The sequence below is a fragment of the Novosphingobium sp. genome, assembly GCF_027486195.1.
Lineage (GTDB): Bacteria > Pseudomonadota > Alphaproteobacteria > Sphingomonadales > Sphingomonadaceae > Novosphingobium.
Genome location: NZ_JAIXPP010000033.1, coordinates 57672 through 169050 on the forward strand (window position 1 = coordinate 57672; position 111379 = coordinate 169050).

Genomic DNA, 111379 nt, shown 5'->3' on the forward strand with positions numbered 1-111379 from the left:
GGCAGACATATGGGTATCCTTGAGATGACGCTCGATACGCTCCAGCAGCTTCATGGCTTACCTCGAATCAGATTTGGCTTGTGTTCATGTTATGTTCTTATTAGGAAGGCTCCATCGAGTCTAGGATGAATTCCTACATGCCACCTGGACCGCTCCTCGAAAGGCGCTGCCGATGGAGAACGTCAGAGAAGAGTTGGATCGCCTGATCCGGCAGAGAAACGTGGGTTATTCGGCGGTGTCGCGGCTGCTCAATCGCAACCCCGCTTATATTCAGCAATTCATCAAGCGTGGTTCGCCGCGCAAGCTGGATGACGAGGACCGGCGTATCCTTGCCCAGTTCTTCGGGGTCGATGAGCAGGTGCTCGGTGGACCTGCGCTTCCGGTGCGCGATGGCCTGGTCGAAGTGCCAATTCTGAACGTCGATGCCTCTGCTGGCTTTGGTGCGATCGCGGAAAGCGAGACGGCCCACACCCGGTTCGGTTTCGATGAGCGGTGGCTGGGCAAGCTGACCCGGGCGAAAGGCCCCAGCCTGTCAATCATCCACGTCCATGGGGAGTCGATGGAACCGACGCTGCGGGACGGCGATGAGGTCCTGGTCGACGCATCGGATCAGGGCTCGCGGCTTCGCGACGGAATCTACGTTTTGCGCGTCGACGATGCGCTGGTCGTGAAACGTGTGACGATCCAACCGGGCGGACGGCAGATCACCATCTCGAGCGACAATGCCGCCTACCCGACCTGGACCGACGTTGAGCGCGCGTCGATCCATGTGGTCGGCCGGGTCATCTGGTTCGGTCGTTCGGTCTGATCTGCCGCTATCAGATCCCTGCAAATCGCTCCCGGTGGCGTGCCACGAAGTCTGCCCTTGGATGCAGTGATCGATCGCGCGGCAGCCGGATTTGCTGACCCGCTGGCGGAAAGAGCTGCAGAAGCTCGGACGGCACCTTGTTGTGTGACACGAGCAGGCAGAGGTTGTCGTCGAAGGTGATGAGGTGTCGGTCAAACAGCCAATGGGCTGTTGCTGACAAGGCGACCCCGTTTTGGACGATGTCAGGACCACCATCGGCAACCGACCAGATGTGGGCCGCCTGGGCTTCTGCCTTGCCACCACCATTGACGATCCTGAGCCCGGTGACGGCGCAGGTGTTCTCGTAAGCGTCAAGGACGTGGTTGCGGAAGTTCGCGTCACGAATCTTGCGGTTGACGAGCATTTGCTCGACCCGCCGCTCCGCGAAGTGACCCTGCAGAAGCAGATTGGTTTCCGGGTCGATGCGCGGGGCATCGAGCTCGAGGCGGATTCGGTTTTCGGGATCGAGGGTTTCGGCAAGCCCAGCATTGACGATCGCCACGAAATCTTCGTTTTCGAGCATGCGGACCGACTTGCCGCGCAGGCTTCGCCCGGCATCGCCTGGCTTTGCCATTTCGCGCAGGAACCGCTCGGCAAACCGGCCGCTGCTGTCGCGGTAGGGGACAGGCTGGTCGAACTCGAGATAGTCGCACACACGCGCATAGAAGTGGCTGGGATCGCTCGGGTCGGCATCGATGCGTTCGACGAAGGCCGCGGCGATATAGGCCATTCGCCCGCCAGAGACCCGGGTTTCGCGGTAAACGATCCAGTCGTTCGCAAGCTCTCGCGCAACCGACAGGTAATTGCTCGGAAAGTGATACCGCTCGGTGATCGCGTCGTCGTACCGCGAATTGCCGCTGATCTCGAAGACGCCCTTCACAGTCCCGCCCGTAGCCAAAGTCGATGCGCGTCAGGTTGCCTGGAGAACGCTCCGCCGTCCAGGCTCGAAAGCGAAGACGTCAAATGCCGATCTCGAATGGCTTTGTGCGCTCTTTGGTCAGTTCGGGCGGCTTCTTTGAATGATCTTCCTTGGTCGTGGCGCCAGCGGCCAGGCCCTTCGCGGCTGCCTCGCGGAGCCGCTCGGTCACTTCCAGTGCCGAGGTCTTTTCGCCGGTGTTGTGGGCGACGGCCTTTCCAAGCTTGTCGGCGCTGTCGACCACAAGGGTCAGGTGATCCCGCAGGCGGGTGACGGTGACCAGGAAGGTCTGTTGGTTGGCCAGATTGCGTTCACGGCTGTCCATGACTGCAATACCTCGATCAGATGTCAGCCCCTGGGCCATATGGGCATTGAGCGCGTAGGCGAGGTCAAGTCGCCTCAGCATCGGGTCCCCACGCTCGAGTTCATGCCGCAGGCCGGATGACGTCACCAGCGTGACCCGCGCGCCCTCGACGGCTTCGATCCGCGCCTGGTCGGCATTGAACAGTCCCCGTCGATGATCGTTCTCGGTCCAGCGAATCCGATCGCCGTCATGGACCGAAAGGCGCTTCTCCTCGAACAGCGCGAGCCGATCGTCCTTCTCACCGGGGCGGATGCGGCTCGGGTGAAGCGTTCGCATTCTGCCCTTGGCATCGCGGAGCCGGACCTCGCGGGATTTGTCGTCGATGCTCTCGACCTTGTATTCGCCGCGCGGGAGACGCTGCTGCTTGTCAGGGCTGCGAACGTCGAGAACCATGCCTGGGCGGTAGGCCGAAAGGTATCGGAGTTCCTCTCGGGTCGCATTGACCCGCGAGAGCACGGTCAGTTCCACCGGGGTCTTGCCGAGCTCGCCATTGGCCTTGAGCCCGCGTTGCACAGCGTCATTGACCGCGCTGCGCAAGAGCCGGCCAGAGGCATAGATCGCGGTCCTATCGCGGTCCGGTGGCGCTAGCGCTAACCATTGCTCGGCAGCGATCAATGCGCTGTCGCCCCTTGTCTCAATCGTCGAGCCTTTGAGATGACCGAGGGCGGTATGGACATCGCCCGATTGAGCAGCGGCCTGGGCGAGACGCAGCTGCGGGTCCCGGCCGCGCAGGTTGGTGGTCATGTCTGCGCGCGCGATGCCAGCCTTCTGGACGAGATCGAAGGGTTTGCCCGCATCGACCGCGCCGAGCTGGCGCGTGTCGCCAACAAGAACAAGCCGCCGGACGCCGACAAGGTTGCCCAGCGTCACGAGGCGTTCCTTGTCGTGGTTCGAGACCATCGAAGCTTCGTCGAGGACCAGGACCCGGTCGCCCAGCTCGTCCTTCGCCTCAGCCTGCAGGCCGGCGTTTCCGGGATCTTCCAAGAGCGGCGCCCAGCTCTTGAGCAGCCGAGCCAAGGTCATCGACGTGATGCCGGTATCGCGCTCCAGCATCTGTACCAGGGTGTTCTGGACTGCCAGCCCGATGATCTCCTTACCTTCCTCACCGAGGATCTGCGCCACGGGCTTCAGGACACAGCTCTTACCGGCACCTGCTACACCCTGGATGGCGATCGTCCGGTGGGTCGATGACAGGATCAGGCGTGCAGCTGTTTCCTGGCCCGGGTTGAGGTCGATACCGTGATTGATGGCAGCAACGGCCTTGACACGTGCACCTGCTTCATTGCTGTCGAGAAGGGGCGCAACAGCGTCCCTCCCGGCTTCGACGGCAGCGAGAATGCGATGCTCACTAGCAAGCGCATCGCGCGAGGTTAGCCAGCCCTTATGTTCTCCTGACCCTGGAACGAGATCGCCCGAACGCACCAGCGCATTGACCCGCGTTTCGACGGCTGCGATCGTTGTGGGCAGACCGAAATCCAGCGCTGCTTTGTAAAGCGCCTCACGCGGAAAGGCCGCTTCGCGCTGCGAGAGGTGGCGAACGGCAGAGGCCGTTGCCTGGGCGGCGGCAACGGTTTCGCGGTCCTGCTTAAGCACGTGAGCCGGGATTAGCGGATCGGCAGGATTGCCCTTGATCCGCTCGGCAAAGTCCCGAAGCCATGCCTTGCCGCGCTCGATCAGGCTGGTGCCGGATGCGGGCGTGCGAGATGCTGGATTTGCGAGGGTCTGCGCCTGTTCAACCATAGCTGGCAGGTCGAGGCCTGCGGCCTGGGCATGGTCTTGCCAGCCCGACAAAAGTGCGCCCCGATCTGCGACTGCTTGCTTGGCGCTGCGGGTGTCGAGGGCGGCAATCTTGCCAGCTTCAAGCCCGGGGCCACGCCGCGCGTCGAGCACTTCCTGGCGCCGGGTGGAGAAGGACATGACCTGCTCGCGGGTGAAGCCTGCCGCCTCGAAATTGCCGTGTTTGCCAACGGGCCCTACCGCATAGCCGAGCTTTTCAACCGAAAGGCGGAAGCGCGCCATCGTCATGCTGTTGAGGAGCGTGTTGAGCGACCAGAGCCGGTCGTTCTTCAATGTTCGCCATTTGCCGTCGGCGCCTTTGGTGACGTTGGCGACTACGGCGTGGAAGTGGAGATTGGGCTCCTGGTTCCTGTTCGTATCGTGCTGGAACAGCGCCACGGTGAGGTTGCCGGTCTGAACCGTGCGCACTTTCCCGCTTTCAACGAGGCGCGTTTCGGCCGGGTTCTTTTCGGCCCATCGCAGCGTCTCGATGACCGCTTCGCGATAGGCTTCGATGATCCGTTTATCGCCGCCAACGAGCGCGAGAACTGACCAACTCTTCGGCAGTGAGAAAGTGAGATCGGTTCCGGCACGGTGCTGGTTTTCGTGGCCGACCCTGGTTCCGTCGGGTAGTTCACCTTTGAGGAGCTTGTCGAAGACCGCGGCATCAACTTCTCCGGAAAGGCCCAGCGCCGCGGCGCCTGATCCCACCCATTGACCCGATCGGTCGGCGTCCGCGCTTGCGTAGTAGTTGTCGGCAGCAAAATAGCTGGCCGCGCCGGAGGCTGACCGGACATTGGCGACCGAAAGCATGGATCCTGTTCCTTCAAGCAAGGTGCCCCCTTGCTTTGCGGCTCTCAAAGATCGGGTTCGTAGAAGTCCTGTTCGCCGCTCTCGATGCCGCCTTCGAGCAAGTCTCGTTCCGCCCTTACGGGAGGATGGTCTCGCTCTTGCGGCCGCTCGATCGGCTGCGACTTGAGGTCGCTCGAACCGGGCTTGTCTCCTCGCATCAGCGCCTTCTCATCAGGGGACCGCTGCGCTCCGTCGGTTGCTTCACTCCTGCCAGAGAGAAGCGGTCCCGGCGGCAGTGTCGCGGCAGTTCCGCCCGCCGCGGTGGCTTCGGTGGCTATCTCAGCCTTGCCTTCGTGGAGCGCTCCCCGCGCGTCACGGATAGGCAGGGTGCGGGACTGTTCCTCACCCTTCTGGCTTGCCTCGTCGGGCGTGGGCCTCACGGTCTGCAGGTCGAGCTTCAGTTGCCGGGGGACGACCGGCTTGCCGGCGCCATCGTCATTCGCGGCTGGCGCACCTTCGGCGGGTTCGGATCGCGATGCAGGAGAAGAGGTGCCCGCTGCAGCTCCCTCATCCGGGGCAGTCCGTTGGGGGCCAGGTTCGGAGGCGCGCGCAATGAACCCTTCGGCCAACCGGGGCAAACGGCGCGGCACGAGGGTGACCGGAGCGGCCGGGAAGCCGTCCGGGAACTTGAGGTAGCCGGAGAGCCGTGGCAAGTTCATGAACTGGTCGGGAAGGAGCAGTGGTTCGATCTGTCGCCGAGGAGTCAGGCTGACGGCGTCGCGAGCATTGTTGTAGCCGTAGCTGTACCCTTCCTCCATGTCGCGCACCTGCCGATGTCCGATGAAGTCGGAGCACCAGGTCGCCGTCTCCCGGTCGGCCGTGGCAAGGATCAGTTTGCTTCGAGCCAGCGAGGATAGGGTCATCGCCATGTTCTCGCCGTAGACCTCCTTGAGCTTGGCAAAGGCATGGACGCCGGTGACGATCGCGCCGCCAAAATTGCGGGCGGTCTGGAGCCCTTTTTCCAGCGCGGGCAGCCGGTGCAATGCTCCCAGTTCGTCGACCAGGAACCAGATTCTGAGATCCGGGGTGCGCTCCATGGTCATCAGCGTGTTCATCGCGGTGTCGAGCCACAAGGTGAGTAGCTGCGAACAGATCGACATGTCGACATAGCGCGCCGAGAGGAACAGGATCGATCCCGGAGCGGAGATGCCTCGCGTCCAGTCCCGCACCGAGAAGCGCGGGCTATTGTTGGGCAGCAACTTGAGCGCCTTGGCATTGGCGTTGAACACGGCCCGGATCGACTCCGCCATGCGCGCCGCTTCGGGAGCGGTAAGCGGGTCAGCCATGGTGCCGCGCATGAGCTTGTGGACCTGTGCAAGATCGGCGGTCATTAGCCTAGTCGCGAGCGCGTGGTTGGTAGCCTGCCCGGTGCGCTGGAGATGCAGGCACATCTCGACGAAGAGCATGCGGGCGGCGAGCACCCAGAACTGCTCCGAGCCGCCACCGTCGTGCGGAACGAGTGCTTCGGCCGCTGCGTGGAATTCGCCCTCGCTGGTGCAGTCATGAAAAACGCTCCAGGTCGGGCAGCGGGCATCGAGCGGGTTCAGGATGATGTCGCGCTCGGGGTCGTAAAAGGCCTCGATGAACGCCCCGGTGAGATCGAAAACCACCGCGCGTTGCCCACGCGCCCGGGCCTCGGCGAGGAGCTGGCTCAGGGCCACGGTCTTGCCGGTGCCGGTTGTGCCGATCAGCATCGTATGGCTCTGCTCAAGGCGCCATGGCCAGGACACGCCGGCGAGATGAGCCGGGCTGTAAAAGCCTGCCTCTTCGGTCGCTGCAGCACCGGCCAGCCGCCATTTCCAGCCGAGCGCGGCTTGCAGTTCGCGAGCCCGTTCCGTGCTGTTGTGCCGGTCGATTTCTGCCTCGAGCTCGTCAAGGGTAACAAGCATCGCGCCGCGCTCGTGCTTGCGCTCCTTTGATTTGCCGCCGAACCGTTCAGCGAACCACCAAAAGGCGATAAAGGCAGGGACGAGGATGAGCGCAGAAAGGCCCATGCCGCGCCGAATGGCGGTGCCGAGCGCAGCTACGGCTTCACGCATTGGAGGAAAGTCGCGAACGACATTGAATGGCAGGCGGACGGTGCCGCCACCGGCCAGCTTCAGCTCCACCAGCTTGCCGGGATCGAACTCCATGAAGGCGTAGCCCGAAGCATAGAGATGCATCCATGCCAGGTAGATTTGGTGGTCGGTAAGCGTCGTGGTTACTTCCCAATAGGAGAGCCAGGCAGTGACAATGAAAGTCACCAAGAGCGGCCCTTTGAGCCCTGCCGCAAACATGAAACCGAAGTGACCGAGGAGCTGGCTGCCGCGCGTGAAGTTGAGGAGATTACGCTTCATCGCTGCCTCCCTCGGGTGCGGAGGCGCTGAGCCCAAGCCGGGCGAGCCTGCGATTGTAAGCCTCGTGCGTACGCTGCCGCAACGAGCCATCAGTATGGCTGGCCAGGAGCGCTTCGAGGGCTACCGTGATGAACAGGTTTTGCCGCACCGGGTCGAGGGCCCCAGGCCGCTTTCGCGCTTCGTTTTCACGCTGCCAGGCATCGACCAGCTGATCGCGAATGACGATGCTGACGGAGACCTGCTGGTCCCGGGCTTTGCCCTTGATCCAGTCAGCAAGTGGGCGGGGTACGTATGTCTGAAGACTGAGATGCCGATCCATGTTCTGGGGTCCAATTGACCCTTGCGAACCTGGTTCGATCTTGCGGAAGACAGCGATGAGAATAAATCAGGAACATTGGCGCGTCAATTGCGATAAACTGGCACCAATTCAGAGAGTTAGGTAGCCCCAATTTGCCCGTAAATCGCGAATCCAAGGCATGCATCACGCTCAAATTGGTTTAACACCAGCCCGAAACTTCAGCGTATCACACTGATATACCTATACTAAATCCAGCAGTGTCACTGCGTACGGTGTGCTCAGTCTACCAAGCTGCGGGAGGGTGATCCGGTCACTTCGCTGGACATGCTGGAGGGATTGAAGGGCCTCGATAGCGCGGAGCCAAAGCGCGTGCGGGCGCCGATGCCCGCACTCCGCTCGTCGCAACTGATCCCGAGCGCGATCGAATCAACGGCGAGCAAAATAAAAGGGCAGGAACCGCTCCCGGCTCCCACCCTTTTCGGCGTCAGAGTTCATCCAGCATCGACCCGTGAATGGTGTGGACGACACGCGTCGCCAGGTGTGCCGGCAGGGCGCAGTAGTCACCTTCATCGAGCGCGATGTATCCTAACTCGTCGTCTGCCACGATGTGCTGATCGAAGTAGCTGTGCAATGCCCTGCGTTCGGCGAGTTCCAGGGCCTCGAAGTAGCTGCGGGATGAAGCGGTGCAAGGTGCAGAATAAGCCATGATAATCCTCCTGAGGTTGTCTTGAACGACAGGGGGAAGTGCGATGTTCGTGCGCATGACGGGTCAGGGACCGCGCGCTCGCGCGGCCGCGTCAGCGGCGGTGGGGGAAACGATTTTGTCGGGGGAGGGATTCATCCCTTCTCCGGCAAAATGGTGGGGCCCTGCCGTCCTTGAGGCGGCATGTGGACGGACATCATGCTGGGCATTCCGTGAGCCAGCCCCTCTACCCTCGCGGTTGCAGGGGACGGCTATAGTCGGGCGCCGCTTTTCTCATTTTCCTACACCCTGGGCGCTGTGGCAGAAGAACTCTCGAGGGACCACAAACCAAGGGGGCGGAAAGGACTGACATGCCCCGCAAGAACAATCCGGTCGATGCCTTGAAAAAGCTCCGGGAACAGCGCGACGAACTGGCGGCCAAGGAAGCAAAGCTTCGCGACGAGGCTGCGATTGTCCTCGGCCACATTCTGATCGAGTGCGGCGCCGAGACGATCGAACCGGCAAAACTGCGCCAGATCGTGCGTGCATCGATGGCACTCGGGATCGAGGAAACGCTGAAGCGGATCGCTCCTGCTTAAGGCCAACCCAGCGGCGGCAAGGGGTTCGATGCCCCGCGCCGCCGCATCGCCCCAGAGCAAAAGAAAAGGCCCCGATGGCATCTGCCACCGGGGCCTTGTCGTGGGGCAAGGACATTCAGTCCTCGTCGATGTCGGGTGCTCCCTCGTTGCCGCCCGAACGGCCCTTGGTGAGGAAGTCGACCTTGTCGGCGATGATCTTGCAACCGTAGCGCTTGGTGCCGCTCTGATCCTCCCACTGGGTGTAGTGGATGCGACCTTCGACCGTCACGAGCTGGCCCTTGGTGCAGTACTTGGCGACGTTCTGGCCCAGGCCGTTGAAGCAGGTGATCCGGTGGAATTCGCTGTCCTTGGCGGTGTAGCCGTTCTCGTCCTTGTAGGTCTTGCCATCCTTGCGGGCGGGACGGTCGGTCACAACAGAGATCGAAGTGATGCTGGTTCCACCCTGGGTGGTGCGGGTTTCGGGGTCGCGAGCGATGCGGCCAACGAGGATAACGAGATTGGTCATGGGCTTTCTCCTGATCGAGCATTCCGGGTCCATCCCGGCTGCAAACCCGAGCAGAAGCGCCCCGCGGCGAAGCGCACCGAAGGGGAACCCGGAACTGGTTCGGGTGGTGCGGGCAGCCGGGCACAGCCCGGCAACTCGGCCGGACCTGATCCGGGTTGCGCGTCTCGACGGGGGGTGATTCAGGGACAGGTTTGTATCGAAGCCGGGTGGAGCCGGATGCCTTGAACAGGTCAGTCCTGCCTCGTTTCCCTCCGGTCTTGGGCGGATCATTCCCCCGCCAGCCCTCCACCGGAGAACCCCTTCCTAAAGCTCGGTAAGGACCGCTCCTCCAGCAGGTGGCCTGGTCCTGGACGCAACTGCTTCGCCGGGGACAGGCATATCGATCGTCACCCCTTGAGCGCCGTCCAGAGGGTTGCCTCGCAGCATCCAGGCCTGCGGCGTGATCAAGCGCGCCCAGTCAGCAAAGGAGGGGATCGAGCCCAAGTCTTCGCGGACGTGCTGCTCGCCGACCAGTCGCACCGGAACGACCCGACCATCGGCATTGACGAGGGTCTCGCCGAAGATTGCCTCCAGCATGAATATCCCCTCGGCATGGTGCCGCAGCGCGCGGTGCCGAGGGTCTGCGAGAATAGCCTTCGACTGGTCGAACCACTGGTGCAGCGGGAGATAATCATCGACCGTGCCGCCCCATTTCCGGACCGACGAGAGGGCGTGGTAGTAGCAGTGGGCCATGACAGATCTCCTAGAGCTCGGTCGAGTGATCATCGGTCGCGATGAAGCGCAGGCTGCAGTCGAGCACGAAGGTCGCTGCAGCCACATCGATCACGAGTTCGCCGCAGGCACCGTCGTTGATCTCCCAGCCAGGGTGGTGTCGTTCGAGCGCCAGATAGGTCAGCTGCTCGAGAGCTTGCCCAAGCGACGGCAGCTGCTCGGAACCGGCACCATCCGCCGTATGTGCTTCGCCTTCCTGCAGCGTAACATCAGGGCACGCGATCGCCGCACCGGCTGCATCGAGGCAGACACATTCCTCGACCGCACCGCTGTCGCCGCAACCGTCAAAGCGGATCTCGACGCGGGCGATGTCGGCTTCCTGCAAGCGCGGGAGAATGACGGTCTTGAGCTGCTGAATCTCTTCGACCACCTGGGTCTGCCGCTCGGCCTGGCGAACGGCAAAGTCGGCCATCACGGCTTCGATATCGATCATGGAATGCCTCCTGTAGAAAGGAGCCGACGACCATTCGCTGGCTCCAACCGACAGGCGCACGCCTTTCCTCTGACGGACGACGCCAGCGCCGATCCGGCGCTGGCGCGAAGACCGACAGGGTCTCAGTCGGTCTTGGCCGAAGTGTTCTTCGGATTGGTGCCCAGCGGCCCGCGGCGGTCGACCACGGTGATCCGCCGCGCCTTGGCCTCGATCACCAGACGTTCAAGAACACCGTTCCCCGGAAAGGCGATGACGTAGCGCGGATCGAGCGAGAGCATCCGCTCGTTGCGCTTGAAACCGGCACGCGCGCCGAGGCGCATATCGAGCGAGAACGTCACCTGCGGAATGCCGCGACGTTCAGCCCAGCTCGATGCCAGACGGTCGACGCCCTTGGTGTCGCCGCCGTGGATGAGCACCATGTCCGGCACGCGGTCGCGGACCTTGTCGAGGGTGGCCCAGACATTGTTGCCAAAGGTCAGCGCATCGCCTTCGGTTGCATGACGGGTACGTCCCCCGGCGAACACCACAGGCGTGCCTTCGGGCATGGCGGCACGGCGCTTGGCTTCAGCGCGGGCGCGCAGGAAATCGCGGCCTTCGACAAGCGCGGACGTCAGCATGGCGCTGTGATTGAAGCGCGAGCTCGACACTGGCTTCCAGGAGGAGCCGAACTCGTTGAGGTACATGGCTGCTGCAACCTCGCGCATCTCTTCGAGCGCCAGCATCGCGCCCTCGGCGCATTGCGCCCGCTCGACCTGGGTCTCGAGGTCATGGGTATGGACCTCGGATCCATCTGCTGTCGCAACCAGCGCGCGGACCTCGTCGGTCGCCCGGTCGACTGCCATGGATTTGCGTTCCGCCGAGCGGTGGAAGATGTTGACGAAGGCCCAGCCGAGGTCTTCGGCATCGGCCTCGAGCGCGGTGCCGGACACCATAGCGAAAAGATCGGACCAGACCGCTTCGAGGGTGTGGACGACCTGCTCCCGGACCGGGAAATCGCTTGTCGATACGGGGGCAGGACCGATGGAAAAGCCGGCAAGATCGAGCCCGGCGAGTTGGTCGGCGAATGGCGTGTGCATGGGGAAGTCCTCCTGACTGGCGTGAGGCCGGCGCACCCGCTCATGGCTGCGCCAGCGAGAGCCCGTCAGGGCCAGCATTCAGTCAGAGTTGCGCACCCGTCAGGGGAAACCTGGCTTGGCGGGCTGGCGCGGGCAGGCCTTGAGCCCTAAGGGCGAAGGCCAACACGGGCCCGACCAAGCCGGGTTGCGCAAGGCTGGCGGCTGGCCCAGGGCCTCTCTCGCATGGCGCCAGACCATGGGCGTTCGGAACAGCCATTGGCAGGGGCACGCCCTATGCCTCATGCATGCACCGCCCCTGCTCAGGTCAAGCCGCACGCTTGGTGTAAACGCCCTCTCCGTTCGACATGTGCCCGAGACAGTCATAGTCGCCGAACACGGCATCGAAGCGGGATGCGATCTGGGACAGCCAGCGCTGTGCCCGCGGTGAGCGGGCCGTGCGCCAATTGGCGTCCCAATAGGCGCCGTCATCGCGTTCGACGATCCAGACGGCCACCAGCCCGCCGTAGACCGATACGCCGAAATCCGCATAGGCATTGCGCATGAGGATCCTGTCTTCCCGTCCGCGCCAGCCGTCATGCGGGATCAGCGACGGGAAGGCCCGGCCGGCCCGCTCGCGCAGGTCGTCGCGCAGCCACTCGTATTCGAATTCCCAGTCGTCCTCGGCTTCGACCTCGAGAACCGTGAACGCGACGATTGCGCCGCTGGGATAGCTGACTGATCGGCCCATGATATCCTCCCTCAGGCAGCGAGCGCAGCATCGTCTGACGCGTCGTCAAACTGCTCAGGCATGACCCTCCCGCCGAGCTTCAGGAGCAGGCTCGAAGCCTCTTCGGCCTTGGCGGCAGCGGTCAAAATGGCGCGGTCGTCATCCTTCAGAAGCTTGAGCCAATGCTCGATATAGCTCGCATGGCTGTCGAGATGCGTTACCGGCAGCCCCAGCTCGGCGCCCAGCATCGCGCTGGAGAGTTCCGCGACAAGTTCCTCGGCGGCATAGGCCGACGTACCGAAGCGGTTCTTGAGGTCACGTCCCAGGCGGCTGGCATGGCCTGTCCAGTGCGACAGCTCATGGGCGAGCGTCGCATAGTAGTGGTCGAAGCCTGAAAACAGGCTCGTGGGCGGCATCGTGACACGATCAGCAGTCGGTTCGTAACAGGCTTCAGAGCCCTGGTGACGCAGATTGACGGGGATGGCGGCGAAGAAGGCGTCGAGCTCGGCCTCGCGCCCTTCAGGCTCGACCAGATCCAGCGTTGCAGCCGGATGGAAGCGCTCGGGCAGACCTTCGACCTGATCGGCATTGAAGACCGGATAGGCCTTGAGCACCCGGCGGGCCTCGTCGGTCTTTTCGCCGGTATCGGGGGCTTCCACCTCCTTGGTGTAGCTCTTGTAGAAGATCGCTATGGTCGACTTCTCGCCCTTGCGGACCTGGGCACCGAGCGACTTGGCCTGATTGTAGGTCATCCAGAACGGCGAGGCATAGCCGCACATGTCAGCAACCATCCACAGCCAGAACACATTCATGCCCCGGTACGGAATCCCGCAGGCCCGCAGGGGCCGCGAAACGGGCACGCCGCGCCACGGCTTGATCCACGGCTTCGTGCCAGCCTCCAGACGTGCAATGATTTCCTGTGTGATGCGGGTAGCGGGCGACAAGCCGCTGCTCTGTCCCTTGCGATAGGCCATGATGGTTCTCCTGATCTTGGCATCCGGACAGTCGGCGACGGGTTCGCCGGTCAGTGCCGCAGGAACCCGCGCCCCCTCTGCTCTCCTTCCAAAAAGGAAGCGGCCCTCCGGCGTAAGCCGAAGGACCGCTTCTCGAGGTACGAGTGGCCTTACCTGTCAGGAGGAGGTCAGGCGGCCAGCTCGCGGGGGGACTGATGCTCGGTGTCGACGCCTGGCTCAGCGTCAGTGGCGTCAATCTCGGGATCGCCAGCCTCCGGCGCAGCGGAGGCGAAGCGCATGACCTCAGGCACCCAGGCCAGAGCTTTCTCGCGCACCTCGACTTCGGTGATGTAGGTGCCGGCGAAGACGCGCTCGGCACTCATCGCGAGGTCGCCCTTCTTGACCGCAGCAAAGCGCGAGGAAAGCTCGAGACCGCCGACGTCGGTGAGCGCGTCGAGTATCACCTGCTTTGACACTCGGTCGAAGTAGTTGGCCGCAGTCGGCCGCCACCACTGCGCCATGTCGAAGCCGATGAGGCTGCCGAGGTGGTCCTGGAACGGCAGCTGACGCTCGCTCGCCATGTTGAGGCTCGCCTCGAGCGACCGGGCAACGACATAGCCAAGCCAAGCGGCACGGCTGTCATCGGATAGCGCCCGGAAGAGGTCGAAGCGGGAAGTCGCATCGCCGCCAGCGCGCCAGCTTTCGTCGAGACTGGACCTGAGCTCAGCGAGCGCGCTGCTGGCCGGAGCATCCTTGGCTTCGAAGCCGATGATCGGCCCTGCCGGCACTGGCGCGCGCAGCGTGGTGGCAGCCCGCGCCCGCCAGTCGTGCGTATCGGCATCAGCCAGCGTGAAGACCATGACATCGAGCGCAAGCCCCGGATCAGAGGCAACATGCAGGGCCAGGACATCGCGGCGCTGCATGGCCAGCTCATCGGCCAAGCGCTTGGACAAGGTAGTCCGGCGCTTGTCCGAACCCTCCTCACCAGCAACGACTTCGATTCCGCTGTCGCCTTCAGCGGGCTCAGCCTGCCTCTCACCATAGAAAACCGGCTGGAGTACCGGAGTGCCATCCCGTGAAAGCACCAGGATCATGCCCGCCTCGGCCTTCAGCTCGGGCGCAATGACTGGCGGGCGTGCGCGGATTTCCTGACACTCGCGTTCGATGGCCTCGATAGCCGCTTCGGCCGCCGCCACAGCTTCCTCGGCGCTGTCCTCATCTTCCAGGATCGCGGCATGTTCGTCATAGGAGGCATCGAGTTCGTCGAGCTTCGCCAGTTCCGCTTCGGTGAGCGGCGCCGGTTCGGCAGGAAGCCGAACCAGCCCTTCGACCAGATCGTGGCTGGCATAGGGATCAAGCGTTGGCTTGACCCAGGCAAGCCCCTGCTCGGCGGCGAGGGCTTTGGCCTGCTCTTCCATCTTTGCCGCCGCGAGGCTTTCGAGCAGCGCAACATCGACCCAGGATTCGCTGTCGTCGTCATCGAAGAGTTCGCGCTCGATCCGACCCCCGGCGGCGATGTAGGCGTCGCGGCCAACGAGCCGGGCGCGCGGATCGCTGCCCCGGACAGTCCCGGAGAGGACCATTCGCCGAATGCTGTCGGGATTGGGGGCATAGTAGGCCGAGGAAACCTGCTCGAAGACCCGGACCTGGATTTCCTGATCCGAGGTGGCGCCAAAGGCTTTGGCGATGTCGAGAGTGATCTGGCCGGAGGCCAGAGCCTCGAACACGACGGGCGCGAGCGTCGCGAGACGCAGACGGCCCTCGACGAAGCGGACGGTCAGGCCGAAGCGGCGGGAAATATCTTCGACAGTCGCACCACCTGCGACAAGCGCGGCAAAGGCCTGGGCTTCATCGGCTGGGTTCATGGCGAGGCGGTGGAAGTTTTCTGCAAGGCTGGTCTCGACCGCGGCTTCAGCGCTGTCCTCGAGCACGAGGCACGTGACTTCGTGATCGCGGGCGAGGATCTTTTCGTCCGCTAGTGCAAACATCGCAGATCGGCGGCGCTCGCCGGCTTCGACCTCGAACTTGCCCTTCGCAGCAGGCCGGACAATGAGATTCTGCAATAGTCCATGGGCTGCGATGCTGGCTTTGAGCTCGGCATCGGCAGCTCGATCACTGTGACGGCGGACATTGCGGGGAGACTGAACGAGTTTGTTCAGCGGGATCGACTTGATCATGGGACACACTCCTGATTGTGAGCCCGGTGCATCGACCTTCGACGCCCAACTGGCTCAATCAGGGCAAAGCCCACTCCCCTCTAATGCGTTCGCAGCGGATATCCTTTAAGCGCGGGGCAATGGCGAATGACTATACTTGGGGCAATCTGGACTGTCCGCTAAGGGTAGCGATCAGGCGGAAGCGGACGTTCCGAACATTCCCTCGTCAGCGTAAGCGTTCCCAGTGCCGCTCAACGCTGCCGCCGATCGAGGCAAGCACCCACACCGCACCAGGATTGAGGTATTAGTCGCACTCAATATTCCTCATCTTTCGCTCGACAACCCGTTGCTTAGCTTGTGTTCTTGCTTGTTCAATAGCCTGATGTACCTCACTCAAATTCTGAAGACATATCTGGGCACGGGCGGGAGGAAGATCGGTGAGATCGAGGTTCATCCGCCTGATGAAGTAGTAAGCCATGGACAGCCGCACTTCGATTTCACGCCTTCCACCCTCCATTGCGTAGTCGCGCTGGATGGCCAGGCTCTGCTCCTGCGTGAGTCCGGCGTGAGGACGAAGGTCCAAGGTGATCTTCCTGTTCCACTCCAGATCGTCAGCGGGATCGAAATCTGCCTTGGGGCCCGCATCGATTTTGTCGATGCGCGTCAGGACGAAGTCCCGAAAGTCGTCGCGATCGCAAGCCCATGCGCGAACATGCCAACGATATCCGTCGAAGGCGAGGGCATGGGGCGCTATCTGCCTTGTGCGTGAGTTGGTGAGCGACTGGTATCGGACCTCCACGCACTGTTTGGTCCGGATGGCGTTGAGGATCAGGCGCAGGCATTCGGCATCAACATGCCTGGCGATGTCCGGCGCCATATCTATTGACGGCATGTCGCGGAACCAGACTTCGCGCCGCGGTAAGGCCCCGGTCAGTAGCGCACGCAGTTGAATGAGCAAGCGGTCGGCGGACGCCTTCAGGAAGGATGGCTTGATATCGGGGGTGGGCCTAAACGACCGGCTTGTGCCATCATACTCAATGTTGTCACCGGCCAGTTCACGATATCGCCGGAGATCGACTGATGCCTGCGGCGTTGAGATTTCGAACGTTTCCTCCAGGTCGCTCCGGTTCAGCGCTCCTTCCCAGAACAGCTTCCATTCGATGAACTCGAAACGGCGGGTCTGCGTCCAGGGGCGCTTTTCGTCCTCGACCATGTGTATAGTTCCTTGACGGGTATAGTTACGATACCCATATTGTTTCTAGCGGGTCGGCAACCCGAGTCGCGCATCTGACCGCCCGCGTCAAGGACGGAGGGCTTCCGGAGACGATTCGATGAGCCGAGACCATGTTGGGCATCGCGATATTGTGCGCTTTGCCGAAGAGCGAGTGAACCTCCCGCAGGACAAGGCGCAGGAATATCGCGCGCAGGCGAGGCGGCTTCGCGAGAAGCTGGAAGCATATGTTGATGAGCATCCCGATTTCACGCTGCGGAAGATGATGCTTTCGGGCAGTCTGGCGAAGGGCACCGCCCTGCGCTCGCTTAACGACATCGACGTGGCCTGCTACATCAGTGGTGCTGACGCGCCGCATTCCGTCAGCGCGCTCCTGACCTACCTGGCGGAGCGCCTCCGGAAGGCATTCCCGAATTTCTCTCCGGATCAGGTTCAGCCTCAGACCTATTCGGTCACCGTGTCCTTCCGGGGATCCGGACTGGATGTGGACGTCGTGCCGATCCTCTATGACGGGGATGCACAGTGGTATGGCAACCTAGTCAGCCAGGAGGACGGCTCCTTCCTGAGGACCAGCATCCCTCTCCACCTCGAGTTCGCCGGGAAGCGCAAGAAGGCGCAGGAGAAGCATTTCGCCCAAGTCGTCCGGCTGGTGAAGTTCTGGGCGAGGCGCCAGAAGCAGGAGCGCGACGGCTTCCGCTTCAAGTCGTTCATGATCGAGATGATCATGGCCAAGCTTTGCGATGACGGGCTGGACCTCTCGGACTATCCCGAGGCCCTGCAGCACTTCTTCACCTACATCGCGACCAGCGGGTTGAAGGATCGCATTGCCTTCTCCGACTATTACCCTCTTTCCAGCATCGGCACGTTCTACGATCCCATGCGGATCATCGACCCGGTAAACGCCGAAAACAACGTATCGCGGCTCTACACCTCGGCGAACATGGACGAGATCGTGGATGCCGCGCTGGACGCCGGCGACGCCATCGATGCCGCATTGGCGGCTCCCACCAAGCAGTTGACCGTCGGCTATTGGCAGAAGGTCTTTGGCTCCACCTTCCAGGTCTGAGAGGTCACGATGTCCAGCTATAGCTATACGGAAAGCACGACCTTCACCGTGACGCATGCGCGCCACATGGCAGCCAAGATCGCAACCGACCTGAAGCGGATGCAGCGGCTCTATGGGCAACCTTACGACTGGCAGATCACTCAATTCGAGCAGGAGGCGGTCGCGATGATGAAGGCCGGGTATTTGGCTGACGTCACCTACGGCTTCAAGCGCAATGGGCAGTGGATCGAGCCGACCCTCAAGTATGCAGCGCGGGACTTGGCGGGGGCATCTGCGGGCGATGATGATCCTGGGCGGGTATTGCCTGGCAAAGACATATCCGGCGCGACATTTGGCAGCTTCATGAACTACTCAATGGCCTATTTCCTGCTTTCCGACAGCGAAAAGACGAAGTTTGAAGGCGATCTCCCCGTCCAGCGCACGACGGGGTCTGAGCCGACGATTAATGGGTATCTTGCCTCCGATCGCACCTACTCCGCTGGTGGCCGAGCTCTCGATCGTTCCAGCGTGAGGAGCTACTGATGCAAAATATGCCGAGTCTCGACGAACTGTTCGAGCGTCGCCAGACATATCCCGACTTTGATCCCCAGGAACGGCTTGCGCGCCTGGTCGGTCTGGATGATCAGAAGTCACGGCTGGCCAAGATCCTTGGCCTGCTGGTGAATCCGCAAGGATTGGAGCGCTGGGCGGAGAAGTTCGTAAAGGGCGATGCCAAGCCCATGCTCGACGCCGTACTGCGTCGTCCGCCGCTTGTCGTTCTTGCTGGCGACGTCGGTTCCGGCAAGACGGAGCTCGCGGAAACCATCGGTGACAAGGTCGCGAGGCAGGAAGGGATCGAGATCACCCTCTACCCTCTCAGTCTGGCGACCCGCGGGCAGGGCCGCGTGGGCGAGATGACGCAGCTTCTCTCTGCTGCGTTCGAGCACACGGTTCAGGCTGCCACGCGCCTGAAGGCATCGGGCAAGGCCAAGGGTGGCATCATCCTGTTGGTCGACGAGGCTGACGCCTTGGCGCAGTCGCGCGAGGCGGCGCAGATGCACCACGAGGATCGCGCCGGGGTGAACGCCTTCATCCGCGGCATCGACCGGCTCGCCAACCTTCGCCTGCCCGCGGCTGTCATCATGTGCACCAACAGGCTGAACGCACTCGACCCGGCGGTCCGAAGGCGAGCGGCGGATGTCATGGCCTTCGCGCGGCCGAACGACGAGCAGCGCTTCCACATCCTATCCATGCGACTGGGCGGCTTGGGATTCACGCAGCCCCAGATCCACGAGTTGGTCGTCTCGACCGGCGCTGCACAGGGAAAGCCAGGGTTCACCTTCTCCGACATCACCCAACGCCTGCTCCCTGCAATAGCACTGGATGCCTATCCGGACCGGCCCATCGAGGCCACCCGCGCACTACAGATCGCGAAGGGTATGACCGCGACACCTCCGTTCCGTGACGAGGTGCAGACATCAGGAGCTTTGAAATGACCTGGTCCATCCAAACGCTGCTGTCGGAACTCCATGACGACATTCAGGATCGGCTCGCACGGGCGCGAAAGGCTTTTGGCCATCCCGGCACCAAGGGAGATGCCAGCGAGTCGGTGTGGCTGGAGCTGTTGGAGACCTATCTGCCCCAACGCTATCAGGCGACTTCGGCGCATGTTGTCGATAGTGATGGCAAGTTCAGCGAACAGATCGACGTGGTCGTCTTCGATCGGCAGTATTCGCCCTTCATCTTTAATTTTCAGGGCCAGAAGGTGATTCCCGCTGAGAGCGTCTATGGCGTCTTCGAGGCGAAGCAGTCGATCAACGCCGAGCATGTCGCCTATGCTAGAAAGAAGGTGGCCAGCGTCCGGCGTCTGCATCGCACCAGCCTACCGATTCCCCATGCAGGCGGCACCTATCCGGCCAAGCCGCTACAGCATATTATCGGTGGTCTGCTGACTCTGGAAAGTGACTGGAGTCCAGGGCTGGGAGAGCCATTGACCAATGCGTTAGCGACGGTTGGGAGCGACGACCGTCTCGACCTGGGCTGCGTCGCGGCGCATGGCATCTTCTCCTGTGACAACGATGGGTGCGGCACGCTCACGCCCATTGGCAAGCCGGCCACTGCGTTTCTGTTCGAGCTAATCGCGCGGCTGCAGGAAAAGGCTACCGTGCCGATGATCGATGTAAGAGCTTACGCCCGCTGGCTCGATGTTGATCTGCCAGTATGAGTGCATCAATATTAATAGGCAGCCAGCTTGTAGCGGCACCTTGGCTCAGACGTACGCGTAGAAGCGGATGGGTCGGAACGTTTCGCCCTCACGGGTCGAGTTAACAACCGGCAGCTATCAGGAACCTGAAGCGGCGGTCTGAATGCCTGGAAGCAAGGCGATTTTTGCCATTTCAGCGGTGAGGCCGGCAGCTTCGGTGGACGCGCTGGACACCGAGCATTATCGTGGTCCGCCATGCTCCGCCTCCATTGCACCAAGAAACTGCTTGATCGGATCAAACCGGAAATCGTTGCCCCTGGGCAAAGCGACACCGCCCTGGGCAATTGGTATGCCACGGTGCTGTTCTGGAAGCCGCAAGTCGCTTTGCTGGTTTCTGAGCGCACGCTGCTTCCTGTGCTTATGCCTCTGGCCCCAGCGGCCTCGTTTGCTCGAAGATTCCCCGCACAATTGGCGCTGGTTCTGAAGGAGCACGGCGTCTCATCTGAATTCATTGCCCAGGAAGTCTGGCGGATGGACCAGGTCCGGTACGCAAAGACTGCGAACCGGAGCGTCGTGGGCATCCTCAATGAGTTCGTTAAGCAGGCCGAATTCTGGCTGGCCGCCTATGCCTATGAAAAGGGTGATGATGACGACCTCCTAGCGATTTCGGCCAAGCTTGCGGAGACGCCATGTAGCCCGCTGTACAAGGGCCCAGTTTCGCCGGACAAAGCCCTTCATGAAATCGTGAAGGCTGGTACGCAGACTTGAGTCTTTTGGCCGGACACTGTGCTCCCAGATTCTACAACACTCGGCCAGAAGCCCAACTCATGCGGTCAGACAGGATCGGCCGGCAAATCGACGATACGGAAAACAGCCCCTGATCCAGCATCACGCACGAGGTCAACGCGCGCTCCATCCCAGTGGTAGTTGAGGTGCCGCCCCTGGAGGGGATTTGACGCGCAGTCCGGGTAGAAGAGCGCGACGCATTCCCCACCGGGATGCCGGATGCTCGGGTAGGCAATGCCGTTTGATCCCGCGGCCTTGAGGTGCCGCGCGAACGCTTGGGATGCGGCATAGCTGTTGGGATCGAGCGCCGGAACCGGCTCCCCCGCCAGAGTTCGGAGATCATGCAAGTCGGCATCGACTGACATGACGATCTCCCGGAACTGCGAGGTCCAGCCAGATGCTTCCTTCGTCCGGGCCATGAAGCGGGCATGGTGGTGGATCGTCTCGAACAGTGCGGTCTCGAACCGGTCGCCCAAGTAGAGCACGCCGTAGCTGCCATCGGTAAAGCGGCTTGGCCGATCCGTGCTGACGTGGGTGAACGGCGCCATGAGGTAGGACGCGCCATTACCGCCCACGCGGCGTTCGACCGGAATGAGGTCGAGATTGCCAATTGTCGCCATGATGCGCGGATTGGTCTTCTGCTCTGCCGAGATCAGCAGCGGCCAGTCGGCTGGATCAGCGATGTCTTCGAACAGGTCGATCGGCGGAAAGGCGCTGCGGATGATCCTGACAGCGCCCTTCCACTCAACTCGAGAAACGGGGATATCCGCCGTTTCGTTCACCAGCCACCACGCTCGGCGTCGAGGTAGCGACGCACCCGCATGATATCGGTGAGTTCGCCCCCGAGCATCGCGTCGAGCGCACTGGATCCGCCAAACGCATCATTGGCCGACCTGATCCAGGCATAGCTGCGGGTTGCCTCCGAGAAGATGATCCGAAGCGCCTTATGAATGCCCATCAGGTTGGACAGCCGAGCGCGGCCATCGCGCGAGACGCGCCCGGGGCCTTCGGCTTTCCAGCGGCGATAGGATCGCACCGGCATGTCGAGCAGCGTTGCAGCCTGCTCGTCGGTCAGCTCCCATTTGCCGAACAGATTGAGGACTGCCCGAAACATGGCAGCTGCCTCGTCCTGGGTAATCGGATCGGGACGGAAAGCGGTAACGGCAGTATCAACGGGTTGCAGAGCCAGCATGGCAGATCTCCATATGGCATCATATACGCCAATCAATGCCATATGGCAACGATCTATGTGGATGATGCCAATCTGGCAATCACGTTCGCCGCGCCCTCGATCGGCACGAACAGCCGCGTCTGGTAGCGGATGATTTCCGTGAAACACCCTTGAGCCTTGTACCAGTCAAGGCGGGCTATGCTCCATCCGGTCAGTTCTATTCGCTGTGAGCCATTGACCAGACTGCGCTTGACCATGAGCTGCTCACGGCCAGCGAATTCCACGGCTCGGCCTGTCGCCAGGACGGTCTGGACGATCTCATCGGCGGAAAGCGATTGCACGCGTTCCAGACCCAGTGCCCGGCACAGTTCTGGAACACAATGGAGAGGAACCTCCCGGCCAAGGAGCGACCGGCCATCCGCCGCTGAGATGCGGCTGACCCTTACGAAATCGGATGGGAGCTTGTCCCAGACCGGCAGCAGGAGGCCCGTCGCCAGATAGAGGCGCTCGCGCTTGTGGTTCGACCGCGCTTCCTCGACCTCCGCGGCCCAGGCTTCGCGGAACTCGCCCACAGGGATCTGCTCCCAACTGCTCTCAGCCAGCTGACCCTCAGTGATGTGGCTGCGCTTCAGCGGGCGCAGTAACTCGAAGCGGGCCACGCGCGTGCCGTCATCGGCAAGAATGCTGCGGGTGGGCACGAGCAAGGCAACCCGGCCTGAGCGGGCGTTCCGAACAGGCTGCTGCCGTTGCCCGGCGAGGCCGTGGAGCTCCTCGAGCCGCTTCAGCGTGAGCGGCTTAAGGGCTCTGGCGATTTCCAGTTCCAGCAGATGGGTGGTCGCACCCGAGGCCGGATCGGTACGCAGCAACGTGTCGGACAGGATCACGAAGTCTTCGACCGCGATGGTCTCTAGACCGAGGTCGAGTGTGCCGGCCTTTCGGGCAGCATCGATACGCGCCTCGACCAGCCCCATGAACTCATCGAAGATCGCGTTCTGCAAGGCGATGGGAAGTGCGAGGATGCGGTTGAGCCAGCGCTGGATCGGCGGCAGGTCATCGACCATCGATCCGTCAGGGGCTTCGATCCTGAGACCTGTCAGCTCTTGGAAGCGCCCCAGGCTGACCGCTTCGAGCTTGCCGGTGAACATAAGCCCGAACCAGCGATGGAGCGCCTCCTTGGCATAGATGCTCTCGAGGTTGTCAGCCGGATCAAAGAGGTTCTGACCGCCGGTCTGGCGCTGCCCGCGCGTCAAGGCACCGAGGCTGTCGAGGCGGCGTGCGATCGTCGAGATGAACCGGCGTTCGCCGCGCACATCGGTCGTCACTGGCCTAAACATTGGGGCCGACGCCTGGTTGGTGCGATTGGTCCGGCCAAGTCCCTGGATCGCGGCGTCAGCCCGCCAACCCGGCTCGAGCAGAAAATGGACGCGGCGGGCCTGGTTCTTGGCCGCGAGATCCGCATGGTAGCTGCGTCCGGTCCCTCCGGCATCCGAAAAGACCAGAATCCGCTTGGTCCCGTCCATGAAGGCCTGTGTTTCAGCGACATTGGCGCGCGGCGAGCGGGATTGCAGTTTCTGACAGCCATCGCGGCCGACGATGAGCCGACGTGTCCGGCCGCTCACTTCCGCCACCTGATCCACGCCGAAGCGTTCGATGATGGCATCAAGCGCGGTCGCGATGGGCGGCAAGGCGCAGAGCTGCTCTATCATCCGGTCGCGCGCGGCGAGGGCCGACCGGCACAATACCGGCGCGCCCTGCTCGTCGCTCATCGGCTCGGAACGAGGATTGCCGTTTTCGTCGGTGAAGACGGCCATCAGCCGGACAGGAAAGCTCTTGGCGAGATAGTCGATCACATATTCCCGCGGGGACAGATCGATTTCCAGCGCTTCGCGTTCCTCGTCCGAAAGGTCGGCAAGCCGCCGGTTGAGCATGGCTTCTGCGGTCGAGACGAGCTGGACAACAACAGCGTTCCCATCGGCAATGGCGGCGTCGATGGCTGGCAACAGGCTCGGCAGCTTCATCGACAAAAGCAGCTGCGCGAAAAAGCGCTGCTTGGTGCCCTCGAAGATCGACAGCGCTGCGGACTTGGCACCGGAGTTGAGCGTCCCTCCGGTTTCGCTATCGACAATCCGCGTGGCCTCGAGCGCTTCGCGCAGGTTGGCGTGGATGATCGCCCAAGCTTCAGCGTAGGCATCATAGACCGCGATCTGATCCTCGCTCAGGCGATGCTCGAGGATCTCGTATTCGACGCCGGCGAAGGACAATGCGCGCGCGGTGTAGAGGCCGAGCGACTTGAGGTCCCGCGCAACCAGTTCCATTGCTGCGATCCCGCCGTCACGAATGTCGGCCACGAAGGCCTCGCGATTGGCGAAGGCGGTCTCAGGTCCCCACAGGCCAAGGCGCGTCGCATAGGCCAGGTTGTTGACGTCGGACGCGCCGGTTGCCGAGGCATAGAGCACCCGCGCGCGGGGCAGGAGGTTTTGCAGGCGCACGCCGGCGATACCCTGCTCCGAGCCCTTGACCTTGCCCCGTGATCCTTCTCCGCCAGCGGCATTGGCCATGGCGTGCGCCTCGTCGAACACGATTACGCCCTCGAAGTCATCGCCCGCCCAGGCGAGGATCTGGTCGAGGCGGGTCGCATCACTTCGGCCTGACCGCAGGGTCGGGTAGGTCACGAATAAGATGCCGTCGCGCATGGCGATGGGGGTGCCGAGTTTCCAGGATGCAAGCGGCTGGATGTCGATCGGAAGGCCGCCAAGTGCAGCCCAGTCGCGCCGGGCATCTTCCAGCAGCGCCTCATTCTTGGAGATCCAGACATGGCGGCGTTCACCGCGCACCCAGCGATCGAGGATGACGCTCGCAACCTGACGGCCCTTCCCGGCGCCCGTTCCGTCCCCGAGGAAATAGCCCTGCCGGTAGGTCAGACCGTCCGCCGATGCCTTGAGCGAACAGCCCTTGTCCTCTGGCTCGAACCGGCCGGGAAGATCGCGCCCATGGGCGCTTGCAGCGTAGATCAGGGTCTCTGCCTGGGCAGCTGATAGCAGCCCCGTGGCAATCAGCCCGTCGGGCAGCTGCGGCACAGCTTCGGCCATTGGTGCGGCGATCGACCCCATGGCGACGGACTCAACGAGCGGCGTCGGATGCTCGGCGGCTCCATCGATCACGATTCTGCTTGGGCGATAGGGCAGATAGTGGCCGACCTGAGGGGCAAGCGGCGCAGGGGCTTCGAGCGACTGATAGGTGAGCGACCCGATAGCGGATGCTGTAGGAGTGATCCTGCCTGGTGTCGGCAGCGGTCTGCGCGGCGCGGCCATCAGGCGAAACGGCGAACGAACTGGAAGGCTCGATTGCTCGGGAAAAGCCTCCAGGCTGGCGCGAGCCGGCAAAGCATCGACAAGATCGACCAGCTGGCCGATTTCGCTGGTACAGATTGTGACGGGCTCCTTGGAGCCTCCCACCTTGTCGATGACCAGCAGCCGGGTGGTGATCCCGGTGCCATGCCTGATGAACGCACGTTCGACGGCGACATTGAGCCGCAGCGAAGCTGGCCCCTTCAGCCCGGCCAGAAACCTCGCGCAATCGAACCATTCGGGCATGATTGCGACAAGCCGACCGCCGGACGCCAGACGGTTCCAGGCCGACCTCAGGTGGCGCAAGCCGGTGCGACTATCGTGCCCTCGCTCGATGCCGCGCGAATAGGGCGGGTTCATCAACACGACGCCAGGGATGATGGCGGGATCGAGCAGTTCGTCGATCAGCTCGGCGTCATGACCAGCCACTCGCGCAGCCGGGAATACAGCATTCAGGCAGTTGCGGCGAAGCGGCGAGATTTCGTTTAGAGCGAGGCGCGAGGCAGCCTTGGCGGCCCAGACCGCGAGCATGCCCGTTCCGGCCGAGGGTTCCAGCACAAGCTCGTCAGTCGCCAGCGCGCAGGCCCGAGCAGCAAGCCAGCCAAGGCGCGGCGGTGTTGCGAACTGCTGCCATTCGATCTGCTCGTCGCTGCGATTGGTCTGGGTCGGCAGTACGGATTCCAACGCCGTAAACATCCGGTCGGCGTCGGCTGCCGAAGCGGTAAGGTCGATCTGTGCGTTGGCCTGCAGAAATTCGGTCTGAGCCAATTCCAACGCGATATGCGCATCGCGCACCGACCAGCGCCCATCTGCGTCTGTGCCCCCGAAATGATCGGTCAAAAGCGTATGCAACTGCCGACGCGTGATCGGTTCGCCGGATGCTAGGTTTGCGGCGATGGTGCGAGCAGCTAGCAGGACTAGCGGTTCAGATGGTGGGGGAAGCAAGAGAGCGGGAGCAGAGCTTGGCATTTGAAACCTCCTAACGAAGCCCAGTCCACTGGGCGGGCTTCATCAGGCCAAAAGCCATCTCCCCTCTTCACGTCAGGACTTGGACCGCAGCCACGCTTGCAAGGCGTCGTTCCAGTCTTTCCCGTGACCACGCGGGCGACGCGTGACGATCGTTCGGTTTTCACGGGCGTAGGCGCTGCGCGCGCGTTCCTCGGCAATGTCGCCGCCTGCATCATGGTCGACGAACAGATGCAATTCGCGCACGCTTTCCGGGATCGACACGAGGCCAAAACGCTTATTGCCGAGCGAGGCCCAGCAAGGGATCTGGGTCAAGGCCTTGGCAGCGAGCGCGCTCTCGATACCTTCGGCAAGGCCGAGCCGCCCGTCGATAGGTTCGAAGAGGCGAACTGCGCCTGATGCCAAGCTCCCGAGTGCGCGCTTGGGGTTGGCGAAAGGGGGCACCGCGGGCCTCAGCGGGTTGAGAAACGTGCGGTGAATTCCGACCAGCCCATGATCCATCGTCACTGCCGCGATCAGAGCAGGCAAGTATTGCGTGTTCCCCTTCGGTCCGAGCGGGGTATGAGGGTGAAATCTGAGCGCGCGAGAGACGGCGCGGATGCCGCGGGCCTGGAGATAGGTCTTGGCGGGAGTACCATCGATTGGCGTTGCTTCACGCCAAATTCGCTCTGCAAACGCATGGTATGCTGGCTTGCCGACATTGGCACTTGGCTCGACTTCGACCTTCCCAGCAAAGAAGCTCCCCGGCGAAACACCTCGATCGGCGAGTGCAGTCAGCACCTGATGCTGGCTGCAGCCCGCGAAACAATGAAAGAGGATCGCGCGTCGTCCCAAAGTTACGCTGAGCGAGGGCGTTCGATCATCGTGGGAGGGACATCGCGCCATGCCCTTGGAGCCGGACCAATACCCTCCCAGCTCCTCGCAAAGCTGCTTTGCTGCTGAAGCAAGGGACAAGCTGGTAGGACTGGATAACGCGTGGGACATGCGGGGCTCCTCAAGCTTAAAATACCGTCCCCTTGCGAGCGACCTCTCCTCCCAATCGCGCGCGTAATAGCACTTTCCTACACCCCTTTGTTCACTATACGTTCCGTTTCGATTCGAGGCAATGCGACGAGATGGATGATGATTAGATTTGGAAGGATCGGGATGCTCTTAATGAGCGTTTCCGCGGTGCAGGTTTCAGCCCAAGCAGACACGCCATCCTTCGCGATATTCGAACATCGACCGATCCCTATAGAGCCTGAGGCTGTCGAGCCGGCTCTTCCGGCACACGGTGAGATGAAATTGAGTCTGCGCAAGGCGGCGTTCGCGCGCCCGTTCCGCGAAGTGATCTATTTGGCGAATGTGCGGGAGGCTGAGCTTCGATATGGCCTACCCACTGGCTTGCTGCAGGCGTTGATCTGGACTGAATCGCGCTTCAATCCGATGGCGATCAGCCCCGCTGGCGCGGCGGGGCTGGCGCAGCTGATGCCAGGCACGGCTCGCTACCTCGGCATCACGAACCGGCATGATCCTGTTGCGAGCATTGATGGCGGGGCACGCTACTTGCGCGAGATGCTGGACAAGTTTGGGCAGATACATCTCGCCCTCGCTGCTTATAATGCTGGACCTGGAGCGGTTTCGAGAGCTGGCGGCATTCCCAGAAACAGCGAGACGCCCGGCTATGTCCGCAGCGTGCTTGAACGATGGCAAGCAATTGGCTCGCGCATATGAAAGGCGTTCGTCTAAAGATAGATGAGGAAGCGATTACTTGAGTGAGGAAGGCCAAGTTTAATGGCTCGAAAAGAAGATCGAGGCACGAAGGATGACAATGTCGTTCGCTTCGATTTCCGGGACAAACTGAGGAAGCAGCACGACACGCGTCGGCGCAAGGAGTGGATGTTGGGCCTAGCCGCGTTCTCGATCGTATTCGCCGGCGGGATGCTGGCATTGAATTGGCCTATGTCCGGTCTGACCTCAACCGCCTCGTCAGAACTCGCGCCCAAGCTTTTGTTGGTGGGCGGAAGCGCCTCACCGCGCTTCGAGCTCTGCGGAGTTACACGCCGAACCTGCGTCGTTGATGGAGATACCTTTTGGCTCGAAGGCCAGAAGATCAGGATCGCAGACATCGACACCCCCGAGATTAGCGAACCCAAGTGCGATTCTGAGTATCAGCTTGGTATGAAGGCGACTTACCGGCTCCGCGACCTGTTGAACGAAAGCGCGTTCGAGGTCCGGCCGATCGGAAGCCGCGATGAAGACCGATTTGGGCGCAAACTGCGCGTCATCGTTCGGCACGGTCAATCGCTTGGAGATCAGCTCGTTAGCGAAGGCCTCGCTCGGACTTGGACTGGTCGTCGGGAACCCTGGTGTTGACAGCGACCGGGCCATTGACCGGTCAACATTTGTTCCTGGATGATCGGTAGGATCCGACGAACTGAACCCGCTCCCCGAACTTCGGGCGAATAGCTGCTCCTGCCGGAACCCGCCGTTCGCCTTCCAATCAGCGGTTTGACCGGAGCGCGCCCCCAGGGAACGGCCTCGGCGCTCGAGTTATCTTGACCTGACTGCCTTTCGGAATTGGGCACAATGATCGGCATAGACTCTCTGGTGTTCGCCCGGCGGATCAAGAAAATCTAAGGAATCTGTCGACGGCACTTCAAGCTAGGATAGCTGCGTTAGGACCAAAGGGCGTCAAGCCGTACAAAGTGCCTTGAGACCGTTGTAGTGAACCGGCGCCAATGCCTCGATCATCTCCAGCAGGAACCCGATATTGGTTTTTGTCTCTTCGACGAGGGCAGGGTCGAAGCCTTTGCCGGTCGGATGGGATTGATCGTTCACGAACTTGTAGATCGCCGTTTTCTTATGTTCGTCGAATGCCACCTCCTCCAACTTGAGGTAAGGCTTCTTCGCCGACGGCGTGTAGAATTCCAGGAAAGTCTCAAGCACCTTCCGAGCAATGTTTGGAAGGTGGTAGGCGTTGGCGATCGTGCCGTCGCAGGTGTAGCTATACAGTTGCTTGAACAGATAGTGGTACTCTGTAGCGTAATTTCTCAGCATCGGGTCCAGTGGAATGATGCTGGCATTGCGCGTGTCGCCGTTCTCGTCGCAGCGGATCATGTAATATTGGGCAGCTTTCTTGTTATGCTGATGCCAGTTGAGCAGCAGCCTCAAGAAATCAAAATTGTGCGTCAGGATGAAGACCTGCTTGGCGTTCTTGACGCCGGCCTTGAGGAAAGAGAATGCCTGATAGATAGCCGATGCGTCCAGGCTGGAGATTGGGTCATCGATCACAACGATGCCTTCCTTAACGTCAAAATCCTGATCGCCGAGCTGAACCAGGAAATAGACAAAGGCGATTGCGGTTTTCTCTCCCTCGCTCAGCCGCTTGGCGGGTTTGCCGCGACGCTCGACCCGATAGCCCTGCGCGTCGGACTCAAACTTGAGATCGCTGCGGCCGAGGAAGGTGACGACCTGCTTTGTCAGCGTCTCGCTGGCGGTGTGTGCACTCGATACCTTGGCGCGCTTTTCTTCGAACGACGTCTTGAGCGCCTCGAGACTGCGCGCATCGTCTAGGTCGGCCGCGCCGTCGGTGAGCTTGCCTACATCGGCACGCATTGCTGAGACCTTGTCGTTCAGCTCTTTCACAACGCCGGCGATGCTCGACAGGTAATGGACCTCTATCGCCGTTCGCGCCGACGTCAGTGTCTCGCCGAAGGCAGCGGTCTTGGCATTGTTCTTATCGACCAGCGCCGCAACTGCGCCGATCGCGGCGACCAGCGCCGGTGTGTCAATTTCGATCGTCACCTCGTAAGCGGTCGTACGACGTTCCTGTTTCTCCGACAGGATCTCGAGCAGTCGCTCGACGCCCGTGCGGACCGTCGTCATGGCGTCGCTGAACAGCTGCACAGCTTGGTCGATAGGCTCGCGCATTTCGGAATAGAAGGCCGAGCGCGGCGGCGGGGCCATGCCCTTCATTGCGCTCAAAATGTCCATGGCTAATTGTGCCGTAGCCGCGACATCCGCCTTGAGCCGCTGGTCCTCGACGCCGAAATGGGCCGCCAGCTGGTCCATCCGCTCGGCCAACAAGGGTTGCGCGCAGAATTCGCAGGAGGTTGAGGCATGGTGTCGGTGAATGGCGAGACCATCTTCAATCCACTTGGCGATAGCGGGCTGCTCGCTCAGCCGCGCCAGCGCGCTCCCTTGCGCCGAACGCTGCGTGAGCGTCTGCGCGCGTTCGACCGCGATCGCGATCCATTCGGCGAGGCTGCGCTCGACGCCATCGGCTTGCAGGGAGACCTGCGGCTGCACGAACTGTGCGATCGCCTCCTTCTGTTCCTGATGGACGCTGACACGGTGCAGCTCCAGCTCGGCATCGGGCAGGATTTGCGGATCGGTGATCTTGGAAAAAGCCTGTTCGGCATTTTGCTTGCGATATGTTCGCAGGGCTGTGCCGCTGGTGGCCTCACTGATCGTCTTTGCGATCTCCGAGAACCGCTTGCCCCGGTCCGTCTCGACCTTGGCGATTGCATCGTTGAGGTCGCGGATCCGCGCCAGCCGGGCATCATAGATTGTCTGCTCGGCCTTCGCCTCCTCCGCGAGCGCCTTATTCTCCTCGCCGACGATCAGGATGTGCCGAAGCGGGCCTTTGAACTGACCAATATTCGCCTCGATGAAATCTGCGTTGAAGACCCGCACCTTGCGCTCATAGGGCGTGCCGTGGCCGACTTTCCCTAAGGCGGACGTGATCTCGTAGGTCAGGTCGGGATAATCCGGGTGCTGGCCGTCGCCCAGCGCAGCGAGCAACCGGGTCAAGGTTGTTTTACCCGACCCATTATGACCGTAGATGCAGTTGTAGCGCGCGAATTCAGGCAGATCGTTCGCGGCGACGAAACTTTCGAAGACGCCGAGCTTCGCGATCTTCTTGACGGTTTGCAGCATGGCGCGTCACCAGCCCTTCAGTACGAACGGTTGGCCATGATCGACCGGCACCCGCACGCTAGTTTCGCCATATTCGCCTGGCGGCGCGAGCGCGATGATGAAGCGGGAGCGCATCTCACTCGGTTCATCCTCGGGCGGAAGCGTGTGGCGCTCCGGCAGCTTCCGAAACAGGTGTGTATGATAGATCCAGATATCGTTGCCGCGCAGGAGGACCATGAGCTGTCGGATGCGGCGGCGAAGCGCGATCTCCTCGACCGAGGTCGGGCGATCCAGGCTGCTCCGTTCGCTCCACGTCAGGGACGTGAGGATCGCGATCAGCTCCTCGGCATATTCGCCGGTCTCTTCGTTCAGAGGCACCATGATCTCGCAGACAAAGTCGTGAACGTGGCTGGCTTCCTTGAACAGGACGCCTTCATCCATTGTTACGTTGGCGAGATCATAGTCGAAGCGCGGGACGAGCCGATCCTTTCGGAGGTCAGAAAGGATCGCATCAAACACGGTTTCGCCGTCCGCAGCAACAAGCTGTAAGGCAGATTGCCGAACCGTAATCTGTTCACGGTGCACGCCTAAATTCTTTGCCAAGAGTTCCATAGTCGCGACGGAAATGGGAGCACTCTCGTTCTCAATCTGACGCAATTTGCGCTCGCTGACGCGCACGGCGTAAGCGAGTTCTTTTTGGGTCGCGTTGCGCTCCAGCCCAAGTCGCAGCATTTTAATGCGCGGGCCATCGGGTATGATCTGCTTCATGTATGACTCCTCAACCTTTGCTGAGAAGCCCGGTATCGCATCCTCGACGTGCCCGGTCGGCACCCCACCGGCAAAGACCGGCACACGGCCGGCATCGCGCAAATGTCCAAAGCAAGGAACATATTCCCCCAAATTTGCTTTGCCGCATCACGCCCGATGCTTCGTGAGGGCCTCTCTAGTTACCGCGTGGCGCTCGAAGAGAGCAAGGCAACAATCCGCGCATGGCGCCGAAATGGCGCCGACGAGCGAGTGCGGAACGTCGGGTTCTGACACGGGCTACCGCTCTGCATGTAGCTCGCGAACGACAGGAATGTCACAGTTCTAGCTAGACCCTAACGGTGTTCAAAATCCCGGTCAGGCTCTTCCCGCAAACGCGCCCTTGATGACCTTGCCGCCCTCTCGGATAGTATCGAGGTAATCACTCCACCACTGCGCCATGCGGACACGTTCCTCCCAGTGTTTGCCGCGATGATAAACGCCGCGAACGGCATTGCTGTCGCCGTGGGCCAAGCCGCGTTCAATCGCGTCCGGATTCCAGAGGCCGCTTTCATTCAGCATGGTGGAGGCCGTAGCCCGAAGACCATGGGCGGTGACTTCGTCCTTCGTAAAGCCCATCCGTCGGAAAGCCGCATTCAAAGTGTTCTCGCTCATCGGGCGCACGGAGGCGCGAGCTGACGGGAACACATATCCTTCGGCGCCGACCATCTCGGCAAGTTCTTTGAGATACCCGACTACCTGTTTGGACAACGGCACGGCATGAGGACGGCGCGCCTTCATCTTTCCCTCTGGGATGCGCCAGACGCCTTCTTCGAGGTCGATCTCTTTCCAATCGGCATGACGTAGCTCGCCAGGGCGTACAAAGACATGGGGTGCGATGAGCAAGGCGTACCGGGTGATGAAGTTGCCAGTGTAGTCCTGGATCGCACGGAGCAGCCCACCAAGATCCTTCGGCTCAAGGATCGCTGCATAGTGCTTTGCCTTGGGCGTGATCAGCGCCCCGCGAAGCATGGTCGTAGGGTCGCCTTTGCAGCGTGTCGTGGCAACCCCATAGCGGAACACGCGGCTCGCAAAGGACCGGGTCTTTTTGGCGGTTTCGTGCTTGCCCTTCGCTTCGAGGCGCTTGAGGGGAGCTAGCACCTCGAACGGCTCAATCTCATCGATCGGGCGGCTGCCGATGGCATCCGTCAGCTGGTCGAGGAAGAAGTTGGCCTTGATGATGGTCGCATCCGCCCGACCGTTCTGCACCATCATCTCATCAATGTACTCGCGGGCCACCGCCTCGAATGTCTGGGCGGAAAGGAATTCCGAACGGATCTTCTGCTTGCGCTTCTCCATCGCCGGGTCACCGCCCGCCGCGACTTTGACCCGCGCCTCATAAGCCGCTTGGCGTGCGTCCTTGATATTGATTTCGGGATAGGAGCCGATCGAGAGCTTCTTTTCAACGGTGCCGATTCGATAGCGGAATCGCCAGAGTTTTCCGCCCGATGGGGACACCTCGATGTACAATCCGCGGTCGTCGGCGACCTTGTAAGGTTTGTCCTTTGGCTTGAGTGCGCGAAGCCGGGTTTCGGTCAGAGGCATGGGCGGGCCTTTTCCCAATGTGGTTTTCGCAAAGGCCCGCAAAAGGCCCGCAAAAATGTGTGGAACCCCCGAGAAAAGGCGGGACGATCCGGCACGATCCAAGGGCCAATTCCCTTGGATTTCTGCGGATTTAATACACTTGCTGGGTTCTTCTGAGAAGAACAAATGGTGCCCAGAAGAGGACTCGAACCTCCACGCCCTTGCGAGCGCCAGCACCTGAAGCTGGTGCGTCTACCAATTCCGCCATCTGGGCACGGTAGCGAGCGACAAGTGCGCCGTTCGCCGGGTAGGAGGGCGCCGATAAGGCACGGTCTGGCGCGAGTCAACCGGGGGTTTGCATTTGCACGTAAACCATTGAACCGGAGGGCGCGGGTGTGGCAAGAGGCGCGCGGACTGGAAATGGAACCCGACGCATGAGCAAGGACATCGCGCACGATCTCGAAGGGCAGCTGATCGCGCTCGTGGGCGGCAGCGGCTTCATCGGCACGCATGTCGCGCAGGCGCTGCTGGCGCGCGGTGCGCGGCTGCGCGTGTGCAGCCGGCATCCCGAGCGCGGATACCGGCTGAAGACGCTGGGCGGGCTGGGCAAGATCCAGCTCGTGGCGGTCGACGTGACCAAGCCGCATACGCTCGAAGTCGCGCTGACCGGCTGCGACGCGGTGGTGAACCTTGTCGGCGTGTTCAAGGGCAAGCTCGACGCGGTGCAGGGGAGCGGCGCGGGCCGGATCGCGCAAATCGCGCGGGCCAAGGGGGCCAGGGCCTTCGTCCATGTCTCCGCGATCGGGGCCGATGCGGCATCTTCGGTGGGGTATGCAAGCAGCAAGGCGGCGGGTGAAGTGGCGGTGCTCGCGGCGTTTCCCGAAGCGGTCGTGCTGCGCCCCTCGGTCGTGTTCGGCGAGGATGATGCCTTCATCAATCTTTTCGCGGGGCTGATCGCCAGCGCACCGGTCATGCCGGTGTTCGCCGCCGATTCGTGCTTCCAGCCGGTGTTTGTCGACGATGTGGCCGATGCTATTGCCAACGTGGTCGCCGCGCCAGCGCAGTTTGCGGGCAAGACCTTCGAGTTGGGCGGGCCGGACGTGATCACCATCGGCGATCTCAACCGCCGCATCGCCAAGGCGGCTGGCCGTTCGCCGCGGTTCCTCGAACTGCCCGACGGCATCTCGGCGGCGTTTGCCGCGCTGACCGGCTGGCTGCCCGGCGCTCCGATGAGCCGTGACCAGTGGACCCTGCTGCGCCAGGGCAACGTGGCGAGCGGGACGCTGCCGGGCCTTGCCGAACTGGGCGTGCAGGCGCGGCCGCTGGGGCTGTTCCTCGATCGCTGGATGGTTCGCTTCCGCAAGCATGGCCGATTCGGGGTGCGGTCCAAGGCAGCCTGATCGATTGCCGCAGCCGGCGGGCTGGGCCTGTCGGGATTCCTTACGGTTGACACAGTTGACACTGTCCTGAGGAATAACTGCATTCGATCAGTTTCACGCTTTTGATCGGCTGGGCCGATTAAAAGGTAGCGGACGTGTGTCTGCGGTTCCGGGCATTGGGGCTGATCTCGCTGAAGGGGAGCTGACCGCCAAGAGTCGCAGATATGCGCGATGTAGGAAAGCGCCGCGCACCCCCGCATCCCGCGAGGTTGCCATCATGGAGCGGAATGGGCTTATCCTTGGCGGCCAAGTGTGGCAGCCTGCGCCGGGGCGACCTGATGGTTCGGCAATCTTGTCCGGGGGTAGCGGTGCAGCGGATCGGGCGTATGTTTTGGGGCCTTGCAATCGCAGGCCTGTGCGGTCTGGCGCAGCCGGTCTTCGCCAAGTGCACGGTTGGCATGGTGGCGCGGCTTCCGGTGACGATGGAAGGGCCGCGCGCAACGGTTCCGGTCGAGGTCAACGGCAAGACGACGAACTTCTGGCTCGACAGCGGGGCGTTCTACAGCATCATGTCGAAGGCGCGGGCGGCCGAACTGGGGCTCAAGACGACGAGCATGCCGCCCGGTTTCTATATCAGCGGCATCGGCGGCGATGCGACTGCCGGAGTGACCACGGTCAAATCGTTCAAGATCGTGGGGCAGGAGCTCAAGAACCTGGAGTTCCTTGTCGGCGGCAGCGATGCGGGCAACGCCCTGATTGGGCAGAACATTCTTTCAGCGTTCGATACCGAGTACGATCTTGCCAATGGCCACGTGAACCTGATCCAGACCAAGGACTGCCGAGACGTGAACCTGGCCTATTGGGCCGAGGGCAAGCCCGTCGCCATGGCGGACATGTTCAAGTCCGATAACGAGCTCGATCGCCACATCCGCGTGAAGGGCGAGATCAACGGCAAACCGGTCACGCTTCTGCTCGATACGGGTGCCACGGCGAGCTACCTCAACCGCTCCGCTGCCGAGCGGATCGGCATCGATTTCAGCGCGCCCGGCGTGGTGCAATCGGAATCCACATCAGGCTTCGGCAAGAGCTATCGCCGCACCTGGATCGTGACCTTGAAGACCTTCGGGATCGGCGGCGAGGAAATCCGCAACACGCCGATCCGCGTGATCGAGAACAAGGGGGACAGCCCGAACTACGATGTGCTGGTGGGGGTGGACTTTTTCCTCTCGCACCGACTGTTCGTCTCACCGGCGGGGCGGCACGTTTTTCTGACATACAACGGCGGGCCGATCTTCTCGATGACGACCGATGGCGAGATCGGTGCACGTTCGACGCGGGCGGAGGGCGGCTGGGGTATGGACAACACCGAAGCGCCCAAGGACGCGGCAGGCTTTGCCCAGCGCGCCAGCGCACGCGCCTCGCGCGGGGACTGGAAGGCTGCGAGCGCGGATTATGACCAGGCGATCAAGCTCGAGCCCGGCAAGGCGGCGTACTGGCAGAGCCGGGCCAATGCGCGGTGGCGTTCTGGCGATGATGCCGGGGCGCGGGCCGATTTCGACAAGGCGATCGCGCTGGCACCGAATGACGCCGATCTGGTGATCCAGCGCGGCTTCCTGCGTCTGCGGGAGGGCGACGAGAAAGGCGCGCTGGCCGATGCGGAAGCGGCGCTCGCCGGCTATCACGAAGGCTCGCTCGAGCGGCTGGCGGCGGTGGCGCTGTTCGACCGGCTCCACCGGGCGGATCGTGTGCTGGCGCTGATCGACCCGATCATCGCCTTGCACAAGAGCGACAACGAACTGGGCAATCTGCTCAATACGCGCTGCTACAGCAGAGCACTCGCCAACATTGAACTCGCCAAGGCGCTGGCCGACTGCAACAGCGCGATCAAGCGCAATGGCCCGATTGCCGCCTTCATCGATAGCCGGGCCATGGTGAAAGTGCGGCAGGGCGACCTTGCCGGAGCACTGGCCGACTATGACGATGCGCTGGCCAAGGCACCAAAGCAAGCGGCCTCGCTCTATATGCGCGGCTGGACGCGGCGCGCCGCCGCGAACGGGGATGCCGAGAAACTGAAGCAGGCGGAGGCGGACTTTGCGGCGGCGAAGGCAGTCGATGCGGACATAGCGGAGCGGTTCACGCCTTACGGGTTCGCGCCCTGAGAGGCGGAACCGTCATCGCGCCGGGCAGGGGAAGCGCTTGCGGAAAAGATCGCCGACTGCTGCCGAAACCGGAATGCGGGGCCGCGCAGCAACGGGATAGCTTTGCATATGCGCGATGAGCTCGTCGCTGTTGAGAGCGGCGCGTTCTGGCGGGCAGGCGCTGGGCTTGCCGGTGGCGGCCTCTGCCTTGAGCTGGCGGCGGAAAGCCTGGGCGGAGCCGGTGACTTCGCCCTTGAGCAGGCTGACATCCGACGAGAACGCCGCCATCAAACCCTTGGCTTTCAGCGCTTCTACCTTGGCGAGGAAGGTGGCCACGCTCATTGATCCGGGTGGCGTGACCGTCTCTGCGCTGACCGTGGCCGGAAGCGTGGCCAGGGCGGCAAGGACAAGACCGATTGCAGGAAACTTCATGGCAACGCGGTCTTTCGCGAGGGGGCAACAAGGGGCCTTCAAGTCAGTCTGAACACCTGGATCAGCCGGCCATTGGCCTTGGGGCCGAAATCCGGGACCGGGATTTCGGGCGGGACCGGGTAGGTGAGCGTCGCGACGAAGGCGGATTCGCGCAGCCAGGCGTATTTCTTGCCGGGGACGTTGAAGGTGGGCAGCAGCCGGAACTTGTCGTCCGTGTAGCGCGGGCCCTTGTTGTGGATGATGATCTGCGTGCCGTCGTCGGTCCTGAGGCGGTAGAGCGCATCGATGATCTGGACGCCGTCAGGCCGCGTGACGGGAAAATCGCCGCCGCCGGGGACGACGGTGCCCTTGATGCCGCGGCCATAGAACGTGCCGCCGACGATCGGCCAGAGCACATCGCGGTCGCCATCGGCTGAAGTCTGGTCAGCGGGGTCGCCCATCACTTCCGGTTCGGTGCAGAAGGGCAGGATGTTCATCACCCATTCGAGGCCGACCGAATCAAAGATCTTCGGCGCAGGGCCAGCGGGCATGGGCGGAGCGGCGGGTTCGCGGGTGTTGGGCGTGACGGCGCCAAGCCGTGTGGCGGAACCGGCCAGCGGCAGGCTGGCTCCGATCAGGCCGAGAGCGCTGCGGCGGGAAATCGTCATCTGTTGCACTCCTTCCGTTGGCTTCAGGCGTTTACATCCGCGTAGTGAGCGGGCGGCTGGATCACGTCCATGCGTTCGGTGAGGAGGGGGCGGAAGCTGGGGCGGCTCTTGAACACGGAGTACCAGCTGGCGGCCTGTTCGTGCAGCGACCAATCGATCCCGCCGAGGTAATCGGCCACCGAAATCTGCGCCGCGGCGGTGAGATCGGCGAGGCTCATCGTGCTTCCCGCGAGCCAGGGGCGGTTATCGATCAGGTAGTCGATGTAGTAGAGGTGATCGTTGGCGAGGCGCATCGCATCGCGCAGCACGCGCGAATCCGGCGATTGGCGGTAGACGAGGCGCTTCTTCATGCGCTCTTCCAGCAGGGGCTGGGTGACGGCGGCGAAGAAGTTTTCATCGAACATCGCGACGAGGCGGCGGATTTCGGCGCGGCCGGCGGCGGTGCCGTTGATCATCGGGGCCTTGTCGACCGTTTCTTCGAAGTATTCGCAGATCGCGCGGCTGTCGATCAGGGTGATCTGCTTTTCGGGGTTGTGCAGCACGGGCGTGCGGCCCGCCGGGTTTAGCTTGCCGAACTCGTCGCGGTGCTCCCACGGGTTTTCGCGGATGAGTTCATAGGCCACGCCCTTTTCAGCGAGGAGCAGGCGCACCTTGCGGCTGAACGGGCACAGCGGGAATTGATAAATCTGCCACATGGTTCGCTTGCATGTACGCCGGGGCATGGCGAAGTCCAGTGCGGGCGGACGCGTGGGGGTGGAATTTTCGGAGGATAGTCGAGAAGGTAAGCGGGGTTTCGCGCGGGGATGCGATGAGAAGTGAAGGGGTTTCGCGCAGAGGGCGCAGAGGGCCGCAGAGGCGCAGAGATGTCGCGGCCGCGGCGACGCCGCTCTCTAGAGGAAAGCGCTGCGCCAGACGCGACGTTCCGAGGTAAGGGCTGCTGCGCCGCAAGCCCAACCCCTCTGCGCCTCTGCGTCCTCTGCGCGAAACGCCCTTCTTCTTTCCCGCCGCGCTTACCCCTGCTAGGGGGCGCGCCATGCTAACAATTCAGGGCCTCACCGTGCGGCTGGGCGGACGCACCATTCTTGACCGCGCCAGTGCGACGATCCAGCCGGGCTCCAAGGTGGGGCTGATCGGCCGCAACGGCGCGGGCAAATCGACGCTGATGAAGGCAATCATCGGCGAGCTTGAGCCCGACGACGGCGCGATCGAGATGCCCAAGCGCACGCGGCTGGGCTATATCGCGCAGTCTGCCCCGGCGGGGGCGGCAACGCCGTTCGAAACGGTGCTCGCCGCCGATACCGAGCGCGCGGCGCTGATGGCGGAGGCAGAGAGCTGCGAGGACCCGGACCGGCTCGGGGCCGTCTATGACCGGCTGATCGCTATCGATGCTTATACGGCAGATGCGCGGGCGGCGCGCATCCTGATCGGGCTGGGCTTTGACGAGGCGATGCAGGCGATGCCGCTCGACAGCTTTTCGGGCGGGTGGAAGATGCGTGTGGCGCTGGCCTCGCTGCTGTTTTCCGCGCCCGACCTGCTGCTGCTCGACGAACCTTCCAACCACCTCGATCTGGAAGCGACGCTGTGGCTGGAGAGCTTTTTGCAGAGCTATCCCGGCACGATGGTGGTGATCAGCCACGAGCGCGATCTGCTCAACAATGTGGTCGATACGATCCTCCACCTGCAGGGCGGCAAGATCGCGCTCTACGCGGGCGGATATGATGCGTTCGAGCGGCAGCGGGCCGAGCGGGCGGCGCAGATGGCGGCGGCCAAGATGGCGCAGGATGCGCAGCGCAAGAAGCTGGCGGACTACGTGGCGCGCAATTCGGCGCGGGCTTCGACCGCCAAGCAGGCTCAGTCGCGCGCCAAGATGCTGGCGAAGATGCAGCCGGTGACCGCGATGATGGAAGACCCGACGCTGAGCTTCGGATTTCCCGATCCGGATGAACTGCGACCGCCGCTGATCACGCTCGATCTGGCGGCGACGGGATACAGCGCGGAGAAGCCGATCCTGCGGCGGCTCAACTTGCGCATCGATCCCGATGACCGCATCGCGATGCTGGGGCGCAACGGCAACGGCAAGACCACGCTGGCGCGGCTGCTGGCGGGGCAGCTGGCAACGAGCGAAGGCGGGATGACCGCTTCGGGCAAGCTCAAGATCGGCTATTTCACGCAGTATCAGGTGGAGGAACTGCCTTCGGATTCGACACCGCTGGAGCTGATGACGCGGGCGATGCCGGGCAAGACCCCGGCGGCGGTGCGCGCGCAATTGGGGCGCTTCGGCTTTTCCGGTCCTCGCGCCGAATCGAAGACAGCGACGCTATCGGGCGGCGAGCGGGCGCGGCTGGCGCTGGCGCTGGTGACGCGCGATGCGCCGCATCTGCTCATCCTCGACGAGCCGACCAACCACTTGGATGTCGATGCGCGCGAGGCGCTGGTGCAGGCGCTGAATGATTATGCCGGCGCGGTGATCCTGATCAGCCATGATCGGCATATGGTGGAGCTGACGGCGGACCGGCTGGTGCTCGTCGATGGCGGGACGGCCAAGGACTATCCGGGGAGCATCGAGGACTACATCGATTTCGTGCTGGGGCGGAACCAGCCGAAGGGCGATGCGGGCAAGGGTGGCAAGGGTTCCGGCAAGGGCGGTACCAAGAGCCGCGAGGACATGAAGGCGCTGCAAAAGGCGGTGAGCGAGGCCGAAAGCGCGGTCGGCAAGGCGGAAGCGCGGCTGGCGGCGATCGATGCGGCGCTGGCAGGTACCGGCAAGCCGGCGGCGGATCTGGCCGGGCTGGGCATGGCCGAGCTGGGGCGCCAGCGCCGCGAGGTGGCGGATCAGCTTGCGGCGGCGGAAGCGCGCTGGATCGAGGCGGGCGAGAAGCTGGACGCCTTCATGAACTGAGCGCTTGCTGCATCGCAAGCTTGGCTTCGATCCCGTCCCACAGGCGCTGGAGGCGGGCGTTGATATCGCTCGATGCGGCAAAGGTGCCGATGGGTGCGCGGCGGGCGGCGGTCTGCTCGATCTGGCTGGCCATGGGGATCACCGGCCAGCCGGCGGCAAAGCCGGTGTGGACTTCGCGGTGCAGCTTGCGCCGGGCATCGTACATCGAGAGCACCGGCAGGATCGGCGGATGGCGCGGGTGACGGTCGAGAATTTCGGCCTGGATCATCGGCAGCGCGCGCGCCGAGAGTGGTGAGGGCGGCAGCGGCACGATCAGGAGATCGGCGGCGGCGAACACTTGATCGCTGATCTCGTTCAGCACCGGCGGACAATCGACGATGATCCGGGCGTAATCGGCGGAGAGCAGGGCTGCGGTGCGGGCCATGCGCTTGCGCTTGCCGATGCGCGCGAGCGTGGCGGGAAGGCTGCGCATGCTTTCATCGGCCTGCAGCACGGCAAGGCCGGGATAGCGGCTGGGGACGATGAGATCGGCGGGTTTGTTGTCCTTGCGGAACACTGCGGCGGCGTTGCTCTCGGCGCAGTCAGGCAGGCCGAGGAGCCAGCCCGCGCCGCCTTGCGGATCCAGGTCCCAGAGCAGCGTGGCATGATGGGAACAGGCGGCGGCGCGCCAGGCCATGTCGACCGCCAGAGTGGTTTTCCCGACGCCGCCCTTCACGCTGTAGACTGCGATGACCGCCATGTTTGCTGCATTTCCTTCGCGACCGTTCGCATTGTGCGCAGGCGCGCGGGAATGGCAAACCCAATTGTGTTGCGGCGTTCGGTCGTCTCGCCCCGGGACATCGAAAAATGGGGACTGTCCCTATTTTTTGTACTCAGCGCAGCAGGCGCATGCGTTCGCGCAGGATATCGAGGCCGATGCGTTCGACTTCGGATTCGAGGCAATCGGCGTGGAGCAACTTGGCCAGGCTGCGCTGCTTCTGCGCGATGAGATCGATGGCCTGCAGGCTGTCCATGTGCCGCATGGCCACGTCCATATCGCCGCAGAGCGAGGCGCCGAGCGCCTCGACTTCCTGCGACAGTTCCTCGAGCACCAGTGCGATCTGGCGATGCGAGGCCGTATTGGCGGGGGCCGTGGAGGCCATTGCGGCGTTTCCCTTGATGGAGGACAAATGCGGGATCAGGCGGCGGCGGCGAGCTGCGCCCCGTCGCTGAGCGCGAAGAGGTTGAGCACCATCACCATTTTGTCCTCGATCGCGGCAAGCCCTTCGAGGAAGGGGACCACGCTATCGTTGCCGACACCCGGAGGCGGGGCCTGCAGGGTCTGATCGGGCACGGTGACGATGTCGCTGACCGAATCGACGATCCAGCCGCCGACCTGGGCACCAAGCTGCGTGACGATGATCGCGTGGCGCGGCGTCGGCTCGGTCGCGCGCCAGCCGAGGCGGGCGGCGAGATCGACCACCGGGAGCACGGTGCCGCGCAAGTTGACGACCCCCGCGACATAATGCGGCACGCGCGGGAGGCGTGTCGTGGGCGTCCAGGCGCGGATTTCGCGGATCGACATGATGTCGAGCCCGAAAACCTGGCCCTCGACCTCGAAAGTGATGAGTTCGCGGATCATCGTGGGGGTTCCTTGGGAGCGAAGGGGATCAGTGCGCGACGCGCCGCACCGCAGCGACGAGCTTTGCGGCATCGAAAGGCTTGACGATCCAGCCGGTCGCTCCGGCTTCGCGGGCGCGGGCCTTTTTTTCGTCGGAGCTTTCGGTGGTGAGCACGAGGATCGGCCGGTCGCGGTGGCGGGTGCCCTCACGCAAACGCTCGATCAGGCCGAAGCCATCGAGGCGTGGCATGTTGATATCGGTGATGACGACATCGACCTCGTTGAGCGCGAGCCAATCGAGCGCGGCGAGGCCATCTTCGGCCTGCGCCACCTCGAACCCTTGCGTCGAGAGGGCATGGTTCAGCAGCGCCCGCATGCTCGGGCTGTCGTCTACAGTCAGGATTCGGGTGGTTTGGGTCATGCTGGGGCTCGCTTGTTGCAATCAGAAGAGTTCGACATCGCCGGACGCGCGTTCCGGGCGAGTGGTGGGATTGACCGGCGGGGCGAGGCGATCCTCGACCGTACGGCAGCGGATCTGGCCGGAAGCCGGACGGAAATCGACGCGGCGGGCGTTGGTGCCGCCGAGGTCCTCGCGCATCACGATGATGCCTTCGCGCTGGAGGAATGCCTGCGCAAACTCGGCATTGGCGGTGCCGATGCGCATCATGTTGCGGTTGACGTTGGCCCCGCCATAGAGGTGGGCGCGCAGGCGCGATTTGCGCGCGCCGATGCCCAGCATCTGGTTGACCAGCAATTCCATGAGATAGACGCCGTAGTGTTCATCGACAGCGGTGGTGCCGGCAAGCCCGGCGGGCGGCTCGGCCAGCAGGAAGTGGTTCATGCCCCCCACCCGCGCTTCGGGATCATAGAGGCACGAGGCAACGCAGCTGCCGAGCACGGTCGAGAATTCGACCTGCAAATCGCAGCTGACCAGCGCCTGGCCCTGCATCACGGTCACGCGTTCGATCGGGCGATCAAGGGATTCGAGGATGCGGCGTTCGAACATCGGATCAGGCCGCCTTGCTGAATGCGTGGCGGGCGATCGTGCCGATCGGTGCGACAACCCCGGCGGCGCCGAGCGCGATGGCAGCGCGCGGCATGCCAAACACGGTGCTGGTCGCCTCGTCCTGCGCGATGGTGCGCGCGCCGGACCGGGCGAGCGCGAGCAGACCCTCTGCGCCATCGGTGCCCATGCCGGTGAGGAGGATGCCGACCGCACCCGCGCCGACCACTTCGGCGACCGAATGGAACAGCACGTCGACGCTGGGCAGGTGGCCGGACACCGGCTCGCCCCGGCGCAAGCGCTGGTAGAGATGGCCGCTGCGGCCGCCGACGGAGAAGTGGCGGTCATCGCCCGGCGCGATGTAGACGTGTCCATCGAGCAGCGGCAGGTCCGGCTCGGCCATCACGATCTTCGGCGGGCAGGACTGATCGAGCGTGCGCGCGACGGCGGGGGCGAAGCGTGCGGAAATGTGCTGGACGACCACGGAGGGCGGGCAATCGGCGGGAAAGCCGCCAAGCAGGACCTGCAGCGCTTCCACGCCGCCGGTGGAGGAGCCGATGGCGATCAGGCGCGGGCGTTCGATCAGCGCCGGGCTGCGGGGTGCGGTGGAAGTGCGCGGCGGCATGGGAGGAGGTGGTGCGGGCCGGGTGACGAAGCGCACCTTGGCGGCATCGCGGATGAGATCGGCGAGCTTGCCTTCGTCATCGAACGCATAGCCGCTGGAGCCTCCGCCCTTGGCGTAGCAGCCGACCGCGCCGATCGCGAGCGCGCGGGCAGTGGTTTCGGCGCCCTCGTGGGTGGAGCCGGAGACGACGATGACGGGCGTGGGGCGCAGCGCCATGATCTTTTCGAGGAAATCGAGCCCGTTCATGCCGGGCATCTCGACATCGAGCGTGACCACGTCCGGATCGAGCTCGCGGATCATCTGGCGGCCTTCCGCCGCATTGGCCGCCGCGCCGACGACGACGATGTCGTCCTCGCGCTCGAACCGGGCCTGGAGAATGGCGCGCATCGTCGGGGAATCCTCGACGATCACGACGCGGATCGGCTTGCTCACTCGGCTCATGCCTCGCTCCGACGATAGATGGTGGGGCCCGCAGTGGCGAGCATCTGGAGGGCGGGACCGGTCACGCGTTCGCTGTGGCCGACATAGAGCCAGCCGCCGGGAACAAGCGCTTCGGCAAAGCGCGCGACGAGGCGCTCTTTGGTGGGATTGTCGAAGTAGATCATCACGTTGCGGCAGAAGATCACATCGAACTTGCCCTGCATCGGCCACTGACCAAGCAGATTGAGCGTGCGGAAGCGGGCGAGCGAGCGCACGGTGGGGGCGATTTCGGTTTCCTCGCCCCCGGGCACCGTCCAGGCGCGCGTGAGCGCCTCGGGAACGGCCTTGAGCTCTTCGGTGCGGTAGCGTGCGGCCTCCGCCTTGCGCAGCGCGTGCCCGGCGATGTCGCTGGCGAGCAGGCGCACGTCGCCGCGCGCGATGCGATCGCCCGCGGTGCGATCAGGGCCGAGCAGGGTCATCAGCAGCGACCAGGTTTCCTCGCCGCTCGAGCTGCCGGCGGACCACAGCCGTGCTTTGCCGCCGCGTGCGAGGTTTTCGATCAGGCCGGGGCGGACTGCACTCGCGAAATGCTCGAAGTGGTGCGCCTCGCGGTAGAAGAAGGTGTGGTTGGTGGTGAGCGCCATGATCGCGCGGTTGCGCTCGGCGGCGTCCTCGCGGATGCGCAGGATGTAGGAGCCGAAGGTGGCGCAGCCCGAATCGCGCACCAGCGGAGCGAGGCGCGAATAGACCAGCATCGCCTTGCCTTCGGCGAGCACGATCCCTGCCTCGCGGTGCGCGATCTCGCTCACCGCAGCGAAATCGGCCGCGCTGTAGACGCCGGGGCTGATGCCGGGCAGCGTTTCGGGAAGGGCGAGCGTGGCGCTCATGCCGCCTCGGCCAACAGGGGGCTGGGGCTCTGGCCGGAAAGGCTGCGCGCGACCAAGCTGTCGACATCGACGATGAGCGCAACCATGCCATCGCCTAGGATGGTGGCGCCCGAGACGCCTTCGACCGAGCGGTAGTGCGTGTCGAGGCTCTTGATCACGACCTGGCGCTGATCGCAGATCGCATCGACGAGAAGCGCGGCGCGGCCGGCGCCCTCGGTTTCGACCACGATGAGCACGCCTTCATGCGCCTGCTCGATCGCGCCCTGCGCGCCGACGGCGGCGTGGAGCGGCAGGACGGGAATGAACTTGCCGCGCACGTTGATCATCGCGCGGTGGGCGCCGAGGCCCTGCACTTCGGTCTGCGTGGGGCGCAGGCTTTCGACGACGTTGGCGAGCGGCACGACGAGGGTCTGATCGCCGACGTTGACGACCATGCCATCCGAGATGGCGAGGGTGAGCGGCAGGGTGAGGGTGAAGGTGGTGCCGCTGCCGGGCTCGCTGTCGATGGTGATGCGGCCGCCGAGTTCCTTCACGTTCTGGCGCACCACGTCCATGCCGACGCCGCGGCCCGAAACATTGGTGATCGTGGCAGCGGTGGAGAAGCCGGGGGCGAAGATCAGGTGGTCGATCTCTTCCTTCGAGAGCTGGGCATCGGGGGCGATGAGGCCCTTTTCGACGGCCTTGGCAAAGACCCGCTCGCGATTGATGCCCGCGCCATCATCGCCGATGCGAATGAGGATGCGGCCCGAGCGGTGCTCGGCGGAAAGGGTGAGCGTGCCTTCGGCGGGCTTGCCTGAGGCGATGCGCGCTTCGGCGCTTTCGATGCCGTGATCTACCGCATTGCGGATGAGGTGGGTGAGCGGTTCGCCGAGGCGTTCGATCACGGTCTTGTCGAGCTCGGTGCTTTCGCCCGAGACTTCGAGGCGGACATGCTTGCCGGTGGAGGTGGTGAGCTCGCGCAGGATGCGCGGCACGCGGCTGAACACCGAACCGATCGGCTGGGCGCGGATCGACATCGCCGATTCCTGGATATCGCGCGTGAGCCCTTCGAGGATGGTGAGCTCTTCCTTCACCGCGAGGCCATCGCCCGCAAGGCGCTGCGCCATCATGGCCTGCGCGATGACAAGTTCGCCCACTGCGTCGATCAGCTTGTCGAGCTTGCCCAGTTCGATGCGGATCGACTGGCCAAGCGCGGGCGGCGCGGGCGGGGCAGGGGCGGCGGCGGCCGGGGTGGGTGCGGCGCCGGGCTGCGCGGCGGCGGGGGCCGGCGCGGCCGGGGCGGCCACCGGGGTGGGAGGCGGGGCGGGGCGCACGGCGGGCATCGGCGCATCGCTGCCGATGGCAAGGCCGCAATCATCGCCGACGAATTCGAAGATATCGCGTGCGGAGGCTTCGCTCACATCAGCATCGAGCGCGAACGCCCAGCCGAGATAGCCGGTGCCGGGATCGAGCGTATCGAGCGGAGGCACGGCGCCGCAATCGCATTCGATGCAGCGCGCACCGAGTGCGGCGAGTTCGCGCAGGAGCAGCAGCGGTTCGCCGCCATTGCGCATGGCACCGGCGTGGGGCCGGACCTTGAGCAGCCACGCGGGAGCGGGGGCAGCGTCCAGCGCGGGTTTGGGGGCATCCATCGCGCCGGTGATGTCATCGAGCATGGCATCGAGATCGAAGGGATCGCCGCCGGTGTCTTCGTCTGCGGAGGTGGTAGCGGGGGCGGTAGCGACGGGTTCGGGCGCGGCGGGCGCGGCGGGCGCGGGGGATGGTGCTGCGCCTGCATTGGCTGCCTGCGCGGCGGTCAGTTCGGCGAGGAGGCCGACGTCATCGGGCACTTCGGCAAGGCCGCGCGCGGCGCCGACGTGATCGCTCAGCGTATCGAGCGCGCGCAGGAGGAGGTCGACCAGCGGCTCGGTGATGGGGACTGCGCCTTCGCGCACATCGGAAAGCAGCGTTTCGAACGTGTGGGTGAAGGCCTGAAGCGCGACATAGCCAAAGGCACCTGCGCCGCCCTTGATCGAGTGGACCGCGCGGAACACGGCGTTGACGGTATCGCTGTCCTGCGTGCCGGCCTTGCAGGCGGCGAGGCCGGATTCGGCGGCTGCCAGCGATTCCTCGCATTCAGCGAAGAAGATGGCCTGGATTTCCTCGGAGGTCATGCCGCACCTCCGTCAAAGAGTTCGGCTTCGAGACCGAGCTGGCGGGCGGTTTCGCGCAAGTGGGCGGAAGGCTCGATCACCGCGCCATCGCCGGTGCGGCGCGCGCTGACGAGGAGCTGGAGCATGGCCTGCCCGATCTGGGTGCAATCACGCGCATTGATATGGAGCGCGCCCGAGCCGAGCCCGGCCACCATTTCAGGCAGCAGGGCCTCGGCTGCGGCGCGGTCGCACCGGGGGGGCAGGGTGATCGTTGGCATAGAGGCGGCTTCCCTCGCTGGCCCCGCATCCGGGGGCACGCTTTCACCGCTGGCTTAGCGGGGAAGCGGCAAAGGTCGCCTTGCCCGGGACTTAAGGTGAGATACCTAACAGCGCGAGGAGAAATTTCAGGGAGACTGGAAGGTATCAACCCGATCAAGCAGCGCCCACTGGCGGCGCGCCAACAGGAAGGTCAGCCTCCCCATGCACGAAGCCCGGGTCCTCGTGGTCGATGATTCCGCCGCGATGCGCGCGCTCTTTTCCGATATCCTCGACGAGGCGAAGAACGTCCGCGTCGTGGGTGTAGCGGCCAATGCCGGCGCCGCGCGCGATCAGATCGCCGAACTCAAACCCAATGTCATCACGCTCGACGTGGAGATGCCGGGGATGAGCGGGATCGAGTTCCTCGCCGAGATCATGGAAACCAATCCGCTGCCGGTGGTGATGCTTTCCAGCCTCACGCAGGCGGGGACCGAAACCTCGCTCAAGGCCTATGAACTGGGCGCGGTGGAATGCTTCCCCAAGCCGCTGAAGGCGACGCCGGAACAGTTCAGCAAGACGGTGGGCAAGCTCGGCAAGATCGTGCTCGCCGCCGCGAACAGCAACGTCCACGACCGCAAGGCGCGGGCGGAGCAGAAGGCGACGGCTGATGTGCCCTTCGCGTGGAACGGCCATATTGCGGCATTCAGCGCCTCGATGGGCGGGATCGACGCGCTGACGACGATCCTTTCGCAGTTTCCCGCCAATTGCCCGCCGACGGTGGTGTGCCTGCAGGCCGAACCGATGGTGGTCGAGACCTTCATCAAGCGGCTCGATACCGATCTCAAGTGCAACGTGCGCGCGGCCAGGGACGGCGCGAACCTGGCGCAGGGCACGATCCACATTGCCGCCGATCCCGATCGCCATGTGGTGGTGGAACCCGGCCAGCCCGCGCGCATCCGCCTGATGGAGCGCGATCCGGTGGACGGCGTGCGGCCTTCGGCCAACCTCCTGTTCGGCTCGATCGCGCGCGGCGCCGTGCCAGCGGTGGGCGCGGTGCTGACAGGCATGGGCGCCGACGGCGCGCGCGGCCTGAAACTGATGCGCGACGCGGGGCAGCATACTCTGGTGCAGGACCGTGCGACCGCGATGGTGGCCGAAGCGCCCTCCGCCGCGATCGAACTGGGCGCCGCCGCGCGCGAGGTGGGCCTCAGCGATCTTGGCGCCGCCGTGCTGAAAGCCTGCGGCATCGGCTGAGGCGCCTTGCCTGTTTCCCCTGAGGCATTCCCCCTCCCCCCTGGAATGCCTGACTGTGGCCCGGAGCCGCTGCGTGCGGTTCCGGGCTTTTTTCTGTGGCGACCGGGTCTGCAAGCGTGAGCCTGGCGCAGAGATTATGCCGGAATATTTGCCCGGAGCACCGCATGGCGCTGCGCCGGTAACCCGATCTTAACGGCTTTGGCAGCGATCTGGGCACGAGGAGAATGCCCCCCATCATGCCGATCCCAGCCCATTTCGAAGACCTTCCGTTCGATCCGCAGCGCCCGCGCGCGCCGCGGCGGCAATTGCGGCTGGAATCGGAAGGTTCCACCGCCTCCGGCGAGACAGCGCGGGTGCTGATCCACAACATCTCGACAACCGGACTGCTGATCGAAAGCGCCGTTCTGCTGGCCGAGGACGAACGGATCGAGCTGGCCTTGCCCGAGGTTGGCAATGCCGCGGCCCATGTCGTCTGGATAAGCGAGAGCTTCTATGGGTGCCGGTTCGAAACGCCGCTGCCCGCGAGCGCACTGGGCACACTGGAACTCTTCTCAAGGGTAATCAGCAAGGCCGCCCCCAGCGATTCGGCTGATACCTTGCCGGTCCGGATCGCGCGGTTGCGCAAGGAGCAGGGGCTGACGCTCGAAGCGCTGGCTGCGCTCGTGAATGTCAGCAAGCCGACAGTCTGGGCGTGGGAGCAGGGCAAGACGCGGCCGACTCCCGAACGAATCGCCGCGCTCGCCAAGCTGCTCGGGGTGGACGAGGACGAACTCCTGACCGGGCGCGATGGCGATGCGCTGGCGCAGGCGCTGAACCAGGCGCGCCAGGTGGTTGCCGAGGCGTTTGGCGTCGATCCGGCGCGGGTGAAAGTGTCGATCGAACTCTAGGCGCGGCATTGCCCAAAAGAATCGCTTTACCCTGAATTAACCACTTTTCATCGTAGTGATTCGCCGTTATCTAATTGAATTAACGGCCAAAAATTAGTCCTGTTAGCTAACTCGCCTAACTTTGGCCGCCCGCTCACGAGGGGGCGGACCATGGAATGAGGCGATCGTTTCGCTCGGGCGGGTCAGGGGGAGCTTGGCTGCGCGGCCGGGTGTGCGGTCCTGACGGGGCAAGGGTGCATGCGGGCGGAATTCACGACGAGAGAACGTTTGGCGGCCTATGGCCTGCTGGCCGACCGTTCGACGGATATCATCCTCAAGACCGATTGCCGGGGCTTTGTGCTCGCCGCTTCGCCGGCGCTTGAACAGCTTGGTCTGGCGCTGCCGGCGATGCTGATCGGGCCCCATGTGCGGGACCTTGTTCACCCCGACTACCGGGATCTGATCGAAGAGGAACACCGCTTCGCGATAGCCGGGCAGGGCAGCGACGCGTGGCTTGAAATCCGCGCGGCCCGCGAGGAGCGCAAGGGGCAGTGGTTCGAGTTTCAGGTGCGGCCGATGTCCGATCAGAGCGGCCGGATCGATGGCGCGCTGGTGGTGATGCGCTGCATCGCCAAGCGCAAATCGCTGGAAGAGCGGCTGTTCGCTGCCGAGTTCACCGATCCGCTGACTCGCCTTACCAACCGCATCGCCTTCGTCGCGATGCTCGACCATGTGGTTTCCAAGCCGCACCAGGCCACGCTTGCGCTGTTCGACATCGATCACTTCATGCGGCTGAACATGCGCTTCGGACAGCATGCGGGGGATGATCTGCTGGTGGCCTTCGCCGGGCTGCTGCGGGCAATGACGCGCAGCGACGACATCATCTCGCGCGTATCGGGTGAGCGCTTCGGGGTGATCATGCCGGGACTCCTGCCCGAAGCGGCGGCGGCAGCCTGCGCGCCGATCGTGGAAACCTTTGCCGAGGCGGGACGCGCGACACTGGGAGGCACCTACGCGGTTTCGACCAGTGTCGGCATCGCCGGGATCTCGCTATCGGCAGACAACACCGTCCAGCAGGCCGAACTGGCGCTGTTTCTGGCGAAGGCCAAAGGGCGATCGCGGATCGAAACCAGCCTGAGGCCATCGGGTGAGGGCTCGCAACGCGCATTGACCGACGGGCGCCCCGGATTGGCGTGATGGGGTTAGCATGTACAAAAGTTAATCAAAAATCCGTTATATGTCTCGGTTCTGTAACTAACTAAAGTCAAGTCCGCCCCGGTCAGACGGTGCATGGGGCAGCGATCATCGCTGCTCCGCCCGTTTCCAGGGAGGACCTTACGAATGATGATCTGCAAGCCATGGACGCTCATGCTGGCTGCTTCCGGTCTGGCGCTGGCGAGTTCCGCTCATGCGGCCGAAACCGCGCCGGTTGCGGCCCCCGCGCCCGCCGACCAACCCGCTGCTGAAGGCAGCACCAGCTCGGGCCTGACCGAGATCGTCGTCACCGCCACCAAGCGCGAGACGAACCTCCAGAAGACGCCCATCTCGATCTCGGTGATCGGCGCCGACATTGTCGAAAAGCGCCATGTCCAGAGCCTGATGGACCTTGCCGACGGCGGCGTTCCTTCACTGCGCGTCGCCACCTTCGAAGCCCGCCAGTCGGCGCTGACGGTGGGCATTCGCGGTATCGTGCCGTTCGACCAGAACCAGGTGGCGCGCGAGCCGGGCGTCGGCGTCTATATCGACGGCGTATACCTTGGCCGCTCGCAGGGGCTCAATGCCGCGCTGTTCGATGTTGCGCGGATCGAAGTGCTGCGCGGGCCGCAGGGAACGCTGTTTGGCCGCAACACCGAAGGCGGCGCGCTGAGCATCGTGACCAAGGCACCTACGGGCGAATTCGGCGGGCGCGTTGAGGCCGGTGTGGGCAACTATGGTTCGTACAACGGCGCGTTCCACATCAACCTGCCGGCGTTTGCCAACTTCGCGGTGAAGGTGGACGGCCTGATCGATCATCAGGACGCGACCACGAAGAATCCGGCCAGCGGCCAGTACGGCTGGAACTACCACAACCGTGTGGGCGGCCGCATTGCCGGCGAGTGGAAGCCGATCGACGGCCTGACGGTCGACCTCACTTATGATCAGGCGAAGGACGAGAACACGCCGTTCTACAGCCAGCTGATCAACTTCAACCCGAACGGATATGCTGTCGGCAGCTTCGTCGGCAGCAAGCTGGTGTGCCCGGGCAGCGCCCCCTGCATCGCCCCCAAGGCACCGCTGGTGCAGGTGAGCGGGAACCACCGCGTGTCGGTCGCCGACCTCGGCGTGATCCAGCAGCCGAGCATCGACGAGACGCACGGCTTCAGCGCGAACATCAAGTACAAGCTGACCCCGGACATCGAGCTGCGCTCCATCACCGCGTGGCGCGGGGTCGAGACGCACCAGTGGGACGGCTCGGCCGGTGCGCATCGCAGCACGTTCGCGCCGAACGGCCAGTTCGGCCGCTACAGCCTGTCCGAGCTGTTCCAGCACCAGTTCAGCCAGGAGTTGCAGCTCGTCGGCAGCATTCCGCAGATCGATTTCGTGCTTGGCGGGTACTACTTCAACGAGCATGTGAACGAACGCGCGGCGACGCCGAACCCGATGCAGTGGAACGCGGATGGCACCGGCTACACCTTCGTCAATCAGGTGCCCGCCAATCCCACCGCGCCGATCACCTCGGGCAATCAGGGCTGGGACCGGGCCTACTGGTTCATCCAGCGGGACAGCGAGGCCGTGGGCAAGAGCTATGGCGCGTTCGGGCAGGCGACATGGACGCCGGCCGGACTGAATGTGCTGCACCTGACGGCTGGCGGGCGCTATACGCACGAGACCCGCAAGGGCGCGCTGACGGTGATCAACAACGCGCCCTATCTTGGCGGCAACCTTGATTACAAGAACAGCCGGTTCGATCCGATGGTGACGCTGGCATGGGACGCGGCGGAGGGGATCAACCTCTACGCCAAGTACTCGACCGGCTTCCGCGCGGGCGGTGCCAACTCGCGCTCGGGCTCGTTCCGCCAGTTCGCGCCCGAAGCGGTGAAGTCCTACGAAATCGGCGCAAAGACCGATTTCTTCGATCACCACGTGCGCCTGAACCTTGCCGGGTACATCATGGACCGCAAGGGCACGCAGATCGACTTCGACTTCGTGGACACCAACCGGTTCCTCAGCGACGGCGTGACGCCCAATCCGTTTTTCAACAAGCACACCGAGGAAACCGCCAACGCGCCGGGCAATTCGCCGATCCGGGGCTTTGAGGCCGAACTCACCGTAAAGCCGATGGCGGGCCTGACGCTGGGCGCGAGCTATGCCTATACCGACGTGAAGGTGCCGGCGACGCCCAACCCGCTGGCGGGGCCCTTGTTCGGGATCCCCTATCAGGTGTTCACCGTTTACACGCCCAAGAACGCCGCATCGGGTTCGTTCGATTATGAACTGCCGATCGGGTCTGGCGGCATGGCGGTGATGCTGCACATGGATGCCAACTATTCCGATCCGACCTACAGCTTCCAGAACGAGGACGTGCAGACGGAATCGGCGTTCATCGTCAACGCGCGGCTGGCGCTGGCGGATATTCCGCTGACCACGAACGGCACCAAGGCGACGATCAGCGCCTGGGCGCGCAACCTCTTCAACGAGGACCACATCTATCGCCGCTCGAACGCGAACAGCGCCCCGACCGTGAACAACGATGGTTCGCTGAACTATTCGGGCGTGCTGGGGGATTACGCCAACTTCAACCCGCCGCGCACTTTCGGCGTGCAGGCATCGATCAACTTCTGATCTAGCCGGGAAAACCTTTCGATGCGCAGACTCCCCCCCGACTGCGCAAAGGTCGGATGGAGGGGCCTGACGGCTCCTCCATCCTTCGAAAGGCCCGGTATCGGGCGGACTCCGGTGCCTAAGGCGGCCCGCCGCCCCGCCCGACGCGACGAAGCACAGAATCTCTGACACTTAAGGGCGGGGGATAGCCTGAAACAGCCCTCGACAGGGTGGGGCGGATGTGGTGTCTTAGCTCTTAACGACTCGTAAGCGGTTGTGAGCGTTGGGGGAATTTTCGCCATGGGACGGGCGGCTAGGGTTGCAATGCCGGCAATTGATCGGCGGGGAATTGAAAGGCTCGAGGCGCATTTCGTCTCGCCCGAAGTCTATCGCCGCGATGACGTTGCCATCCGGCAGGCGCGGCTGGCCGAGGTTGTGGCGGAGCGGATCATTCCGCAGTTGCTGCGGCTCCACACCGAAGTTCTGCCCGATGCACCGCCAGTTGAGTTGGTGGTCGAGGCGCTGGCGCCCAGCAGTTCGGATATCTCGGGCCTCGCGCATATCGTGCTGGGGAGCGATCTGGAGGCGGCGGTTTCCTACATCCTGGTGCTGCGCGACCGCGGCCTTTTGCTGGATACGCTGTTCCTCGAATTGCTGGAGCCGGCAGCGCGCCATCTGGGCCAGCTGTGGGACCGGGACGAGTGCGATTTCATCGACGTGACGCTGGGCGTGGCGCGGCTGCAGAAGCTGCTCGCGATGTTCAATGGATCGCACCTGCTGCCGGGGCTCGACACGCGCCGCACCGTGCTGATGGCGATGACTCCGGGGGACCAGCACTCGTTCGGTGCGAGCATGGTCCGGCGGTTTCTGGAAGGCGCGGGCTGGGACGTGGAATCCGCGTTCGACCGTAGCGCCGCCGAAATCGCCAAAGCGGCGAGCGCGCAGTGGTATGCCGTGGCGGGCCTGACCGTCGGTTCGGAGCGCTCGCTCCCCGCGCTGGAAGAAACGATCCGGCTGATCCGCCGGGAATCGCGCAACCAGATGATCGGCGTGATGGTCGGCGGCCCGGTGTTCACTGCCAACCCCGCGCTGGCGCTGGAAGTGGGCGCAGACGGCACGGCGATCAATGCGCCGGCGGCGGTGCTGATGGCGCAGAAGCTGTTTGACGAAATGGCGCTGAAGACCGCGAACTAAGGTTCAGTTCGCGGTGCTTTTAACTGCCGGTTCGGCCCGACTTCAGTTTCTTCCGAGTAGCGCTAGAATGTTGAGCAGACTGGATGCTGCGAGAAGCATAGTCAGCGCAATCAGCCACTTCTGATGAATGGCCACGCGCTGTGTCGCAGCAGTGTGCGATGCCGTCAGTTCCTCGATCAACCCAGCGATCTGGGAAATGTTCTCTTCATTCTTCAGAACACCGGTCTCGACCCGGGCGAGTCTTGCCGCGCTATCGCCGTTGCCATCAACGGTGGTGACAAGGGACTTTGCGTTCTGGGGCCCCCTGATGGATCGAACCAGGCTTGATGCACTCCTTGCAAGCCTTGGAGCCTGCTCCAGAACCTTTGCCCAGGGAACGGATGCCAAAGCTGCAGTCCATGCCATTCTAAAATCCTACCAGATTGCGCGCCCAGTTATCGCACCGATCACGAGCAATTCCAGTCCTGACCGCAGATAAACTTGGGTGATTGTCTTTGTCGGGGCAATCGGGAACCCGCTGGTTGTGAATTCGGCGGTGTTCCGTTCAGTTCGCGGTGCCGAGCATCGCCTCGCGGATATCGAGGAGATCGGTGCGGATCGTTTCCAGCTGCCGGGCATCGAAGCGCAGTGCATTGTCGAGTATGGTGCGGCGCGCGGCCTGATAGAGCTGGAGCAGTGGCTGGCTGACGGGGTTCGCGGTATCGACCCCGAGTTCGAGCGCAGTGATCGCGGCGACGGCGCGGGTGAGCGCGGCGCTCTTGGCAGAATTGTCGCCATGCTCCTGCGCGTAAATCGCGCGGCCGAGCGAGCCAGCGGCCTGTTCGAGACACAGCGCGACAAGCTGGAGCGAGCTGGCACCCTTGACGCGGGCATCGAAATCGACGCGGCGGTAGGTTTCGCTGGGGTCTCGGCGCATCAGCATCAGCTGCTCTTCCCATTCCAGGAGTCGATCTGCTGTTGCAGGAACGACAGCGTCGATTTCGAGTTGCTGATTCTCGTATCGAGCTTGGCGTATTGTGTGACGAGGCGCTGGCGCAGATCTTCCTGCTTGGTCTCCATCGCGGCTTTCTGCGTACCCAGCGTGGTCTGCAGCTTGGTCAGCCGCGCGATCGAGCCGCCGAGCGAGAACGTATCACTGCTGGAGCTGACGGTGCGGCCGAGTTTGTCGAACGTGGCGTAGACGCCGTAGAGCCCGTTGGTGAACATGGCGCCGGTGCCGACGGGGTCGCGCTTCATCGTGGCGGCGAGACGATCGGTATCGAGCGAGAAAGTGCCGTCGCGGTTGGTCTTGAGGCCGAGATCGGCGAGTGTGGTAGGCGCGCCGTTGGCATCGGCCGGCATGACCTGCGTGCTCGCCAGCGTGGTGAGCTGCCGGCGCAAGGCGCGCGCGCCGGGATCGTTGCTGAGCGCGCCGGTTTCGGGCGCGGTATTCTTGTTCAGTTCGGCGACCATCTCGTTGAGCGCGGAGGTGAGGTCCTGCATCACGGAGGTGATGGCGCTGCCCGGATCGCTGTAGCTGATCGTGGTGGGCGCGCCGGGGTTGGCGCCGGTGAGCTTCAGCGAGAGGCCGGGGGCAGCATCGGCGATGGTGTTGGTTTTCGACGTGCGCGCGACGCCATCGAGGAGGAACGCAGCGTCAGTCGCGGCGGCCTTGAGGCGGCTGGTATCGCCCGAAGGGGCCCAGGCAAGAGCTGCGAGGCCGGGTTCGGTCGGGCTTTCGGTAGCTTCGAGGACGAAGCCGTTCGCGGCGCCGTCCTCGCCCTTGAGCACGAGCTGCGCGCCGCCGGTGCCGGTGGCGACATAGGCGGTGATGCCCGCACCGCTGCCGTTGATTGCGGCGGCAACGGTATCGAGCGTGGCGCCGGTGGGGATGGTGATATCGACCGCGGCGCTTGCCGTATCTGCGGTGAAGGTGCCGCCGCTGACGGTGCCGAAGCGCAGGGTGAGCGTGCCCGCGCCGACGGGGGTGGTGCTGGACCCGAGCGGAGGCGTGACGAGGGTCTGCGCCTTGGCGAGCGAGGTGACCTCGAGCGTGGAGGTGCCGCGCCCGGTGGCGCCCCCCTTGCTGACTTGTGCGACGGTGCTGTTTGCGATCTGCGGCGTGGCGGCGAGATCGCCGGTGCGCACGCGGTCGCCCAGCGAGGAGGCGAGGCTGGTGATCATGTTCTTGAGCGTGGAGGCCGACGAGATCTGGGTGGAGATCTTGTCCGTCTTCGCGGTGATCTGATCGAGCCGCGCGGCATATTGGGCGGTGGCGAGCTGCTCGGCGAGCTGGGACGCGTTGATGCCGCCGCCCCCGCCGAGCGTGGACACCAGGTTGGCGGTGGCCGAGGACGAGGAAGTGGCGGAGGTGGTAGCCATGCTTTCCAGAACGGCGAAAAGGGCGCGCGGTTAAGCCGCCTCGGGGCGGCCTTCGGCGTCGAAACGAAGTTCGAGCGGGACATCGACCTCGGGCTGCGGCGGGGCGTCGCCGCGCTTCAGCGCCAGCACGAAAGCGAGCACGGCGGCGATGGCGGCATAGAGCTCCTCGCGGATCATCTGGTTCTCGCGCGTGGTGAAGTAGACCGAGCGGGCGAGCGCAGGGGAGGACAGCGTGGGGACGGCCATTTCGGCGGCCATTTCGCGCATCGCGAGCGCCTTTTCACCGCGCCCCTTGGCGAGCACGACGGGGGCAGGGGCCTTTTCCGGATCGTAGGCAAGCGCGACACTGAAATGCGTCGGGTTGGTGATGACGAACTGGGCTTCCTTCATCGCCGAAGCGAGGCCGCCCATCGCGATCTGGCGCTGGCGCTGGCGGATCGCGGCCTTGCGTTCGGGCGAGCCTTCGCTTTCCTTGCTCTCGTCCTTGAGGTCTTGCAGCGACATTCTGAGGCGCATCATGCGGCGCAGCCACTGCACGGGATAATCGACGAGCGCGATGACGACGAGGCCGCCGCCGAGCGCGTAGAGCAGGGCGAGGAGCGTGTCCCAGCTATAGGCGAGCTGGCCGCGCAGCTCGCCGCCGCCGAGGCCGACGATGGCGGGGATGCGGCCCTTGATCCAGACGTAAGCGATCGCGCCGAGGAGCACGAGTTTTGCGAGGCCCTTGGCGAGTTCGATCCAGCCTTGCGGGCCGAACATGCGCTTGAGGCCGCTCATGGGATCGAGGCGGGAGGCCTTGGGCGCGAGGTTGCCGCCGACCCAGCGGCCCTCGCCAAGGCCGAGCTGCGAGATCAATGCGGCGGCCATGAGCAGGCCGCCGAGGGTGAGCACCGGGGGCAGCGCGGTGAGCAGCGCGGCGTGGATCAGCGGGGCAGCGTCGAACCGTTCGAGGCTGGCGCGGTCCCACACGAGGCCGATGCGCGCCATGCGTTGGAGGCTGGTGAGCACCCACGGCCCGGCGAATTGCAGCCAGGCCGCGCCGCCCAGCACGCTGATCGCGATGCCGAGTTCGCGCGGGCGCAGGACGTCGCCATTCTTGGCGGCGTCGGTGCGGCGCTTTTCGGTGGGGGCGAAGGTCTTTTCGCCCGGTGTTTCCTCAGCCATGCTTGGCGCTGACGATCTGCGCGGCCTGGGTGACGGCGGCGAGCGAGAGGTCGCCCAAGCGGTCGGTCAGCAGCGGGGCGGTGAGGATCAGCGCGGCGATGCCGGCGAGGACGCCTGCGGGCAGGCCCAAGGAAAAGAGATTGAGGCTGGGGGCCGAGCGGCTGATCACTCCGGTCATCACCTGCACGAGGAGCAGAAGCAGCGTGACGGGCAGTGCGATGGCGATGGCGGCGGTGAGCATCTGCGCGCCGAAGCTGGTGACGAGCATCATGCGATCAGGCGTGAACCAGACAGAGCCGGGAGGAAACGCGCTGTAGCTTTCGACGATCAGCGCAAACCATGTGAGATGCGCACCGAGGCCGAGAAACAGCACGGTGAGCAGCACCGAGAAATACTGGCCGAGCACCGGAGACTGTGCGCCGCTGACGGGATCGGCGGTTGAGGCGATGCTGAGGCCCATCGAGCCGCCGATCATTTCGGCGGCGATGAGCGGGGCGGCGAAGCTCCACTGCAGGACGAAGCCGAGCGAGAGGCCGATGAGGATTTCCTGCGCGGTGATGAGGAGGCCCGAGAGCGTAAACAGCGCGGGCGGCGCGGCGACCGGGGTCCAGGCGCAGACCAGCACCGCGACGGCGCCGGCAAGGCTGACGCGCAGTTGCATGGGGACGGAGTTCGCGCCGAATAGCGGCGCGGCGAGGAGCGCGGCGCCGATGCGCGTCATCACGAAGATCATGCGCCAGAATTCCGCTTCCAGCGCGCCGAAACCGAAGTGGAGGGCGATCATGTGGCTTCCCCCCCTCCCCAGTGGGGAGGGGCTGGGGGAGGGGGGACAGCGCTGGCGGGGGATACCCCTCCCCAACCCCTCCCCATCGGGGAGGGGCTTTTGCAGATAGGGCTGATGTGAAGTTGGCTCATTTCCCGGCCTTCATTTACCCGTCTGCGCGATCTGGGCGAAGATCTCGACGAGGAAATCGCCGATGAGGCCCATCATCGCGCCGCCCAGCAGCACCAGCACGAGCGCGATGGCGGCGAGCTTGGGGACGAAGGTAAGCGTCTGCTCGTTGATCGAGGTGGCGGCCTGCACCACGCCGACCACGAGGCCAACGGCGAGGCTGGCGAGCAGCACCGGGGCGGCGACGAGCGCGGTGACCCAGAGCATGCGGTCGGCCAGGGCGAGGAGGGCGGCGGTATCGTTCATCAGCCGAAACTCGCCGCGAGGCTGCCCATGAGCAGCGCCCAGCCATCGACGAGGACGAACAGCAGGAGCTTGAACGGCAGGGAAACGATGGTGGGGGACATCATCATCATGCCGAGGCTCATCAGCACCGACGAGACGACGAGATCGATCGCGAGGAACGGCAGAAACAGCATGAAGCCGATCTGGAATGCGGTCTTGAGTTCGCTCGTCACGAAGGCGGGGAGGAGGATCGAGAAGGGAACGTCGGCGGTCTTCGCGAACTTGGGGGCCTTGGCCATGGCGGCGAACATCTGGAGATCGTGCTCGCGCGTCTGGCGGATCATGAAGGCGTGGAATTCGGTCCCGGTGGCGGTGACGGCCTGCTCGGCGTTGATGGTGCCGGCGGAATAGGGCGCAATCGCGTTCGCGTTCACCTTGTCGAGCGTGGGGGCCATGATGAACAGCGAGAGGAACAGCGAAAGGCCGATCAGCACCTGATTGGGTGGCGACTGCTGGAGGCCGAGCGCCTGCCGCAGGATCGCGAGGACGACGAGGATGCGGGTGAAGCTCGTCATCATCAGCAGGAGGCTGGGCAGGATCGTGAGCAGCCCCATGATGAGGAGCAGCTGGAGCGAGAGCGAGAGGCTGCCGTTCGACTGCGCGTCTGCGATCTGGCCAAACGCGCGATCGAGCGCGCCGGGGATGGCGGTTCCAGTGGGGGCGGCAGTGGGCGCGGCTGCCGCAAGATCGGCGGCGTGTGCCGGGAGAGCCATGGCCAGCGCGGCCAGCGCGGCGGGGATCACGAGGTGGATGAGCTTCACCGGATCAATCCTCGCCGGCTGCACGCGCGGGCACTTCGGCCAGCCGGACGAGGCCTTGCTTCGAGGCCGAGACGAGGATTTCGCGCCCCCGGAATTCGAGCACGGCAATGCGCTGGCCGGGGCCGAGCCACTGCGTCTCGATGATCTTTACGCTGCGCTGCCCGCCGGTGGGGCTGAAGCGCTTTTCCATGCGGCGGGCGAACCTGAGGCTGGCCCAGGCGAGCCCGGCGATCAGCGGCAGGACGATGGCGAGCTTGAGGAGGTACCATAGCATCAGACTTGCGCTTCCTGCCCGACGAGTTCGACGATCCGGAGGCCGAAGCGTTCGCCTTGCGCCACCACTTCGCCGCGCGCGATGAGTTTGCCGTTGACCATGACATCGAGCAGCTCGTCGGTGAGGCGGTCGAGCATGACGACGCTTTCCTCGGTGAGCGAGAGCACGTCCTTGAGCTTCATCTCGGTGCGGCCAAGTTCTACGGTGAGGCGCACGTCGACATCCTTGAGGAATTCGAAGCCGCGGGTCTGGAAGGTCATGAGGGCATCCTGGGATGGGTCGCCGGATCAGGCGAGCTGGGTGAGTTGAAGGGCGACGCGGTCGTCCACCTCGCCGACGGTGCCGTGGCCGACGAGCGCCTCGCCGACGCGCAAGGGCACGCTGCGGGCGACGGGGACGGCGAGGACCTGCCCGATTTCGAGCGCGGAGAGCGTTGCGAGCGGGAGCGGCACATCGACGAGCACCGCGCGCACGGTGAGCGGCATGTCCGCGAAGGGGGGATCGCGCGGATCGGCAGGGGCGCCAGCCCGCGCGGGGCCGGGGGCAGGGCGCGCAGCGCCGGTGAGATCAGCGAGCGAGGCCATGGGAAAGCCGAGCCGCAGCGACCACGCCGGGCGCGCGCCTTCGCGGATCGCGAAGGTGAGGACGGCGAGCGGGGTAACCTCGGCCAGCACGGCGAGCTCGGCCATAGTGGCGGCGCGGCGCGATGGCCGGATGCCGCCTTCCAGCCCGAGCGCTGCGGCCAGCGGGGCGGCGATCAGCGTTTCGATGCGCTGGACCATGAGTTCGGCAGACAGCGGGAGTTCGCGCGGGAGCGGTGAGGGTGCCTCGCCGGGTCCGCCGAACGCGCGGTCGAGCAGGCGCAGGACCGTATCGCCCTCGATCGCCGAAAGCAGGGGGTGGCCTGTCGCGCCTGCGGCAAGGAGGCTGATCGCGACCAGTCCGGGCGGTGCGAACGCGCCTGCGGCCATCTCTGCCGGCGGGCTGCACTCAACCATGGCCGCCTCGCCGCCATGAAGCGGCGCGAGCGCGAGGCGCAACTTGCGCGCAAGGCTCTCACCCGCGCGTGCCAGCACGGGCAGCAGCTCGGCCGCGGCGGGGGCCGGGCGAAGCAGCGCCTCGCTGTGCCGGGCAAGCGGCCGCTGGGCGACGAGAGGGCGTTGCGGTTTCATGGCAGCGGGCCGGCGTTACTGGACGATGAAGGTCTTGAAGTAGACGGCATCCACTCCGCCGAAGCCTTCGGTATCGGTGAGCACCTTGTTGATCGTGGCGACGAGGCGCTTCTGCAGGTGCGTCTTGCCCTCGGCGGACTGGACGTCCGCGCCCGGCGTATCGGCGATTGCGGTGAGCAGGGCCGAGCGGATCGCGAGCTCGTGCTTTTGCAGCCAGAGGATCACGCGGTAATCGCGGTGAGTGGAGCAGGCGATGCTGACCTGCACCAGCATGTCCGAATCCTTCATGTTCGACGTGAAATCATCGGTGAAGCTGAAATAGGCGGTGCGGTACTCGCTGCCGCCCTCGCCATCGACTTCGTGGCCGCCGCCGCCTTCGCCGCCGTGCTCGCCTTCCTTGGCGGCCGGGGCATAGGGGTCTTCCTCGCCCTTCTTGATGAGCTTGGGATTCTTGTCCTCATGCTCTGTTTCGTGCCCGCTGCCGCCGATGATCCCGGCGGCGACGAGGCCATAGGCTCCGCCGCCGCCCACCGCGAGCAGCGCGCCGGCAGCGCCGATCTTCAGCATCATGCCGCCGCCCTTCTTCTTGGGCTTGGCGTCCTTGTCCTTCTTCTCGCTCATCGGTGGTCCTTACGGGTCTCTTGAATGGGGTCAGGCGAAGATGCCGCCGCGGCGTTCGTCAGCGGATGCGGGCGAGCGGGCCGGGTTGGCGGCGGGGCGCTGGGAGGCGGAGGTGTAGGCGCTCTGGCGCTGCTGGCCGGTGCCGGGCTGGCCCTGACCCTGCGCTTGCCCCTGCCCCTGCCCCTGAGTCAGGGTCTGGCCAGACGTTTCGGGGGCGGAGGCCACGCGCGCGGGTTCTGCCGTGGCAGCGGCATGCGCGGCGGCGACGGCGGGGGCGAAGGTGGGATCGGGGCTCGCCAGCGCGACCGAGAGGCCGGTGGCATCGCCCTCGATGCGCAGCGAGATACGGCCGAATTCGGCGTGTTGCATGGCGACAGCGACGGGGCCAGCGGGCTCCAGACCATCGCGCGCGCGGGCGATGGAATCGACGAGCTGGTCGAAGCTGATCGGCTGCGCTCCGGCGGCGGCTGGCGCCGCGAGTGTGGCGGCGGGCGCGAGCGTGGGCTGGGCCTGCGCGAGCGCGGCGGCGGTTTCAGGCGCCGGGAGGGCCGCGATCTTTGCGGCAGGGAGCGCGGGCTCGGCCTCGGCGCGGAGCTTGCGCGCGGCGGGGCGATCAGGCGTGGGGGTGCCGGTCAGCGCAGCGAGCGTCGAGGGCTGCGCGCGGGCGGCGTTCTGCGTGCCGGTTTCGGGCGCGGCTTGATCCGGGGTGGCGGGCTGCTGCGGCGCGGGGACGGCTGGTGCTTCGCTTTCGAACACGAGGCTGGCGACAGCGAAGGCCGCTGGGTGGGTGGTTTGCGCGGCGGGAGCCGGAGCCGCTGCGGCATCGGCGGAACGGGGGGTGGCTGGAGTGAGGCCCTGTGCTGGAACGCCGGTTTCAGCGGGCTTGGTCGATGCTGGCGCGGCGGCGTGAGCAGCGGCTGGAGCGGATTGGGGGAGCGCCGCGCCGGTCAGCGCGAGGACGAGTGTGGTGGTTACAGTCTGGGGCTGGTCGCTGGCGGTCTTCTCCGCAGGCTCTGGTGCTTCGCTTGCGGCGGGCTTGGCTGCGCTGAGGACATCCGCGGCGACAAGCGTGAACGCGAGAGGCGATGCTGCAAGCTTTTGCCGGGCGGGCGGCAAGGTCTTGCCGGGTTCTGCCGGGGTATCCGGCGTGATGGCCACCTCGGTTGGCAATGCGGTGGCCTGGACAGGAGCGGTGAGGGTCAGCGAAGCGGTGAGCTGCGGATCGGCGGAAGCAGGCACTTCGCGCGCAAGGAGCGCCGCAAAGCCGGGCGTTTCGGCGCCCTGCGCGCCGGATGCTGCTGCAGCCAGAGCGGCCCCCTGGGTGGGGACTGCTGCTGCGACGCTGGAAGGCAGGGCGGAGGCGGGCGCGGTCATGGCGGGCGGCGGTCCTTGGCGAGAGGCTTGGTTAACGGCTGCTATTCAAGAGGCGTGCCAAGCGGACCGGACGGTGCTGAGGGATGCGCATTTTCCGCAGCCTTGCGGGCCATGCGCTGCTGCGCGGCCTCGATCCGGTCGTCCACCGCAGCGCGGCGGCGTTCGGCTTCGGCGGCTTCGGCGGCGCGGGCATCGGCGGCCTCGCGCGCGCGGACGAGATCGGCTGCAGTGGCATCGGCGATGCGGGTGAGGCCAGCGACGAATTGCCGCGTCTGCCGCAGTTCGCCGCCATCGCGCGCATCGCTGCGCAGGCGATAGGCCTTGATCAGCGCGGCGGTGCGCGCTTCGAGACTGGCGACTTGTGCGAGGGCGCTTTCGGCGCGGGCAGCTTCGCCGAGCGCAGTCTGGCGGGCGATGCCGCGCAGGCGTTCGAGCCGGCGCAGGCGCTTGAGCTTGGCGCGGTCGGCGCTGCTCACGCGGCCATCAGTTCGGCAAGTTCAGCCACGCTGCGGTCCATGGGGACGACCTCGCGCTGGGGCTGGCTGAGGAACTGGGTTAACGCGCCGTGCATGGCGATGGCGCGGTCGAGCTGCGGATCGGCCCCGGCGCGGTAGGCGCCCATGAGCACGAGATCGCGGTTCGCCTCATAGTTGGCAATCAGCGCGCGGAAGGCGCGGGCATCGGCCTGGTGCAAGGGATCGACGATATCGTTCATCACGCGGCTCAGGCTCGCGGCGATGTCGATCGCAGGATACTGGCCGCGCTGCGCCAGATCGCGCGAGAGCACGACGTGACCGTCCAGAATCGCGCGGGCGGTATCGACGACGGGGTCGTCCTGATTGTCGCCATCTGCCAGCACGGTGTAGAGGCCGGTGACCGAGCCGCCGCTGGCCGCCGAATTGCCTGCGCGCTCGACCAGCTTGGTGATCGTGGCGAGCGCGGAGGGCGGGTAGCCGCGCGCGGCGCCGGGTTCGCCGAGCAGCAGCGCGATCTCGCGGCCGGCGTGGGCGACGCGGGTGAGGCTATCCATGATGAGCAGGACCTGATGCCCGGCGGCGCGGAAGTATTCGGCCATCGAGGTGGCGAGCATGGCGCCGCGAATGCGCAAGTTGGGCGCATGATCGGCGGGCACGGCGACAACCACGCTGCGGGCGCGGCGGGGGCCGGACATGTGCTTCTCGACGAAATCACTGACTTCGCGCGCGCGCTCGCCGATCAGGCCGACGATGACGATTTCAGCTTCGGTGCCGTGGGCGATCATGTCGAGCAGGACGGATTTGCCGACGCCCGAGCCCGCCATGACGCCGATGCGCTGGCCGACGCCGAAGGTGGTGAGCGCGTTGAGCGCGCGCACGCCGACATCGAAGGGGTCGCGCACGGGGGCGCGGTCCAATGCGCTGGTGCGCACGCCGCCCGAAGGCCATTCGGCGCGGGCGGCGATGGGCGGGCCGCCGTCGATGGGGAGGCCCTCGCCATCCACCGCGCGGCCGAGGAAGGCTTCGCCGACGGGGAGCATGCCAGGGCGGCCTTCGGGGCGCACACGCGCGCCGGGGCGCAGGAGGACCGTATCGCCGAGCAGCATCATCAGCATGCGTCCGGCGCGAAAACCGATCGTTTCGGCCAGCAGCGAGCCGGCACCATGCGCGATGCGGCATTGCGCGCCGATGGGGAGCGAAAGGCCGCTGACTTCGAGCAGGCCCCCATCGCAAGCAGTGACGAGGCCGTAGCGGCGCGGGGCGAAATCGGGCTGGGCTTCCTCGCAGCGGGCGAGGAGGGGGACTATGGTGCTTAGCATGAGGAAAGCGCATCGCTGAGGGCGCGCTGCCATGTGCCGGGGCCGTCCTCGACGCCGCCCGCGCTGCCCTCGATGCGCAGCGCGCCGCGTTCGAGGGCGGGGTCAGGTTCGAAGTGCCAGTCTTCGGGGAGGCGCGCGGCGAGCAGCGCGAGGTCTTCGGGGTGGAGGCGGATCACGCGCTCGTCTGCCGCGCGGGCGAGCATGCCGGCAGCGACCGTGACGCGGGCGGCGAGGGCATCGGCATCGGCGGCATACTCACCCAGCAACGGGGCGCAGAGCGCGAGGACCGTATCGCGCAGGCGCGATTCGAGCTCGCGCGTGAGGTCTGCATCGAGGCGGCCAAAGGCGATCTCGAGCTTGGCGCGGGCGGCATCCTGCGCGGCGAGCGCTTCGGTGAAGGCGGCTTCGGCATCGGCGGCGCCTTGTGCATACCCCGCGGCAAAAGCGCGCGTTTCGGGATCTTCCTCGGGCTCGGGCGGGGGCGGTTCGGATGGCTCGGCAAAAATGGGGGACTGTCCCCATTTATTGCGGCGCAGGAAGCCGGTGCTCCCGCCTCCGAGTTCGGCGAGCGAGAGCGCGCGGACCATCGTGCCTGGGGCGGCCTCAGACATAGTCGTCGTCGCCCGCGCCGAACACGATCGTGCCTTCGGCGGCAAGGCGGCGGGCGGCGGTGACCACGGCCTTCTGCGCCTCGACCACTTCGGCCATCTTCATGCGGCCGCGCGCATCGATCTCATCACGCACGCCTTCGGCAGCGCGGCTCGACATGGCGCGGAAGAAGCACTCGCGTTGTTCGGCACCGATGCCCTTGAGCGCGGCGATGAGCGTATCGGAATCGACTTCGCGGAGCAGCGAACCCATCGACTTGTCGTCGAGCACGAAGAGGTGCTCGAACTTGAACATCTCGTTCTCGATGGCCTTGGCGAGCTGTTTGTCCGCCCGCGCGATCTCGGGCATGACCCGCTTCTCGACCGTGCGGGCCGAAGCGTTGATGATGTCCGCCGCTTCGCGCGGGCCGCCCATGGTGAGCGCGGCGCTGCCGTGGCATTCGGTGATGCGCTGCGCGAGGAGGTCTTCGAGCATGGCGATGGCCTCGGGCGCGACGGGGCCCAGTGTGGCGATGCGCTGGACTACCTGAGGCTGGAGCGCTTCGGGGAGGGCATGGAGCACGCCGGCGGCGACATCCGGATCGAGCTGGACGAGGAGCACCGCGAGCGCCTGCGGATGTTCGCCCTGCACCAGCGGAACGAGCGCATGCGGAGTGAGCCAGCGCGCGAGTTCGAGGCTGGAGCCGGGGCGCGGCGCATCGGGGGCGATGCGCTGCATGAGGTTGTCGGCTTTGACGTCGCCCACCGCATGCGTCATCAGCTGGCGCACCTGACCAACACGGTCGTTGGCCCCGATGGTGACCTGCGCAGCATTGTCGACAAAGCTCTGCAGGGCCTGCGTGATCGCATCGGCGTCGATCTCGCCGATCTCGCACATCTTCGCGCCGAGCAGGCGCAGCTCGGCGGGTTCGAGCTGGGCAAGCAGTGCGGCGGCATGATCATCGTCGAGCAGCATCATCATGACGGCAGCGCGGGTAGGGCCGCTGATTTCGCCGCCGGTCTGGGCCTGGGCCTCGGTGGTCATTCCATTCCCTCGGGTGCGGGTTCGTTGAGCAACTGGCGCAGCGCGTTGAGCGCGTTTTCGGGTTGCTGGACCACGATGCGCTGGGCGACGCCGACCTGACGGCTGAGCGCATCGGGATCGATTTCGCCGGTCTCGGGATCGACGATCGGCTCGATCCGCTGGATCTTCTTGCGGCGGCGGCGGGCGGGGCTCTCGGCGTTGTCGCCCTCTTCGAGGGCCTCGCTTTCCTCGCCTTCGCTGGTGCCGGCGGAGTCTGCGTTATCCTTGACGATGACGGGCGCGGGATCGCGCTTCAGCGCCTTGATCAGCGGGCGCACGCCGAGCAGCAGGGTGAGCAGCACGGCGATGAGCGCCACGGCATTGCGCACGATCATCGCGAACCACGGGGTTTCCCAGAAGGCGGGCGGGGTGACGGCGACAGGGCTGAAATTGCGCACCACGACCGCGACCTGATCGCCGCGCGCGGTATCGGCACCGACGGCGGCGGCGACGAGTTGCTTGATCTGGTCGATCTCGGCGGGCTTGGCCTTGGCCATGATCGCGCCCGAAAGCGCGACGGCGACGGAAAGCCGCTTGATCTTGCCGGGCGTCTGATTGGTGACGGCGACTTCGCGGCCGAGTTCGTAAGTGCGCGCGGAGGAGCTTTCGCCGGTGGCGGACGGTGAGGGAGCAGGCGTGGGGCTCGCGCCCGGGGTGGGCGTGGCACCGGGCGCGCCGGGCTGGGCGGTGGTGGGGGGCGGCGGGGTGTTGGAAAGGACGCCGGGGACTCCAACTGCAGTGCCCACGCCCGCGCCTTGTGAGGCGGACTGCGTTTCGGAGCGGACCACGCCTTGCTTGTCATAGCTTTCGCGCGCGGATGTGAGCTGGTCCATATCGAGATCGACCTGGATCTCGCTGGAGAAGTTGCCTTCGCCGAGCATCGGCGTGAGCAGCTGCGAAACCTGGCTGCGCAGCTTTTCTTCCATGCGCGATTGCAGATCGAGCCGGTCGGTCTCGCCGGGCTTGGCCGAGGAGAGCAGGCGGCCGTGCTGGTCGATTACCTTGACCGCATCAACGGACAGGGAAGGCACCGAGCCTGCGACGAGATTGACGATGGCGCTGACCTGGCTGTCGGCCAGTTGGCGTCCGCGCGCGAGCTTGACCATGACCGAGGCGGTGGGGGCGGCGTTATCACGGACGAAAACGGACTTTTCCGGTTCGGCGAGGTGGACGCGGACGGCCTCCACGCCGTCGATCTGCATCACCGTGAGTTCAAGCTCGCGTTCGCGTGCGGCGAGGAGGCGTTCGCCCTCCAGCGTGCGGCTCGCGCCCATCGGCAATTTGTCGAGCATCTGCGCGCCGGTCTCGGGCGTGGCGAGCGCGCCATCGGAGGCAGCGACCATGCGTGCCTTGTACAGGTCGTTCTCGCCCACGGTGACCGCGCCGGTGGCGTTGTCGATAGTGTAGGCGATCGAGGCCTTGTCGAGCGCGGCGACGACTTGAGCGCGTTCACTGTCGTTGAGATCGCTATAGAGGATGCGCTGCGGCGCGGGGGCCATGGTCATGTAGAGCAGCGCGGTGAGGCCGGCGGCAGAGACGCCCGCAAACCATGGCAGCGCGCGGCGCATCGGCGGCTGACCAAGGAACGCGCCGGTGCGCGCGAGCATGCCGCCGCCTGCCGGATCGGTCAGCGGGGCGAAGAGCGAGAGACTGGGTGCGGTTGGATCGGCCATCTATCAGACCCCCATCCTCATGATGTCCTGGTAGGCGGTGAGCAGCTTGTTGCGCACCTGCAGCGTGGCCTCGAAGGCGACGCCGGCTTCCTGCCGGGCGAGCATGACCTTGGCGATGTCGGTCACCTCGCCCTTGTCGTAGCCTTCGCTGAGCTTCGAGGCGATTTCCTGTGACGCGTTCACGTTATCGAGCGCGGACTTGAGCGCCGAGGTGAAGCCGTTTGCAGGAGCTTCGGGCGCGGCCTCAGGTGCGCCGGACGCGGGCGTGCGCACCTGCTGGAGAAGCTGCGAGCGATCGATGATCTGCTGGCGCAGCGCCATGATCTGCTGGAGCCCCCCGGCTCCATTGATGCCCCCGATGCCGCTCATCGCCGGCTACCGGCCACGGCGATGCCGTTCTCGCGGAATTCGGCGAGGCGGTAGCGCAAGGTGCGTTCCGAAATGCCGAGCTTGCGCGCGGCGGCGACGCGGCTGCCGCCGCAGCTGTCGAGCGCGGCGAGGATGGCGCGGGTTTCGGAAAGCTGGACGATGTTGGAGAGCTTGCCGCCCGGAATTGTCGTCATGCCGGGTGCAGGGTCGGTGGCGACGGGATCGCTTGCCACGCGCACCGGGCGATCGAAGACGATGTGCTGCATGCCGATCTCGGGGGCGTCGCCCGCCAGAAGCAGCGCGCGGCGCATGACGTTTTCGAGTTCGCGCACGTTGCCGGGCCAGGCGTGAGCCTCGAGCATGGCCAGCGCGGCCTCGCCGATCCACGGAACTGTCCGGCCCGCAGGGACATGGCGCAACACCATCGCAAACGCGAGCGGGGCGATGTCGGCGGGGCGATCGCGCAGGGCGGAGAGTTCCAAGGGAAAGACGTTGAGGCGGTAGTAGAGGTCGGCGCGGAAACGGCCTTCCTCGACTTCGCTCGGCAGATCGCGGTTGGCGCAGGCGATCACGCGAACGTCCACCTTGACCGGTTTCGTCGCGCCGAGCGGCACGACTTCGCCTTCCTGCAGCACGCGCAAGAGCTTGGCCTGGAGCGCGAGGGGCATTTCCGCGATCTCGTCGAGCAGCAGAGTGCCGCCATGCGCGGCGCGGAAGAAGCCTTCCGCCGCAGCGTTCGCGCCGGTGAACGCGCCCTTCTGGTGGCCGAACAGCATGGCCTCGAGCATCGTCTCTGGCATGGCGGCGCAGTTGATCGCGATGAACGGTGCGGCGGCGCGCGGCGAGCGCAAGTGGATGAAACGGCTGAGCACTTCCTTGCCGGTGCCGGTGGGACCGTTGATGAGCACCGGGATCTCTGCCTGGGCGAGGCGTTCGGCCAGCGCGAGGACCGAGAGCGTTTCGGGATCGGCGGCGACGGGGCTGCCGGCGGGCGCGGCACAGGCGATCAGCGCGGCCAGCACGGCAGGATCGGCGCTGTCTGCATAAGCAAGATCGTGGCGGCCGCCGTGGCCGCGCGTGATGGCATTGCCGGCAGCGCGCGAGAGCAGCACGGTGCGATCGAACAGGCCGGGGGCGGGCGGCTCATCCGCGCCGCGCAAGGTGAAGGTTCCGGCAGGGGTGAAGCTGCCCAGAACCGAGCGGGCCCGTGCAAGCAAGGCTGCGTGCGGGGCGGGCGTGATGGCGGCGCTTCCTCCATTGCTGCGCGCTGCCTGCTGAATGTTCATGTTTCCAAACCCTGTTCGTGCTGGCGTCTTAACCATCGTGATGGGCTGTTTTTCGCGCGAAAACGTCAAGCGCTGCGAAACTTTAAGCTCCGCGTACGCCCTAAGGGCTACTACTTGGATCCGGCAGATCGCTGCCGACGCCCCCCTTAAACCCGGCAGGCTTTTGCCGGTCTTTGCCGTGGCTGCCGCGTCGATCCCCGACCGGCGTCAACCGGGGAACGACCCCTCTTAACGGAGACAGACCATGGCGGTTATCAATACCAACATCAGCGCGATCAAGGCGGCGAACGCCTCGAACAGCGCCTCGAAGATGGCTGGTCAGGCGATGGAGCGCCTTTCGACCGGCAAGCGCATCAACGGCGCGAAGGACGACGCTGCAGGCCTCGCCATCGCTACGACGATGACCTCGCAGATCAAGGGCATGAGCCAGGGCGTGCGCAACGCCAACGACGGCATCAGCATGGCGCAGACCGCGGAAGGCGCGCTGAACGAAGTGACCAACATGCTGCAGCGCGTCCGCGAACTGGCGGTGCAGTCGAAGTCGGGCACCTACCAGCAGTCCGACCGTGACGCGATGCAGTCGGAAGTCGGCAACCTCAACGCCCAGATCTCGGACGTGCTCAACAACACCAAGTTCAACGGCAACGCGGTGTTCTCGGTGGTCGGCGCAGCGCCGGCGGCTGACGGTTCAGACGACAAGACGGTCTCGATCCAGACCGGCGCCAATACCTCCGACACCGTTGACATCGTTTCGAAGGCATTCGATGGCACCAAGCTGTTTGGCGGCACGGATACGGCCTACGACTCGGCCTCGACGACCCAGGCGCTCGATGTTTCGTCGGCGACCAATGCTTCGACCACGATCGACAACGTCGATGCCGCGCTCGCCAACGTCAACTCGACCCGTGCGACGTTCGGTGCCGGCCAGAACCGCCTGGAATCGGCCGTCAACAACCTGAACGACAACATCACCAACCTGTCGGACGCGCGTTCGCGCATTCAGGACACCGACTATTCGGCTGAAACGACCGCGATGGCCAAGGCCCAGATCCTGAGCCAGGCTTCGACCGCGATGATCGCGCAGGCCAACCAGAGCCAGCAGAACGTGCTCTCGTTGCTGCGTTAAGCTTGCGCTCTTCCAGCACGCCCGTTCTCCACCGGGTGCGCACCTTGCCCGGCGATCCCTGCGCGGATCGCCGGGTTCTTGGTGTTCAGCGGGGCTTGAGCACCCGTGGCAGCGCAGCGCCGAGCACGTTGAGCATTTCCGAGATGTAGGTGCTCGAATTGGCTTCGAACTCGGCGTGGGTGATGCGGTCTGCGCCTTGCGCGCCAAAGAGGACGACTTCATCGTCCAGCCGCGCGTCGCGGTGCTCGGTGACGTCGACCATGAGCGTGTTCATGGTGACGCGCCCGACGACGGGCGCGCGGCGGCCGCGGATGAGGACTTCGGTGTGGTTCTTGCCTTCCGCCGGGAATTCGGGCCGGTTGGAATGGCTGAAGCTGCGGCGAAGGCCGTCCGAATAGCCGATGGGCACGTTCGCCAGCCAGCTCTCACGCTCCAGCCGGAAGGTGCGGTCGTACGCCACGGTCTGGCCGGCAGGATAATGGTTTACGGCAGCGATGCGCGACTTGATCGTCGAGACGGGGACGAAAGCGCTGGTCTTGACCGAGCCGAGATCGCCATAAAGCGCGCCGCCGACGCGGACCATGTCGAGCCGGGTATCGGGCTGGGTGAGCGTGGCGAAGGTATTGGCGGTGTGGCGCGTGAACCCATCCGTCTTCAGGCCTTCGCCTTGCAGCCACGCGAGGTCTTCCTTGTAGCGGGCGAGTTGGCCAAGGATGTCTGCCGCTTCCTCGCTGGGAAAATGCGTCATCGCGCCCGCGATGCGCAGGCGTTTGAGCGCGAGCATGGCGCGGGCATCGGCCTTGCCGTAATCGGTGGAAAGCTCGACCCCGTTGCGCGACATGCCGCCCGCATTGAGCGCGAGGTGGACGGGGAGCGGGAAGCGCGGGCGGCGCTGGCGCCAGAGCGCTTCGAGCCGGGCGGCGGCCTCGGCATTGCCGATCAGTTCGACAAGGCCGGTGCCCATGGCATCTTCCATTTCCTCCGGCGCGGCGAGGCGGATGCGGTAGAGCCTCCCGCGATAGCCCAGCTGGCGCGCGACGCGGGCTTCATCGTTGGAGGTGATCGCGACATCGGTGATCCCGGCCTTGATGACCGAGGGGATGAGGAGCGCGATGCCATTCCCATAGGCGTCCGCCTTCATCACCGCGCAGATGCGCGAAGGGCCGACGATCTTGCGCAAGGTGGCGATATTGGCCGTGAAAGCCGCTGCATCGACTTCGATCCACCCATTGCGCCGCTGCGCCTGCGCAAGGGTGAGGCCGAAGTTCGTGGCGGAGAGGATCGGCGCGGCAGCGGCGCGGGTGGCGGCAAGCACGGCGCCGGCGGCTCCAGCGGCGAGGAAATTGCGGCGATGCATCAGGGTTGACCCCGCTTGAGGAAGCGGCCGGGCCAGGTGCCGGTGGGCTTGCCATCGGCGTAGACAAGCTTGCCGTTCACGATCACGCGCGAAACGCCGGTGGCGAGCGCGGCGGAATCGCCCACCTTGGCATGATCGGTGATGGTGGCGGGATCGAACAGCACGAGATCGGCCTTGTAGCCAGCCCGGATCACGCCGCGCCCGGCGATGCCCAATTGCTCGGCGGTTTGCCCGGTCATCTTGTGGATGGCTTCGGGCAGCGTCAGGACATGCTGCTCGCGAACATACTGGCGCAGGATCTTGGCCATTGCGCCCGCGCCGCGCGGGTGGCGCGAGCCGATCATGCCATCCGAGCAGACCACGCTGTGCTTCCACGCGAGGAATGCCGCCACGTCCGCCGGGGCCATGGCGGTGCCGATCACCGATTCCCCGCCGCCCGCATCGGGGTGCGCCTTTTCCCAATCGAGCGCGCGGTTGATCAGCCAGAGGTAGGTGACCGCCGGTTCCTCTTTGCGCGCTGCGGCGATCTGGCCGATGGTCTGGCCCTCGAACGCGGGCTCTGCCGCGTAGTAATCGAGCAGCATGCCTTCCGGCGTGGAGAGGTGGGTGAGCGCGAAGCGGGCAGCGGCGAGATCGGTGAAATCGCGCTTGGGGAACATGACGGTCAGCGTCGAATGCCAGTACTCGTAGGGGTAGACGTCCGCCGTCACATCGATGCCGCGGGCGCGGGCGGCGTCGAGCTTGGCCAGCACCGCTTTCGCCTGCCCCCAGCGGTCAGCGATGCCGAGCTTGAGGTGCGAGATCTGCACCGGCAGCTTCGCCTTTTCGCCGATATCGAGCAGTTCATCGAGCGCGGCATCGAAGGCGACGTCCTCGCTGCGCATGTGACTGATATAGCGCCCGCCGCCGGCCGCTGCAGTGCGGGCGAGATCGACGAGTTCGGCGTGATCGGAATAGATGCCGGGATCGTATTCAAGCCCGCTGGAGAGGCCGAGCGAGCCCGCCTTGAGATCGGCGGCGAGGAGCGCCTGCATCTTGGCGAGTTCGGCGGGGGTCGATGTGCGCTTGTAGTCCGCGCCCATGGCAGAATCGCGCAGCCAGCCGTGGCCGGTATAGGCCGCGACATTCATTGCGGCAGGGCGGGCGGCGTATTTGGCGGCGAGTTCGGCAAAGGGGCCGTGGCTGCCGCCGTCCTGCCCGACGACGATGGTGGTGACGCCTTGGGCCAGCAGCGTGGGCATGCTGCGATCCTTGTAGTCACCGCTGTCGTGATGGCTGTGCGCATCGATGAAACCGGGCGCGAGCGCGAGGCCCTTTGCCGCGATGACGGTCTCGCCCTTGCGCGGCTTCAGCGCGCCGATGGCGAGGATGCGGTCGCCCTCGATGCGGACGGAGACCTTGCGGGACGGCGCGCCGGTGCCGTCATAGACGGCCGCGCCGGTGATGAGCGTGGATGCGGCGGCGGGCGATGCCAGTGCCAGTAGGGCGGCGATGGCTGCCCTCGCAAATCCTGTCTGCATTGCCGTGTTCCCCCTGCTGAGCCCCGATACAGGCTAGGCGGGGTGGGGGCCGGGGTGCAAGGGGTTTGGGGGTGGGAGGATAGCCACGTTGAAAGGCCTGCTAGGGCAAAATGTGAATCCGGTTGGGCTATAGATCAAGTCGCAGCGCGAAAGTCCCAGAAATGTTCATTTCGAATAAAAAAATTGCTTTGTTCGGGAGTTCTATATGAAAATCTGAAAAAGAACTGGACTGACCAATAAGTTCTAATCCGTTGAAATGCATATCCGCCAAAATGAACAAATTACCCTCGATATCATTGTCAATCGTAGCTTTGACTCCAAATAAGGTCGGCATCATAGCGCAGTTCGGAACGAAAAAACCCGTTGAGGATTCGAAAATTGTAGGGTTATAAGATTTTTTTGAAATAAAACGGTCAGATGTTTCTAGCCATATCTCGTCAATGCCTATCAGACGCATTGCTTCCCCATTTGGGATTGTTGCAACTCTAAATCGGGCGTACGCTGAGATGCGGCCGTCCTCGTCGCGAGCAACATCCCCTTCTTCGATCCGGAGTTCAAGGACGTTGCCGAGTAAATCGATTTGTTGTTCCATTTCGGTGAACTGGGGTAGGTTCGTCCTAAAATGATCCGTGAAATCGGTTTCATTAACGGAAATCTTATAGTCATAATATTCAAGTGTATAAGAACTTGTTAGAATTTTTGCATGGGACTTAAGCCCATCGCATAGTTTCAATTTTTTATCGTATTCAACTCTACAGTGAAGGGCTAGGTTTATTGGAGAAAGAATGTTTTCAATTTCATGGAATCGATCATCTATTTCTGAAATCGGAACCAAAATTATTGGGTCTACGTCAGGACCTGATAATGTTTCGTACACTCTAATTTCTAGGCCGTTGCATATGACGAAATAGTTTGCGCCGACCTGTGCATGGGCGGCGTATGAATGGGCTTGTTCAATTTCACGTTTTGTAATGTCAGTCCGGCCCGACTTGGCTTCAATTATGAAACTACCACGAGCGCCTTTCAGGCCGGCGCGATAGTCTGGATAGCCAACTGGCACATCTTTTTTCGAACGATGCCCGATATGAATGTAGGGATACGCTAGTTTTTCTTCAAGAATAAGGTAGGTATTATTTTGATTATGATAACCCAATGAGCGAACTATTGGATCTATAATGTGAAACCTTACGCTAGCTTCATTATAGTCTGGAGCCTCTACAGCGACCGAATTACCGATGACGTTCATCCCGTACTCCAATCAAATGCGCGTATCTCATGATCATGCACAATACAGCCTGCCGCACATACGTCATCATGTAACCGTGGAATGTTCGATGTTTAGTCGCCTAACAGCTTTTGATTTCCACGAGGCAAATTGATTTTGCTAAAAGTTGCTATCTCCGCAGCCACACCCACCCCTCCACCACCGCTTCACAGCGGTCCCCCTCCCCGTTGCGGGGAGGTGTCTCAGTTCATCAGCAGGATGCTCATCCGCCGGTTGCGCGGGTCGGTGGGGTTGTCCGCGATCAGCGGCTCCTGATCGGCGACGCCTTCGATGCGGCGGAAGCGGCCTTCGGTGACGCCGCTTTTCATCAGGGCGAGGCGGGTGGCTTCGGCGCGGCCGGCGCTGAGGGACCAGTTGTTGGCGGGGTCTCCGGGGCGCCATTGCAGTGCATCGGTGTGGCCGCGCACGGTGAGGCCGCCCGCGTCGGGGCCAAGCGCCTGGCCGATCGCGCGGACGAGTTCGGCGGCTTCGGGGGTGAGGATCGTGGTGCCGAGGCGGAACATCGAGAAATTGGCATCGTCCATCAGATCGAGGCGGATGCCTTCGGGCGTCTGCGAGACGTGGACCTGCCGGGCGAGCTTGCGCAAGGTCGCGTTCCCCGCCAGCGTCTGCTGGAGCCGCTGCTGAAGGCTGGCGGTCCGTTTGGCCTTGGTGCCGCCATCCTTGGGGCCGCCGGTGGCATCGCGCGGGATCGTCAGCGTCTTGGTGCCGGTCTGGCCGGCGCGGTACTGGTAGCTGTCGGCTTCGGTGAGCGAGGAACCACCGAGCAGGCCATAGGAACCCGCGCTGCCCTTCTTCATCGTCACCAGCGTGGGGGTGAAGTAATCCGCGATGCCCTTGCGCTGCTTCTCGGTCGTCGCGCCGAGCAGCCACATGAGCAGGAAGAACGCCATCATCGCGGTCACGAAGTCCGCATAGGCGACCTTCCACGCGCCGCCGTGGTGGCCGCCCGCGACGACGGTGACTTTCTTGACGATGATCGGGCGAACCGGCTCGTTCTTGCCCTTGGGAGATCGTGCCACGGGCTATCTTCCGCGCAGCGCGTCGAGCAGTTCGGAAAGGCCGGGGCGGAACGAATGGCCGAGGCCCGAGCGCGCGCTTTCGACGACAAGGGGCTGCGGCCAGCCGTGCAAGCTGGCGATGATCACCTGCTTGACCGCCTGGAAGATCATCTCATCCTGATCGAGCACCTGCTTGAGGCGGCCCGCGAGCGGGGCGACGATGCCATAGGCGAGCAGCACGCCCATGAACGTGCCGACCAGCGCCGAGCCGATCATCGCGCCGAGGACCGAAGGCGGCTTGTCGATCGAGCCCATGGTTTTCACCACGCCGAGCACCGCCGCGACGATACCCAATGCGGGGAGCGCGTCCGCCAGGTTTTGCAGGGCGTGCTGCGGCTCGCTCATTTCGTGGAAATGGGTCTTCATCGCGTGGTCCATCACATCCTCGACGGCGTGGACCTCGAGCGTGCCCGAGGACACGACGATGAGCGTGAGCGTATCGCAGATCAGGCCGACGAGCGGCTTGTTGGCAAGGATCCTGGGAAACTCGGCGAAGATCGGCGAGTTGGCGGGATCGGTGACATGGCTTTCAAGCGCAACGGGGCCGTCGCTGCGCAGGATCTTCATGAGCCGCGTGCACAGCACGATGGCATCGACGTGATCCTGCTTGGTGTGCCTGGGTCCCTTGAACACTTTGCCGAGCCCGCCGCCGATGGCTTTCAGTTCATGGAGCGAATTGCCGGCCACCACGGCACCGAGCGCCGCGCCGCCGATGATCAGCATTTCATGCGGGATGGCCTCCATGACCGGGCCGAGCGCGCCGCCGGTGATGGCGAAGCCCCCGAACACCATGACGAGGAGAATGACGATACCGATGGCAGCATACATGGTGAGGTTTATCCCGGTGGGTCAGCGCAGGAAATCGAACAGCGAGAGATTGGCGAGCTTGGAGAAGCTGGCCTGGCTCGCTTCGAGCACGGTGGAGAGCTGCTGCAGGCGGGCAAGCGCAGAGCCCAGTTCGGGCGCGCCGATATCCTCTTGCTGCGAGGCGCGAGCCTCGCTCATCGCCTGCTGGCGTTCGGTGGACATGTCGATCCAGCTGAGCCGCGAGCCGACCACGGTCTGCGCGGTGGTGATGGCATCAAGGCCATTGGCGAGCGAACCCAGCGCGGTCTGCGCAGTGGCGGCGGTGCTGGCCGCGCCCCCCGCAAGCGCATCGGACAGCGACTTGATGACGGTCATGAGGTCGGTCGGGTTGCCTGCCGGGTCCTTGAACGAGAGGAATTCGGGGCCTGTGAGGCTGCGGCTGACGGTCTGGCCATCGCCGAGCGAAAGCTGCCCGGCACTGCCGCTGCCGATATACTGCGCGGCGCCGGTGGAGGCGTTGATCTGGTAGGCATCGCCCGCGCTGTCACCGCCGAACAGGGCACGGCCCGCGCTGTCACGCGAGTTGGCGAGGCCGACGAGGCCCTTGTGGATTTGCCCAAGTTCCGAGGCGATGCTGGCGCGCTGCGCGGCAGGCAGGAGCGTGGAGGCGGCCTGCGTGGCCAGTTCCTGCGCGCGCGAGACGTAGGTTGCGAACTGGTTCAGCGCGGTATCGGCAAGATTGAGATCGGTCGTTGCGCGGTTGGTGGCGGCGGCATCGATCGTGCCGATCGCTTCGGCGCGGGCGAGCGCGCGCAGCTGCGAGGCCGCCAGCGGATCGTCGGACGAGCGGGTGATCTTGCTGTTCGAGCTGATCTGGTTCTGCAGCTCTTCCGCCTGTCCGCGCAGCGCCGAAAGGTTCTGCGTCGAACGTTCATAAAAGGCCGAAGTGCTGGTGGCGAAGATGCTCATGAAGTGCCTACCGGATCTGGAGCAGCGAATCGAAGATCGAAGCGGCTACCTGCATGACCCGGCCCGAGGCCTGAAACGCCTGCTGGTAGCGGACGAGATTGACGCCCTCGGCATCGAGATCGACGCCGGTCTGGGCGGACAGCGCGGTCTTGGCTGCGTCCGAGATCGTGGCGAGCGCATCGCGCGTGACGGTGCGGCCGGAGACGGTGGCCGAGATATCGAAGAGGATCGCATCCATCCGGCCCGCCGGATCGGCAGCTGCCAGCGCGGTGCGCATCGCATCGAGATTGCTGGCATCGCGGCTGTTCTTCGGCGCGCTGGCGGGGGCGGTGGCGATCTTTGCGGGATCGCTGGTGGCAAGCGCGATGGTCGCGGCGCTGCCTCCGGTGAGGAGAGCGGCGCCCGCAGCACCGGTGCGATCGGTGCCGCCGCCATTCGCAGCATTGACCTTGGTCACGATGGTATCGGCAAGATCATCGAGATCGGTGTGAAGCTGCGCCAGCTTGCCGAGCGCAAGCTGCTGGCCGGCGAGCGAGCCCCCCGCGAGCGTCAGCGCAGCGCCATCGAGCGTGTAGGCGACGGTACCGCCCGAAGCCGTGGTCATGGCAAGGGTGCGGGTGGCACCGCCGCTGACGAGCGGATCATTGGTGGCCGTGCTGCCGAGCGTGACCGTGACGCTGCCGTCCGGCGCGAGGGTCGTGTTCACGTCGCCATACTGGCTGAGGTCGGCGAGGAGCTTGTCGCGCTGATCGAGGAGCGCGGTCTGGTCGGAGCTCGCGTCCGCCGCGCGGGCAAGGCGCAAGTTGGTGCGCGCGAGTTCGCCGGCGATGCGGTTCACTTGCGTGACGCCGTCTGCGGCCTGGAACTGGAGGCCCTTGCCGACTGCGTCCAGCTCCTTGGAGGCGATCTGGAAGGTGGCAGCCATCGTGCGCGCGGCCTCGATCACCGAGGCGCGGAGCGAAGTATCGACCGGGTCTTCCTGCAGCTTCTGCAGCGCGGCATCAAAGCCGGTGATCGCGGGGTAGACGCCGGATTGTTCGAGCGCGGATTCGATGTTGCCGAGTCCGTTCACTTCGACATTGGCGCGCGCGGTGTCCGATCCGGTGCGGCGCACTTCGCTCTGGCGGAAGGCATCGGCGTTGCGCAGGATCTTTTCCACCCGCACGCCCGAAAGCGAGACGTCGCGCACGTTCTGGTTGTAGCCGGTGGAGGCGACTTCAGTGAGGCCGATCGTGCGGCGGACATAGCCCTCCGTCGCCGCGTTCGAGATGTTCTGCGCGGTGACATCGAGCGCGGTGCGTGCAGCCTTGGCGCCGGAGAGGCCGATGGAAAGGAGATCGGAAGCCATCTGGCTTAGTCCTTTCCGGCCGGATTCGTAGACGGCAGCAGGCGCGCGAACTGCGCTTCAAGCTGCTTGGCGAGGCCGAAGGCGCCGGTCTGCGCGGCGATGTCCGCGAAGCGTTCGTCGCGCATTGAGGCGAAGGTTTGCTGCGCCTGGCCGCCGAACAGGTCGTCCTTGCCAGCGAGGCTGGTGGAGCGCGCGGCGGCGAGCATCTGGCGCACGAAGATCGCCTCGAAGCCCTGCGCCGCCTTCTTGAGCGCGGCGCGATCAGTGGCTGAGGGGGTCTGCGGCGTGGCGGCCAATGTGGGGTTGAGCGGGCTCATATCACCTCCATCTCGGCGCGCAGTGCGCCGGCCTGCTTGAGCGCCTCGAGAATGGCGACGAGATCGGACGGGGTAACGCCGAGCTTGTTGAGCGCATCGACAAGGCTGGAGAGCGAGGCGCCGGGCTTGAACAGCGCGACATGGGCCTGGCCTTCCTCGACGTTGATCTGGCTTGCTGGGGTGACCACGGTCTGGCCGCGGCTAAGAGGGCCGGGCTGCGAAACCTGCGGCTTCTCGTCGATCTTCACGACGAGCTTGCCGTGGCTGATCGCGGCGGGGGAAAGGCGGACGGCTGAATTGATCACGACCGTGCCGGTGCGGCTGTTGACGATGACCTTGGCGGCAGTCTCGGCCGGTTGCACTTCGATCATCTCGATCGAGGCCATCATCGTCGCGCGCGTGTCGGTCGCGGCGGGGAGGCGGATGGCGAGGGTGATGCCATCCTCCACCGTGGCGGCGCCGGGGAAGCGCGCGTTGACCGCGTCGCGCACGCGGCTGGCGGTGAGGAAATCGGCGTTGAACAGATTCCAGCGCAGCACGTCGCCGCTATCGAAGCCGGTGGCGACCGCGCGTTCGACGCTGGCGCCTTCGGCGATGCGGCCCACGGTGGGGACGTTGACTGTGAGCTGGCTGCCGTCCTTGCCGGTGATGCCGAGGCCGCCCACGGCAAGGTTGCCTTGCGCCATCGCGTAGATCTGCCCGTCCGCGCCGTAGAGCGGGGCGAGGATCAGCGCGCCGCCGCGCAAGGACTTGGCCTTGCCGATGGTCGAGATGGTGACGTCGATGCGCTGGCCGGGCTTGGCAAAGGCGGGGAGATCGGCGGTGATCATCACGGCGGCGGCGTTCTTGAGGCCGGGGGAGATGCCCTGCGGCAGCTGCACGCCGAGCCGGCCCGAAACGCCGCGCATCGCCTGCGTGATGTATTCGAGGTTGTCGTCACCCGTGCCGGGCAGGCCGACGACGACGCCGTAGCCAGTGAGCTGGTTGGTGCGCACGCCCTGGAACGCGCCGAGATCGCGCACGCGGTCTGCATGCGCGGGCGCGGGGGCTAGCACAATTGCCGCGAGGAGGGCTGCGAGGCCGCGAAGGAGCGAGGCGCGCGCCATGATCAGAACGGGTTGATCACGCTGAAGAACTTCGACAGCCAGCCTTCACGGCTGGCGCGGCCGATCGAGCCGTTGCCGGTGTAGGTCACGCGCGCATCGGCGACCTGGGTGGAGCGCACGCGGTTCTCCGCATCGATATCGCCGAGGCGGACGATGCCGGAAACTTGCACCCATTCCTGGCCCTGGCTCAGCAGCAAGCGCTTTTCCCCTACAACGAGCGCCGTGCCATTGGGGCGGACTTCGGCGATGGTGACGGATACCTCGCCGCCGAGCGTGCTCGTCTGCGTGGCATTCCCCTGTCCGTTGAACGACGAACCGCCCGAAGCTTTAAGGGCGTTGGGATCGAGGAAGGACAGCGGCCCGGCGCTGGGCGGGACCACGTTGAAGGCGCCGTTCTTCTGTGTCTTCGAAGCGGCGGTCTTCGACGCATTGAGGTTTTCGGTGAGGATGATCGTCAGCGGATCGCCCACGGCATGCGCGCGGCGGCCCTCGACGAGACCGATATAGCCGGTCGAAACGTTGAAGATCGCACCGTCTGCCGGGCGCGGTGCGGGCGCCTGGGGCAGCGCAGGGGCGAAGCCTTCGGCCGGGCGCGTCGGGCGTCCGTGCGCCTTGCCGGACGGCGCGATCGCGGCGATCACCACGGCCGGCGGCACGAGCAGGCACACCAGCAGGCGCAGGCCGAGCGGCTTGCCATCGACAGACGCGCGGAAGGCAGCTTCGAAGGGAGAGTCCATCATGATGAGGTTGTCCGTCAGAGAGTCTGGTTGGCGTTCTTGAGCATTTCGTCGACCGCCGAGATCATCTTGGAATTGACCTCGTAGGCGCGCTGGGTCTCGATCATGTCGACCAGTTCCTCGACGACATTGACGTTCGAGCTTTCGAGAAAGCCCTGCCGGATGCGCCCGCGCCCGACTTCGCCGGCCACGCCGATCTGCGCGGCGCCGCTGGCGGCGGTTTCGGTGAGGAAGTTGTCGCCGCCCGCCGCAAGGCCCGCCGGATTGGCGAAGCTGGCGATGGTGATCTGGCCGAGCTGCGAGGGTTCCGCCGCGCCGGGCAACGTGGCCGAGACAGTGCCATCGGGCGCAATGGTGATCGAGTTGGCGCCTTCGGGGATCGTGACCGGCGGCTGCACGACATAGCCTTGCGCGGTGACGAGCTGGCCTTCGGCGGAGCGGCTGAAATTGCCCGCGCGGGTATAGGCGAGCTGGCCGCCCGGCAGCGTGACCTGGAAATAGCCTTCGCCATCGAGCGCGAGATCCAGCGCATTGTTGGTCGTTTGCAGCTGGCCCTGCGTGGCGATCCGCGTGGTCGACTGGATGCCGACGCCCGTGCCGAGATTGAGCCCGGTGGCATAGGCGGTCTCGCCCGAGGACTGCTGCCCGGCGGTGCGCGCATCCTGATAGGCCATGGTCGCGAAGTTGGCGCGATCGCGCTTGAAGGCGGTGGTGCCGACGTTCGCGAGATTGTTGGCGATCACGCGCATCCGCGTGTCCTGGGCTTCGAGGCCGGTGCGGGCGACGTGAAGGGCGGAAGAAGGCATTGGGTCAGGTCCTTGGTTTTGCGGGGGCTATCAGGTGAGGCGCATGAGGCCGGCGCCGCCTTCATCGAGCTCGCGCGCGGTGGAGATGAGCTTGGTGCGCATGTCGAACAGGCGCTGCGCCTCGACCATTTCAACGAGCACGCGGGTTGGCTCGACGTTCGATTGTTCGAGGCTGCCCGTCTGGAGCCGGGCTTCCTCATCCGCCGGAAGCGCGCCGCTACCGGGCACACGGAAGAGGCCATCGAGCCCCTTCTCGATGCGCGAGCCAGCGGTGCTGACGAGCTTGAGGCGGCCGACTTCCTGCGGCGGCTGGTCGGGTGCTTCGGGCAAGGCGGCCAGCACGCGGCCATCGGGGGCGATGGTGATCTTCGCGCCGGGCGGCACGGTGACCGGCCCCGCATCGCCGACGACCGGACGGCCATCGCCATTGGTGAGCACGCCGGTGGCATCGACCGCAAGATCGCCGCGCCGGGTATAGGCTTCCTCGCCGTCCGCGCCCTGCACGGCCAGCATGGTGGGGCCGGTGAGCGCGACGTCGAGCGGATTGCCCGTCTCGATCACCGCGCCCTGCTTCATGCTGGCGCCGCGCACTTCGCCGCGCGTCATCGCGCGCGCTTCGATGCTGGGGCCTTTCAGCGTCATCGGATCGGCGTTCAGCATCTCGGCGCGAAAGCCGATGGTCTGCGCGTTGGCCATGTTGCTGGCGATCACCGCTTGCGTGACCATCGAACCGGTGAGGCCGGAGTAGGCGGTGTAGATCAGGCGGTCCATTTCAGATCAGCCTCAGGTGCGCAGGTTGATGATGGTCTGCGAGATCTGCGTGGCGGTATCGATCGCCTTGGCATTGGCCTGGAAATTGCGCTGCGCGGTGATCAGGCCGACCAGTTCCTCCGAGAGATCGACGTTCGAGCGTTCGAGCGCGCCCGAAAGGATGCCGCCGTAGAAGCCCGAATCCGGTTCGCCATAGGTGGCGGTGCCGGAAATGCCGGTGGCACTCCAGCTCGCCGAGCCTTCCTGGCGAAGGCCGCCCGGTGCGAGGAACGTGGCAAGCGCGAGCTTGCCGACTGCAACGTTGCTACCATCGGCGTAAGAGGCCGTGATCACGCCGTTCTTGCCGACAGCGACGCCCGCAAATTGCGCGCCCGCGGTGTTGGCGGCCGGAATCTGCACCGATCCAGGGGTGGTGCTGGTAACGGCCCCGGCGGCGTCGGTGGGGAAGGCCTGCAGGCGGTTGCTATTGCCGCGCACGAGATAGCCATTCTCGTCGATCTCGAAGCTGCCGTTGCGGGTGTAGAGCGTATCGCCCGAGACCGCCGAGGTGGTGGTGAAGAAGCCGTCACCGCTCACGACGAGATCGAGCGCGTTGCCGGTCTGCTCGACCGGGCCCTGCTTGAAGTTCTGGTTGATCGCCTCAACCGTGGCGCCGATGCCGATCAGAAGCTTGGGATTGGTGAAGGCGCTGCCCGCGACGATATCGGAGAAGGCGACGCTGCTCTTCTTGAACCCGTTGGTTTCGGCATTGGCGATGTTGTTGCTGATCACGCCGAGATCCGTCTGGGCGTTCTTGAGGCCGTTGAGCGAGGTGTAGAACGACATTTACAGGGTCCTTTCGGTTGGCAGGGTCAGAGCTTCTGGCCGCTGAGCTTGTCGAGTTTGCCTTCGATCGATTTCAGCGTGTCGCTGGTGCTGTTCGCCGCCGAAAGGCTGGAGAACTGGGCTAGCTGGGCGATCATCTGGCTGTTGTCGACCGGCGCGGTCGGGTCCTGGTTCTGCAGCTGCGCGGTGAGCAGCTTGATGAAATCGTTGGCGCCCAATGAGCCCCACGAGTTCTTGGCAGTGGTCGTGGTGGCTTTGGCGGCGGAGGTGGTCGCACTTGCGGCGGCGTAGGGGTTCACGGCTGTCATCACTTCATCCTCATCGTTTCGAGCATCAGCTGCTTGGCGGTCTGCATGGCCTCGACCACGTTCTGGTACTGGCGGGCACTTTCCATCATCTCGACCAGCTCGGCGTTCTCATCGACCGGGGCTTCCCAGACATCGCCGTTGGCATCAGCGAGCGGGTGATCGGGATCGTGCATGCGCACCGGGGCGGCATCGCTGCGGTAGACGCCCGCAACGCGCACGGTGGCGAGGCCGCTCGAGCGGTCGAGTTCCTCCGCGAACACCGGACGCAAGGGCCGATAGGCCGCGTCCTGGCTGGCGGCGACATTGCCGGCATTGGCAAGGTTGGAGGCCGAGGCGTTCATCCGCACGAGCTGCGCCGACATGGCGCGGGCGGTGACGTCGAACAGCGAGAGGGGCTGACCGCTTCCTGCCATCGTCATTCGCCCTTGATCGCGCGGGTCAGCGTTTCGACCCGGCCGCGGATGAACGAGAGCGTGGCGGAGTAGCCCACCGCGTTTTCGGCAAAGGCGGTCTGCTCGGTGGCCATCTCGACCGTGTTGCCATCGAGGCTGGGCATGACCGGCATGCGGTAGCGCGTCGCGGCGGACAGGGCCTGCGCCTCGCTCGCGCCGCCGGTGCGCGCCTTCAGCGCGGCGGTGAAATCGATGTCCTTGGCCTTGTAGCCGGGGGTGCCCGCGTTCGCGAGGTTGGAGGCGAGGAGCCCCATGCGCTGCGAACGCAAGGTCAGCGCCGCGCCGTGGATGCCGAAGAGAGTGTCGCTCATGGTCTGTGGCCTAGAAGACGGTTTTTCCTGCCATGGGATCAGCAAGGGGCGTGCCAACCGCGCAAATCCTGCCGGTTGGCGGGGGCAGCCGATGCCCCATCGGCAAGCGCTTGCCGGGTGGCGGCAAAATGCTTCCTATTGCTCTGAAGTCCGGACGCGGGCTGCCGTTCTGGGATGACGAAGGAGCGAGGCAGGCAGCGATGGACTTGGCGCATATGCTCGACCCCGTGGCGGCGGGCATTGTCATCGGCGGAACGCTGGGGGCGACCGCCCTGCGCAGCGGCGTGGCAGATTGCCAGGCCGCGGTGGCGGCGCTGGGCGCGCTGCAGCGACCACGCTTTCGCGGCGATCTGGTGCGCGGCGCGCTCGCGCCGATGGTCGCGCAAGCCGAGCGCGAGGGCTTGCTGCGGACAAGCCTGAGGCCAAGCGGCGATGGCGCGATCGATGCGGCGCTGGCCGCGCTCATCCAGACCCGCAGCCTTGCCGCCTTCGTGAGCAGCGATGATGCCGCGCGCGAAACCCGCGTGGCATGCGCGCTGCGCGCCGTGCGCACGCTGGCACTGGGGGCGGAGCTGTCCCCGGTGTTCGGCCTCGCCGGAACGCTCGTTTCGCTCAGCCAGCTGCCGGCCGAGGGCCTCGCGCGCGGGGCCTTCATGGGCGCGATCTCGATGGCGGTGCTCACCACGCTTTATGGCCTCTTGCTCGGCAATCTGGTGCTCGCGCCGCTCTCGCGCGCGGTGGAGCGTCGGGTGGAAGCGGAGGAAGCGGCGCGGCGCGAGATCGCCGACTGGCTGATCGCGAAGTTCGCCCCGGCTTGTCCGCCGGTGCAGGCGGGTGGCGGCGCGGCAAGGCGCGCCTACTTGCGCGAGGTGCCATGACTGCACCACCGCACGGGCTTTATGGCGCGCCAATTGCGATGCCGTGGCAGACGATCCTCGCCGATCTGGCGCTGATCTTGTTCATGATGACGGCGGCCGCGCTGGCCAATGCGCCCGATGGGCCGCTGCTGCCGAACGGTCCGAAGCCGGTGCCCCAGTCGCGCCCGCCTGCGCCGTCGGCGCGCGGTGAGCCGGTCGGTGTGTGGCGCGATGGGCCGGGATCGCCCGGCCTCGCCGAATGGCTGGCGCAGCAGGCGCGCGACCCGCGGCTGAGGGTTTCGATCCTCGTGCGCCATGTGCCGGGTCACGAGCGGGCAGCGCTGGCGCGCGCTGAGGCGCTGATGGCCAAGGCGGGTGTGCGCGGCGCGGGGGCACGGATCGTGATCGAACCGGGCGGCGAGGACGGCGCAAGCGTCGTGCTGGCCTATGATGCGGAGTGAGGTGGCATGATGATTGCAGCGATGGGGGCCTTGCTCCCTCTTGCGAAAGCCCTCTGCGATGGCCGCTCTTCGACCTGCTCTCCTTGCCGCATTGATGCTGGCCCCGCTTCCGGCGCTCGCGGCACCGCTCACCGACCTTGCTGCGATCGACATGGCGGTTGCGGCCTTTACCGGGCAGCAGATCGGCGTGCCGGGCGGCGCGGCGCAGCCGGTGGACCGGCGGCTGCGGCTGGCGGCGTGCAGCGCTCCGCTGGCGCTGTCCTGGTATGGCTCGGCGGAGACGAGCGTGCTGGTGCGTTGCCCCGACGCAGGCGGCTGGCGCGTCTTCGTGCCGGTGAGCGCGGCGCGGGCGGTGCCGACGGCGGCGCCCGCAGCCATGGCCGTGATGCGCGGCGAGGGGGTGACGGTAAGCGTGGCAGGCGATGGCTTCACCGTCTCGCAGCCGGGCGAAGCGCTCGAAGCCGGTGCGGTGGGCGCGTGGATCCGCGTGCGCACGGCGGCCAAGGCCGATCCGCTGCGCGCCCGGGTGGTGCGGCCCGGGCTGGTCGAACTTCCGGTGGATTGAGGGCCGAGGCGGCTGAGCGCTGCCGCTTGCTGCCGCATCCTGCAAAATTTTTCCGCCCCCGCTTAAACTTTCCCTGCAACGGCCGTTCTGGTTTGCAGGAAACGCGAGGAGCGGACCATGTCATCCTTTGAAATCGGTGCAGCGCGCCCGGTCAGCGCGGTGCCAGTTGCAGGGCAGGTCAATACTGTTGGGCAGGCCACCAAGCCCGTCCAGACCGAAGCCACGGCTGAAACCCCCAGGGCACCGGCACCGGCTGCCGCCGCAGCTGCGCCGCAGGTGGAAACCAGCGATGCGGTGAAGGCGGGCGCTGCCCCGGTCGACCGGGAGCGGGTCTCGACGATCCGCCATGCCATCGAGACCGGTACATACCCCGTGCTCCCGACCAAGATCGCCGATGCGATGATCGCGGCCGGGATGCTGCTGAGGAGCCCCAAGTGAGTGCAGTTGTCGATACGGTGCAGCCGATCCGTCGTCCGATCGATCTGCGCGATACCTTGCGGCAGATGCTGGCCGTTCTGGAAGACGAGCGGCAGGCGCTTGCCGGGCTCGACGTCGACGCGATCATGGGCTGCGCGGTGGACAAGAACGCCCTGTGCGGACGCCTCGACACGACCGCGCCCGAGGCGATCGACGAGGAATGCCGGGGCCTGCTGGAAGCTGCGCGCCGCGTGAACGAGGCCAATCGCCGCGTGCGCAACCTGATTGCAGCCAACGTTTCGGCGCGTCTCGATGCGCTGACGGGCCAGCCGGCGCTCTACCGTGCGCAGGCGCCCCATGCCCGGATCATCCGCGCGCGCTGATTTGGCACGCAGCTTGCTGAAGACCTTCCGGCTGCCGTGTGACGGCAGTGCGGAAAGGGACCCAAGTGAGCGAGCCTTCGACGATTGCCACAACGCCAGTGCCGCGTCCCGCGCCCGATGTGAGGGGCGCGATTGCGCGTGCGGCGGCGGCGACCGGCACCGACTTCTCCTATCTCATGGCGCAGGCTCGGCTCGAATCCGGGCTCGATCCGCAGGCGCGCGCCGCGACATCGAGCGCGGCGGGGCTCTATCAGTTCACCGGGCAGACCTGGCTTTCGATGCTCGACAAGCATGGTGCGGAGCTTGGCATTTCCGGCACGGGGGCTGCGTCTTCGCGCGCGCAGCTCCTTGCGCTGCGCTCCGACCCAGAACTTTCCGCGCTGATGGCGGGGCAGCTTGCCAATGACAACCGCGATTTCCTTTCCGGCCTGCTTGGCCGCGATCCCGATGCGAGCGAGCTCTATCTGGCGCACTTTCTCGGCGCGGAAGGAGCCGGGCGGTTCCTCGGCGCACTGGAGAGCAACCCGGCGCAAAGCGCGGCAGCGCTGCTGCCCAAGGCGGCGGCGGCCAACCGGGGCATCTTCTTCGGGCCCGGCGGCGCGCGTTCGGTGGGTGAGGTGATGGACCTGCTGCGCGGGCGGATGACAGCTGCGATGAACGCGCCGGACGGCCCGCTGCCTGCCTATGCCGCCGCATCCGAAGCACCGCGCGGCGGGCCGATCCAGCAGGCGTTCGATGCGGCAAATGGCCCGCAAACGCGCTCGATGGCCGATACCTTGCGCGAGGCTTTCGCGCTTGCGCAGCCGGGCGCGGCTCCCGCGCATGTGCGCGCGGCCTATGGCCAGCTGCGCAGCCTGGGGATCTGACCGGCCATGCTGAAACGCTTCGGCCAGCCCGGCGCGCTGGCGCTTCCCGGCGGCATCCTGATCCTGATCGCGCTGATGATCATGCCGATCCCCTCGTTCCTGCTCGACGGGTTCTTCGTGCTCAATTTCGCGCTTTCGGTCGCGATCCTGATGGCGGCGATGAATGCGCTGAAGCCGCTCGACTTCTCCTCGTTCCCATCGGTGCTGCTGTTCGCCACGCTGCTGCGCCTTGCACTCAATGTCGCCTCCACGCGCATCGTGCTGGTCAAGGGCCACGAGGGCGGCGCGGCGGCAGGCCATGTGATCGAGAGCTTCGGCGAATTCCTCATCGGCGGCAATTTCGCGGTCGGCCTGTTCGTGTTCATGATCCTGATGATCATCAACCTGATGGTCGTCACCAAAGGCGCTGGCCGCGTTTCGGAAGTGTCCGCGCGCTTCACCCTCGATGCCCTGCCCGGCAAGCAGATGGCCATCGACGCGGACCTCGCGGCGGGTCTGCTCACGGCGGACGAAGCCAAGGCGCGGCGGCGGGAAGTGGCGACCGAGGCCGATTTCTATGGCTCGATGGATGGTGCCAGCAAGTTCGTGAAAGGCGATGCCGTCGCCGCGCTGCTGATCCTGGGCGTCAATATCATCGCCGGGTTCTGTCTCGGGATGCTCAGCCACGGGCTGACCGCGCAGGAATCGGCGCAGCGCTATATCACGCTGGCGGTGGGCGATGCGCTGGTGGCGCAAGTGCCCTCGCTGCTGCTCTCCATCGCCGCCGCCGTGATCGTGACCCGCGTTTCGGACACGCGCGACCTGGCGGGCCAGATCGGCGGCCAGTTTGCCAGCCCAAGCACCTGGCTGCCGGTTGCGGTGATCATGGGCGCCATCGGGATGATCCCGGCGATGCCGCAGATGGTGTTCCTGCCCGCCGCCGGGATGGCCGGACATATCTGGTGGAGCCTGAAGAAGCGCGAGGCGCGTCTCGCCGTGCCGCCGCCGGTAGTGGTGGAGCAGGTGGACCCGGCAAGAATCACTCTGGAGGAGGTTTCCGACCACACGCTGGTGACGATCGAGCTGGGCTACGGCCTTGTCCATCTGGTCGACGAGAAGCGCGGGGCGCCGCTCGTCGCGCGCATTACGGGCGTCCGCAAGCAGCTCTCGCAGAGCTTCGGCTTCGTGGTGCCGCAATTCCGCGTGCGCGACAGCCTCGATCTGATGCCCGATGCTTATCGCATCGTGCTGGGCGGCGTGGCGCTGGGCGGCGCGAGCATCAAGGCCGAGAAAGTCCTCGCCATCGACGCGGGCGAGGCCAATCCCGATCACAACTTGCGCGGCGAGCCGACCACTGATCCCAGCTTCGGCTGCCCCGCGCTGTGGATCGAGCCCAGCCAGCGCGACCATGCGATTGCCGAGGGGTTCCTCACGGTGGATGCCTCCACGGTTGTCGCCACGCATCTCAACCAGCTTTTGGGCGAACGCCCGCAGGCGCTGCTCGGGCCGGATGAAGTGCGCGCGATCCTCGAAGGTGTGCGCGAGCGTTCGCCGGGGCTGGTGGAGACGGTGCATCCCGCGCCGATCTCGCTCGGCGCGATGACGCGGCTGCTGCATGCGCTGCTGGAAGACGGGGTGAGCATCGCGCATCCGCTGCCGATCCTTTCCGCGCTGGCCGAAGCGGTGCTGCAGACGACCGATCACGAGCGGCTGGTGGACCTTGTCCGGGCCGATCTGGGCGGGCTGTTGGTGGCGCGCATTTGCGGGCCGGGCGAACGGCTGGCGGTGCTGACGCTCGATGGCGCGCTGGAGCAGATGATCGTCGGCGGGATGCACGATCCCGTGACGGGCCAGCCGGTGATCGAGCCCGATCTGGCGCGCTCCATCGGTGAACGCATTGCCGCGATCATTGCCGAGCGGGGACCTGCCGCGCCGCCCGTCGCGCTCATTGTCCAGCCCCGTGCGCGCCGCGCCCTTGCCGCGCTGCTGCGCGCCCGCGCGCCGCAATGCGCGGTGCTTTCGATTTCCGAACTGCCGCCCAGCCAGCCGATCGAAGTGATCGAAGTGGTCGGCGGTGCTGAGCCCGATCCATCCGCAATGCCTCCACAGGACCTTGCCGCATGAACCATGACCACCGCAGCTTTGCCGCCGCGCGCGCCTATCAGGGCGGGACGGCGGACCGCATCCGCCGCTTCCTGCCGATGGTGCGGCGCCTTGCCTGGCACGTCCATGGCTCGGGCCGGGCGGGAATCGAAGTCGAAGACCTCGTGCAGGCCGGGCTCGTCGCGCTGACCGAATGCGCGCAGAAGCACAACGGGCCGACCGAGGACGGCTTTGCCGCCTATGCCAAGCTGCGCGTGCGCGGCGCGATGGTCGATCTGGTGCGCCGCTCCACGCCCTTGTCGCGCAGCGCCAGCGACCGGCGGCGCCTGCTGGCAGGCTCCGCGCAGGCCCTTACCACCACGCTGGGCCGCCCGCCGAGCGAGGAGGAACTGGCCGAGGCGATGGGCATGACCACCGCCGCGCTCGGCGAACTGCGCGCCGCAAGCGAGCCGATGCGCTTCGAGCCCATCGACGATACCTATTCGGACAGCGACATGGCCTTCGCCGACGACCGGCCGGACAGCTTCGAGATCATTGCGGACGAGCAATCGCGCGCTTCGGTTGTCGCGGCGATTTCAGGACTTCCGGAGCGGCTGCAGCGGGTGATCCAGCTCTATTTCGTGGAGGAACTGAACCTGGCGGAAATCGCCGAGGTGCTCTCGGTCAGCGTGCCGCGCGTGCACCAGTTGAAGGCACAGGCGCTGGACAAGCTGCGGGCGGCGCTGGGGGATGAGTTTGATGTGCTTTAGCCGAACGTAGCTGCCGCCTTCTCATGCAAGTGCTGGTGGGATACATTGCCCAACATGCCAATCGCTCAAGTTTGCCAACAGCTAATCGAGTCGCCGGACATGATTTCCGCAGTTGTTGGCGGTGTGATAGGTGCGCTCGCTGGCGGCATCCCAGCTTGGGCGTTAGCAAAGCGTCAGTCGAATGAAACTCTCCGGCGCGACCGCGAGCAACGCAATCAACAACAACGGGCTCTTGCATTCTCAGTTGTTGTAAAGCTCCTCCATATCACAAACAGCACGATCAGCTTAAGCAATCATGTCAAATCGTGTTTATCTCTTCGCGACGAACCAGCCCATGCCAAAATGGAGCCGTGGCAGGTTTTGATACCAATGATTGGTCATGCCGACGGCGAAGGAGATATTCGGTTTACAGCCGAGGAGATGGCTGTCTTCGCGGCAATGAGCGAGTACGATTTTATGCAGGATATGATGTTGTTGACTCTTCGGCATTCGTCATCTTTATCTGCGTTCAAAGAGTACTGCGCTATGCGGAACGAGTTTCGCTCAATAGGGCCCAAACCGCAAGACTTTGAGGGCCAAATTGGCGGTGTGAAACTCACGCAAGAGGAGTTGAATGCCTACAAACCCTACACTATTCCTATGAATAATGTGGTTATGGGACTTGCCGTTGGTTTAGAGGAAGATGTGAGGTTAGCTCGTTCTGTTTCTGAGAGATTTGGTCCCCTAACTGCGAAATACTTCAAAGTGGAAAAATTCGCAGATATGAAATTTCCGTCTGATGAGCAACTTGCTTCGATGAGGCTTCGCCCCAACACCAATTAAGGTCGAGGCGTCTGTGGTGGCATTAGCCTCGGAACGGCACGCACGCAGCCTCGCCGGGTTTGAGTGTTTCATGCGCAGCGCCATTCCCCTCTCCCCTGAATGGGAAAGGGCCTTTAGCATTTGTGGCACTTGCACCCATCCCTCCTCCGGCTTAATCGCGCGGTTAAAGGAGAGATGCCATGAAGATCGAACAGGGTATGGCTGCCGTCGTGACCGGCGCGGCTTCGGGTCTGGGGCGGGCGACCGCCATCGCGCTGGCGGCGGCGGGCGCGAAGGTTGCCATTTTCGATGTGAACGCTGAGGCGGGCGAGGAAGTCGCCAAAGCGATTGGCGGGCTGTTTTGCCATGTCGATATCACCAGCGAGGAATCGGTGGTCGAAGGCTTTGCCAAGGCGCGCGGGGCGCATGGGCAGGAGCGGATCACCGTCCACTGCGCAGTGGTGCACCGCAAGGGCAAGACCGTGGGCCGCAACAAGGAAACCGGCGAGTTCACTCGGCTTTCGACCGAGGACTATGCCTTTGCCGCGAACGGCGTGCTGATCGCGAGCTACCGCGTGGCGAGCCTTTCGGCGCTGGGCATGGCCCATGCCGAGCCGCTCGAAGGGGACGGCGAGCGCGGCACGATCATCCTGACGGGTTCGGTCGCGGCGCAGGATGCGCAGATCGGGCAGGTGGCTTATGGTTCGCTGAAGGCGGGCGTGGTCGGCCTCGTGCTGCCGATGGCGCGCGATCTGATGGACCTTGGCATCCGCGTCAACGCGATCCTGCCGGGCATCTTCGATACGCCGCTGCTGGGCCGCGTGCCGGAGAAGGTGCGTGCGGGCCTCAATGCCTCGGTGCCGTTCCCCAAGCGTTTGGGTCTGCCGGAAGAGTTTGCCAGCCTGGCGATGGAGCTGGTGCGCAATTCCTACTTCAACGCGCAGGCGATCCGGCTGGATGGCGGGATCAGGATGGCGCCGCGCTGATGCGCTGACTTCCCGTTCACTCACCTCGTCGGCCCGTGCTTGACACGGGCCTTGGCTTCTTTTTGCGGCGTCTCGCTGGGAGAAAAGCCTAACCCCGTGTCAAGCACGGGGTGACGGGTAGGGTTAGGTTAGGGCCTCAGCCGACCTTGATCGCGAGGAACGAGGCCGCGACGCCCAGCATCACCACGGCAAAGCCCCGCCGCACCCACTTGGTGCGTGCGGGGTCTACCAGCCAGGCCTGCGCGTGGCTTCCGGCTAGCACGATGGCGAGGTGGATCGCGGTGGCGATGCCGGTGCTGACAAGCGCGAGGGTCAACGCTTCGGTGAGGCCAAGCGTGCGGCCGCCGAGGAACTCCGGCGCGACGACCACGAAGAACAGGTAGGCCTTCGGGTTCAGCAGATTGAGCAGCGCGCCGGTGGCGAAGGCGCGGCGCGTGGCGGTGGGGGGCGGGGCCTTCTCCGCGCCGCGCCATGCCTCGATCGCGAGCCAGACCATCATCGCTGCGCCTGCGATGCGCAGGCCGTGGAGCAGCGCGGGCATGGCCTTGAGCAGCGTCGCAAGGCCGAGCGCGGCGAGTACGCCGTTGGCAAGGAGGCCCAGCGCGACGCCAGCGACGGCGGAGAGGCCGCTGCGTTTGCCTTCCGTCGCGGCAAGGCCCGCCAGCCAGGCCATGTTGGGGCCCGGCGTCAGCTCGATGAGCAGGACCGCGAGCGCGAAGCCGGTAAGATCGAGTGTTCCTGCCACCTAGACAGCGGTGCCCACCAATCGGCCGATGCCCGCCGTGATCGCCATGGCGAGCGCGCCCCAGACGACGACGCGCAGCACCGGTTTGCCCATTGCCGCGCCGCCCGCGCGCGCGCCGAATGCGCCGAGCAGGGCGAGGAACAGGATCGAACCGCCCGCCGTGCCAGCCACCATCACGCCCATCGGCAGGATCGCGGCGAGCAACAGCGGCAGGAATGCGCCGCCGGTGAACATCAGCGCCGAGGCGAGCGCGGCGGTGACCGGCTGCGCGGCGGTTGTTTCATTGAGGTGAAGTTCGTCGCGCGCATGGGCGGCCAGCGCGTCCTTCGCCATCATCTGGCGGGCGACTTCCTTGGCGGTGGCGGCATCAACCCCGCGTTCTTCGTAGATTGCCGCGAGTTCGGCCTGTTCGTGGACCGGATCGGCGGCAAGTTCGGCGCGTTCGCGCGCCAGGTCGGCGGCCTCGGTATCGGACTGGCTGGAGACCGAGACATATTCGCCTGCCGCCATCGACATTGCGCCCGCAACGAGGCCGGCTGCACCCGCGACGAGCAGGGCCTGCCGCTCTGCGCCCGAGGCGGCAACGCCGAGGATGAGGCTGGCGGTGGAGACGATCCCGTCGTTCGCGCCGAGGACCGCGGCGCGCAGCCAGCCGATCCGGCTGACAAGGTGGCGTTCATCGTGGGGTCGCATGCGCTTTCTCCTTAACCCGTCCATGGCCCTCATGGACCTGCTGGGACAGGAGAAAAACGATTCAGATCAAGAATCGCGGCTCGCGGCTACGGCGGGACCAGTCGGCGCAGCGGCCTGATTCTCGATGATCGGCTGGCCAACGCCGAGGCGCTTGCCATCGGTGATGATCACCTTGTCACCCAGGGTGGCAACGCCAAACAGCCGCTTGGCGAAGCCATCGGGCACGCCGATGCAGCCGTTGGTGGCATAGCCGCGTTCGACCTTGCTGCCGTGGATCGAGACGCCGTCATTGGTGAGGCGCAGCATCCAGGGCATCGGCGCATCGTAGATGCTGGAGACGTGGTCGGCGTCCTTCTCGCTGATCGGGAACACGCCGGTGGGGGTGGGCTTGTTGCCATAGCCCTTAAGGATGGCGGCGGCGCCGATTTCGTGCCCATCGCGGAAGACCGAGATCGTGCGCGCCTCAAGATCGACGGTGACGACGACAGGTCCGGTGGCGGCGGCGCGTTCGTCCCAGAAATACTGGCCGAACTTGATGGGTTCATCGATCTTGAGGATCGACTTGACGACAAAGGCACTATTTGCGGGAGCCGGTGCGGGGGCGAGCGTGGCGGGCTTGGCCAGCGGTGCGGTTGCCGGGGCGGCGGCGACATGGGCTTCGGCCTGCGATCCGCCGAACAGCACTTGCGCCACGTCCTTGCCGACATGGAATGCGAGCAGCGAGGCGAGCGACATCGCGATGAAGCCGAGCGGCGCGCTGACCCAGCGGGAGCGCAGCAGATCGATCAGGCTCTTGGCGGACGACGACGCAGGCATCTGGGACAACGCTCCTTTCGCGTCCCCAAATAGCGTAAACGAAGGGGTTGGCGAGCGCCATTCCAGCTGCGTCCCGCCTAGGGACGGCGCGGGCTGCCGCCCTTAAGGAGTGTGGTTAACCCGCCGTTACTGCGCGCACTTCAATCGCCAGCTGGCGCAGATCGGCCTGGCCGAAGCTGGTGAGGAAACTGGTGTCCGCCGCATCACGGCCCACCGCGATCCGCGCGAATGAGGCGGCGTCGGCCATGCCGGTCGCATCCACCATATGCCAGCCCCCCGCGCCTTCCGCATTCGCCAGCCACACTTCCGCCACCGCGTGGAAATCCTGAGGCTTGACCCAGGCCCCGTATCCGCTGGCAAAGCGCGCCGGGATTGCGGCGGCACGGGCGAAGCAGATCAGCGTATGCGCATAATCCCGGCACACCCCGCGCCGCTCGACAAAGCTGTCGATCGCGGTGGTCGAGGCATTGCTCACACCGGGCACATAGCGAAAGTGCGCCGCGATCCAGTCGCGCATCGCCGCCACTTTCGCGCCGCCTTCGAACGCGGCAAATTCCTCGTCAACGAATGGGGAGAAGCGGTTGGCCGGGCAATAGCGCGAGTCCATCAGATAGGGCACGGTTTCGCCCGGCAGGCGGTGCGGTGGCAGCGCGGCGAGCGTTTCCAGCGGCACCGGGCGGCCCAGCACCTCAACCTGAGCCGCGTAGGTCACCGTGCAATCGCCTTCCTGATGCAGCCAGATCCGTTCGCCAATCCCGTCCTGCGCGGGCACACGCGAAAAATGGCCCGCAGGTGTGCTATCGAGCGTGCTCGCGAGGAGCCGCTGGTCGGCCGTCGCGGCGGCTTCGATCTGGAGAAGGCTGTCAGTCGGCTCTGCGCAGTGCCAGGTCATAAGGGTCGTGATGGAAAGGTGCATGGGGTGCCCGGGGCGAGGCCGTGATGGCCGCAGCGCATTGGTGGTTAGGACGGGTTTCAGCATGATGAAAGGTTCGCGTGGGTAATGGGTTCCGCATGACGCAGATTTATGCCTGGCTGGAGCGGGGTGCCCCTTGGCTGGGGCAGCTTTCGCCGCTGTTTGCCGCGACCTGTGCGGCGCTTGCGCTGGTGGCCGTGGGCGGTGCGCTGGCCTCGCGCGGGGGGAGGATCGGCGGCGCAGTGCGCTTTGCGGGCAACCTGCTGATGCTGGCGGTCTTCGCCCTTGCGGTCATGCGCTTTGTGCGGATGGACCCCAGCTTCGATGCGGCGCTCCACAGCATCGGCGGGCCGGCTCAGACTGTCTCTGGCGGGGAGACGCGCATTCCGCTCGCCGCCGATGGGCACTACTGGATCAAGGCGAAGCTCAACGGGGTGCCGCTGCGGCTGATGGTCGATACCGGCGCTACGGTGACGGCGCTTTCGGGCGATGTGGCGGCGGCAGCGGGGGTCGAGCCCGATATGATGCGCCCGCAAGCGTCGGTGGAAACCGCGAACGGCAGCGTCACCGCGTCCCCCGCACGGATCGATGAACTGCGTTTCGGATCAGTGGTGGCGCGCGATCTCGATGCCATCGTCATGCCGGCGGAGGGCGGGCCAAACGTGCTGGGGATGAACTTCCTCACGCGCCTCAAGGGCTGGCGGGTGGAAGACGGCTTGCTGATCCTTACGCCGCATCGGCCGCAGGTGGAATCGGCGAGCGAGGAACCCCCAGCCAGGTAAGCCTGCGCCACAGCGCCTCGAGTGGGCCTTGCCCGAAGCGGGCGAGCCACCAGCGCGGCCATGCGAGCATCAGCGCCCAGCCTGCCAGCACCACAAGCGGCAGTGCGCCGCGAGGCAACACGCCGCCAAGGCCGAAGCCCCAGCCGGCAAACAGCGCGCTCATCACGAAGGTGGTGCCGAGGTAGTTGGTAAAGGCGCAGCGGCCTGCAGCGGCGAGGCGCGTGCCGGCAGCGCTCTGACTGAGGTGGGGCCATAGCAGCAGCAGCGCAGCGAGATAGCCCAGCGTCATCGCAAGGTGCGGGATCGCGGCGAGCGAACCCATGATGGCGAACATCGCACCGGGCGGGAACCCGTGTAGCGCGGCCCAGCCGATCAGCGCGGCGCTCATCGTGCCGCCGCCGCCGATGCCGATCACCGCCATCCGGCGCAGCGATGCTGGCGCCCATTCGCCAGTGAACAGCCCCATGCGCAGCAGCGCCATGCCGAGCAGCATGAGCGGGAAGGTCTCGAAGAAGGTCGCGCCAAGGTTTGCGAGCGGGAGGAACGGTGCGGTGGTGAGGCGGAGCCGCACCGCTTCGAGGAAGGGGGCGTGGAGCACGCGGGCATCGGCGGCGATCGAGGCGGCGATGCGGCCCATCATCGCGGTCTGTTCGGCGGCTTCGGCAGGGGAGCCGTGGCCGGCAAGCACGCGGCCTTCGGTGGCGATTGCGGCGAGATCGCCGACCATTTCAAGCCCATGGCTCGCAAGGAAGAGCAGGAGCGCACTGGCTGCCAGCGGTTCGGGCGCGAGGCGGCGCAAGGCAAAGGCGAGCATGCCGCAAACCGCATAGGGCAGGAGAATGTCCCCCCACCACAGCAGCGCATAGTGCGCATAGCCGAACAGCATCAGCAGGATCAGGCGGCGCACCTGCATGAGATCGGGATTGGCACCGCGCCGCTCCGCCGCATCGGCGAACAGCATCATGCTTGCCCCGAACAGCAGCGTGAAAAGGCCGCGCATCTTGCCTTCGAACAGGACGTAGGCAGCGATGAACCACAATGCGCCGCCACTTTCGAGGTGGGGCATCGCGGGGCTGAAGGTGGCAAGCAGCGGGCCCCAGAACCCGGTCACGTTGATCGCGAGGATGCCGAGCACGGCAACCCCGCGCACGAAATCAAGCGCGCCGATCCTTTCGGGCATGTGACGTCAGGGCGCCACCGCGAGGCAGGCGAAACCCCCGGCCTTGAGCGCGGCGCAGGCGCGCACCGCGCCGTCCTGTGAATAGCCGGTGGCCAGCAGGCGTGTCGCCGAGCCGGGCAGATCCTGCCGGGCATGGCCGGCGATCTCTGGCCGCCCCCGCACGCGCGCCCACAGCGCATCGGCATTGGCCTTCACGCCGAACGCGCCGAGTTGGATGCGATAAGCCCCGTTGCCGGAGGCAGATGCCGGAGCAGCCGGAGCCGGTTTGGGCGGCGCGGGCTTTGGCGCAGCCGGTTTCACCGGCACCGGCTTTGGCTTTGGCGTGGCGGCGGGCTCCATCGGCGGCGGCAGATAGGCCACCGCGGGTTCGGAGTGGGAAGAGGGCGGAAGATCGACCTTCTCGATGGCGCCCGGCGGGGCCTTTGGCGCAGGGGCCGTCCGCACCGGGGCGCCTTGCCCGCCAAGGTCTGCCGCGGCGAGTTCGCGCCCGCGCGCATCGGCGGCCTTCTGTTCCAGCTCGCTGGCGAGGCTGACGCCCATCTGGCGCTGCGCCAGCGGGATCGTCTGGTTCATCGTGGCAAGGCTGCCGGTCGCCTGCGCGAGACCGGCTGCGGCCGCCCGCGTCATCAGGGCATAGGCGCGCACCCAGTCCTTGGGCGCATAGTCGCCATTGTAGGCGGCGATGCCGAGCACATACATCGCGCGCGGTTCGCCTCGATCTGCGGCGGACTCCAGCCAGGGCATCGCGGCCTCGTGACGGTTCGTCTGGAACAGCAGGATGCCGTAGTTGTCTGCCGCCGCGATGTGGCCGAGGCGGGCGGCCTTGCCAAAATAGGCCTCAGCCCTGACGAGATCCTTGTTTACCCCGCGCCCGAGCTTGTAGGCCTGACCGAGGTTGAACAGTGCATCGGCATCGCCCTTGGCGGCAGGGGCCTGCCAGGCTTTTACCGCCGCTTCGTAATTTCCGGCTGACCACGCATCCACTCCGGCCCGCACCGCGGCCGCGCTGGCCGCATCGGGCGGCGTCGGCGCCGATTGCGGCAGGCCTTGCGCGGCGGGCGCAGCCGAAGCGGGCTGCATCATGCCCGAAAAGCCGAGTGCCGCCGCCACAAGGAGAGCAAATCCGCGCATGTCCGGTCGATTCTCCCTAGGAACTCGTTGCCTGAAAAGCTGGGTTAACGATGCCGTGCTGCATTGCAGTGCGCAAGAACAACTGCGCACGCTCATCACGCCCTACTGCATCTAAGGTAATTAGCGTAGATGGTTAATACAGAAAAGACAGCATCTTGGCGCCGGATCAGGGGGTGCCTTGCGCAAAATCACGTGCATCGGATGCCGCGATGTTAACCAAAATTTGAGGGTCTTCTGCGATCCCCGGGCAAGAGACCGTTCCGTTTGTTCGTCTTGCCCATAGGGGGGTACAGTGCGCGTATTGGCTTTGGCATCGCAGAAGGGAGGGTCCGGCAAGACGACCTTGTCCGGTCACCTTGCCGTGCAGGCGCAGCGCGCGGGCGCCGGCCCCGTCGTCCTGATCGACATCGATCCGCAGGGTTCGCTGTCCGACTGGTGGAATGAGCGCGAGGCCGAATACCCCGCTTTCGCGCAGACCACCGTGGCGCGCCTGGCCAGCGATCTGGCCATTCTGCGCCAGCAGGGCTTCAAGCTGGCAGTAATCGATACCCCGCCCGCGATCACCATGGCGATCCAGTCGGTGATCTCGGTCGCCGAACTCATCGTCGTGCCGACGCGGCCAAGCCCGCATGACCTGCGCGCTGTGGGTGCCACCGTCGATCTGTGCGAGCGTGCGGGCAAGCCGTTGATCTTTGTGGTCAATGCCGCGACGCCAAAGGCGCGCATTACATCCGAAGCCGCTGTCGCGCTTTCGCAGCACGGCACCGTTGCGCCGATCACCCTGCATCACCGCACCGATTTCGCCGCCTCGATGATCGATGGCCGCACCGTGATGGAAGTCGATCCGCGCAGCAAATCGGCCGCCGAAGTCGAGGCGCTGTGGACCTACGTTTCCGAGCGGCTCGAGAAGAATTTCCGCCGCACGGTGTTCGCGGTGCCGCAGCCCGGTCATGCCGCGCACTCCATGTCAGGCGCACCGCGCGGCGCAGGTGGCTTCGGCCGCCGCGTGATCGGCTCCTGAGCGAAGGACGCCGAAGCATGAGCGAACCCAAGCCTTTCGCCTCGCTGAGCCCGAGCCTGCTTGCCCGCAAGGGCGCGGCCCGTCCGGCGATGCGTCCACAACTCCTCCCCCTGACAGCGGAAGACCGCCAGTGGATGGGCTTCGGCCCCGCCAGCGATGCCGATGATCTGGGCTGGAACGATCATGGCGAGGACCTCGCCCCGGCTGCGCCGGCTGGCGAAGTTGTCGCGATTGCCGCTGATGCGGTTCCCGAGCCTTCGCAGCCCGAAGTGCTGCGGCAGATCGAAACGCTGGCCGACATGCTGAAGGTGCCGGCTCCGGCGGCCTCCGCACACCGCAGAGAACGCGGCACTGCGCTCAAGGAAGGGCGCAAGGCGGCCTTTACGCTGCGGCTCGATGCGGCGCGCCACTTGCGCCTGCGCCTTGCCTGCACGCTGGATAACCGCAGCGCCCAGCAAATCGTGGTCGAGGCTCTCGACCGCTTCCTCGAAGCGAAGCCCGGTCTCGACGACCTTGCTCGCCGTGCCCTTCGTTCCTGACGCAAGCATTTCAACCGGGACTTCACGCCATGACCACCGCACACGACAGCAAGACTGACCGGAAATCCGCCTACAGGATGGCCCGGATCTGCGTGACCACCGCGTTGGCGGCCGGTCTTCTCTCCGGTTGCGCCGCAGGCGGACCGAACCACGCCAAGTTCGCCTCCAATGCGCAGACCGCGCTTGGCAAGGGCAGCACGGAAAAGGCGATCGGGCTGGCCGAACAGGCCGTGCTCGCCAGCCCGCGCAATGCGGCCTACCGCACGCTGCTGGGCTCTGCCTATCTGCGCGCGGGCCGCTTCGAGGCAGCGCGTCAGGCGTTCGACGAGGCGATGCAGCTTGGCGAGGATGGCGGCAAGGCTGCGCTGAGCCTCGCGCTGGCCGATATCGCGCTCGGGCGCGGCACCGAGGCGGTCGATACGCTCAACACCTATCGCGACAGCATTCCGGCATCGGACTACGGCCTTGCCATGGCCATGGCCGGGCAGACCCAGACCGGCATCGCCGCGCTGACCGACGCGCTGCGCGGCGGCGAGAACACCCCCAAGGTGCGCCAGAACCTTGCCTATGCCTATGCGCTTGATGGCAGCTGGAGCGAAGCCAAGCTGATGGCGCAGCAGGATGTCCCGGCGGACAAGCTGGCTGAGCGCCTGCAGACCTGGGCCTTCATGGCGCGCCCCGAAGACACCCGCCGCCGCGTGGCGAGCCTGCTCGGCGCGCCGGTCAATGCGGATGGCGGCCAGCCGACTGCACTCGCACTGGCAAACTTCCCCGAGGCGCAGAAGCTGGCCGAGGAAGCGGTGGCCATGTCGGCAACCCAGCAGGCGGCAAGCGGTGATGCGGCGGAACTCGCCAAGGCAGCCGCGACGGAAATGCCTGCGCCCCAGGCCGATGCCGCGGCACCCCAGCCGACGCTGGCCGATGCCTCAAGCGCGCCGACGCAGGCGAAGATCGCTGCCATCGACCTGCCGCCTTCGGCCGCTGCTGCTGCTGCCCCGGCGCCCCAGCAAGTGGTTTCGCATCCGGTGGTCCAGCCGGTGCATGCTGCTCGCAGCGCGCAGGCTTCGGCCAGCGCAAAGGGCAGCCATGTCGTCCAGCTCGGTTCGTTCGCCTCCTCCGATGGCGCCCAGCGCGCCTGGCGTCACTTCACTGCGCGCAACCGCAGCCTGGCCGGCTATCACAGCCAGGTCACGCAGGTTGCCGTCAACGGCCGCCAATTCTGGCGGGTGCAGGCGGTGGGCTTCACCGGCTTCGCTTCGGCGCGGCAGATGTGCCAGTCGGTCAAGGCCAAGGGCGGCGTCTGCCTCGTGATGGCCGACCCGGCAATGGTTTCGCCGCAGGGCCGCCCGACGCCGACGCGCATGGCGCAGCGCTGAACGTCACGCATTTGCGTTGTTGCCGGCCCGCTCCCCATCCGGGGGCGGGCCGGTTTCGTTTCAGGCCCTGTTCCGTTTCAGGCGATGCGGCTGCCACCCTTGAACAGGGCGGTGACACGGCCCTCGACCGGACGGCGATCGAACGGGGTGTTGCCTGCGGTGGCCGCCATCTTGCTGCGATCAACGATCCACGGCCGTTCGGGCTCTACCAGCGCCAGATCAGCCTCAAGGCCGACCTCCAGCCGCCCGGCTGGAACGCCGAGCAGCGCGGCGGGATTGCCCGCGAGGAGCGCGAAGGCGCGTGCCAGATCGATCCTGCCATCGCGCACCAGCGTGAGCGTCAGCGGCAGCAGCGTTTCCGCGCCCGCCATGCCCGGTTCCGCATCGGCGAAAGGCAGGCGCTTGTCTTCCGCCCCGCGCGGATCGTGGCCCGAGGCGATGACGTCGATCGTGCCATCGGCCACCGCAGCGATCACCGCCTGCCGGTCCGCATCGCTGCGCAAGGGCGGTGAAAGGCGGCAGAAGGTGCGGAAATGCGCCAGTTCCAGATCGGAGAGCATGAAGTGCGCGGGGGTGACGCCAGCCGTCACGCGCACCCCGCGCGCTTTGGCAGCGCGGACAAGGTGGAGCGCGGCGGCGGTCGTGACCTGCCTGAGGTGCAGGCGGCAGCCGGTGAGTTCGGCGAGCGCGATATCGCGTGCGACCGCCAGCGACTCGGCTTCGGCAGGGGCGGAGGGCAGGCCGAGCCGGGTCGCCATCTCGCCGGCCGTGGCGACGGCGTGGCCGGTGATCCCGGCATCCTCGGCATGGGTGACGAGCACGAGGCCGAGCATCGCGCAGTAGCTCATGAGGCGGTGCATTACGCCCGAATCGGCGATCCAGCGCCGCCCGGTGGCGACCGCTCTGGCCCCGGCATCGCGCATCAGCGCGATTTCGGCGAGTTCAACGCCTTCAAGCCCGCGCGTCGCGGCGGCGAGGGGGTGGACCCACATATCGGGCTTGCCCGATTGCGCCGCGAAGCGGACGCGCGCCGGGTGATCGAGCGGCGGTCCCTGATCGGGCATCAGCGCGGCGCGGGTGATCCCGCCGAAATGGAAGGCGGGTTTATCGATGGCGAAAACGCCCAGATCGACGAGGCCGGGGGTGATTAGTGCGCCCCGGGCATCGAGCACGTCGTCACCCGGTTCGGGGCTGATGTTGCCGAGTGCGACGATGCGGCCATCCGCGACGCGAAGCGCGCCCGCCTGCGGTTCGCCGGTGGGGACGACCAGCCTGCCGCCGGTGATGGTGAGCGGACCGGGGGTCATGCCGCGGCTCCTTCCGCCGAAGCCCAGCCGGGCACGCCCCGCGCGCGGCGGGTGAGCACATCGAGGCAGGCCATGCGGATCGCAACGCCGCTTTCCACTTGCCGGGTGACAAGGCTGCGCGTCGGATGGTCGGCTACCTGACTGTCGATCTCGATCCCCCGGTTCATCGGACCCGGATGCATGACGAAGACATGAGGCGGCAGTTTCCCGAAGCGTTCGAGCGTGAGGCCGTAGAGGTGGCGGTACTCGCGCGGGGAGGGGATGAACTGGCCGGACATGCGCTCTTGCTGGAGGCGCAGCATCATCACGACGTCCGCCCCTTCCAGCGCCGCGTCGAAATCATGGCTCGGCGTCACCCCCATCGCGGCGATTTCGGCAGGCATCAGCGCGGGCGGGGCGCAAACGGTGACATCGGCACCGAGCGCCGTCAGCGAGAGGATGTTCGAACGCGCGACGCGGCTGTGGAGGATATCGCCGCAGATCGTGACCTTGAGGCCGTTGAGATCGCTGCCGGGCGCGAGGGCCAGCGCATGACGAATGGTCAGTGCATCGAGCAGCGCCTGCGTCGGGTGTTCATGGCTGCCGTCGCCCGCATTGAGCACCGGGCAATCGACCTTGTCGGCAATGAGCTGCACCGCGCCGGAACTGGCGTGGCGGATCACGATGGCGTCGGCGCGCATGGCGTTGAGGGTCATCGCGGTGTCGATCAGCGTCTCGCCCTTTTTCACGCTGCTGGTGGCGGCATGCATGTTGACGACGTCGGCGCCGAGGCGCTTGCCCGCGATCTCGAACGACAACAGCGTGCGGGTGGAGTTCTCGAAGAAGGCGTTGATGATGGTGAGGCCCGAAAGCACTTCGGCGCGCTTGTGGCGCTGGCGGTTGAGCGCGAGCCACTGCTCGGCCTCGTCCAGCAGGTAGAGAATCTCGTGCCGCGCGAGGTGCGCAATGCCGGTGAGATCACGGTGCGGGAAGGCGAGGCCGCCTGCGGGATACCGGCCATACGCGCTTGGGCTGGCCACTTGGTTCGATTCCATCATCGAAACCATGCCACTAGTGCGCCTCTTGGGGTCGCTCAAGTGTTTCGGCTGGCATCCGTCCCTCGTGAGACCTAGATATCCCCCATGAAATTTGCCCGCTCGGTCTGGAAGATCCTCGTCGCCATCAAGGACGGCCTCGTGCTGCTCCTGCTCCTGCTCTTCTTTGGCGCGCTCTATGCGCTGCTCACGCTGCGGCCGACGCCCGGCGCGGTGCAATCCGGCGCGCTCTACCTCGCGCTGGAAGGCCCGGTGGTGGAGGAACGTGCGCGGTTAAAACCGATGCAGCTGCTTTCGGGCGGTGGGCGCTCCAAGGCGGTGCAGGAGCGCGATGTGGTGCGCGCGATCGAGGCGGCAGCGGGTGACGAGCGGATCAAGGCCGTCGTGCTCGATCTCGAAAGCTTTGGCGGCGGCAGCCAAGTCGCGATGACGCACATCGGCGCAGCGATGGACAAGGTGCGCGCGGCGAAGAAGCCGGTGCTGGTCCGCGCCGGGCTCTATACCGACGATAGCGTGCAGATCGCGGCGCATGCGAGCGAGGCCTGGGTCGATCCGCTGGGTGGCGCGCTGGTGGCGGGGCCGGGCGGCACCAATCTCTATTTCAAGGCGCTGCTCGACCGCCTCAAGATCAAGGCGCACGTCTTCAAGGTCGGCACCTACAAGAGCGCGGTGGAGCCCTTCACCCGCGAAAACGCCTCGCCCGAGGCGAAGGAAGCACTCGGCGCGGTCTATTCCGCGCTGTGGGAGGCCTGGCAGGCCGATGTGAAGAAAGCGCGGCCCAAGGCCAATATCCAGCTGGTGACAAGCGATCCGGTGAAGTGGATCTCGGCATCGGGCGGCGATGCGGCCAAGGCGGCGGTGGCCGCCGGTCTGGTTGACCGGATCGGTGACAAGGTCACCTTCGGGAAGCGGGTTGCCGAGATCGTCGGCGCCGATCCAGCTGCCGGTGAAGGCGCGTTCAAGGGCACCGCCCTCGCCACCTATCTCGCCGACCAGACGCCTTCGACCGACGGCAAGGCCATCGCCGTGGTGACGATTGCGGGCGATATCGTTGATGGCGACGCAGGGCCGGGCAGCGCAGGCGGCGACCGGATCGCCGAGCTTGTCGACAAGGCAGCAGCAAGCGGAGACTACGCGGCGCTCGTCGTCCGGGTCGATTCGCCCGGCGGATCGGTGACTGCGGCTGAGCGCATCCGCACCGCGATCGCGCGGATGAAGGCGAAGAAGATCCCTGTCGCGGTTTCGATGGCAGGCCTTGCAGCGAGCGGTGGTTACTGGGTTTCGACACCGGCGGACCGCGTGTTTGCCGAGCCGGCGACGATCACCGGCTCGATCGGCATCTTCGCGATCATCCCGAGCTTCGAGGAAGCGCTGGGCAAGGCGGGAATCGGCACCGATGGCGTGCGGACCACGGCGCTTTCGGGCCAGCCCGATGTGTTCGGCGGCTTTTCACCTACGGCCGAGGCGGTGATCCAGCAGCAGATCGATTCGGGCTATGCGCGCTTCGTCGGGCTCGTTGCCGAGGCGCGGCACAAGACCCCGGCGGAGATCGACAAAATCGCGCAGGGGCGCGTGTGGGACGGCGGCACCGCGCGGCAGCTTGGCCTTGTCGACGAGTTCGGCGGGATCGATGCGGCGCTGGCCTGGGCGGCCAAGGCGGCGGGGGCCACGAGCTGGCATCCCGTCTACCTCGGCACGGCAGCCGATCCGTTCGGTGCGCTGCTCGATCAACTGGCCGATAGCGAGAGCGAGGCGGACAGCGCGCATGTGCTTGGCACACAAGGCGGCGCCAGCGATTTTGCGGCACTCGCAGCCCAGCGGCAGGGCGCGCTCGCGCAGCAGCTACTGGGCGATCTGTCACGGCTGCTGGGCGAGGCCGGGGCGCAGGTATACTGCCTTGAATGTGCCGGGATGGCGCCGCCTGCGGAGCCGGTGGCCACCCCTCCGGCTAACACCTGGCTGGCGCTGCTCGGGCGGATTGCGGGATAGGGACAACCGCTTCCCGGTAACACCTTTTGGCAAGGCTTGCCCTTTGCCCAGCGCTGCGATAGGGGCGGCGCTCGCATTTCGCCGGACGCGGGCGTGGCGGAACTGGTAGACGCGCTGGATTTAGGTTCCAGTATCGCAAGATGTGGGGGTTCGAGTCCCTTCGCCCGCACCAGACCCGCCCGGCCCGACCGGGAGCTTGGCCGTACCATTCCCATGGTGCGGCCAGAATTGTTGATGAAGCCCGCATGGGCACCACGACGTCGTACGAGAAAGTTGGATCACAGATGCAGATCGTCGAAACCAGCAACGAGGGCCTCAAGCGCGCCTATGCCCTGACCATCGCCGCGAATGATATCGCCGCGCTTGTCGAGGGTGAGGTCAAGAAGATCACGCCGCAGGTCCGCATGCCCGGCTTCCGCCCCGGCAAGGTTCCCGCCAACCTCGTGCGCAAGATGCATGGCCCGGCGCTGCACCAGCAGGCGCTGGAAACCTCGATCCGCGAGGCGATGGACAAGCTCGTCGCCGAAAAGGGCCTGCGCCCCGCGACCCAGCCCGACGTCTCGCTGGCCGAGGGCTATGAGGAAGGCAAGGATGCCGAGCTCACCGTCGCGCTCGAAGTGCTGCCCGAGATCACCGCGCCCGCCATCGACGGCATCAAGCTGGAACGCCTGATCGTCGAAGTGAGCGATGCCGAAGTGGATGAGGCCGTTGGCCGCATCGCGCAGGGGCAGAAGCGCTACAACGACGCGCCCGAGGGCACTGTGGCCGCCGATGGCGATCAGCTGATCATCGACTTTGCAGGGTCGGTCGACGGCGTTGCCTTTGATGGCGGCACTGCCACTGATCAGCCGCTCGAGCTTGGCTCGGGCCGCTTCATCCCCGGCTTCGAAGAGCAGTTGGTCGGCGTGAAGGCGGGCGATGAGCGCACCATCACGGTAACTTTCCCGGCTGATTATCCGGCCGAGAACCTTGCCGGCAAGGACGCCCAGTTCGCGTGCACCGTGAAGGCGGTCAAGCAGGCCGCTGAATTCACCGCGGATGACGATTTCGCCAAGTCGCTCGGCCTCGAGAGCATCGAGCAGCTGCGCGGCCTGATCAAGGGCCAGATCGAGCAGGAAAACGGTGGGCTGACGCGCACTGCGATGAAGCGCTCGCTGCTTGATCAGCTGGCCGCCGGCCACGATTTCGCCGTGCCGCCCTCGATGGTCGAGGCGGAATTCGCGCAGATCTGGCAGCAGCTGACCAGCGAAGCCGCCAAGGAAGAAGATCCCGCTGCCGCGCTCGCCGAGATCGAAGGCGAGAAGGACGACTACCGCAAGATCGCCGAGCGCCGCGTGCGTCTGGGCCTGCTGCTTTCGGAAATCGGCCAGGCCAACGGCGTGCAGGTGAACGCGAACGAAATGGAAATGCTGATCCGCCAGGCCGCGCAGCAGTACCGCGAGCAGGACCGCCAGCGCTTCATCGAATACATCCGTTCGGATGCGCTTGCCGCCGCCCAGCTGCGCGCGCCGCTCTATGAGGACAAGGTCGTCGACTTCCTGTTCGACAAGGCCGAAGTGACCGAGCGCAGCGTGACCCGCGAGGAGCTGCAGGCGGTGATCGAAGCTGACGAGACCGGCAAGCCGGCTGAAGCTGCGCCTGCCAAGGCGGCTCCGAAGAAGGCAGCCAAGAAGGCGAAGGAAGAGGCTCCGGCCGAGGAAGCGGCGCCTGCCGAAGCCGAAGCCAAGCCTGCCAAGAAGGCTCCGGCGAAGAAGAAGGCCGCTGAGGAAGCACCTGCTGCTGAAGCCGCTCCGGCCGAGGATGCGCCTGCTCCGAAGAAGAAGGCCGCGCCCAAGAAGAAGGCCGCTGACGCCTGATCTTCGCCGCAAGGCATTGAAAACACAGAAGGGCGCTCCGCTGGCGGGGCGCCCTTCTTGCATGTGGGCGGCATCCGTATTCGCCCGCAATTGACCCCGCGAATCGGGGCGTGAGAGATTCAGGCAGGCTCGGCTCCTGGGAGGGACACCCGATGCATACCGTTCGCAATCGCCTCGCTTCACGGCCTCCGGTCGCCACGCCCAACGCGGCTGGCAACAGGGCGCCGAACCACGCCGCCATGCGGCACGAATTGGCCTATACCCCGCGCGGCTCGATGGCCGTGCCGCTGGTCATCCCGGACGAAAGTGGCCTGATCGAGGAGCGTCCGCAGAAGCGGCGCAATGCCAAGGGCAAGAAGGCGCGCAAGGCTGCCGCCCGGCTCGCGGCGGCGCGGGCTGCGCAGGCGCTGGAACCGGCTCCCTGTGAAGTCAGCGAGTCGCCACCGCGCGCCAAGCTGGCGGCGAAGAAGGGAAAGGCCCGGTCCAGGCCGCACGCCAAGACTGCGGAGCACACGGCTGCGAAGCCCGAGCAGCTCCCGCCGATCCCCGCGGTGAGCCCGGTGGTGGGGACCTATAGTCCGCCGACCAAGCGGATCGCCGCGCCGCCGAGCCCGGCGCTTGCCCTTCCTGTCCGCGATGAGCCGCTGGTCGAGGCGCCTGTGCTGCCGTCCGAGCCCGACGCGGTGCCTGCGCCGGAGCCGGAACCGGCCACCGCGTTTGCCGAGGTTCCGCTGCCACCCGCGCGGGCGTTGGTCCCGGCGCGGCGGCAGGGGCTGGTCGATGTGATCGCTTTCCTGCTGCGCGATTCCGGGCGGCGGCTGGCGCGCTGGTCGGCGCGGCGGCACAAGACCCGCGAGGAGCAAGCCGCCTTGCGCCGGGCCGAAGCACAGCAGATCAATCTGCAGCGCGAGTTGGAAGCGCTCGATGTGCTGCGGCGGAACCGGGGCTGACTTACTCGCCCCAGCGCTTCAGCGAGGGCACCGGCTCTGCCACGGTCCGCGCGCGTTCATAGGCCGCCCCGGCTTCGAGCACGCGCTTGTCGTCCCACTTGGTGCCCATGAACGAGAGGCCCATCGGCAGGCCTTCGACCGCGCCCATCGGCACGGTGAGGTGCGGATAACCGGCAATCGCGGCCATGCTGCCCATGCCGACATCGATGCTGTGATCGCCCGTCACGAGGTCGATCGCCCAGGCCGGCGGCGCGGTGGGCGCGATCAGGAACGAGACCCGGCTCTCCGCCAGCAGCCTGTCGATCCCGTCCACGCCGGCGAGCCGCAGCGAGTTCTCGCGCGCCTTCTTGTAAACTGCGGTGTCGGTCATGGCCTCGGCTTCCTCGAAGCTGTCCTGCCCGAACCACTTCAGTTCCTCGGGGTGGGCCTTGTTGAAAGCGATGGCGTCCGCCAGCGTGCGGGCAGGCGGCGTATTCTTGAACGAGGAAGGGGGGACCGACTGGAGATAGGCGGCAAGATCGGTGCGCAGTTCGTAGAGCAGCACGGTATATTCATCGCGGCCCATTTCCTGCGGCGGGCTGTAGTCGATATCGACCAGCACCGCGCCTGCGGCCTTCAAGTCGGCAAGCGCCTTTTCGAACAGCGCGATCACCTTGGGGTTGCTGCCCACCGCCTTTCGCAGCACGCCTAGGCGCACGCCCTTGAGGCTCGCTGCGGCAAGCCCGGCGGCAAAATCGGTCTTGTGCGCGTCCGCCTCGGCGGTCGCGGCATCGGCAGGGTCGCTGCCCGCCATCGCGGTGAGCATCAGCGCGGCATCGCGCACGCTCGTCGTCATCGGGCCGACAGTGTCCTGGCTGTGGCTGATCGGCACGACATGGGTGCGGCTGATCATGCCGACGGTGGGCTTGAAGCCGACAATGCCGTTGAGGGAGGCGGGGCAGGTGATCGAGCCATCGGTCTCGCTGCCGATGGCGCCCCAGGCGAGGCCCGCCGCTATCGCGGCGCCGCTGCCCGAGGAGGAGCCGCAGGGCGAACGGTCCAGCGCATGGGGATTGCGGGTCTGCCCGCCGACCGCGCTCCATCCGCTGGAGGACTGGCCGGTGCGCATGTTGGCCCATTCGGAGAGGTTGGTCTTGCCGAGCACGACGACGCCGGCCGCGCGCAGGCCCAGCATGAAGGGCGCATCGCGCCCTGCAAAGTTGTCCTTGAGGAGCAGGCTGCCGGCCGTCGTCGGC

General features: G+C 65.3%; 112 protein-coding genes and 2 tRNA genes (2 of these 114 only partly in view). 36 read left to right on the forward strand and 78 right to left on the reverse strand.

Annotation, left to right across the window (positions count from 1 at the left end):
* Positions 1-54, reverse strand: partial view of a hypothetical protein gene (locus Q0071_RS06930; RefSeq protein ID WP_298166676.1) — the beginning only. 123 nt of this gene lie to the left of the window's left edge; 54 of the gene's 177 nt are visible here — the first part of the coding sequence; the start codon lies at positions 52-54; its stop codon lies off the left edge, out of view.
* Between the two features lie 118 nt (positions 55-172).
* Between Q0071_RS06930 and Q0071_RS06935 the strand changes: the two genes are divergently transcribed.
* On the forward strand, positions 173-808 hold the full coding sequence (locus tag Q0071_RS06935) for a S24 family peptidase (protein ID WP_184081895.1): 636 nt from the start codon (positions 173-175) through the stop codon (positions 806-808).
* A gap of 10 nt (positions 809-818) precedes the next feature.
* On the opposite strand, the gene Q0071_RS06940 is transcribed toward Q0071_RS06935, so the two are convergent.
* The 5 genes from Q0071_RS06940 to Q0071_RS06960 all read right to left on the reverse strand — a co-directional run bounded on the left by Q0071_RS06940 (position 819) and on the right by Q0071_RS06960 (position 8095).
* Complete coding sequence (locus tag Q0071_RS06940) at positions 819-1727, reverse strand: HNH endonuclease (RefSeq protein ID WP_298166680.1); 909 nt, start codon at positions 1725-1727, stop codon at positions 819-821.
* Positions 1728-1806: 79 nt separating this feature from the next.
* The gene (gene mobF / locus Q0071_RS06945; RefSeq protein WP_298166682.1) at positions 1807-4716 is read right to left on the reverse strand and encodes a MobF family relaxase; all 2910 of its coding nucleotides are present in this window, start codon (positions 4714-4716) and stop codon (positions 1807-1809) included.
* A 44-nt stretch (positions 4717-4760) separates the two neighbouring features.
* Complete coding sequence (locus Q0071_RS06950; RefSeq protein ID WP_298166684.1) at positions 4761-7091, reverse strand: type IV secretion system DNA-binding domain-containing protein; 2331 nt, start codon at positions 7089-7091, stop codon at positions 4761-4763.
* Positions 7081-7410: a hypothetical protein gene (locus Q0071_RS06955; RefSeq protein ID WP_083276889.1), complete on the reverse strand. Its 330-nt coding sequence runs from the start codon at positions 7408-7410 to the stop codon at positions 7081-7083. The genes Q0071_RS06950 and Q0071_RS06955 overlap by 11 nt, the downstream gene beginning before the upstream one ends.
* Positions 7411-7873: 463 nt before the next feature.
* On the reverse strand, positions 7874-8095 hold the full coding sequence (locus tag Q0071_RS06960) for a hypothetical protein (protein ID WP_298166690.1): 222 nt from the start codon (positions 8093-8095) through the stop codon (positions 7874-7876).
* Between the two features lie 347 nt (positions 8096-8442).
* Between Q0071_RS06960 and Q0071_RS06965 the strand changes: the two genes are divergently transcribed.
* Positions 8443-8670 (forward strand): DUF6437 family protein, encoded by a 228-nt coding sequence (locus tag Q0071_RS06965; RefSeq protein WP_298166692.1) that lies wholly within the window; start codon positions 8443-8445, stop codon positions 8668-8670.
* Between the two features lie 115 nt (positions 8671-8785).
* Here the strand turns inward: Q0071_RS06965 and Q0071_RS06970 are convergent, their stop codons facing one another.
* The 8 genes from Q0071_RS06970 to Q0071_RS07005 all read right to left on the reverse strand — a co-directional run bounded on the left by Q0071_RS06970 (position 8786) and on the right by Q0071_RS07005 (position 16483).
* Entirely contained in the window at positions 8786-9175 is a 390-nt protein-coding gene (locus tag Q0071_RS06970; protein WP_298166694.1) for a single-stranded DNA-binding protein, read from the reverse strand.
* 303 nt (positions 9176-9478) lie between these two features.
* Positions 9479-9907, reverse strand: a complete 429-nt coding sequence (locus Q0071_RS06975) for a hypothetical protein (protein ID WP_298166696.1) — start codon at positions 9905-9907, stop codon at positions 9479-9481.
* A 10-nt stretch (positions 9908-9917) separates the two neighbouring features.
* Positions 9918-10379, reverse strand: coding sequence for a DUF6878 family protein (locus Q0071_RS06980; RefSeq protein WP_298166698.1), 462 nt, complete (start codon positions 10377-10379; stop codon positions 9918-9920).
* Between the two features lie 122 nt (positions 10380-10501).
* On the reverse strand, positions 10502-11455 hold the full coding sequence (locus Q0071_RS06985; RefSeq protein WP_298166700.1) for a DUF2493 domain-containing protein: 954 nt from the start codon (positions 11453-11455) through the stop codon (positions 10502-10504).
* A 304-nt stretch (positions 11456-11759) separates the two neighbouring features.
* Entirely contained in the window at positions 11760-12182 is a 423-nt protein-coding gene (locus Q0071_RS06990; RefSeq protein ID WP_298166702.1) for a hypothetical protein, read from the reverse strand.
* Between the two features lie 11 nt (positions 12183-12193).
* Entirely contained in the window at positions 12194-13135 is a 942-nt protein-coding gene (locus tag Q0071_RS06995) for a zincin-like metallopeptidase domain-containing protein (RefSeq protein WP_298166704.1), read from the reverse strand.
* 167 nt (positions 13136-13302) lie between these two features.
* Positions 13303-15291: a ParB/RepB/Spo0J family partition protein gene (locus Q0071_RS07000; RefSeq protein ID WP_298166706.1), complete on the reverse strand. Its 1989-nt coding sequence runs from the start codon at positions 15289-15291 to the stop codon at positions 13303-13305.
* Positions 15292-15574: 283 nt separating this feature from the next.
* Positions 15575-16483: a WYL domain-containing protein gene (locus Q0071_RS07005; protein ID WP_298166708.1), complete on the reverse strand. Its 909-nt coding sequence runs from the start codon at positions 16481-16483 to the stop codon at positions 15575-15577.
* Between the two features lie 118 nt (positions 16484-16601).
* On the opposite strand from Q0071_RS07005, the gene Q0071_RS07010 reads away from it, so the two are divergent.
* The 5 genes from Q0071_RS07010 to Q0071_RS07030 all read left to right on the forward strand — a co-directional run bounded on the left by Q0071_RS07010 (position 16602) and on the right by Q0071_RS07030 (position 20517).
* Complete coding sequence (locus Q0071_RS07010; protein WP_298166710.1) at positions 16602-17567, forward strand: CBASS oligonucleotide cyclase; 966 nt, start codon at positions 16602-16604, stop codon at positions 17565-17567.
* Positions 17568-17576: 9 nt separating this feature from the next.
* Positions 17577-18089, forward strand: coding sequence for a hypothetical protein (locus Q0071_RS07015; protein ID WP_298166712.1), 513 nt, complete (start codon positions 17577-17579; stop codon positions 18087-18089).
* Positions 18089-19042: an AAA family ATPase gene (locus Q0071_RS07020; protein ID WP_298166714.1), complete on the forward strand. Its 954-nt coding sequence runs from the start codon at positions 18089-18091 to the stop codon at positions 19040-19042. Before Q0071_RS07015 ends, Q0071_RS07020 begins: the two co-directional genes overlap by 1 nt.
* Positions 19039-19770, forward strand: a complete 732-nt coding sequence (locus Q0071_RS07025) for a DUF6602 domain-containing protein (protein WP_298166716.1) — start codon at positions 19039-19041, stop codon at positions 19768-19770. The genes Q0071_RS07020 and Q0071_RS07025 overlap by 4 nt, the downstream gene beginning before the upstream one ends.
* A 234-nt stretch (positions 19771-20004) precedes the next feature.
* Positions 20005-20517: a hypothetical protein gene (locus Q0071_RS07030; protein WP_298166718.1), complete on the forward strand. Its 513-nt coding sequence runs from the start codon at positions 20005-20007 to the stop codon at positions 20515-20517.
* A 65-nt stretch (positions 20518-20582) separates the two neighbouring features.
* Here Q0071_RS07030 and Q0071_RS07035 read toward each other — a convergent pair whose 3' ends face one another.
* The 4 genes from Q0071_RS07035 to Q0071_RS07050 all read right to left on the reverse strand — a co-directional run bounded on the left by Q0071_RS07035 (position 20583) and on the right by Q0071_RS07050 (position 26799).
* Positions 20583-21317, reverse strand: a complete 735-nt coding sequence (locus tag Q0071_RS07035) for an RES family NAD+ phosphorylase (RefSeq protein ID WP_298166720.1) — start codon at positions 21315-21317, stop codon at positions 20583-20585.
* Positions 21314-21727 (reverse strand): MbcA/ParS/Xre antitoxin family protein, encoded by a 414-nt coding sequence (locus Q0071_RS07040; RefSeq protein WP_366886214.1) that lies wholly within the window; start codon positions 21725-21727, stop codon positions 21314-21316. Before Q0071_RS07040 ends, Q0071_RS07035 begins: the two co-directional genes overlap by 4 nt.
* A gap of 53 nt (positions 21728-21780) precedes the next feature.
* Positions 21781-26022 (reverse strand): strawberry notch family protein, encoded by a 4242-nt coding sequence (locus Q0071_RS07045; RefSeq protein ID WP_298166724.1) that lies wholly within the window; start codon positions 26020-26022, stop codon positions 21781-21783.
* A 72-nt stretch (positions 26023-26094) separates the two neighbouring features.
* Positions 26095-26799, reverse strand: coding sequence for a toprim domain-containing protein (locus Q0071_RS07050; protein WP_366886187.1), 705 nt, complete (start codon positions 26797-26799; stop codon positions 26095-26097).
* A 375-nt stretch (positions 26800-27174) separates the two neighbouring features.
* Between Q0071_RS07050 and Q0071_RS07055 the strand changes: the two genes are divergently transcribed.
* Both Q0071_RS07055 and Q0071_RS07060 read left to right on the forward strand, forming a co-directional pair.
* The gene (locus tag Q0071_RS07055) at positions 27175-27732 is read left to right on the forward strand and encodes a lytic transglycosylase domain-containing protein (protein ID WP_366886189.1); all 558 of its coding nucleotides are present in this window, start codon (positions 27175-27177) and stop codon (positions 27730-27732) included.
* A 60-nt stretch (positions 27733-27792) separates the two neighbouring features.
* The gene (locus Q0071_RS07060) at positions 27793-28374 is read left to right on the forward strand and encodes a thermonuclease family protein (RefSeq protein WP_298166728.1); all 582 of its coding nucleotides are present in this window, start codon (positions 27793-27795) and stop codon (positions 28372-28374) included.
* A gap of 318 nt (positions 28375-28692) precedes the next feature.
* Here Q0071_RS07060 and Q0071_RS07065 read toward each other — a convergent pair whose 3' ends face one another.
* The 4 genes from Q0071_RS07065 to Q0071_RS07080 form a co-directional block, all read right to left on the reverse strand.
* A complete protein-coding gene (locus Q0071_RS07065; RefSeq protein ID WP_298166730.1) occupies positions 28693-30939 on the reverse strand; it encodes an AAA family ATPase in 2247 nt (748 codons plus the stop codon).
* Positions 30940-30945: 6 nt separating this feature from the next.
* Complete coding sequence (locus Q0071_RS07070) at positions 30946-31686, reverse strand: helix-turn-helix transcriptional regulator (RefSeq protein ID WP_298166732.1); 741 nt, start codon at positions 31684-31686, stop codon at positions 30946-30948.
* Between the two features lie 354 nt (positions 31687-32040).
* A complete protein-coding gene (locus tag Q0071_RS07075) occupies positions 32041-33267 on the reverse strand; it encodes an integrase arm-type DNA-binding domain-containing protein (RefSeq protein WP_298166734.1) in 1227 nt (408 codons plus the stop codon).
* 166 nt (positions 33268-33433) lie between these two features.
* Positions 33434-33520: transfer RNA gene (locus Q0071_RS07080), tRNA-Leu, on the reverse strand.
* Positions 33521-33680: 160 nt separating this feature from the next.
* Between Q0071_RS07080 and Q0071_RS07085 the strand changes: the two genes are divergently transcribed.
* Positions 33681-34646, forward strand: a complete 966-nt coding sequence (locus tag Q0071_RS07085; protein WP_298166736.1) for a complex I NDUFA9 subunit family protein — start codon at positions 33681-33683, stop codon at positions 34644-34646.
* Between the two features lie 365 nt (positions 34647-35011).
* Positions 35012-36784 (forward strand): aspartyl protease family protein, encoded by a 1773-nt coding sequence (locus tag Q0071_RS07090; protein ID WP_298166738.1) that lies wholly within the window; start codon positions 35012-35014, stop codon positions 36782-36784.
* Between the two features lie 12 nt (positions 36785-36796).
* Here Q0071_RS07090 and Q0071_RS07095 read toward each other — a convergent pair whose 3' ends face one another.
* From Q0071_RS07095 to Q0071_RS07105, 3 genes are read right to left on the reverse strand one after another with little or no spacing between them, the layout of a single operon-like run.
* Positions 36797-37195 carry a hypothetical protein gene (locus Q0071_RS07095; RefSeq protein ID WP_298166740.1) on the reverse strand — a complete coding sequence of 133 codons (399 nt, stop codon included), beginning with the start codon at positions 37193-37195 and terminating at the stop codon, positions 36797-36799.
* A gap of 38 nt (positions 37196-37233) precedes the next feature.
* Positions 37234-37842, reverse strand: a complete 609-nt coding sequence (locus Q0071_RS07100) for a DUF3237 domain-containing protein (protein ID WP_298166742.1) — start codon at positions 37840-37842, stop codon at positions 37234-37236.
* 23 nt (positions 37843-37865) lie between these two features.
* Positions 37866-38537, reverse strand: a complete 672-nt coding sequence (locus Q0071_RS07105) for a glutathione S-transferase family protein (protein WP_298166744.1) — start codon at positions 38535-38537, stop codon at positions 37866-37868.
* 338 nt (positions 38538-38875) lie between these two features.
* Here Q0071_RS07105 and Q0071_RS07110 point away from each other — a divergent pair, with 338 nt between their 5' ends.
* Positions 38876-40741 carry an ABC-F family ATP-binding cassette domain-containing protein gene (locus Q0071_RS07110; RefSeq protein WP_298166746.1) on the forward strand — a complete coding sequence of 622 codons (1866 nt, stop codon included), beginning with the start codon at positions 38876-38878 and terminating at the stop codon, positions 40739-40741.
* Here the strand turns inward: Q0071_RS07110 and Q0071_RS07115 are convergent.
* The 9 genes from Q0071_RS07115 to Q0071_RS07155 all read right to left on the reverse strand — a co-directional run bounded on the left by Q0071_RS07115 (position 40731) and on the right by Q0071_RS07155 (position 47686).
* Positions 40731-41480 carry a ParA family protein gene (locus Q0071_RS07115; RefSeq protein WP_298166749.1) on the reverse strand — a complete coding sequence of 250 codons (750 nt, stop codon included), beginning with the start codon at positions 41478-41480 and terminating at the stop codon, positions 40731-40733. The two genes, Q0071_RS07110 and Q0071_RS07115, sit on opposite strands and share 11 nt — an antisense overlap.
* Before the next feature lie 133 nt (positions 41481-41613).
* Positions 41614-41883 carry a hypothetical protein gene (locus tag Q0071_RS07120; protein ID WP_298166751.1) on the reverse strand — a complete coding sequence of 90 codons (270 nt, stop codon included), beginning with the start codon at positions 41881-41883 and terminating at the stop codon, positions 41614-41616.
* Positions 41884-41918: 35 nt separating this feature from the next.
* A complete protein-coding gene (locus Q0071_RS07125; RefSeq protein ID WP_298166752.1) occupies positions 41919-42362 on the reverse strand; it encodes a chemotaxis protein CheW in 444 nt (147 codons plus the stop codon).
* A 28-nt stretch (positions 42363-42390) separates the two neighbouring features.
* On the reverse strand, positions 42391-42762 hold the full coding sequence (locus tag Q0071_RS07130) for a response regulator (protein ID WP_054121927.1): 372 nt from the start codon (positions 42760-42762) through the stop codon (positions 42391-42393).
* A 21-nt stretch (positions 42763-42783) separates the two neighbouring features.
* Positions 42784-43347: a chemotaxis protein CheD gene (locus Q0071_RS07135; RefSeq protein WP_298166755.1), complete on the reverse strand. Its 564-nt coding sequence runs from the start codon at positions 43345-43347 to the stop codon at positions 42784-42786.
* 4 nt (positions 43348-43351) lie between these two features.
* The gene (cheB, locus tag Q0071_RS07140; protein WP_298166757.1) at positions 43352-44410 is read right to left on the reverse strand and encodes a chemotaxis-specific protein-glutamate methyltransferase CheB; all 1059 of its coding nucleotides are present in this window, start codon (positions 44408-44410) and stop codon (positions 43352-43354) included.
* On the reverse strand, positions 44407-45276 hold the full coding sequence (locus Q0071_RS07145) for a protein-glutamate O-methyltransferase CheR (protein WP_298166759.1): 870 nt from the start codon (positions 45274-45276) through the stop codon (positions 44407-44409). The genes cheB and Q0071_RS07145 overlap by 4 nt, the downstream gene beginning before the upstream one ends.
* Positions 45273-47429: a chemotaxis protein CheA gene (locus Q0071_RS07150; protein WP_298166761.1), complete on the reverse strand. Its 2157-nt coding sequence runs from the start codon at positions 47427-47429 to the stop codon at positions 45273-45275. The genes Q0071_RS07145 and Q0071_RS07150 overlap by 4 nt, the downstream gene beginning before the upstream one ends.
* The gene (locus Q0071_RS07155) at positions 47426-47686 is read right to left on the reverse strand and encodes a chemotaxis protein CheX (protein ID WP_298166763.1); all 261 of its coding nucleotides are present in this window, start codon (positions 47684-47686) and stop codon (positions 47426-47428) included. The genes Q0071_RS07150 and Q0071_RS07155 overlap by 4 nt, the downstream gene beginning before the upstream one ends.
* Positions 47687-47888: 202 nt before the next feature.
* Here Q0071_RS07155 and Q0071_RS07160 point away from each other — a divergent pair, with 202 nt between their 5' ends.
* From Q0071_RS07160 to Q0071_RS07180, 5 genes are all read left to right on the forward strand, one after another.
* Positions 47889-48920 carry a chemotaxis protein CheB gene (locus Q0071_RS07160; RefSeq protein ID WP_298166765.1) on the forward strand — a complete coding sequence of 344 codons (1032 nt, stop codon included), beginning with the start codon at positions 47889-47891 and terminating at the stop codon, positions 48918-48920.
* Positions 48921-49156: 236 nt separating this feature from the next.
* Entirely contained in the window at positions 49157-49807 is a 651-nt protein-coding gene (locus Q0071_RS07165) for a helix-turn-helix domain-containing protein (RefSeq protein WP_298166767.1), read from the forward strand.
* A gap of 237 nt (positions 49808-50044) precedes the next feature.
* Positions 50045-50983, forward strand: coding sequence for a sensor domain-containing diguanylate cyclase (locus Q0071_RS07170; protein WP_298166769.1), 939 nt, complete (start codon positions 50045-50047; stop codon positions 50981-50983).
* Between the two features lie 144 nt (positions 50984-51127).
* A complete protein-coding gene (locus Q0071_RS07175; protein WP_298166771.1) occupies positions 51128-53608 on the forward strand; it encodes a TonB-dependent receptor in 2481 nt (826 codons plus the stop codon).
* A 303-nt stretch (positions 53609-53911) separates the two neighbouring features.
* Positions 53912-54781, forward strand: a complete 870-nt coding sequence (locus Q0071_RS07180) for a B12-binding domain-containing protein (RefSeq protein WP_298166773.1) — start codon at positions 53912-53914, stop codon at positions 54779-54781.
* Positions 54782-54823: 42 nt separating this feature from the next.
* On the opposite strand, the gene Q0071_RS07185 is transcribed toward Q0071_RS07180, so the two are convergent.
* The 19 genes from Q0071_RS07185 to Q0071_RS07275 form a co-directional block, all read right to left on the reverse strand.
* Positions 54824-55186, reverse strand: a complete 363-nt coding sequence (locus Q0071_RS07185) for a hypothetical protein (protein WP_298166775.1) — start codon at positions 55184-55186, stop codon at positions 54824-54826.
* Between the two features lie 139 nt (positions 55187-55325).
* Positions 55326-55703, reverse strand: coding sequence for a flagellar protein FliS (locus Q0071_RS07190; RefSeq protein WP_298166777.1), 378 nt, complete (start codon positions 55701-55703; stop codon positions 55326-55328).
* Positions 55703-57142 (reverse strand): flagellar filament capping protein FliD, encoded by a 1440-nt coding sequence (gene fliD / locus Q0071_RS07195; RefSeq protein ID WP_298166779.1) that lies wholly within the window; start codon positions 57140-57142, stop codon positions 55703-55705. Before fliD ends, Q0071_RS07190 begins: the two co-directional genes overlap by 1 nt.
* 30 nt (positions 57143-57172) lie before the next feature.
* Entirely contained in the window at positions 57173-58306 is a 1134-nt protein-coding gene (locus Q0071_RS07200; protein ID WP_298166781.1) for a flagellar biosynthesis protein FlhB, read from the reverse strand.
* The gene (gene fliR, locus Q0071_RS07205) at positions 58299-59090 is read right to left on the reverse strand and encodes a flagellar biosynthetic protein FliR (protein WP_298166783.1); all 792 of its coding nucleotides are present in this window, start codon (positions 59088-59090) and stop codon (positions 58299-58301) included. The genes Q0071_RS07200 and fliR overlap by 8 nt, the downstream gene beginning before the upstream one ends.
* A gap of 141 nt (positions 59091-59231) precedes the next feature.
* Positions 59232-59504 (reverse strand): flagellar biosynthesis protein FliQ, encoded by a 273-nt coding sequence (gene fliQ, locus Q0071_RS07210; RefSeq protein ID WP_067907138.1) that lies wholly within the window; start codon positions 59502-59504, stop codon positions 59232-59234.
* Complete coding sequence (gene fliP, locus Q0071_RS07215) at positions 59504-60256, reverse strand: flagellar type III secretion system pore protein FliP (protein ID WP_298166934.1); 753 nt, start codon at positions 60254-60256, stop codon at positions 59504-59506. Before fliP ends, fliQ begins: the two co-directional genes overlap by 1 nt.
* Positions 60257-60308: 52 nt before the next feature.
* Entirely contained in the window at positions 60309-60578 is a 270-nt protein-coding gene (locus Q0071_RS07220; protein ID WP_298166786.1) for a flagellar biosynthetic protein FliO, read from the reverse strand.
* Positions 60578-60838 (reverse strand): flagellar motor switch protein FliN, encoded by a 261-nt coding sequence (fliN, locus tag Q0071_RS07225; protein WP_298166788.1) that lies wholly within the window; start codon positions 60836-60838, stop codon positions 60578-60580. Before fliN ends, Q0071_RS07220 begins: the two co-directional genes overlap by 1 nt.
* A gap of 27 nt (positions 60839-60865) precedes the next feature.
* Entirely contained in the window at positions 60866-61750 is an 885-nt protein-coding gene (locus Q0071_RS07230) for a FliM/FliN family flagellar motor switch protein (protein ID WP_298166790.1), read from the reverse strand.
* Between the two features lie 15 nt (positions 61751-61765).
* Positions 61766-62371 (reverse strand): flagellar basal body-associated FliL family protein, encoded by a 606-nt coding sequence (locus tag Q0071_RS07235; RefSeq protein WP_298166791.1) that lies wholly within the window; start codon positions 62369-62371, stop codon positions 61766-61768.
* Between the two features lie 30 nt (positions 62372-62401).
* Positions 62402-63745: a hypothetical protein gene (locus Q0071_RS07240; RefSeq protein WP_298166793.1), complete on the reverse strand. Its 1344-nt coding sequence runs from the start codon at positions 63743-63745 to the stop codon at positions 62402-62404.
* Positions 63746-63786: 41 nt separating this feature from the next.
* On the reverse strand, positions 63787-64221 hold the full coding sequence (locus Q0071_RS07245; RefSeq protein ID WP_298166795.1) for a hypothetical protein: 435 nt from the start codon (positions 64219-64221) through the stop codon (positions 63787-63789).
* Positions 64218-65540: a FliI/YscN family ATPase gene (locus Q0071_RS07250; RefSeq protein WP_298166797.1), complete on the reverse strand. Its 1323-nt coding sequence runs from the start codon at positions 65538-65540 to the stop codon at positions 64218-64220. The genes Q0071_RS07245 and Q0071_RS07250 overlap by 4 nt, the downstream gene beginning before the upstream one ends.
* Complete coding sequence (locus Q0071_RS07255) at positions 65534-66151, reverse strand: FliH/SctL family protein (protein WP_298166799.1); 618 nt, start codon at positions 66149-66151, stop codon at positions 65534-65536. The genes Q0071_RS07250 and Q0071_RS07255 overlap by 7 nt, the downstream gene beginning before the upstream one ends.
* Positions 66144-67172, reverse strand: a complete 1029-nt coding sequence (fliG, locus tag Q0071_RS07260) for a flagellar motor switch protein FliG (protein WP_298166800.1) — start codon at positions 67170-67172, stop codon at positions 66144-66146. Before fliG ends, Q0071_RS07255 begins: the two co-directional genes overlap by 8 nt.
* Entirely contained in the window at positions 67169-68884 is a 1716-nt protein-coding gene (gene fliF / locus Q0071_RS07265; RefSeq protein WP_298166802.1) for a flagellar basal-body MS-ring/collar protein FliF, read from the reverse strand. The genes fliG and fliF overlap by 4 nt, the downstream gene beginning before the upstream one ends.
* Positions 68885-68887: 3 nt before the next feature.
* Complete coding sequence (fliE, locus tag Q0071_RS07270; protein ID WP_298166804.1) at positions 68888-69253, reverse strand: flagellar hook-basal body complex protein FliE; 366 nt, start codon at positions 69251-69253, stop codon at positions 68888-68890.
* Positions 69250-70539, reverse strand: coding sequence for a sigma 54-interacting transcriptional regulator (locus Q0071_RS07275; protein ID WP_298166806.1), 1290 nt, complete (start codon positions 70537-70539; stop codon positions 69250-69252). Before Q0071_RS07275 ends, fliE begins: the two co-directional genes overlap by 4 nt.
* A 244-nt stretch (positions 70540-70783) precedes the next feature.
* On the opposite strand from Q0071_RS07275, the gene Q0071_RS07280 reads away from it, so the two are divergent.
* The gene (locus Q0071_RS07280) at positions 70784-71665 is read left to right on the forward strand and encodes a flagellin (RefSeq protein ID WP_298166808.1); all 882 of its coding nucleotides are present in this window, start codon (positions 70784-70786) and stop codon (positions 71663-71665) included.
* An 85-nt stretch (positions 71666-71750) separates the two neighbouring features.
* Here Q0071_RS07280 and alr read toward each other — a convergent pair whose 3' ends face one another.
* The 16 genes from alr to flgB all read right to left on the reverse strand — a co-directional run bounded on the left by alr (position 71751) and on the right by flgB (position 85645).
* Positions 71751-73022 carry an alanine racemase gene (gene alr / locus Q0071_RS07285; RefSeq protein WP_298166810.1) on the reverse strand — a complete coding sequence of 424 codons (1272 nt, stop codon included), beginning with the start codon at positions 73020-73022 and terminating at the stop codon, positions 71751-71753.
* A complete protein-coding gene (locus Q0071_RS07290) occupies positions 73022-74542 on the reverse strand; it encodes an amidohydrolase family protein (protein ID WP_298166812.1) in 1521 nt (506 codons plus the stop codon). Before Q0071_RS07290 ends, alr begins: the two co-directional genes overlap by 1 nt.
* Before the next feature lie 127 nt (positions 74543-74669).
* Positions 74670-75788 carry a type I restriction enzyme HsdR N-terminal domain-containing protein gene (locus Q0071_RS07295; RefSeq protein ID WP_298166814.1) on the reverse strand — a complete coding sequence of 373 codons (1119 nt, stop codon included), beginning with the start codon at positions 75786-75788 and terminating at the stop codon, positions 74670-74672.
* Between the two features lie 221 nt (positions 75789-76009).
* A complete protein-coding gene (locus Q0071_RS07300) occupies positions 76010-76849 on the reverse strand; it encodes a flagellar motor protein MotB (protein WP_298166816.1) in 840 nt (279 codons plus the stop codon).
* Between the two features lie 3 nt (positions 76850-76852).
* Positions 76853-77716, reverse strand: a complete 864-nt coding sequence (gene motA / locus Q0071_RS07305) for a flagellar motor stator protein MotA (protein ID WP_298166818.1) — start codon at positions 77714-77716, stop codon at positions 76853-76855.
* Positions 77717-77737: 21 nt separating this feature from the next.
* Complete coding sequence (locus Q0071_RS07310) at positions 77738-78664, reverse strand: flagellar biosynthesis protein FlgL (protein ID WP_298166820.1); 927 nt, start codon at positions 78662-78664, stop codon at positions 77738-77740.
* Between the two features lie 7 nt (positions 78665-78671).
* Positions 78672-80012: a flagellar hook-associated protein FlgK gene (flgK, locus tag Q0071_RS07315; protein WP_298166822.1), complete on the reverse strand. Its 1341-nt coding sequence runs from the start codon at positions 80010-80012 to the stop codon at positions 78672-78674.
* Positions 80013-80017: 5 nt separating this feature from the next.
* Positions 80018-80329, reverse strand: coding sequence for a rod-binding protein (locus tag Q0071_RS07320; protein WP_298166824.1), 312 nt, complete (start codon positions 80327-80329; stop codon positions 80018-80020).
* Positions 80326-81435, reverse strand: a complete 1110-nt coding sequence (locus Q0071_RS07325; RefSeq protein WP_298166826.1) for a flagellar basal body P-ring protein FlgI — start codon at positions 81433-81435, stop codon at positions 80326-80328. The genes Q0071_RS07320 and Q0071_RS07325 overlap by 4 nt, the downstream gene beginning before the upstream one ends.
* 2 nt (positions 81436-81437) lie before the next feature.
* Positions 81438-82175: a flagellar basal body L-ring protein FlgH gene (locus Q0071_RS07330; RefSeq protein ID WP_298166828.1), complete on the reverse strand. Its 738-nt coding sequence runs from the start codon at positions 82173-82175 to the stop codon at positions 81438-81440.
* A 14-nt stretch (positions 82176-82189) separates the two neighbouring features.
* Positions 82190-82978 (reverse strand): flagellar basal-body rod protein FlgG, encoded by a 789-nt coding sequence (gene flgG, locus Q0071_RS07335; RefSeq protein WP_298166831.1) that lies wholly within the window; start codon positions 82976-82978, stop codon positions 82190-82192.
* A 30-nt stretch (positions 82979-83008) separates the two neighbouring features.
* A complete protein-coding gene (gene flgF / locus Q0071_RS07340) occupies positions 83009-83749 on the reverse strand; it encodes a flagellar basal body rod protein FlgF (protein ID WP_298166833.1) in 741 nt (246 codons plus the stop codon).
* A gap of 12 nt (positions 83750-83761) precedes the next feature.
* Positions 83762-84574, reverse strand: a complete 813-nt coding sequence (locus Q0071_RS07345) for a flagellar hook-basal body complex protein (RefSeq protein ID WP_298166835.1) — start codon at positions 84572-84574, stop codon at positions 83762-83764.
* Positions 84575-84600: 26 nt separating this feature from the next.
* A complete protein-coding gene (locus Q0071_RS07350) occupies positions 84601-84882 on the reverse strand; it encodes a flagellar hook capping FlgD N-terminal domain-containing protein (protein ID WP_298166837.1) in 282 nt (93 codons plus the stop codon).
* Positions 84882-85301, reverse strand: a complete 420-nt coding sequence (gene flgC / locus Q0071_RS07355; protein WP_298166839.1) for a flagellar basal body rod protein FlgC — start codon at positions 85299-85301, stop codon at positions 84882-84884. The genes Q0071_RS07350 and flgC overlap by 1 nt, the downstream gene beginning before the upstream one ends.
* Positions 85298-85645 (reverse strand): flagellar basal body rod protein FlgB, encoded by a 348-nt coding sequence (gene flgB, locus Q0071_RS07360; RefSeq protein WP_298166841.1) that lies wholly within the window; start codon positions 85643-85645, stop codon positions 85298-85300. The genes flgC and flgB overlap by 4 nt, the downstream gene beginning before the upstream one ends.
* A gap of 200 nt (positions 85646-85845) precedes the next feature.
* Between flgB and Q0071_RS07365 the strand changes: the two genes are divergently transcribed.
* From Q0071_RS07365 to Q0071_RS07410, 10 genes are all read left to right on the forward strand, one after another.
* Positions 85846-86523 (forward strand): MotA/TolQ/ExbB proton channel family protein, encoded by a 678-nt coding sequence (locus Q0071_RS07365; RefSeq protein ID WP_298166843.1) that lies wholly within the window; start codon positions 85846-85848, stop codon positions 86521-86523.
* Positions 86520-86963, forward strand: a complete 444-nt coding sequence (locus Q0071_RS07370) for a hypothetical protein (protein ID WP_298166845.1) — start codon at positions 86520-86522, stop codon at positions 86961-86963. Before Q0071_RS07365 ends, Q0071_RS07370 begins: the two co-directional genes overlap by 4 nt.
* 94 nt (positions 86964-87057) lie before the next feature.
* On the forward strand, positions 87058-87528 hold the full coding sequence (locus tag Q0071_RS07375) for a flagella basal body P-ring formation protein FlgA (protein ID WP_298166847.1): 471 nt from the start codon (positions 87058-87060) through the stop codon (positions 87526-87528).
* Positions 87529-87645: 117 nt separating this feature from the next.
* Positions 87646-87966 (forward strand): flagellar biosynthesis anti-sigma factor FlgM, encoded by a 321-nt coding sequence (gene flgM, locus Q0071_RS07380; protein WP_298166849.1) that lies wholly within the window; start codon positions 87646-87648, stop codon positions 87964-87966.
* 65 nt (positions 87967-88031) lie between these two features.
* Complete coding sequence (locus tag Q0071_RS07385; protein WP_298166936.1) at positions 88032-88328, forward strand: flagellar protein FlgN; 297 nt, start codon at positions 88032-88034, stop codon at positions 88326-88328.
* Between the two features lie 65 nt (positions 88329-88393).
* Positions 88394-89194 carry a lytic transglycosylase domain-containing protein gene (locus tag Q0071_RS07390; protein WP_298166851.1) on the forward strand — a complete coding sequence of 267 codons (801 nt, stop codon included), beginning with the start codon at positions 88394-88396 and terminating at the stop codon, positions 89192-89194.
* Between the two features lie 6 nt (positions 89195-89200).
* Complete coding sequence (locus Q0071_RS07395; protein WP_298166886.1) at positions 89201-91297, forward strand: flagellar biosynthesis protein FlhA; 2097 nt, start codon at positions 89201-89203, stop codon at positions 91295-91297.
* Positions 91294-92025 carry a sigma-70 family RNA polymerase sigma factor gene (locus Q0071_RS07400; RefSeq protein ID WP_298166888.1) on the forward strand — a complete coding sequence of 244 codons (732 nt, stop codon included), beginning with the start codon at positions 91294-91296 and terminating at the stop codon, positions 92023-92025. Before Q0071_RS07395 ends, Q0071_RS07400 begins: the two co-directional genes overlap by 4 nt.
* 99 nt (positions 92026-92124) lie before the next feature.
* Positions 92125-92847 (forward strand): hypothetical protein, encoded by a 723-nt coding sequence (locus Q0071_RS07405; protein WP_298166890.1) that lies wholly within the window; start codon positions 92125-92127, stop codon positions 92845-92847.
* A 179-nt stretch (positions 92848-93026) separates the two neighbouring features.
* On the forward strand, positions 93027-93812 hold the full coding sequence (locus Q0071_RS07410; RefSeq protein ID WP_298166892.1) for an SDR family oxidoreductase: 786 nt from the start codon (positions 93027-93029) through the stop codon (positions 93810-93812).
* A 136-nt stretch (positions 93813-93948) separates the two neighbouring features.
* Here Q0071_RS07410 and Q0071_RS07415 read toward each other — a convergent pair whose 3' ends face one another.
* The 4 genes from Q0071_RS07415 to Q0071_RS07430 all read right to left on the reverse strand — a co-directional run bounded on the left by Q0071_RS07415 (position 93949) and on the right by Q0071_RS07430 (position 96982).
* Positions 93949-94557: a LysE family translocator gene (locus tag Q0071_RS07415; RefSeq protein WP_298166895.1), complete on the reverse strand. Its 609-nt coding sequence runs from the start codon at positions 94555-94557 to the stop codon at positions 93949-93951.
* On the reverse strand, positions 94558-95250 hold the full coding sequence (locus tag Q0071_RS07420) for a VIT family protein (RefSeq protein WP_298166897.1): 693 nt from the start codon (positions 95248-95250) through the stop codon (positions 94558-94560).
* A 66-nt stretch (positions 95251-95316) separates the two neighbouring features.
* Complete coding sequence (locus tag Q0071_RS07425; RefSeq protein WP_298166901.1) at positions 95317-96066, reverse strand: L,D-transpeptidase family protein; 750 nt, start codon at positions 96064-96066, stop codon at positions 95317-95319.
* 115 nt (positions 96067-96181) lie between these two features.
* Complete coding sequence (locus Q0071_RS07430) at positions 96182-96982, reverse strand: transglutaminase family protein (protein WP_298166903.1); 801 nt, start codon at positions 96980-96982, stop codon at positions 96182-96184.
* A gap of 95 nt (positions 96983-97077) precedes the next feature.
* Between Q0071_RS07430 and Q0071_RS07435 the strand changes: the two genes are divergently transcribed.
* Positions 97078-97761: a TIGR02281 family clan AA aspartic protease gene (locus tag Q0071_RS07435; RefSeq protein ID WP_298166905.1), complete on the forward strand. Its 684-nt coding sequence runs from the start codon at positions 97078-97080 to the stop codon at positions 97759-97761.
* Here Q0071_RS07435 and Q0071_RS07440 read toward each other — a convergent pair.
* Complete coding sequence (locus tag Q0071_RS07440; RefSeq protein ID WP_298166907.1) at positions 97706-98941, reverse strand: DUF418 domain-containing protein; 1236 nt, start codon at positions 98939-98941, stop codon at positions 97706-97708. The genes Q0071_RS07435 and Q0071_RS07440 overlap by 56 nt on opposite strands.
* A 6-nt stretch (positions 98942-98947) precedes the next feature.
* On the reverse strand, positions 98948-100072 hold the full coding sequence (locus tag Q0071_RS07445; protein WP_298166909.1) for an SPOR domain-containing protein: 1125 nt from the start codon (positions 100070-100072) through the stop codon (positions 98948-98950).
* Positions 100073-100364: 292 nt separating this feature from the next.
* Here Q0071_RS07445 and Q0071_RS07450 point away from each other — a divergent pair, with 292 nt between their 5' ends.
* From Q0071_RS07450 to Q0071_RS07460, 3 genes are read left to right on the forward strand one after another with little or no spacing between them, the layout of a single operon-like run.
* Positions 100365-101093 (forward strand): ParA family protein, encoded by a 729-nt coding sequence (locus Q0071_RS07450; protein WP_298166911.1) that lies wholly within the window; start codon positions 100365-100367, stop codon positions 101091-101093.
* 17 nt (positions 101094-101110) lie between these two features.
* Positions 101111-101632 carry a hypothetical protein gene (locus tag Q0071_RS07455; protein ID WP_298166913.1) on the forward strand — a complete coding sequence of 174 codons (522 nt, stop codon included), beginning with the start codon at positions 101111-101113 and terminating at the stop codon, positions 101630-101632.
* A 29-nt stretch (positions 101633-101661) separates the two neighbouring features.
* Positions 101662-103008 (forward strand): SPOR domain-containing protein, encoded by a 1347-nt coding sequence (locus Q0071_RS07460; protein WP_298166915.1) that lies wholly within the window; start codon positions 101662-101664, stop codon positions 103006-103008.
* 77 nt (positions 103009-103085) lie between these two features.
* Here Q0071_RS07460 and Q0071_RS07465 read toward each other — a convergent pair whose 3' ends face one another.
* Both Q0071_RS07465 and Q0071_RS07470 read right to left on the reverse strand, forming a co-directional pair.
* Positions 103086-104315 carry a dihydroorotase gene (locus Q0071_RS07465; RefSeq protein WP_298166917.1) on the reverse strand — a complete coding sequence of 410 codons (1230 nt, stop codon included), beginning with the start codon at positions 104313-104315 and terminating at the stop codon, positions 103086-103088.
* Complete coding sequence (locus Q0071_RS07470; protein ID WP_298166938.1) at positions 104312-105349, reverse strand: aspartate carbamoyltransferase catalytic subunit; 1038 nt, start codon at positions 105347-105349, stop codon at positions 104312-104314. Before Q0071_RS07470 ends, Q0071_RS07465 begins: the two co-directional genes overlap by 4 nt.
* An 87-nt stretch (positions 105350-105436) precedes the next feature.
* Between Q0071_RS07470 and sppA the strand changes: the two genes are divergently transcribed.
* The 4 genes from sppA (at position 105437) to Q0071_RS07490 (ending at position 110144) form a co-directional block, all read left to right on the forward strand.
* Positions 105437-107338 carry a signal peptide peptidase SppA gene (gene sppA / locus Q0071_RS07475; RefSeq protein ID WP_298166919.1) on the forward strand — a complete coding sequence of 634 codons (1902 nt, stop codon included), beginning with the start codon at positions 105437-105439 and terminating at the stop codon, positions 107336-107338.
* 87 nt (positions 107339-107425) lie between these two features.
* A tRNA-Leu gene (locus tag Q0071_RS07480) sits at positions 107426-107510 on the forward strand.
* Between the two features lie 112 nt (positions 107511-107622).
* A complete protein-coding gene (tig, locus tag Q0071_RS07485; RefSeq protein ID WP_298166939.1) occupies positions 107623-109194 on the forward strand; it encodes a trigger factor in 1572 nt (523 codons plus the stop codon).
* A 152-nt stretch (positions 109195-109346) separates the two neighbouring features.
* Positions 109347-110144: a hypothetical protein gene (locus Q0071_RS07490; RefSeq protein ID WP_298166921.1), complete on the forward strand. Its 798-nt coding sequence runs from the start codon at positions 109347-109349 to the stop codon at positions 110142-110144.
* A gap of 1 nt (position 110145) precedes the next feature.
* On the opposite strand, the gene Q0071_RS07495 is transcribed toward Q0071_RS07490, so the two are convergent.
* On the reverse strand, positions 110146-111379 hold the 3' portion of the coding sequence (locus tag Q0071_RS07495; RefSeq protein WP_298166923.1) for an amidase. It continues 263 nt past the right edge of the window; the window shows 1234 of its 1497 coding nt (coding positions 264-1497); the start codon falls outside the window, past its right edge; it ends in the stop codon at positions 110146-110148.

Bases quoted from the DNA above. Each gene is read 5' to 3' on its own strand.
- Q0071_RS06935 (WP_184081895.1), top strand. From the start codon at position 173: ATGGAGAACGTCAGAGAAGAGTTGGATCGCCTGATCCGGCAGAGAAAC.
- mobF (WP_298166682.1), bottom strand. From the start codon at position 4,716: ATGCTTTCGGTCGCCAATGTCCGGTCAGCCTCCGGCGCGGCCAGCTAT.
- Q0071_RS06950 (WP_298166684.1), bottom strand. From the start codon at position 7,091: ATGAAGCGTAATCTCCTCAACTTCACGCGCGGCAGCCAGCTCCTCGGT.
- Q0071_RS06955 (WP_083276889.1), bottom strand. From the start codon at position 7,410: ATGGATCGGCATCTCAGTCTTCAGACATACGTACCCCGCCCACTTGCT.
- Q0071_RS06960 (WP_298166690.1), bottom strand. From the start codon at position 8,095: ATGGCTTATTCTGCACCTTGCACCGCTTCATCCCGCAGCTACTTCGAG.
- Q0071_RS06965 (WP_298166692.1), top strand. From the start codon at position 8,443: ATGCCCCGCAAGAACAATCCGGTCGATGCCTTGAAAAAGCTCCGGGAA.
- Q0071_RS06970 (WP_298166694.1), bottom strand. From the start codon at position 9,175: ATGACCAATCTCGTTATCCTCGTTGGCCGCATCGCTCGCGACCCCGAA.
- Q0071_RS06975 (WP_298166696.1), bottom strand. From the start codon at position 9,907: ATGGCCCACTGCTACTACCACGCCCTCTCGTCGGTCCGGAAATGGGGC.
- Q0071_RS06980 (WP_298166698.1), bottom strand. From the start codon at position 10,379: ATGATCGATATCGAAGCCGTGATGGCCGACTTTGCCGTTCGCCAGGCC.
- Q0071_RS06985 (WP_298166700.1), bottom strand. From the start codon at position 11,455: ATGCACACGCCATTCGCCGACCAACTCGCCGGGCTCGATCTTGCCGGC.
- Q0071_RS06990 (WP_298166702.1), bottom strand. From the start codon at position 12,182: ATGGGCCGATCAGTCAGCTATCCCAGCGGCGCAATCGTCGCGTTCACG.
- Q0071_RS06995 (WP_298166704.1), bottom strand. From the start codon at position 13,135: ATGGCCTATCGCAAGGGACAGAGCAGCGGCTTGTCGCCCGCTACCCGC.
- Q0071_RS07000 (WP_298166706.1), bottom strand. From the start codon at position 15,291: ATGATCAAGTCGATCCCGCTGAACAAACTCGTTCAGTCTCCCCGCAAT.
- Q0071_RS07005 (WP_298166708.1), bottom strand. From the start codon at position 16,483: ATGGTCGAGGACGAAAAGCGCCCCTGGACGCAGACCCGCCGTTTCGAG.
- Q0071_RS07010 (WP_298166710.1), top strand. From the start codon at position 16,602: ATGAGCCGAGACCATGTTGGGCATCGCGATATTGTGCGCTTTGCCGAA.
- Q0071_RS07015 (WP_298166712.1), top strand. From the start codon at position 17,577: ATGTCCAGCTATAGCTATACGGAAAGCACGACCTTCACCGTGACGCAT.
- Q0071_RS07020 (WP_298166714.1), top strand. From the start codon at position 18,089: ATGCAAAATATGCCGAGTCTCGACGAACTGTTCGAGCGTCGCCAGACA.
- Q0071_RS07025 (WP_298166716.1), top strand. From the start codon at position 19,039: ATGACCTGGTCCATCCAAACGCTGCTGTCGGAACTCCATGACGACATT.
- Q0071_RS07030 (WP_298166718.1), top strand. From the start codon at position 20,005: ATGCTCCGCCTCCATTGCACCAAGAAACTGCTTGATCGGATCAAACCG.
- Q0071_RS07040 (WP_366886214.1), bottom strand. From the start codon at position 21,727: ATGCTGGCTCTGCAACCCGTTGATACTGCCGTTACCGCTTTCCGTCCC.
- Q0071_RS07045 (WP_298166724.1), bottom strand. From the start codon at position 26,022: ATGCCAAGCTCTGCTCCCGCTCTCTTGCTTCCCCCACCATCTGAACCG.
- Q0071_RS07055 (WP_366886189.1), top strand. From the start codon at position 27,175: ATGAGCGTTTCCGCGGTGCAGGTTTCAGCCCAAGCAGACACGCCATCC.
- Q0071_RS07060 (WP_298166728.1), top strand. From the start codon at position 27,793: ATGGCTCGAAAAGAAGATCGAGGCACGAAGGATGACAATGTCGTTCGC.
- Q0071_RS07065 (WP_298166730.1), bottom strand. From the start codon at position 30,939: ATGCTGCAAACCGTCAAGAAGATCGCGAAGCTCGGCGTCTTCGAAAGT.
- Q0071_RS07070 (WP_298166732.1), bottom strand. From the start codon at position 31,686: ATGAAGCAGATCATACCCGATGGCCCGCGCATTAAAATGCTGCGACTT.
- Q0071_RS07075 (WP_298166734.1), bottom strand. From the start codon at position 33,267: ATGCCTCTGACCGAAACCCGGCTTCGCGCACTCAAGCCAAAGGACAAA.
- Q0071_RS07085 (WP_298166736.1), top strand. From the start codon at position 33,681: ATGAGCAAGGACATCGCGCACGATCTCGAAGGGCAGCTGATCGCGCTC.
- Q0071_RS07090 (WP_298166738.1), top strand. From the start codon at position 35,012: ATGTTTTGGGGCCTTGCAATCGCAGGCCTGTGCGGTCTGGCGCAGCCG.
- Q0071_RS07095 (WP_298166740.1), bottom strand. From the start codon at position 37,195: ATGAAGTTTCCTGCAATCGGTCTTGTCCTTGCCGCCCTGGCCACGCTT.
- Q0071_RS07100 (WP_298166742.1), bottom strand. From the start codon at position 37,842: ATGACGATTTCCCGCCGCAGCGCTCTCGGCCTGATCGGAGCCAGCCTG.
- Q0071_RS07105 (WP_298166744.1), bottom strand. From the start codon at position 38,537: ATGTGGCAGATTTATCAATTCCCGCTGTGCCCGTTCAGCCGCAAGGTG.
- Q0071_RS07110 (WP_298166746.1), top strand. From the start codon at position 38,876: ATGCTAACAATTCAGGGCCTCACCGTGCGGCTGGGCGGACGCACCATT.
- Q0071_RS07115 (WP_298166749.1), bottom strand. From the start codon at position 41,480: ATGGCGGTCATCGCAGTCTACAGCGTGAAGGGCGGCGTCGGGAAAACC.
- Q0071_RS07120 (WP_298166751.1), bottom strand. From the start codon at position 41,883: ATGGCCTCCACGGCCCCCGCCAATACGGCCTCGCATCGCCAGATCGCA.
- Q0071_RS07125 (WP_298166752.1), bottom strand. From the start codon at position 42,362: ATGATCCGCGAACTCATCACTTTCGAGGTCGAGGGCCAGGTTTTCGGG.
- Q0071_RS07130 (WP_054121927.1), bottom strand. From the start codon at position 42,762: ATGACCCAAACCACCCGAATCCTGACTGTAGACGACAGCCCGAGCATG.
- Q0071_RS07135 (WP_298166755.1), bottom strand. From the start codon at position 43,347: ATGTTCGAACGCCGCATCCTCGAATCCCTTGATCGCCCGATCGAACGC.
- cheB (WP_298166757.1), bottom strand. From the start codon at position 44,410: ATGAGCCGAGTGAGCAAGCCGATCCGCGTCGTGATCGTCGAGGATTCC.
- Q0071_RS07145 (WP_298166759.1), bottom strand. From the start codon at position 45,276: ATGAGCGCCACGCTCGCCCTTCCCGAAACGCTGCCCGGCATCAGCCCC.
- Q0071_RS07150 (WP_298166761.1), bottom strand. From the start codon at position 47,429: ATGACCTCCGAGGAAATCCAGGCCATCTTCTTCGCTGAATGCGAGGAA.
- Q0071_RS07155 (WP_298166763.1), bottom strand. From the start codon at position 47,686: ATGCCAACGATCACCCTGCCCCCCCGGTGCGACCGCGCCGCAGCCGAG.
- Q0071_RS07160 (WP_298166765.1), top strand. From the start codon at position 47,889: ATGCACGAAGCCCGGGTCCTCGTGGTCGATGATTCCGCCGCGATGCGC.
- Q0071_RS07165 (WP_298166767.1), top strand. From the start codon at position 49,157: ATGCCGATCCCAGCCCATTTCGAAGACCTTCCGTTCGATCCGCAGCGC.
- Q0071_RS07170 (WP_298166769.1), top strand. From the start codon at position 50,045: ATGCGGGCGGAATTCACGACGAGAGAACGTTTGGCGGCCTATGGCCTG.
- Q0071_RS07175 (WP_298166771.1), top strand. From the start codon at position 51,128: ATGATGATCTGCAAGCCATGGACGCTCATGCTGGCTGCTTCCGGTCTG.
- Q0071_RS07180 (WP_298166773.1), top strand. From the start codon at position 53,912: ATGCCGGCAATTGATCGGCGGGGAATTGAAAGGCTCGAGGCGCATTTC.
- Q0071_RS07185 (WP_298166775.1), bottom strand. From the start codon at position 55,186: ATGGCATGGACTGCAGCTTTGGCATCCGTTCCCTGGGCAAAGGTTCTG.
- Q0071_RS07190 (WP_298166777.1), bottom strand. From the start codon at position 55,703: ATGCTGATGCGCCGAGACCCCAGCGAAACCTACCGCCGCGTCGATTTC.
- fliD (WP_298166779.1), bottom strand. From the start codon at position 57,142: ATGGCTACCACCTCCGCCACTTCCTCGTCCTCGGCCACCGCCAACCTG.
- Q0071_RS07200 (WP_298166781.1), bottom strand. From the start codon at position 58,306: ATGGCTGAGGAAACACCGGGCGAAAAGACCTTCGCCCCCACCGAAAAG.
- fliR (WP_298166783.1), bottom strand. From the start codon at position 59,090: ATGATCGCCCTCCACTTCGGTTTCGGCGCGCTGGAAGCGGAATTCTGG.
- fliQ (WP_067907138.1), bottom strand. From the start codon at position 59,504: ATGAACGATACCGCCGCCCTCCTCGCCCTGGCCGACCGCATGCTCTGG.
- fliP (WP_298166934.1), bottom strand. From the start codon at position 60,256: ATGGCTCTCCCGGCACACGCCGCCGATCTTGCGGCAGCCGCGCCCACT.
- Q0071_RS07220 (WP_298166786.1), bottom strand. From the start codon at position 60,578: ATGCTATGGTACCTCCTCAAGCTCGCCATCGTCCTGCCGCTGATCGCC.
- fliN (WP_298166788.1), bottom strand. From the start codon at position 60,838: ATGACCTTCCAGACCCGCGGCTTCGAATTCCTCAAGGATGTCGACGTG.
- Q0071_RS07230 (WP_298166790.1), bottom strand. From the start codon at position 61,750: ATGAAACCGCAACGCCCTCTCGTCGCCCAGCGGCCGCTTGCCCGGCAC.
- Q0071_RS07235 (WP_298166791.1), bottom strand. From the start codon at position 62,371: ATGAGCGAGAAGAAGGACAAGGACGCCAAGCCCAAGAAGAAGGGCGGC.
- Q0071_RS07240 (WP_298166793.1), bottom strand. From the start codon at position 63,745: ATGACCGCGCCCGCCTCCGCCCTGCCTTCCAGCGTCGCAGCAGCAGTC.
- Q0071_RS07250 (WP_298166797.1), bottom strand. From the start codon at position 65,540: ATGCTAAGCACCATAGTCCCCCTCCTCGCCCGCTGCGAGGAAGCCCAG.
- Q0071_RS07255 (WP_298166799.1), bottom strand. From the start codon at position 66,151: ATGTCTGAGGCCGCCCCAGGCACGATGGTCCGCGCGCTCTCGCTCGCC.
- fliG (WP_298166800.1), bottom strand. From the start codon at position 67,172: ATGACCACCGAGGCCCAGGCCCAGACCGGCGGCGAAATCAGCGGCCCT.
- fliF (WP_298166802.1), bottom strand. From the start codon at position 68,884: ATGGCCGATCCAACCGCACCCAGTCTCTCGCTCTTCGCCCCGCTGACC.
- fliE (WP_298166804.1), bottom strand. From the start codon at position 69,253: ATGAGCGGCATCGGGGGCATCAATGGAGCCGGGGGGCTCCAGCAGATC.
- Q0071_RS07275 (WP_298166806.1), bottom strand. From the start codon at position 70,539: ATGAACATTCAGCAGGCAGCGCGCAGCAATGGAGGAAGCGCCGCCATC.
- Q0071_RS07280 (WP_298166808.1), top strand. From the start codon at position 70,784: ATGGCGGTTATCAATACCAACATCAGCGCGATCAAGGCGGCGAACGCC.
- alr (WP_298166810.1), bottom strand. From the start codon at position 73,022: ATGCATCGCCGCAATTTCCTCGCCGCTGGAGCCGCCGGCGCCGTGCTT.
- Q0071_RS07290 (WP_298166812.1), bottom strand. From the start codon at position 74,542: ATGCAGACAGGATTTGCGAGGGCAGCCATCGCCGCCCTACTGGCACTG.
- Q0071_RS07295 (WP_298166814.1), bottom strand. From the start codon at position 75,788: ATGAACGTCATCGGTAATTCGGTCGCTGTAGAGGCTCCAGACTATAAT.
- motA (WP_298166818.1), bottom strand. From the start codon at position 77,716: ATGTATGCTGCCATCGGTATCGTCATTCTCCTCGTCATGGTGTTCGGG.
- Q0071_RS07310 (WP_298166820.1), bottom strand. From the start codon at position 78,664: ATGAGCATCTTCGCCACCAGCACTTCGGCCTTTTATGAACGTTCGACG.
- flgK (WP_298166822.1), bottom strand. From the start codon at position 80,012: ATGGCTTCCGATCTCCTTTCCATCGGCCTCTCCGGCGCCAAGGCTGCA.
- Q0071_RS07320 (WP_298166824.1), bottom strand. From the start codon at position 80,329: ATGAGCCCGCTCAACCCCACATTGGCCGCCACGCCGCAGACCCCCTCA.
- Q0071_RS07325 (WP_298166826.1), bottom strand. From the start codon at position 81,435: ATGGCGCGCGCCTCGCTCCTTCGCGGCCTCGCAGCCCTCCTCGCGGCA.
- Q0071_RS07330 (WP_298166828.1), bottom strand. From the start codon at position 82,175: ATGATGGACTCTCCCTTCGAAGCTGCCTTCCGCGCGTCTGTCGATGGC.
- flgG (WP_298166831.1), bottom strand. From the start codon at position 82,978: ATGCCTTCTTCCGCCCTTCACGTCGCCCGCACCGGCCTCGAAGCCCAG.
- flgF (WP_298166833.1), bottom strand. From the start codon at position 83,749: ATGGACCGCCTGATCTACACCGCCTACTCCGGCCTCACCGGTTCGATG.
- Q0071_RS07345 (WP_298166835.1), bottom strand. From the start codon at position 84,574: ATGTCGTTCTACACCTCGCTCAACGGCCTCAAGAACGCCCAGACGGAT.
- Q0071_RS07350 (WP_298166837.1), bottom strand. From the start codon at position 84,882: ATGACAGCCGTGAACCCCTACGCCGCCGCAAGTGCGACCACCTCCGCC.
- flgC (WP_298166839.1), bottom strand. From the start codon at position 85,301: ATGACGATGGCAGGAAGCGGTCAGCCCCTCTCGCTGTTCGACGTCACC.
- flgB (WP_298166841.1), bottom strand. From the start codon at position 85,645: ATGAGCGACACTCTCTTCGGCATCCACGGCGCGGCGCTGACCTTGCGT.
- Q0071_RS07365 (WP_298166843.1), top strand. From the start codon at position 85,846: ATGGACTTGGCGCATATGCTCGACCCCGTGGCGGCGGGCATTGTCATC.
- Q0071_RS07370 (WP_298166845.1), top strand. From the start codon at position 86,520: ATGACTGCACCACCGCACGGGCTTTATGGCGCGCCAATTGCGATGCCG.
- Q0071_RS07375 (WP_298166847.1), top strand. From the start codon at position 87,058: ATGCTGGCCCCGCTTCCGGCGCTCGCGGCACCGCTCACCGACCTTGCT.
- flgM (WP_298166849.1), top strand. From the start codon at position 87,646: ATGTCATCCTTTGAAATCGGTGCAGCGCGCCCGGTCAGCGCGGTGCCA.
- Q0071_RS07385 (WP_298166936.1), top strand. From the start codon at position 88,032: ATGCTGGCCGTTCTGGAAGACGAGCGGCAGGCGCTTGCCGGGCTCGAC.
- Q0071_RS07395 (WP_298166886.1), top strand. From the start codon at position 89,201: ATGCTGAAACGCTTCGGCCAGCCCGGCGCGCTGGCGCTTCCCGGCGGC.
- Q0071_RS07400 (WP_298166888.1), top strand. From the start codon at position 91,294: ATGAACCATGACCACCGCAGCTTTGCCGCCGCGCGCGCCTATCAGGGC.
- Q0071_RS07405 (WP_298166890.1), top strand. From the start codon at position 92,125: ATGATTTCCGCAGTTGTTGGCGGTGTGATAGGTGCGCTCGCTGGCGGC.
- Q0071_RS07410 (WP_298166892.1), top strand. From the start codon at position 93,027: ATGAAGATCGAACAGGGTATGGCTGCCGTCGTGACCGGCGCGGCTTCG.
- Q0071_RS07420 (WP_298166897.1), bottom strand. From the start codon at position 95,250: ATGCGACCCCACGATGAACGCCACCTTGTCAGCCGGATCGGCTGGCTG.
- Q0071_RS07425 (WP_298166901.1), bottom strand. From the start codon at position 96,066: ATGCCTGCGTCGTCGTCCGCCAAGAGCCTGATCGATCTGCTGCGCTCC.
- Q0071_RS07430 (WP_298166903.1), bottom strand. From the start codon at position 96,982: ATGCACCTTTCCATCACGACCCTTATGACCTGGCACTGCGCAGAGCCG.
- Q0071_RS07435 (WP_298166905.1), top strand. From the start codon at position 97,078: ATGACGCAGATTTATGCCTGGCTGGAGCGGGGTGCCCCTTGGCTGGGG.
- Q0071_RS07440 (WP_298166907.1), bottom strand. From the start codon at position 98,941: ATGCCCGAAAGGATCGGCGCGCTTGATTTCGTGCGCGGGGTTGCCGTG.
- Q0071_RS07445 (WP_298166909.1), bottom strand. From the start codon at position 100,072: ATGCGCGGATTTGCTCTCCTTGTGGCGGCGGCACTCGGCTTTTCGGGC.
- Q0071_RS07455 (WP_298166913.1), top strand. From the start codon at position 101,111: ATGAGCGAACCCAAGCCTTTCGCCTCGCTGAGCCCGAGCCTGCTTGCC.
- Q0071_RS07460 (WP_298166915.1), top strand. From the start codon at position 101,662: ATGACCACCGCACACGACAGCAAGACTGACCGGAAATCCGCCTACAGG.
- Q0071_RS07465 (WP_298166917.1), bottom strand. From the start codon at position 104,315: ATGACCCCCGGTCCGCTCACCATCACCGGCGGCAGGCTGGTCGTCCCC.
- Q0071_RS07470 (WP_298166938.1), bottom strand. From the start codon at position 105,349: ATGGAATCGAACCAAGTGGCCAGCCCAAGCGCGTATGGCCGGTATCCC.
- sppA (WP_298166919.1), top strand. From the start codon at position 105,437: ATGAAATTTGCCCGCTCGGTCTGGAAGATCCTCGTCGCCATCAAGGAC.
- tig (WP_298166939.1), top strand. From the start codon at position 107,623: ATGCAGATCGTCGAAACCAGCAACGAGGGCCTCAAGCGCGCCTATGCC.
- Q0071_RS07490 (WP_298166921.1), top strand. From the start codon at position 109,347: ATGCATACCGTTCGCAATCGCCTCGCTTCACGGCCTCCGGTCGCCACG.